The 115,343-nt window shown below is 44.0% G+C and carries 104 protein-coding genes, 3 tRNA genes and 1 riboswitch; of the genes, 66 read left to right on the top strand and 41 right to left on the bottom strand.

Annotation, left to right across the window (positions count from 1 at the left end):
• Window positions 1-1,616 precede the first annotated feature (1,616 nt).
• Both IM792_RS09135 and umuD read right to left on the bottom strand, forming a co-directional pair.
• On the bottom strand, window positions 1,617-2,876 hold the full coding sequence (locus IM792_RS09135; RefSeq protein WP_194101548.1) for a Y-family DNA polymerase: 1,260 nt from the start codon (window positions 2,874-2,876) through the stop codon (window positions 1,617-1,619).
• Window positions 2,860-3,321 carry a translesion error-prone DNA polymerase V autoproteolytic subunit gene (gene umuD / locus IM792_RS09130; RefSeq protein ID WP_194101547.1) on the bottom strand — a complete coding sequence of 154 codons (462 nt, stop codon included), beginning with the start codon at window positions 3,319-3,321 and terminating at the stop codon, window positions 2,860-2,862. Before umuD ends, IM792_RS09135 begins: the two co-directional genes overlap by 17 nt.
• A gap of 53 nt (window positions 3,322-3,374) precedes the next feature.
• Between umuD and IM792_RS09125 the strand changes: the two genes are divergently transcribed.
• On the top strand, window positions 3,375-4,025 hold the full coding sequence (locus tag IM792_RS09125; RefSeq protein WP_194101546.1) for a DNA/RNA non-specific endonuclease: 651 nt from the start codon (window positions 3,375-3,377) through the stop codon (window positions 4,023-4,025).
• 1 nt (window position 4,026) lies between these two features.
• Window positions 4,027-4,947, top strand: a complete 921-nt coding sequence (locus tag IM792_RS09120; protein WP_194101545.1) for a hypothetical protein — start codon at window positions 4,027-4,029, stop codon at window positions 4,945-4,947.
• 705 nt (window positions 4,948-5,652) lie between these two features.
• Here IM792_RS09120 and IM792_RS09115 read toward each other — a convergent pair.
• Window positions 5,653-7,026 carry a hypothetical protein gene (locus IM792_RS09115; RefSeq protein WP_194101544.1) on the bottom strand — a complete coding sequence of 458 codons (1,374 nt, stop codon included), beginning with the start codon at window positions 7,024-7,026 and terminating at the stop codon, window positions 5,653-5,655.
• Window positions 7,027-7,721: 695 nt separating this feature from the next.
• Window positions 7,722-7,796: transfer RNA gene (locus tag IM792_RS09105), tRNA-Val, on the bottom strand.
• A gap of 660 nt (window positions 7,797-8,456) precedes the next feature.
• Between IM792_RS09105 and IM792_RS09100 the strand changes: the two genes are divergently transcribed.
• Window positions 8,457-8,690: a hypothetical protein gene (locus IM792_RS09100; protein ID WP_194101542.1), complete on the top strand. Its 234-nt coding sequence runs from the start codon at window positions 8,457-8,459 to the stop codon at window positions 8,688-8,690.
• Between the two features lie 40 nt (window positions 8,691-8,730).
• On the opposite strand, the gene recO is transcribed toward IM792_RS09100, so the two are convergent.
• Both recO and IM792_RS09090 read right to left on the bottom strand, forming a co-directional pair.
• The gene (gene recO / locus IM792_RS09095) at window positions 8,731-9,456 is read right to left on the bottom strand and encodes a DNA repair protein RecO (protein ID WP_194101541.1); all 726 of its coding nucleotides are present in this window, start codon (window positions 9,454-9,456) and stop codon (window positions 8,731-8,733) included.
• Window positions 9,446-9,814 carry a diacylglycerol kinase family protein gene (locus IM792_RS09090; protein ID WP_194101540.1) on the bottom strand — a complete coding sequence of 123 codons (369 nt, stop codon included), beginning with the start codon at window positions 9,812-9,814 and terminating at the stop codon, window positions 9,446-9,448. Before IM792_RS09090 ends, recO begins: the two co-directional genes overlap by 11 nt.
• A 105-nt stretch (window positions 9,815-9,919) precedes the next feature.
• Here IM792_RS09090 and ileS point away from each other — a divergent pair, with 105 nt between their 5' ends.
• The 4 genes from ileS to IM792_RS09070 all read left to right on the top strand — a co-directional run bounded on the left by ileS (window position 9,920) and on the right by IM792_RS09070 (window position 14,766).
• A complete protein-coding gene (gene ileS / locus IM792_RS09085) occupies window positions 9,920-13,360 on the top strand; it encodes an isoleucine--tRNA ligase (protein ID WP_194101539.1) in 3,441 nt (1,146 codons plus the stop codon).
• On the top strand, window positions 13,360-13,746 hold the full coding sequence (locus tag IM792_RS09080) for a TraR/DksA C4-type zinc finger protein (RefSeq protein WP_194101538.1): 387 nt from the start codon (window positions 13,360-13,362) through the stop codon (window positions 13,744-13,746). Before ileS ends, IM792_RS09080 begins: the two co-directional genes overlap by 1 nt.
• Complete coding sequence (locus tag IM792_RS09075; protein ID WP_194101537.1) at window positions 13,746-14,351, top strand: lipoprotein signal peptidase; 606 nt, start codon at window positions 13,746-13,748, stop codon at window positions 14,349-14,351. The genes IM792_RS09080 and IM792_RS09075 overlap by 1 nt, the downstream gene beginning before the upstream one ends.
• Window positions 14,352-14,478: 127 nt before the next feature.
• Window positions 14,479-14,766 (top strand): GNAT family N-acetyltransferase, encoded by a 288-nt coding sequence (locus IM792_RS09070; protein ID WP_194101536.1) that lies wholly within the window; start codon window positions 14,479-14,481, stop codon window positions 14,764-14,766.
• A 4-nt stretch (window positions 14,767-14,770) separates the two neighbouring features.
• Here IM792_RS09070 and IM792_RS09065 read toward each other — a convergent pair whose 3' ends face one another.
• The 8 genes from IM792_RS09065 to IM792_RS09030 form a co-directional block, all read right to left on the bottom strand.
• A complete protein-coding gene (locus IM792_RS09065; RefSeq protein WP_194101535.1) occupies window positions 14,771-17,278 on the bottom strand; it encodes an AsmA-like C-terminal region-containing protein in 2,508 nt (835 codons plus the stop codon).
• An 85-nt stretch (window positions 17,279-17,363) separates the two neighbouring features.
• Window positions 17,364-18,713: a nucleotide pyrophosphatase/phosphodiesterase family protein gene (locus IM792_RS09060; RefSeq protein WP_194101534.1), complete on the bottom strand. Its 1,350-nt coding sequence runs from the start codon at window positions 18,711-18,713 to the stop codon at window positions 17,364-17,366.
• A gap of 14 nt (window positions 18,714-18,727) precedes the next feature.
• Window positions 18,728-19,933, bottom strand: coding sequence for a metabolite traffic protein EboE (gene eboE, locus IM792_RS09055; protein ID WP_194101533.1), 1,206 nt, complete (start codon window positions 19,931-19,933; stop codon window positions 18,728-18,730).
• 17 nt (window positions 19,934-19,950) lie between these two features.
• The gene (locus IM792_RS09050) at window positions 19,951-21,111 is read right to left on the bottom strand and encodes a 3-dehydroquinate synthase (RefSeq protein ID WP_194101532.1); all 1,161 of its coding nucleotides are present in this window, start codon (window positions 21,109-21,111) and stop codon (window positions 19,951-19,953) included.
• A gap of 33 nt (window positions 21,112-21,144) precedes the next feature.
• A complete protein-coding gene (gene eboC, locus IM792_RS09045) occupies window positions 21,145-22,041 on the bottom strand; it encodes a UbiA-like protein EboC (RefSeq protein WP_228085005.1) in 897 nt (298 codons plus the stop codon).
• Window positions 22,042-22,046: 5 nt separating this feature from the next.
• Entirely contained in the window at window positions 22,047-23,027 is a 981-nt protein-coding gene (locus tag IM792_RS09040) for a TatD family hydrolase (RefSeq protein ID WP_194101531.1), read from the bottom strand.
• A gap of 21 nt (window positions 23,028-23,048) precedes the next feature.
• Window positions 23,049-23,774 (bottom strand): EboA domain-containing protein, encoded by a 726-nt coding sequence (locus IM792_RS09035; protein WP_194101530.1) that lies wholly within the window; start codon window positions 23,772-23,774, stop codon window positions 23,049-23,051.
• Between the two features lie 4 nt (window positions 23,775-23,778).
• Entirely contained in the window at window positions 23,779-24,141 is a 363-nt protein-coding gene (locus IM792_RS09030; protein WP_228085004.1) for a transmembrane 220 family protein, read from the bottom strand.
• 132 nt (window positions 24,142-24,273) lie between these two features.
• Here IM792_RS09030 and bla point away from each other — a divergent pair, with 132 nt between their 5' ends.
• On the top strand, window positions 24,274-25,149 hold the full coding sequence (gene bla / locus IM792_RS09025; RefSeq protein WP_194101529.1) for a subclass B3 metallo-beta-lactamase: 876 nt from the start codon (window positions 24,274-24,276) through the stop codon (window positions 25,147-25,149).
• Here bla and IM792_RS09020 read toward each other — a convergent pair whose 3' ends face one another.
• On the bottom strand, window positions 25,150-25,527 hold the full coding sequence (locus IM792_RS09020; protein WP_228085003.1) for a helix-turn-helix domain-containing protein: 378 nt from the start codon (window positions 25,525-25,527) through the stop codon (window positions 25,150-25,152).
• Window positions 25,528-25,607: 80 nt separating this feature from the next.
• On the opposite strand from IM792_RS09020, the gene IM792_RS09015 reads away from it, so the two are divergent.
• The gene (locus tag IM792_RS09015; RefSeq protein WP_194101528.1) at window positions 25,608-26,240 is read left to right on the top strand and encodes a nitroreductase family protein; all 633 of its coding nucleotides are present in this window, start codon (window positions 25,608-25,610) and stop codon (window positions 26,238-26,240) included.
• 75 nt (window positions 26,241-26,315) lie between these two features.
• Here IM792_RS09015 and IM792_RS09010 read toward each other — a convergent pair whose 3' ends face one another.
• The 4 genes from IM792_RS09010 to metK form a co-directional block, all read right to left on the bottom strand.
• The gene (locus IM792_RS09010; RefSeq protein WP_194101527.1) at window positions 26,316-26,843 is read right to left on the bottom strand and encodes an OmpA family protein; all 528 of its coding nucleotides are present in this window, start codon (window positions 26,841-26,843) and stop codon (window positions 26,316-26,318) included.
• A 94-nt stretch (window positions 26,844-26,937) separates the two neighbouring features.
• Window positions 26,938-27,942, bottom strand: coding sequence for a type IX secretion system membrane protein PorP/SprF (locus tag IM792_RS09005; protein WP_228085002.1), 1,005 nt, complete (start codon window positions 27,940-27,942; stop codon window positions 26,938-26,940).
• 80 nt (window positions 27,943-28,022) lie between these two features.
• Window positions 28,023-28,586 (bottom strand): NUDIX hydrolase, encoded by a 564-nt coding sequence (locus IM792_RS09000; protein ID WP_194101526.1) that lies wholly within the window; start codon window positions 28,584-28,586, stop codon window positions 28,023-28,025.
• Window positions 28,587-28,696: 110 nt separating this feature from the next.
• Entirely contained in the window at window positions 28,697-29,947 is a 1,251-nt protein-coding gene (gene metK / locus IM792_RS08995; RefSeq protein ID WP_194101525.1) for a methionine adenosyltransferase, read from the bottom strand.
• A gap of 214 nt (window positions 29,948-30,161) precedes the next feature.
• Here metK and IM792_RS08990 point away from each other — a divergent pair, with 214 nt between their 5' ends.
• From IM792_RS08990 to IM792_RS08850, 29 genes are all read left to right on the top strand, one after another.
• Entirely contained in the window at window positions 30,162-31,109 is a 948-nt protein-coding gene (locus IM792_RS08990; RefSeq protein ID WP_194101524.1) for a diacylglycerol kinase family protein, read from the top strand.
• A 56-nt stretch (window positions 31,110-31,165) separates the two neighbouring features.
• Complete coding sequence (locus tag IM792_RS08985) at window positions 31,166-31,504, top strand: translation initiation factor (protein ID WP_194101523.1); 339 nt, start codon at window positions 31,166-31,168, stop codon at window positions 31,502-31,504.
• Between the two features lie 441 nt (window positions 31,505-31,945).
• On the top strand, window positions 31,946-32,773 hold the full coding sequence (locus IM792_RS08980) for a MotA/TolQ/ExbB proton channel family protein (RefSeq protein ID WP_194101522.1): 828 nt from the start codon (window positions 31,946-31,948) through the stop codon (window positions 32,771-32,773).
• 84 nt (window positions 32,774-32,857) lie between these two features.
• On the top strand, window positions 32,858-33,469 hold the full coding sequence (locus IM792_RS08975) for a biopolymer transporter ExbD (protein ID WP_194101521.1): 612 nt from the start codon (window positions 32,858-32,860) through the stop codon (window positions 33,467-33,469).
• A 6-nt stretch (window positions 33,470-33,475) separates the two neighbouring features.
• Window positions 33,476-34,009, top strand: a complete 534-nt coding sequence (locus IM792_RS08970; protein ID WP_194101520.1) for a biopolymer transporter ExbD — start codon at window positions 33,476-33,478, stop codon at window positions 34,007-34,009.
• Between the two features lie 40 nt (window positions 34,010-34,049).
• Window positions 34,050-34,877 carry an energy transducer TonB gene (locus IM792_RS08965; protein WP_194101519.1) on the top strand — a complete coding sequence of 276 codons (828 nt, stop codon included), beginning with the start codon at window positions 34,050-34,052 and terminating at the stop codon, window positions 34,875-34,877.
• A gap of 108 nt (window positions 34,878-34,985) precedes the next feature.
• Entirely contained in the window at window positions 34,986-35,117 is a 132-nt protein-coding gene (locus IM792_RS21400) for a hypothetical protein (RefSeq protein ID WP_255521467.1), read from the top strand.
• Window positions 35,104-36,024: a substrate-binding domain-containing protein gene (locus IM792_RS08955; protein WP_194101517.1), complete on the top strand. Its 921-nt coding sequence runs from the start codon at window positions 35,104-35,106 to the stop codon at window positions 36,022-36,024. The genes IM792_RS21400 and IM792_RS08955 overlap by 14 nt, the downstream gene beginning before the upstream one ends.
• A 13-nt stretch (window positions 36,025-36,037) precedes the next feature.
• Window positions 36,038-37,714 (top strand): hypothetical protein, encoded by a 1,677-nt coding sequence (locus IM792_RS08950; protein WP_194101516.1) that lies wholly within the window; start codon window positions 36,038-36,040, stop codon window positions 37,712-37,714.
• 80 nt (window positions 37,715-37,794) lie between these two features.
• Window positions 37,795-38,166: an NADH-quinone oxidoreductase subunit A gene (locus IM792_RS08945; protein ID WP_194101515.1), complete on the top strand. Its 372-nt coding sequence runs from the start codon at window positions 37,795-37,797 to the stop codon at window positions 38,164-38,166.
• 124 nt (window positions 38,167-38,290) lie between these two features.
• Complete coding sequence (locus IM792_RS08940) at window positions 38,291-38,833, top strand: NADH-quinone oxidoreductase subunit B (protein ID WP_194101514.1); 543 nt, start codon at window positions 38,291-38,293, stop codon at window positions 38,831-38,833.
• Entirely contained in the window at window positions 38,833-39,336 is a 504-nt protein-coding gene (locus IM792_RS08935) for an NADH-quinone oxidoreductase subunit C (protein ID WP_194101513.1), read from the top strand. The genes IM792_RS08940 and IM792_RS08935 overlap by 1 nt, the downstream gene beginning before the upstream one ends.
• Before the next feature lie 5 nt (window positions 39,337-39,341).
• Window positions 39,342-40,553, top strand: a complete 1,212-nt coding sequence (locus IM792_RS08930) for an NADH-quinone oxidoreductase subunit D (RefSeq protein ID WP_194101512.1) — start codon at window positions 39,342-39,344, stop codon at window positions 40,551-40,553.
• A complete protein-coding gene (locus IM792_RS08925) occupies window positions 40,546-41,073 on the top strand; it encodes an NAD(P)H-dependent oxidoreductase subunit E (protein WP_194101511.1) in 528 nt (175 codons plus the stop codon). Before IM792_RS08930 ends, IM792_RS08925 begins: the two co-directional genes overlap by 8 nt.
• Window positions 41,073-42,437, top strand: coding sequence for an NADH-quinone oxidoreductase subunit NuoF (nuoF, locus tag IM792_RS08920; protein ID WP_194101510.1), 1,365 nt, complete (start codon window positions 41,073-41,075; stop codon window positions 42,435-42,437). The genes IM792_RS08925 and nuoF overlap by 1 nt, the downstream gene beginning before the upstream one ends.
• Window positions 42,438-42,546: 109 nt before the next feature.
• Window positions 42,547-43,539 carry a 2Fe-2S iron-sulfur cluster-binding protein gene (locus tag IM792_RS08915; RefSeq protein WP_194101509.1) on the top strand — a complete coding sequence of 331 codons (993 nt, stop codon included), beginning with the start codon at window positions 42,547-42,549 and terminating at the stop codon, window positions 43,537-43,539.
• Window positions 43,540-44,583 carry an NADH-quinone oxidoreductase subunit NuoH gene (nuoH, locus tag IM792_RS08910; RefSeq protein WP_194101508.1) on the top strand — a complete coding sequence of 348 codons (1,044 nt, stop codon included), beginning with the start codon at window positions 43,540-43,542 and terminating at the stop codon, window positions 44,581-44,583.
• Between the two features lie 17 nt (window positions 44,584-44,600).
• A complete protein-coding gene (locus IM792_RS08905; protein ID WP_194101507.1) occupies window positions 44,601-45,098 on the top strand; it encodes an NADH-quinone oxidoreductase subunit I in 498 nt (165 codons plus the stop codon).
• 63 nt (window positions 45,099-45,161) lie between these two features.
• A complete protein-coding gene (locus IM792_RS08900) occupies window positions 45,162-45,683 on the top strand; it encodes an NADH-quinone oxidoreductase subunit J (RefSeq protein ID WP_194101506.1) in 522 nt (173 codons plus the stop codon).
• The gene (gene nuoK, locus IM792_RS08895) at window positions 45,667-45,996 is read left to right on the top strand and encodes an NADH-quinone oxidoreductase subunit NuoK (RefSeq protein ID WP_194101505.1); all 330 of its coding nucleotides are present in this window, start codon (window positions 45,667-45,669) and stop codon (window positions 45,994-45,996) included. The genes IM792_RS08900 and nuoK overlap by 17 nt, the downstream gene beginning before the upstream one ends.
• 141 nt (window positions 45,997-46,137) lie before the next feature.
• Entirely contained in the window at window positions 46,138-48,048 is a 1,911-nt protein-coding gene (nuoL, locus tag IM792_RS08890) for an NADH-quinone oxidoreductase subunit L (protein WP_194101504.1), read from the top strand.
• Window positions 48,049-48,073: 25 nt separating this feature from the next.
• Complete coding sequence (locus IM792_RS08885) at window positions 48,074-49,543, top strand: NADH-quinone oxidoreductase subunit M (RefSeq protein ID WP_194101503.1); 1,470 nt, start codon at window positions 48,074-48,076, stop codon at window positions 49,541-49,543.
• Between the two features lie 31 nt (window positions 49,544-49,574).
• Window positions 49,575-50,954, top strand: coding sequence for an NADH-quinone oxidoreductase subunit N (locus IM792_RS08880; protein WP_194101502.1), 1,380 nt, complete (start codon window positions 49,575-49,577; stop codon window positions 50,952-50,954).
• A gap of 62 nt (window positions 50,955-51,016) precedes the next feature.
• Window positions 51,017-51,682 carry a DedA family protein gene (locus IM792_RS08875; RefSeq protein ID WP_194101501.1) on the top strand — a complete coding sequence of 222 codons (666 nt, stop codon included), beginning with the start codon at window positions 51,017-51,019 and terminating at the stop codon, window positions 51,680-51,682.
• Window positions 51,683-51,687: 5 nt separating this feature from the next.
• Window positions 51,688-52,233: an inorganic diphosphatase gene (locus IM792_RS08870; RefSeq protein WP_194101500.1), complete on the top strand. Its 546-nt coding sequence runs from the start codon at window positions 51,688-51,690 to the stop codon at window positions 52,231-52,233.
• 7 nt (window positions 52,234-52,240) lie between these two features.
• A complete protein-coding gene (locus tag IM792_RS08865; RefSeq protein ID WP_194101499.1) occupies window positions 52,241-53,587 on the top strand; it encodes a hemolysin family protein in 1,347 nt (448 codons plus the stop codon).
• 9 nt (window positions 53,588-53,596) lie between these two features.
• Window positions 53,597-54,307, top strand: a complete 711-nt coding sequence (locus IM792_RS08860; RefSeq protein WP_194101498.1) for a 16S rRNA (uracil(1498)-N(3))-methyltransferase — start codon at window positions 53,597-53,599, stop codon at window positions 54,305-54,307.
• Entirely contained in the window at window positions 54,304-54,966 is a 663-nt protein-coding gene (locus IM792_RS08855) for a DUF4159 domain-containing protein (RefSeq protein WP_194101497.1), read from the top strand. Before IM792_RS08860 ends, IM792_RS08855 begins: the two co-directional genes overlap by 4 nt.
• A gap of 120 nt (window positions 54,967-55,086) precedes the next feature.
• Complete coding sequence (locus IM792_RS08850; protein WP_194101496.1) at window positions 55,087-55,716, top strand: hypothetical protein; 630 nt, start codon at window positions 55,087-55,089, stop codon at window positions 55,714-55,716.
• A gap of 591 nt (window positions 55,717-56,307) precedes the next feature.
• Here the strand turns inward: IM792_RS08850 and IM792_RS08845 are convergent.
• A complete protein-coding gene (locus IM792_RS08845; RefSeq protein ID WP_194101495.1) occupies window positions 56,308-57,921 on the bottom strand; it encodes an SUMF1/EgtB/PvdO family nonheme iron enzyme in 1,614 nt (537 codons plus the stop codon).
• Window positions 57,922-58,127: 206 nt separating this feature from the next.
• Between IM792_RS08845 and porV the strand changes: the two genes are divergently transcribed.
• Together porV and ispF are read left to right on the top strand one after the other, a co-directional pair.
• The gene (gene porV, locus IM792_RS08840) at window positions 58,128-59,279 is read left to right on the top strand and encodes a type IX secretion system outer membrane channel protein PorV (RefSeq protein ID WP_194101494.1); all 1,152 of its coding nucleotides are present in this window, start codon (window positions 58,128-58,130) and stop codon (window positions 59,277-59,279) included.
• A 2-nt stretch (window positions 59,280-59,281) separates the two neighbouring features.
• Window positions 59,282-59,764: a 2-C-methyl-D-erythritol 2,4-cyclodiphosphate synthase gene (gene ispF, locus IM792_RS08835; protein ID WP_347343806.1), complete on the top strand. Its 483-nt coding sequence runs from the start codon at window positions 59,282-59,284 to the stop codon at window positions 59,762-59,764.
• Between the two features lie 81 nt (window positions 59,765-59,845).
• Here ispF and der read toward each other — a convergent pair whose 3' ends face one another.
• Together der and era are read right to left on the bottom strand one after the other, a co-directional pair.
• Window positions 59,846-61,147, bottom strand: coding sequence for a ribosome biogenesis GTPase Der (gene der, locus IM792_RS08830; protein ID WP_194101493.1), 1,302 nt, complete (start codon window positions 61,145-61,147; stop codon window positions 59,846-59,848).
• A 138-nt stretch (window positions 61,148-61,285) separates the two neighbouring features.
• Window positions 61,286-62,161, bottom strand: a complete 876-nt coding sequence (era, locus tag IM792_RS08825) for a GTPase Era (protein WP_194101492.1) — start codon at window positions 62,159-62,161, stop codon at window positions 61,286-61,288.
• 147 nt (window positions 62,162-62,308) lie between these two features.
• Here era and IM792_RS08820 point away from each other — a divergent pair.
• From IM792_RS08820 to IM792_RS08805, 4 genes are all read left to right on the top strand, one after another.
• Window positions 62,309-62,381: transfer RNA gene (locus IM792_RS08820), tRNA-Met, on the top strand.
• A 145-nt stretch (window positions 62,382-62,526) separates the two neighbouring features.
• Window positions 62,527-62,599: transfer RNA gene (locus IM792_RS08815), tRNA-Met, on the top strand.
• Window positions 62,600-62,933: 334 nt separating this feature from the next.
• Complete coding sequence (locus IM792_RS08810; RefSeq protein WP_194101491.1) at window positions 62,934-63,167, top strand: hypothetical protein; 234 nt, start codon at window positions 62,934-62,936, stop codon at window positions 63,165-63,167.
• A 73-nt stretch (window positions 63,168-63,240) separates the two neighbouring features.
• Window positions 63,241-63,957: a reverse transcriptase family protein gene (locus IM792_RS08805; RefSeq protein WP_194101490.1), complete on the top strand. Its 717-nt coding sequence runs from the start codon at window positions 63,241-63,243 to the stop codon at window positions 63,955-63,957.
• A 29-nt stretch (window positions 63,958-63,986) separates the two neighbouring features.
• Here IM792_RS08805 and IM792_RS08800 read toward each other — a convergent pair whose 3' ends face one another.
• Entirely contained in the window at window positions 63,987-65,321 is a 1,335-nt protein-coding gene (locus IM792_RS08800; protein ID WP_194101489.1) for a HAMP domain-containing sensor histidine kinase, read from the bottom strand.
• Window positions 65,322-65,629: 308 nt separating this feature from the next.
• On the opposite strand from IM792_RS08800, the gene IM792_RS08795 reads away from it, so the two are divergent.
• Window positions 65,630-66,655 carry a hypothetical protein gene (locus tag IM792_RS08795; protein WP_194101488.1) on the top strand — a complete coding sequence of 342 codons (1,026 nt, stop codon included), beginning with the start codon at window positions 65,630-65,632 and terminating at the stop codon, window positions 66,653-66,655.
• 19 nt (window positions 66,656-66,674) lie between these two features.
• On the opposite strand, the gene IM792_RS08790 is transcribed toward IM792_RS08795, so the two are convergent.
• Together IM792_RS08790 and IM792_RS08785 are read right to left on the bottom strand one after the other, a co-directional pair.
• Window positions 66,675-67,718 carry a nitronate monooxygenase gene (locus tag IM792_RS08790; RefSeq protein ID WP_194101487.1) on the bottom strand — a complete coding sequence of 348 codons (1,044 nt, stop codon included), beginning with the start codon at window positions 67,716-67,718 and terminating at the stop codon, window positions 66,675-66,677.
• Window positions 67,719-67,880: 162 nt separating this feature from the next.
• Window positions 67,881-69,401 (bottom strand): family 43 glycosylhydrolase, encoded by a 1,521-nt coding sequence (locus IM792_RS08785; RefSeq protein WP_194101486.1) that lies wholly within the window; start codon window positions 69,399-69,401, stop codon window positions 67,881-67,883.
• A gap of 215 nt (window positions 69,402-69,616) precedes the next feature.
• Between IM792_RS08785 and uvrB the strand changes: the two genes are divergently transcribed.
• From uvrB to IM792_RS08760, 5 genes are all read left to right on the top strand, one after another.
• Window positions 69,617-71,650 carry an excinuclease ABC subunit UvrB gene (gene uvrB / locus IM792_RS08780; RefSeq protein ID WP_194101485.1) on the top strand — a complete coding sequence of 678 codons (2,034 nt, stop codon included), beginning with the start codon at window positions 69,617-69,619 and terminating at the stop codon, window positions 71,648-71,650.
• A 48-nt stretch (window positions 71,651-71,698) separates the two neighbouring features.
• Window positions 71,699-72,151 carry a hypothetical protein gene (locus IM792_RS08775; protein ID WP_194101484.1) on the top strand — a complete coding sequence of 151 codons (453 nt, stop codon included), beginning with the start codon at window positions 71,699-71,701 and terminating at the stop codon, window positions 72,149-72,151.
• 94 nt (window positions 72,152-72,245) lie between these two features.
• Complete coding sequence (locus IM792_RS08770; RefSeq protein WP_194101483.1) at window positions 72,246-72,500, top strand: DUF4834 family protein; 255 nt, start codon at window positions 72,246-72,248, stop codon at window positions 72,498-72,500.
• 3 nt (window positions 72,501-72,503) lie between these two features.
• The gene (locus tag IM792_RS08765) at window positions 72,504-72,800 is read left to right on the top strand and encodes a hypothetical protein (protein WP_194101482.1); all 297 of its coding nucleotides are present in this window, start codon (window positions 72,504-72,506) and stop codon (window positions 72,798-72,800) included.
• Window positions 72,801-72,878: 78 nt separating this feature from the next.
• On the top strand, window positions 72,879-75,344 hold the full coding sequence (locus IM792_RS08760; protein ID WP_194101481.1) for a YfhO family protein: 2,466 nt from the start codon (window positions 72,879-72,881) through the stop codon (window positions 75,342-75,344).
• Between the two features lie 81 nt (window positions 75,345-75,425).
• Here the strand turns inward: IM792_RS08760 and IM792_RS08755 are convergent, their stop codons facing one another.
• Genes IM792_RS08755 through murQ form a run of 3 tightly spaced genes read right to left on the bottom strand, consistent with a single transcriptional unit; the run spans window position 75,426 to window position 77,633 of the window.
• Window positions 75,426-76,163: a Bax inhibitor-1/YccA family protein gene (locus IM792_RS08755; protein ID WP_194101480.1), complete on the bottom strand. Its 738-nt coding sequence runs from the start codon at window positions 76,161-76,163 to the stop codon at window positions 75,426-75,428.
• Between the two features lie 51 nt (window positions 76,164-76,214).
• Window positions 76,215-76,781 (bottom strand): hypothetical protein, encoded by a 567-nt coding sequence (locus IM792_RS08750; protein WP_194101479.1) that lies wholly within the window; start codon window positions 76,779-76,781, stop codon window positions 76,215-76,217.
• Window positions 76,782-76,820: 39 nt separating this feature from the next.
• Window positions 76,821-77,633, bottom strand: a complete 813-nt coding sequence (gene murQ / locus IM792_RS08745) for an N-acetylmuramic acid 6-phosphate etherase (RefSeq protein WP_194101478.1) — start codon at window positions 77,631-77,633, stop codon at window positions 76,821-76,823.
• 108 nt (window positions 77,634-77,741) lie between these two features.
• On the opposite strand from murQ, the gene IM792_RS08740 reads away from it, so the two are divergent.
• From IM792_RS08740 to IM792_RS08725, 4 genes are all read left to right on the top strand, one after another.
• Window positions 77,742-79,346 carry a S41 family peptidase gene (locus tag IM792_RS08740; protein WP_194101477.1) on the top strand — a complete coding sequence of 535 codons (1,605 nt, stop codon included), beginning with the start codon at window positions 77,742-77,744 and terminating at the stop codon, window positions 79,344-79,346.
• A gap of 40 nt (window positions 79,347-79,386) precedes the next feature.
• A riboswitch (SAM riboswitch) is annotated at window positions 79,387-79,497 on the top strand.
• A 146-nt stretch (window positions 79,498-79,643) separates the two neighbouring features.
• A complete protein-coding gene (gene metH, locus IM792_RS08735; RefSeq protein ID WP_194101476.1) occupies window positions 79,644-83,318 on the top strand; it encodes a methionine synthase in 3,675 nt (1,224 codons plus the stop codon).
• Window positions 83,319-83,414: 96 nt separating this feature from the next.
• Entirely contained in the window at window positions 83,415-84,371 is a 957-nt protein-coding gene (gene metF, locus IM792_RS08730; protein ID WP_194101475.1) for a methylenetetrahydrofolate reductase [NAD(P)H], read from the top strand.
• 43 nt (window positions 84,372-84,414) lie between these two features.
• Complete coding sequence (locus IM792_RS08725) at window positions 84,415-85,671, top strand: outer membrane beta-barrel protein (RefSeq protein WP_194101474.1); 1,257 nt, start codon at window positions 84,415-84,417, stop codon at window positions 85,669-85,671.
• A 37-nt stretch (window positions 85,672-85,708) separates the two neighbouring features.
• On the opposite strand, the gene IM792_RS08720 is transcribed toward IM792_RS08725, so the two are convergent.
• Window positions 85,709-86,314 carry an HAD family phosphatase gene (locus tag IM792_RS08720; protein WP_194101473.1) on the bottom strand — a complete coding sequence of 202 codons (606 nt, stop codon included), beginning with the start codon at window positions 86,312-86,314 and terminating at the stop codon, window positions 85,709-85,711.
• A gap of 122 nt (window positions 86,315-86,436) precedes the next feature.
• On the opposite strand from IM792_RS08720, the gene IM792_RS08715 reads away from it, so the two are divergent.
• From IM792_RS08715 to IM792_RS08700, 4 genes are all read left to right on the top strand, one after another.
• Window positions 86,437-88,059: an NADP-dependent glyceraldehyde-3-phosphate dehydrogenase gene (locus tag IM792_RS08715; protein WP_194101472.1), complete on the top strand. Its 1,623-nt coding sequence runs from the start codon at window positions 86,437-86,439 to the stop codon at window positions 88,057-88,059.
• 205 nt (window positions 88,060-88,264) lie between these two features.
• Window positions 88,265-89,950 carry a sodium/sugar symporter gene (locus IM792_RS08710; protein WP_194101471.1) on the top strand — a complete coding sequence of 562 codons (1,686 nt, stop codon included), beginning with the start codon at window positions 88,265-88,267 and terminating at the stop codon, window positions 89,948-89,950.
• 248 nt (window positions 89,951-90,198) lie between these two features.
• Window positions 90,199-90,744 (top strand): N-acetyltransferase, encoded by a 546-nt coding sequence (locus IM792_RS08705; RefSeq protein WP_194101470.1) that lies wholly within the window; start codon window positions 90,199-90,201, stop codon window positions 90,742-90,744.
• A gap of 12 nt (window positions 90,745-90,756) precedes the next feature.
• The gene (locus tag IM792_RS08700) at window positions 90,757-91,902 is read left to right on the top strand and encodes a M20/M25/M40 family metallo-hydrolase (protein WP_194101469.1); all 1,146 of its coding nucleotides are present in this window, start codon (window positions 90,757-90,759) and stop codon (window positions 91,900-91,902) included.
• On the opposite strand, the gene IM792_RS08695 is transcribed toward IM792_RS08700, so the two are convergent.
• The 4 genes from IM792_RS08695 to IM792_RS08680 form a co-directional block, all read right to left on the bottom strand.
• Entirely contained in the window at window positions 91,862-93,571 is a 1,710-nt protein-coding gene (locus IM792_RS08695) for a sodium:solute symporter (RefSeq protein WP_194101468.1), read from the bottom strand. The two genes, IM792_RS08700 and IM792_RS08695, sit on opposite strands and share 41 nt — an antisense overlap.
• 111 nt (window positions 93,572-93,682) lie before the next feature.
• Entirely contained in the window at window positions 93,683-93,889 is a 207-nt protein-coding gene (locus IM792_RS08690) for a hypothetical protein (protein ID WP_194101467.1), read from the bottom strand.
• A gap of 112 nt (window positions 93,890-94,001) precedes the next feature.
• Window positions 94,002-96,407 (bottom strand): ABC transporter permease, encoded by a 2,406-nt coding sequence (locus IM792_RS08685; RefSeq protein ID WP_194101466.1) that lies wholly within the window; start codon window positions 96,405-96,407, stop codon window positions 94,002-94,004.
• 145 nt (window positions 96,408-96,552) lie between these two features.
• Window positions 96,553-99,060, bottom strand: coding sequence for a PIG-L family deacetylase (locus tag IM792_RS08680; protein ID WP_194101465.1), 2,508 nt, complete (start codon window positions 99,058-99,060; stop codon window positions 96,553-96,555).
• 195 nt (window positions 99,061-99,255) lie between these two features.
• Here IM792_RS08680 and IM792_RS08675 point away from each other — a divergent pair, with 195 nt between their 5' ends.
• The 4 genes from IM792_RS08675 to IM792_RS08660 are packed head-to-tail and all read left to right on the top strand — an operon-like array spanning window position 99,256 to window position 103,862.
• Window positions 99,256-99,888, top strand: a complete 633-nt coding sequence (locus IM792_RS08675; RefSeq protein ID WP_194101464.1) for a TetR/AcrR family transcriptional regulator — start codon at window positions 99,256-99,258, stop codon at window positions 99,886-99,888.
• Window positions 99,885-101,243: a TolC family protein gene (locus IM792_RS08670; protein ID WP_194101463.1), complete on the top strand. Its 1,359-nt coding sequence runs from the start codon at window positions 99,885-99,887 to the stop codon at window positions 101,241-101,243. Before IM792_RS08675 ends, IM792_RS08670 begins: the two co-directional genes overlap by 4 nt.
• Window positions 101,244-101,261: 18 nt before the next feature.
• A complete protein-coding gene (locus IM792_RS08665) occupies window positions 101,262-102,314 on the top strand; it encodes an HlyD family secretion protein (RefSeq protein ID WP_194101462.1) in 1,053 nt (350 codons plus the stop codon).
• Window positions 102,315-102,320: 6 nt separating this feature from the next.
• Window positions 102,321-103,862 carry a DHA2 family efflux MFS transporter permease subunit gene (locus IM792_RS08660; protein WP_194101461.1) on the top strand — a complete coding sequence of 514 codons (1,542 nt, stop codon included), beginning with the start codon at window positions 102,321-102,323 and terminating at the stop codon, window positions 103,860-103,862.
• A 287-nt stretch (window positions 103,863-104,149) separates the two neighbouring features.
• On the opposite strand, the gene IM792_RS08655 is transcribed toward IM792_RS08660, so the two are convergent.
• The 6 genes from IM792_RS08655 to IM792_RS08630 form a co-directional block, all read right to left on the bottom strand.
• Window positions 104,150-104,734, bottom strand: a complete 585-nt coding sequence (locus IM792_RS08655; RefSeq protein WP_194101460.1) for a carboxymuconolactone decarboxylase family protein — start codon at window positions 104,732-104,734, stop codon at window positions 104,150-104,152.
• A gap of 78 nt (window positions 104,735-104,812) precedes the next feature.
• Entirely contained in the window at window positions 104,813-105,358 is a 546-nt protein-coding gene (locus tag IM792_RS08650) for a peroxiredoxin (RefSeq protein WP_228085001.1), read from the bottom strand.
• Between the two features lie 114 nt (window positions 105,359-105,472).
• Entirely contained in the window at window positions 105,473-106,330 is an 858-nt protein-coding gene (locus IM792_RS08645; RefSeq protein ID WP_194101459.1) for a DUF2911 domain-containing protein, read from the bottom strand.
• Window positions 106,331-106,427: 97 nt separating this feature from the next.
• Complete coding sequence (locus IM792_RS08640) at window positions 106,428-107,321, bottom strand: hypothetical protein (protein ID WP_194101458.1); 894 nt, start codon at window positions 107,319-107,321, stop codon at window positions 106,428-106,430.
• Window positions 107,322-107,592: 271 nt separating this feature from the next.
• Window positions 107,593-108,087 carry a hypothetical protein gene (locus tag IM792_RS08635; RefSeq protein ID WP_194101457.1) on the bottom strand — a complete coding sequence of 165 codons (495 nt, stop codon included), beginning with the start codon at window positions 108,085-108,087 and terminating at the stop codon, window positions 107,593-107,595.
• Window positions 108,084-108,665 (bottom strand): sigma-70 family RNA polymerase sigma factor, encoded by a 582-nt coding sequence (locus IM792_RS08630; RefSeq protein ID WP_194101456.1) that lies wholly within the window; start codon window positions 108,663-108,665, stop codon window positions 108,084-108,086. Before IM792_RS08630 ends, IM792_RS08635 begins: the two co-directional genes overlap by 4 nt.
• 297 nt (window positions 108,666-108,962) lie before the next feature.
• On the opposite strand from IM792_RS08630, the gene IM792_RS08625 reads away from it, so the two are divergent.
• Window positions 108,963-109,319, top strand: coding sequence for a DUF6249 domain-containing protein (locus tag IM792_RS08625; RefSeq protein ID WP_194101455.1), 357 nt, complete (start codon window positions 108,963-108,965; stop codon window positions 109,317-109,319).
• Window positions 109,320-109,322: 3 nt separating this feature from the next.
• On the opposite strand, the gene IM792_RS08620 is transcribed toward IM792_RS08625, so the two are convergent.
• Both IM792_RS08620 and IM792_RS08615 read right to left on the bottom strand, forming a co-directional pair.
• Complete coding sequence (locus IM792_RS08620) at window positions 109,323-109,841, bottom strand: DinB family protein (protein ID WP_194101454.1); 519 nt, start codon at window positions 109,839-109,841, stop codon at window positions 109,323-109,325.
• Window positions 109,819-111,027, bottom strand: a complete 1,209-nt coding sequence (locus IM792_RS08615; RefSeq protein ID WP_194101453.1) for a HAMP domain-containing sensor histidine kinase — start codon at window positions 111,025-111,027, stop codon at window positions 109,819-109,821. Before IM792_RS08615 ends, IM792_RS08620 begins: the two co-directional genes overlap by 23 nt.
• Window positions 111,028-111,181: 154 nt before the next feature.
• On the opposite strand from IM792_RS08615, the gene gltX reads away from it, so the two are divergent.
• From gltX to IM792_RS08600, 3 genes are all read left to right on the top strand, one after another.
• Entirely contained in the window at window positions 111,182-112,702 is a 1,521-nt protein-coding gene (gene gltX / locus IM792_RS08610) for a glutamate--tRNA ligase (protein WP_194101452.1), read from the top strand.
• A gap of 226 nt (window positions 112,703-112,928) precedes the next feature.
• Window positions 112,929-113,669 (top strand): LPS export ABC transporter ATP-binding protein, encoded by a 741-nt coding sequence (gene lptB, locus IM792_RS08605; protein WP_194101451.1) that lies wholly within the window; start codon window positions 112,929-112,931, stop codon window positions 113,667-113,669.
• Between the two features lie 15 nt (window positions 113,670-113,684).
• Window positions 113,685-115,202, top strand: a complete 1,518-nt coding sequence (locus IM792_RS08600; protein ID WP_194101450.1) for a GH3 auxin-responsive promoter family protein — start codon at window positions 113,685-113,687, stop codon at window positions 115,200-115,202.
• Window positions 115,203-115,343: the final 141 nt, after the last annotated feature.

Genomic DNA, 115,343 nt, shown 5'->3' with positions numbered 1-115,343 from the left:
ACAATAATTAAGCTAACAGAATCACTTACTTTAGCTTTTAAAATTCTTTCTGAAAATAGGGAATTGCTTGAGAATAATTCATGTGCGGTTACAGAAATGGAAGAACGGTTAAATAACTTGATAGGCTACAAAGGATTCAACTAAAACATTTACCATAAATACCTATAATTATATAATACTTGATAGGTTAATACACTGAAATCCTTTGTTTACCCCACGAGATTGTTTGCAATATTCCTATACACTGACGATAGAATTTTTTATAACAAGTTTCTCAATATTTGCTTAATTCGATTAGTGATTCAAAATTAATTTAAGTTAGTATAGGTACTACAGGAAAAGAAGCATCGTTAATGACATGGATTCTTTTGAATTTTATAATTAATTAGTTGGACGTATCAGTTTTTCTGGTACGTCTTTTTATTTAAAATAAAACTATAAATTCGCTTAATAGTTAATTAAAATTACACAGGTCTTGCAATTACCTGATATTGTTTTGAGCGCATCCATTTGTGGTTATCTGGGTGCGCTTTTCTATTGACTATCCGATTCAACCAATTTGAGTGTTTCCAGCAGCAACTATGTTTCCCTGGGGGCATTCTCATCAAACCAGCTTACTGTTGCATAATTATTTGATATGGCTATCACTGTCATTTGAGGGCTTCCCGATTTCAACCTTACAACATCACCTACTTTAATTATCTTCTCCATATTTAAAGCACCAATAAAACAAGATTATGTTTGAGTTAAAATAATATAGATAAACAAAACCAACACGGGTTACAATTCGTTAAATACTTTGATAAAATTTAACATAGTAAAATAAGGCGCACAGGGAAAAATCTGATGCGTCTTATTTGTTTAATAACTTTCTAATAAGTTTGAAAGATTTGTTAAATTTGGAATGCGTATTCAAGTAAGGCAACGCATTTAATTTAAAGCTAAAAATAGGGGTATTTAAAGCTTTTACAGAGGGTGCAACGGTAGTGATACTTTGCACCCTTTATATTTAATCTATGATTTTGGAAACACTTAATGCTTCTGAAAGCGTCATTGAAGATATCGGGTTGTTCTTTCAAACCAAGGGATTTGAGCCACCTACAGTTAGCAAGTTAGATGATACCACTATTGAAATACCCAATCTATTTTTAGTTAAGCTCAAGTGCCAAAACCCTAAATTGTACCAAGACTTTATGAAAATGGTTTACCATATTTAAAAGATTTAAACCACAAATCTTTTCTTACATCCCGTACGTATATCAATCAGGCAATTATGAAAACAGGATGTTGATTGGTGGCGTACTTGTGATTGAGTACGTCAACTAATCAATTTTGATAACAACTTACTTACAACATCATATAAATATTGTGTTATAACTGTCGGAAAATATTTAAGCTTTCTTGACTAACAAACAATGTTCATCAGTGCGCAGTACGGCTAATCGCTTTACAAATTGCCTCATATATGCTCGTATAATTAGCGTTAAAATCTACTTTCATCGGTAATACAAATTTGAAAATACTACCATTAAGCTTCAGATATCTTGAATATTCTCCAGGCAATTTTACCATCAGATATCGAATAACTTTATTTAAAAATACATTCATAAAAGAATCTACTTAATTATTATAATATCAGACAATCGTGTTGTGTACTTAGGAGTTAACGTTTCTTGCCTCATTTTCCATTCATGATTAAAACCTTGCTGTGCTGAGCGAATGGTGTCACGGCCATTCAAACGATTTATTCTATCAATCCGTTTGATAATCTCAATTTCTTTATTTCGATTGTTTGAATGAAATAGATTTTGTGTTCCATCATCATTGGTACGTAAATCAGTTAGCATTACGCCAACTCGCTTATACAAATAACCTTTCTTGTAAATCAATTTTAAGCTCTCTACAGCTCGTTTAATTAGGTATGGGGTGTAATCTGTCGGCACGCTACAAACCGTGCTTACCTCCGGGAAATATTGGGCATCTGTCTTCGAGAAATTATTAGTGCCCAACCATACAGTAATACCCCCAGCAACAAAACCCTGTCGCCTTAATTTTTCAGCAACCCTTGCAGTATAGTTTGCCAAAGCTTCAGCCATAGGTTCAAAATCGGTTTGAAACTTTCCAAAGCTTTTTTGTGAAGCGATGTTTTGTTTAGCTGGTTCTATTAACTCCAATGGTATACAACTTATTCCATTTAATTCATAAACCGTACGCTGTAATACAACACTGAAATTCTTTTTAGCCCAATCACTATCAACTAATGATAGGTCATATGCTGTAAATATTCCAAACTTGTTGAGCCTTGCGGAGATACGTCTTCCAACACCCCACAAATCTTTTATTTCGGTTGATTTCAGAGCTTCGATGCGTTTCTCATCATTATCAATAATGTATACCCCAATATCTCTGTACCTTTTTTTAGCTATACGGTTTGCAAGTTTCGATAATGTTTTTGTTGATGCTACACCAATCGATACAGGCACACCTGACCAATTTGAAATCTTATCCCGTGCATCAGTTACGTAACCAAGCAAGTCACGATATTTTAAGCCCTTACAGCTAACAAAAGATTCATCAATGCTGTAGTCCTCCACCTCTGGAAAAAAGTTCCTTATAATTGATTTAATGCGCTTCGACATATCCCCGTATAGGGTATAGTTACTGCTAAACCCTTTGATGTTATATTGCTTCATCAGCTTTTTAACCTCAAATATTGGAACCGCCATGTCAATCCCTAAAGCTTTGGCTTCTTCACTCCGTGCTATGATAGCTCCATCGTTATTAGAAAATACAACAACAGGCACCCCATTCAATGAAGGCATAAAGTTTTGCTCGCACGAAGCATAAAAATTATTACAATCAATAATTCCAATCATTGCTCCGGCTCTTGATATCTTGTATCACAAACGTAATAACACCCCACACTCTAAAATCTGTCAATTCTTTTATCTCAATCGGTGCAAAATCAGGATTAGCCGATAACAGCCGTACGCTCTGTAACGGGTCTATGTGCAATATTTTGGCATTAAACTCACCATCAATAGCGCAGACCACTAAGTCACGATGTTCAGGTTTTAGGCTTTTATCAATCACCACAATATCACCGGAATAAATGCAAATATCTTTTAATGATGAACCTGAAACCCTGCCTAAAAAAGTGCTGGCAGGGTTGCTGATACATATATCATCAAGGCTTAAAATTTCCTCCAAATAATCCTCTGCCGGTGATGGGAAACCGCATTGAATTGTAGATAAAAAAAGAGGCAACCCCGTTGAGGAATGTTTAAATTTATAGACTGATATGTTAGCCGAAGTATTCACACTACAAAATTGCTAATATTATTAGCATAAATACAACTTAAACTTTAAACAAAATGAGAAAACTGATATTAGCCGTTACCTGTATGTTGTATTCTTTGTGCATATTAGCGCAAGACACAGTAACCGTTCATCACATCAGGTATTCAACCACGTTTGATAAAACATTACGTTATCCGGTATTAGTTCATTGGATAGTTACACCATCAGATATATGTAGCCCCGGCGAACCTCGTAGAATTGAAAGGAAATCTGCATCATTCAGAAGTGACCCGCAACTAAGGCAATACACCTTACTACAACGGTACTATGATAAAAGTGGCTACCAGCGTGGGCATAATATGAACGCTGCTGATAACAGTTGCGACCTACAACAGATGAAAGAAAGTTTTTACTTCTCAAATATGACCCCTCAAACAAAAGAATTGAATGAAAATACTTGGGGTGACTTAGAAGATGATACACGTAAATTGGTTGAAGAATATGGCAAGGTTGAAATATGGTGTGGTAGTTATGCATTTAAAGAAAAAATGGGCATTGTAACTGTACCAATGTTTTGTTGGAAAATCATCAAATACGGTGATATAACGGATGCTTATATCTTCCCTAATCACCACTTCGTAAATCAACATCCTTACAAGTTTTATAAAACAACTGTTAATTCTATTAGAGAAGCATCGAAATTAATCCTAACTAAACTCAAATAAAATGCAAAATCTTTACTGGTCTGTATATAAAAATCTTGAAAAGGAATTAATTGATATTATGTTCTATATACATATAGATGATGACCAATTGAATGTATATTCTCCCAAAATTGCTAATTTGATAGTGAGGTGTGTTGTTGAAATTGAGTCTATCACGAAAGACCTTTATAAGCGACATTCCGGTAATCAATTAGGACATAAGAGATATGATGACATTGGAATTAGCTACTTGGAGGATATATTTGCTTTATCTCTTAAAGTCATTGAATTAAGTTCCATATATTGTTTTCAATCTCAAAAACGGTATTTCCCATTTGAAAAATCCGAAACAAGAACAGGAAAAAAAGATTTAACATTTAGTTGGAATAACGCATATCAAAATATAAAACACGACAGAGCCAATTCACTTAAATTCGGTTCGTTAAAATATCTTTTCGATGCAATGTCAGCTTTGTATCTATTAAATATTTATTTACGAGATGAAAAATTCAATCTTGGTAAATATCCAAATTACAATTATTCAAACTTCCCAAATGACATGGGTTCAGAGATATTTTCAGTTAAATTATATTTAGGTTCGAGCGGAATCCCAATAGACGGAAAATTTGGTAAAAGTTCTGATTTTGGAGAATTTGTATATCGGGTTTCTAACGTAGATGATGAATTTCTAAAAGAATATATCAAAACGGTTGACGATATCAACAACCACGACAGGGTGAAAACAATTGAACATTTCCTGGGACTTGGACAAGCAAACCCAGCCCTGTTTAAAGGTTTAAACCAAGAACAAATAGCTAATCTAATGTTTGAAGAAAAGAGAAAAAATAATTTCTTTATTGACAAAGATTTGATGCTTAAAATGGATTACGCTTCCAAACAAGTCAACAATGAAGCTATAATAATTACCGTTGCTAATTCTTAGTAATTTCCTTTTTAATCGTGGAATCTTTGCAGGATTGAAAACGGGATTTTGATAAGCTATTAAATCTTAAAAATCGGGGTTAACATACCCTTGAATCAAAAAAAAATTGCCGAGGAATATTAAGATTAAGATTTCAACCATATTAATTGGCATTCTTTTTATCGCCATTCCAATTTTAAGCCTACAAGATAAAATGAAAGACTTGGAGATTTGGAAAAACGCCACGACCGTTAAAACAGAGATTACTAATCTTTCAATATCTCACGTAGGTGGTCGAAAGTGGTGGTGTGAAGTTAAGGTTCAAGGTTAAACGAGTAAAGAACAAATCGACCGGGATTTTTACAAGCAACACAAAATTGGTGATTCTATCAATGTCAAACATTCATTGGAAACAGATGAAGTTGTTATTGCTGATATTGATATGGAATCAAGGATGCAATACCTCCCAATTACTTTACTTATATTATTTGGAATCGTTGTGGTTATTCTTGGTATCAGAGGAAAGTAACCCCTTAGAACTCCTGACCAAATTGGTCTGTAAACACTCTGGTATATTCATCTATTTGGAAATTGCAATTCGTACTCATTGTAAACTAAATAGAGGCCATTACACATATAAATCTTTCAATTCAAATCTGATTATGTTAACTCTTGACTGTATAGCGTAATGACCTTTCTATTTGTATTTATGAATAATTAAGCGTGTTAATTATTGGTGCTGATTGACCTTAATACAGCCTCTATAGGTTTATCTTCCGTGCAATTCTTAATATTTAGCGTTGGTGTTAAATTAATTCGTCTAAACGCTTTTAAAATACATTCTTTGACATAATCCGCATCTTCCTCCAAGCACAATATTGAATCGTAAATATTAAATGCTGGAATTCCTTTTTTTAATAAACTCATGTTAACATCATCAAAAATAAGTTGTGCTTCCTGCCTTTGCAGCTTTACAGCAAATTGTTTGTAAGAATCAGAGCCTACACCGCCTTTAATATCGCATATGGCTTTATAACAATTGGGATACTTCTCTTCAAACCACTTTGTTAGTTTACTTTTACGTTTAGATACTTTACTGAAAAATAGTTTTCCAAAGAATCTCTTTTTGAATTGAGACCTTTCGCTCTCTTTGGTGCCTTCTTTTTCCATGAAATAGTCATAAAAAACACCTGATTCGCAATCTTTGATATATTTTTTTACGTCTTCGGGGACATCGTAACTCTTATCTTTCCAGTAATTTACTATCAAAATAGAGGCTAATAAGGGTTGAGAATTTCTGATATCGAACTCGATAAGTCTTTTGCCATCATAACGGATTAACGACCTCGCTTCTCTTTTCAAATTTGTTAGCGATGTGTGCACTCTCGAAAGCGGGTCTTTCCTACTTATGTGCAGCCGTGAATTATGAATTTCAATCAATGAGTTAAGCACTAAATTGAGATTTTTTGACAAATAACCATATTTAGTCTCATCATTTAATTCCCCCATCATAAGAGATATAATAGGGGAAGAGTCATCCAACACAAAACAACTATCCTTTATAAAATCATTTAACCCATAAATACTTAATTTAAGCATATAACTTTTATATAATATCAAATCAGTATCATCATTGTAGTATATATCGTTATGCTTTTCAATAATCTTAGTACTAATTTTATCAAATTTAGGATATAACGTAAATGAGTCGAAAGTTAAATTCTCAGTGTCGCATAACTTGTATTTAAATGACTGACAACCTGGAATATATACATCTACACGACTAATAAGATTATTAGAAATTAAATCTTTTATAATCTTAGTAGTAACGTTGTTTTTTGTTCCAAAAATCTTTGTTAGAGTTTGCATATTTAGTGCGATTCCTCTATAACTTTGATAATCGGAGCAGTCCTTATGGCTATTTATTAAGTCACGAGATATCATGTTTAATACATATAAGTATTTTAGAAATGCCCTCTCAGGATTTTTAAAGTCTTTATTTTCTTCAGCTAATTTTTCAAGTGTTTTTAAAATATTTGCTGGAATTATGTAAGTGAACTGATTGTAATTGTGTTTATCTTTTATTGATTGATTAGGCACAACATGTGTCCTCAACCGATTTTTATTTATGCGATTTTACGTTGGTATCAAATTACTAATTTGCTTTGTAAATCTAAAGCTGGTAGAATCTCCGAGCATAGCTTTAATACCATATTTATTCCAATTGGCATTCAAGCTATGCTAAAAAACTCTATATAAGATGTAATTCTTGCTACAAATTGTAGGTTATTTGAAGGTCTCTAATGACATCCGAGTTTGTTCAATTATCTCGTCAACCGAGTCAATTCGGCCGCTTTCTAAATAATTGATAATATCAGAATACTTGAAATAAATTAATTTAGAACCTTTAGGCTTATAAATAGGGAGAATGCCTTTGCAAGACATTTTGTAGACTGTTGATTTTGACAAGTTCAATAAATTACAGAGTTCTGCAACTGAAAGAAATTCTTTCATCTAAATTTTAGATTAAAAATGAAATTCCGATTTTACAGTTGCGATTTTTAAACAAGTTTTAGACTTGATTAAGGATGTATTAGTCTGTAATTATTAATACGCTACAAATTTAATTTTCGAATACCAATAATAAAAATTTATTTCAAAAAACTTGTAATTTCACCGGCGTAACTGTACAGTTTAATGGCGATAACAATAAAGTAAATTATCGTTTGCGTTGAAATTGTTGTGAAATAAAAAAGCACTTATGATTTTAATTACATAAGTGCTTCATTTTTAAGTGGGAGCAACAGGATTCGAACCTGTGACCCTCTGCTTGTAAGGCAGATGCTCTGAACCAGCTGAGCTATGCTCCCTTTTCAACTTTGGTTGGCTTTAGTAGCGTTCCTTTGTTTTGGGACTGCAAACATAGGGTCTTTTTTTATTTATTCAAAAAATATTTTTAAAAAATTATTTAGTAATTGATAGCCAATGAATTAATTTTAAAATGCAGTTTCTGAAGCATACGGCGGGTTTTCTATGCTTCCTGCAATCGGCCCAAAAAAGAATGATAACTCCTATTTGACGGATATGCCCAGCGAAAATTGTTAATAAGTGTAATAATGTTAAAAAGTCTGGTTTTTTGAGCGGATGTTAGATTTTATTAAGAAAAAGCATTGAAAATTTATTTTTTGAAAAATAATCGACAGAAAATCTCTTTTTTGAGGTTCTTCAACGCGGATATTCTATAAAAATGACTTTTTTGAAGAATTGTGTGTTAAATATGTGTTAAAAGTGTATAAAAAATTAGTTTTTTTAAATATCTAAAATGTATATTTGATCCGTATAATTTATCGTCCTAACACAATACGTTCTTTATGGTAAATTTTATGAGGTCAGTTAATATATAAAAGAGAAAGTTGCTGCTTTCTCTTTTATTATGTCCGGACGATATTGATGTTCAAACATGTATAATTTATGTTTTTCGTATAAACATATCGGCTATTACAGGCGTTACATACAAAAAACCAAATATTATGACTGACATTACCCCAGCCGAAAAAGACGGCAAATATCAATTCACTATATCATATTCAGAACGCGAGCTGATTTGCGAGGTTGAAAAGGAGCAGGATGTTTTGCACGTGACTATTGATAAAACATTGCATTCAGACTTTAAGATAAACAAGGATGGCTCGGTAGAGCAAACCGATGGAGCGCCTGTACCGGCATCAACGTTAGATTATATTAAGAAACGCGTGCTTGGTTAAGCATGTAAGCAGGCTGATGCTTTGGCGCATGGTCAAAGCATCAGCTTAAAACTTCTTCCAGCACTTCGTGCGATCTGATGTTGCCGAAGCCTTCAATGTGCAGGGCGTAATATTCCAGCATCTTGTCTATCAGGTAACGGCGTTCGCTGTTATTAAATACTAATTGAGCTTCGTTGCCAAAATTACTCTGCAATAAACTGTAAAAGTTTTGGGTGTGTGGTGCCGATAAGTATAATGCACTCTCAGGTTTCCAGTTAGAGAATACCCCATTCTTCATATCAAAATATGCCGCCGTACTTGCATTGGCCCTATCAGGGTAAAAGCCAAGGTAGCGGGTTAGCTGTATCAAAAACAACAGGTGGAAATTGGCCAACCCTTCAGTTTGATGATCGAGCCACTCAATGGAATTGAAAATAAAATCGAACAATTGCTCGTCGGGCGATTGCTGCCTTACTGCTTTATACAATACCTCGTTCAAAAAAATAGCGATGCAACTCTTGATCACATCGTAAGGTATGGTTAACAAAACCGGCGATGTTTTAAGTTCAGATATCCGCTGCACGCTCCCCGTATTTTTATGATAAACCACCATATCAACCAAATGCAATGGTTGCAGCATATTGCGCGGTATTTTGGCTTTTGGCTTTTTTACCCCGTTAATGATGTATGATTGTAGTCCGAATTTCTCCGTAAATATTTGTACGATCACGCTGCTCTCGCTGTAATCCGTAGTTCTGAAAATGATGCCCCGGGTTTTATGCAGCATGGTTAATTAACAAAATTAATTTCGGCAAAAATACAACGGCGGCGGTTATCAGGGCAAATACGGCGGCAATAACCACACAGCCTGCGCTAATATCCTTTACATGTCCGGCTTTGGGATTGTATTCGGGCGATGTCAGGTCGGTAAGCAGTTCGAGGGCGGTATTCAGCATTTCGGTAATAATAACCAGGGTTATGGCTACGGTTATCCACAGCCATTCGGCAGCGCTGATGTTTAAAAACAAACCTGCCGCTATGGCAATAACAGTGGCGGCGCTATGTATCCTGAAATTCAGTTGGGTAGCATAAGCATAACGTATCCCCTTAAAAGCGTAGCCAAAGCTGCGTATAACCTTTTTCATGTAAAAATTGAACTACTTAATAGCTATTTAACAGGTAATATATAACTTTCTAAACTAAAAAATCCGTATTTTTGCAACCTCCAAAAATTGAGGTAGAACACATTGATGTACAACGAATATAAACAGTTAAACTTATCCGAAACCGGTAAACAGATACTGGAGTTTTGGAAAGAGAACAACATATTTGAGAAAAGTATCAGCAGCCGCCCTGCCGATAATCCATATACTTTTTACGAAGGCCCGCCATCGGCTAACGGTATGCCCGGCATACACCACGTTATGGCGCGCGCTATTAAGGATATTTTTTGCCGCTACAAAACCCTTAAGGGCTACCGCGTAAAGCGTAAAGGTGGCTGGGATACCCACGGCCTGCCTATTGAGCTGGCTGTCGAAAAATCATTGGGTATCACTAAGGATGATATCGGTAAAAAAATATCGGTAAAGGAGTATAACGATGCCTGCCGCAGAGAGGTGATGCGCTATACCGATGTATGGAATGATCTTACCGAAAAGATGGGTTATTGGGTTGACCTTGAAAACCCGTACATCACTTACGAGAACGAATACATTGAAAGCCTTTGGTGGATATTGCAGCAGCTTTACAACAAGGGTTTGCTGTACAAAGGCTACACCATACAGCCATACTCGCCAAAGGCGGGTACGGGTTTAAGCTCGCACGAGCTGAACCAGCCGGGCACTTACCGTATGCTGAAAGATACTACGGTAACGGCGCAGTTCCATGTAAAAAGGGAGCAGGAGCATCCGTTGTTGGCGCAGTTGTTTGATAATGCCGATGAGCAAACATCAATATTAGCATGGACAACCACCCCGTGGACGCTGCCATCAAACAGTGCCCTGGCCGTTGGCGAAAATGTTGACTACGTTAAAATCAGCACCTTTAACCAATACACTTATGCGCCGGTTAGCGTAGTGCTGGCTAAGGATCTGGTAAAAAAATATTTTAAGGCTGAAGCTGAGAATGCCTCTTTTGAGGATTACAAGCCCGGCGATAAACTAATACCGTGGCAGGTTAAGGCCAGCTTTAAAGGCAAGGAACTGGTAGGTGTAAAATATCACCAGTTGATGCCTTACGTAACCAATGCCGATCTGGAGCAAAATGCTTTCCGTGTAATACCGGGCGATTTTGTTACTACCGAGGATGGTACCGGTATAGTACACATTGCCCCAACTTTTGGTGGTGATGACTTTAGGGTGGCCAAAGAAGCCGGTGTGCCTGCCGTAATGGTGAAGGACGAAACCGGTAAGGATGTGCCACTGGTTAACAAGCAAGGCCGCTTTGTTGAGGAGGTGAGTGATTTCCCGCTTTATTATGTTAAAGAGGAATACTTTACCGATGAGGAACGTGCCCAGTCTGATTTCAGGCCTACAGATGTACTCATCGCCATCAAACTAAAGGAAGATAACAAAGCTTTCGACGTAAAGAAATACGAGCACAGCTACCCGCACTGCTGGCGTACCGATAAGCCGATATTATACTATCCGCTGGATAGCTGGTTTATCCGCACTACGGTGTTAAAGGATAAGATGGCCGAGTTGAACAAAACCATCAACTGGAAACCCGAATCAACCGGAACAGGTCGTTTTGGTAACTGGCTGGAAAATCTGGTGGACTGGAATTTGTCGCGTTCACGCTACTGGGGTACCCCGCTGCCTATATGGCGCGAGGAGAACGGTAAGGAAGAAAAATGTATCGGCTCGGTTGAGGAACTAAAAGCCGCCTTGATAGCAGCGGTTGATAGTGGCGTATTGAATGATGCAGAATTAGAGAAAAACCAATCAATAATTCAATCACTCAATAATTCAACATTCGATCTGCACCGTCCGTATGTTGACGATGTAGTATTGACCTCAGCAGCCGGCAACAAAATGTTCCGTGAACCTGATCTGATCGATGTTTGGTTTGATTCGGGCGCCATGCCTTACGCGCAATGGCATTTCCCGTTCGAAAACAAGGACGAGTTTAAAAACGCTTACCCGGCCGATTTTATAGCCGAAGGTGTTGACCAAACCCGAGGCTGGTTCTTTACCCTGCACGCCATAGCCGTTATGCTTAGCGAAAGCAGCGATGAGGTTAAGGCCATCAACGAGCAGGTGGGCAATAAAGGTATCGCGTTTAAAAACGTAGTATCAAACGGTTTGGTGCTGGATAAGAATGGCAACAAAATGTCGAAACGTTTGGGCAATACCGTCGATCCGTTTGAAACCATAGGCCAATACAGTGCCGATGCTACCCGCTGGTACATGATCAGCAACGCGTCGCCATGGGATAACCTGAAATTTAACCTGGAAGGTTTGGACGAAGTGCGCCGTAAATTCTTCGGCACATTATATAACACCTATTCATTCTTCGCGCTATATGCCAATATCGATAAGTTCACGTACAGCGAACCTGAGATAGCATTGAGCGACAGACCGGAGATAGACCGTTGGATCATATCGTTATTAAATACCTTAACCAAAGAGGTTGACGGTTTTTATGCCGATTTTGAGCCAACCCGTGCTACCCGTGCCATACAGGATTTTGTTGATGCGCACTTTAGCAACTGGTACATCCGCTTAAGCCGCAGGCGTTTCTGGAAATCAGAAAACTCTGAGGATAAGCTATCGGCCTACCAAACATTGTATACCTGTTTGGTAACCATATCAAAACTGATATCGCCGGTGGCACCATTCTTTGCCGAGCGTTTGTATAACGATTTAAATAAGGTTACCGGTAAGGAGCAGTTTGAATCGGTGCACCTGGCATACTTCCCTGAATACCATGCCGACCTGGTAAATGAGGAACTGGAGGAGCGTATGCAGTTAGCGCAGGATATATCATCATTGGTATTATCATTGCGTAAAAAGATCAGCATAAACGTGCGCCAGCCCCTGAGCAAGATATTATTGCCGATACTGAACAGGAACTTTGAGCACCAGGTAGAGCAGGTTAAGGAGTTGATACTTTCTGAAACGAATATCAAAAATATTGAATATATTACCGACGCTGCCGGCTTTATTAAAAAGAAGGTAAAACCTAACTTTAAAGCATTAGGGCCAAAAGCAGGTAAGCACATGAAAGCTGTTGCCGACGCTATTGTAAACCTGGATCAGCAGGCGCTTGCAAAATTTGAGCAGGATGGCAAAACAACTTTTGAGGTTGATGGTTCGGCTTTCGAGATCGCAATAACCGATGTTGAGATCATAGCTGAGGATGTACCGGGATGGCAGGTTGCAAATTTAGGCAAACTAACCGTTGCTTTAGATGTTACAGTAACCGACGAACTGAAAAAAGAAGGTTTATCGCGCGAGCTGATAAACCGTGTTCAGAACCTCCGCAAGAGCAAGGATTTTGAGGTGACCGATAAAATTAACGTGCGCATCAAGACTGACAGTACCGCGATTATCGATGCCGTGAACGCTAACCTGGCGTACATCAAGGCCGAGATACTTGCTGATACCATTGAGTTTACCAATGAGCTTAGCGAAGGTGAAGTAACAAATATTGACGAAAACGAATTATTGATTTCTTTAAGTAAAATATAATGGCTAACGAAACCACAAAGACCAGATATTCTGACTCAGAACTACAGGAGTTCAAAGACATCATCTTAGATAAGATACGTGTTGCTAAAGAGGAGCTTAACGCGTTGGCTTCATCATTAAGTTCGCCAAACGCGAACGGCACTGACGATACCGCCGGTACGTATAAAACTTTAGAAGATGGCTCGGCTACTTTAGAGAAAGAGCAGATAAACCAATTGGCTGCAAGGCAAAAAAAGTTTATTGAGCAATTAGATGCTGCCCTGGTACGCATCGAGAACAAAACATACGGTGTTTGCCGCGAAACCGGCAAGCTGATTCAAAAAGAGCGTTTGCGCGCTGTGCCGCACACCACGCTGAGCATGGAAGCTAAACTTCGACAAAATTAATGAAGGCATCGTACGTTAAACCTTTTCTTGTTGCCACATTGGTAGTATTGGCTGATCAGATCATCAAGATCTGGGTGAAAACCAATATGGGCCCTAATGAGGAAATACATTTTTTAGGCGACCGTGGCATGCTGCGCTTTATCGAAAATAACGGTATGGCTTTCGGTATGGAGCTGGGTGGCGAGTTGGGTAAACTGGCCCTTACACTTTTCCGTATTGTAGCGGTAGTAGCTATAGGTTTTGGCCTGGTTCATTTAATAAAACACAAATACCATCGTGGCCTGATCATGAACGTGGCCCTGATATTGGCCGGTGCGCTGGGTAATATTATCGATTGCGTTTTTTACGGTAAAATATTTGGTTACGAAAAATGGTTTCATGGCAAGGTGGTTGATATGTTCTACTTCCCGTTGATCAGAGGGCATTATCCGGACTGGTCGTCAATATGGGCAGGAAAGGAATTTGAATTCTTTAGCCCGATATTTAACCTGGCCGACGCGGCTATATCAGTAGGTGTTATTATGATATTGATATTCCAAAAGCGCTACTTTAAGCATGAGGAGCCCGAACCGGTAAGTACCAACAGCGAAGTCGTTGAAGAATAAACAATATATCCTTATATAAAAAGCAGAAGGGCCTTTGTAATTCACAAGGCCCTTCTGCTTTTTGTGATATTTTCCGTTTGGTAAAAGGCTTAGCATTACTACATTTGAATAACCAATCTATCTGCTTATGTCATCCTATACAGAGATCGAACTCATTAATAACGAGGCTGTGCACAATTTTGAATTGTATGTTGAAGGGCACCGCGCTTTTGTTGATTACCTTAAAAAAGGCGAAAAATATTACCTGGTACACACCGAAGTGCCGCAAGCGCTTGAGGGCAAGGGTGTAGCCACCGCATTGGTTGATAAGGTGTTTCAATATATCGAAAGCCAAAATGCCAAGGTGGTACCATTATGCGTATATGTACAAGGCTTTTTAAAGCGCCACCCGGAGTGGAGCAGGGTTATAGCTTAAGCTCTTACTTAGCTTCTTCCTGCTTTTCCTTCTCTTTATCCTTGTCGTCGTCTTTATCCTTGTCCTTATCTTTTTTGCGGTTGCGGTTCAGTTTAATCTTGATCTTGCCATCGTCGCCATCGGCTGCAAGCAGGTATATTACGATGCCTTTCATGCGCTTTTTGCGGCGTTCTTCAGGGTCAGTTATCTTGTAGTCATCCTTGGGGTTACGCAGCGGTACATCAATGGCTATGTTGGTGCCTGTGCCTAACGAGTAAACACCCGCCATATCAATATTTAGCACGCTCGAGCTGATCTGCATCGGCCTGATGTTGATCTTCTCGCCACGCAGATCAAACGTGCCATTCAACTGCGGAAAGGTAATATTATCCAGATCACGGAAAGGAAACGCGAATTTACCCACACTCTTTATCGGGTCGAATGATTTTAAGGCACCATTTTTCAGATCGAACGATAGCGTACCATATACTGATCGGGGCACCAAACTGCCATCATTGGTAATTCGCCCCTTTACACTGGCGTTGGATGTAAGGTAGCCGGTCAAATTCTTACTGGTGAGGCTGCTCAACCCAAAGTTATCAAACGAGTAAAAGAAAGTGCTGATGTTCACATTATTTACCTTTGTTTTTATATCGAATGAGTTTGCAGCGCCATCCTGCTGCACATGCCCGGTTATATTGAGTGAACCACCCGCATGTTTAAGACTAATGTTGTTAATAGTAACACCATTGTTGGTAAGCTCGGCACTGGCGATGGCATTGGTAGCCAGAAATTTTTTGTAGTATACCTTTTCAACCAGCATGTGCAGTTCGGCATTGGCTTTTTCGAATACGTCATTAAGCTGCTCGGCAAGGTTACCATTATTGGTGCGTTTCTTAGGCATTTTGCGTACGTAGCTTTTCTTATTCAAAAAACCTAAAAACTCACCCAAATACAATTGCGGGCTACGCACATACCAGGTCAGCACCATCTTTTCAGGGTCTTTATAATACAGGTTCAAAAAGTTTTTCACCCGCCCGTCCATCTTCACAATGCTATGGCCGCTTTGCAGGTTTATGTTTTTAAACAGCAAATCGTTATCGGTAAAGTATAATGATAGCGATGAGTTTTTAAGATTCAACCCGCGTGGTACGTACGTCATATCGGCATTTTTAATGTTAATGGCCCCACGAAATACCGGTTTGTTCAATTGATAATCCACAATGTCGGCCTTATAATGCAGGTTAAGGTCGGCAGTGCCTTTATTAAATTTAAGCGGATCGCCCTCAAAAACATTGTTTAGCTTAGTTACATCAAACTTTGAGCGGAAAGCTCCGCTGGCAATAGGTTTATCCAGGTTTACAATGGTTACGGTATCCATAGTAAAAGGCATCTCCTTGTAGTTACCGGTAAAGTTATACAGGCCAATGGCTGAGTTTTCATCACCCAGTTCCTTATTCTTATCATGCCCGTTGGTAAACAAGCCATTAAAGCTACAATTCTCCATCACACCGCCCGGTATTTTCAAGGTAGTGTTGCTCACCTTACAGCGTACGTTGATAGCAGGATCGCCACCGCCACCAAAATCGCCCACCAATGAGGTTGTTACCGCCAATGGTTGCGATATGCTGAACATATTAAGCTTGGCCGAAATATTAGGCGCCAACAAGTCGGCGGCATGTTTCCAAAGCAATTCATCAACCTTAATATTGATAGTGAATTTTACCGGATCTTTAGCGGTTTCAAACTTAGCGCCTATAATAAACGGATCATCGCCAATATTTAACTTATTAGGCGCTACGGTAATTAAGCCATCCTTTTCAGTGTACTGAATATCGAACGGTCCGCGCAATTGTTTGTCCTTTATAAAGCTACCTCGCTTAGTGTTAAAGGCCAGGCTTTTTACTTTAGTATCCAGGTTTATCTTTGCTTTCCAGCCCTCGCTCGGGTAATCAACCTTACCTTTTAAGGAGTTAATGTAAAAGCTGAATAGTTTATTAGCTTTCTGATTATCCAGCGAGAAAGCCACCTTATTCAGGTTGATGCGTTTAATGATAGCGGCCGCGCCACTTTCATCATCGTCATCCTTTTTCTCGGTTTCGGGGGTAGGTTTGGTTTTCTTGAAAACGGCCGTGTTGCTGTAGCCGGTACTATCGGTAAAAAAGTCTATTGAAGCGTTATTTATACTGATTTTCTGTATGTTAACACTGCCTGTAATGAGTGAAAGGGCATTTACGGCTACTTCAACATCGCCTGCCTGTAGTAGTGTATGCTTGTGTTTTTGCCATTGATTATCCTTAAGCGATACGTTTTTTAACGACACCGCCACGTTAGGGAATGCCGAGAAAAAGGTAGGGTCAAGCTCGCCGATAACCAGCTTTCCATCAATACTTTTATTAACCGTTTGGGTAATAAGCGTTAGTACCTTTTGTTTATTAAAGGTGATATATAACGATGCGGCAATAAATAAAAGCAGTATAAGCGCTAATATGCCACCCAATACTTTAAGGGTGATTTTGAACCATTTAGGCATAAGTTGTACGTGATTAAGAAATGTTGTACCCTGTTTAATGCAAAAGGTATTCCAATCACTTAGCTTACACTATTCAGGAATGTTGTTAGCCTTTAAGATGCTGCCAAATCACATCAAAAACATCCGGCGCGTTAATGGTGCCCGTCAGTTCATCTTGAGTAACCAACACCGGTTTATACTCGTGCGAAACATTAACCCTGCCGTGCGAACCTTTGATGAGGGTAGCATCCAGCGGAATTACATCCATCACATACCTAAAGCCTGCTTTTTTACGCAGCAGTTTATAACCGGCGCGTGCCTTTGAGGTCATGAACATTTCAACAGGATCATAACCCGGTTTTTTATGTATGTCGACCACGCGGGCATAGTCGGGGGCAACGGCATCGTCAAGCCAAAAGTAGTAGGTAAACCAGCTGTCTTTATCGGCCATAACTACCAGGTCGCCGGCACGTTCGTTGTCAATGTTGTATTTGGCTTGCTCCTCACGGTCAAGCACCAGCTCAACACCTTTAACTGATTTAATGAGGCTCTTTACCTTTTCGGTAACCGATGGATCATTGATATAGATATGCGCTATCTGATGGTCGGCTACGGCAAACGCTTTTGACGCGCCTGCATCCAGTAATTCCAAACCGCGCTCAATACGTATGCCCAGCATATCGTGCTGGCGCAGCAGGCGGTTAAGGTGGATAGGGTTATTAACCGGGGCAATGCCATATTCAGAAAGCAGGATGATCTTAGCGCCTTTTTTTTCATAAAAGGTGATCAGGTCTTTCAGTACATCATCAATCTCCTTTAATTCAGGAGCTATCTTAGCAGTATCAGGCCCAAATTTTTGCAGGCAATAATCCAGGTGCGGCAGGTAGATAAGCGTAAGCGTAGGGTTGTGCTGATCATCGGTATGCATGGATGCATCGGCTATCCAGCGGGTTGATTTGATGTTGGCGCCCGGTCCCCAAAACTGAAACAGCGGGAACTGACCTAACTTACTCTGCAATTCATCACGCAGTTCTGCCGGTTGCGAGTAGCAATCGGGCATTTTACGGCCATCGGCCAGGTAATTAGGGCGTGGCGTAACCGAGTAATCAACGGTTGAATACATATTGTACCACCAAAACATCATGGATGTGGTAAATGATGGGTCTTCCTTTTTGGCTTTGTCCCATATTTTTTCACCGTTAACCAGCTTGTTCGATTGTTTCCAGAATTTCACTTCGCTATCAACCCTGTCATACCAGCCATTGCCAACAATGCCGTTATCCTTTGGCCATTTGCCGGTAACGTAGGCTGATTGTGCCGAGGTAGTAACCGCGGGCAAAAGTGGCTCAATGGTAGTAAGGTGGTTTTTGGTGACGTATTGCTTCAAGAAGGGGGTATGCTCGCCAATAACCGAGGTTGAAAGGCCTACAATATCAATAACAACCGTTTTATTCATAGGTACAGTAATGTTTAATTGCTCAGTTTGTTTTTTACCCAGGCCAATTCACGACTAATGGATTGAGCCATCGGTACTTTCAATTCCGCAGGCAAAACACCCCAGGTATAAGTTTCAGCCTCCAGGTGGTTGGTGAAAGGCTTATTCTTCCATATTTCAAGCACCTCGCTTATATCGCTCTGTGTTGATTGCAGCAAACCAAAGTCCTCTAAAAATATAGGTACATGGAAATGCGCGCGCCATTCCCTGGCATCGTCCTTAAGTAATAAGGCATCCGTTAGGTCGGGGTAGCGGGCAAGCTGTCCGTCGTTTAGGCGGGCAATTACTTGGTGCAGATAGGTTGGCTCATCAAATTTGGCAAACTCATCTAATAAGGCTTGCTTATTGTCAGGCTCACCGGTAAAAGTGGCCTTTAAAGCAGCGCTGATCTGTATCTTACCCGTTGTTATGCCTTTGGCCTCCAACTCATCAATCACCGCCTGATGCGGCTCGTAACCAATAGCGAAGTGGCAAACATCATAACATAAGGCAATGTGGCGTTTTATCAGGGCTTCGGCTTCGTGGGCTAACAGGTTGCGCTTTTCGGCAAAACGGGTAATGCCTTGCGGTAATAATACCTGCTCGTACCAATCAATAAACTCCCGGCCGGTTTCCAGTATGCCATCCGGCTCCGGCTCAATATCCAAATGTAGCAGGGTGCCGGTTTGTTCGTAAATGTTGCTTAATTCCTCGGCAACCAATAATATCTTTTTTGTGGCGATGAGTTTGGCTTCTTCCAACGCATCGCTTGTATCAAACCAATGCTTGTAGCTCAGTGGCGAGGTTGATATACCGCCTTCCAAACCTTCGGGCACTAAAGCGGTAAGTATGTGGAATAAACGCAGGGTATATGCCAAACGGTCGCTGGTTGTCCAGTCGGGGGCGTGTACCTGGTCTTTCACCACGGTATCATGAAAGCCACCGTAAGGAAAGCCGTTCATGGTAAACACGTAGGCATTATTTTCATACAGCCATTGTTTAAACTGCTGCATATTATCACCCATCAGTATCTCTACACTGGCCTGGTTTGACAGGCGCAGCCCGATACCCATCGGCTCATCAGGTGATAACTGTTGCTTAACCTCCGGAAAGTTTTGTTTAAGGGAGGCAAAATGATCGGCCCAGCTTTCGCCGGGGTGTATGTTGGTGCAATAAGTTAAATGCGCGTTATTGATCTGCATAGGTAAATAGGCGATGTTTATTGCAACTGATGCTGCTGTGTATCTGTTAAAATATGTCCCGCTTGTTCAAGCAGGGCGGTATCCATTTCATGTACCTCTTGTCCTTGACCAATGGAGGTAAGCAGCATAATGGTCAACTGTCCGCCTAAATGCTCCCTGAATTCCTCCAGGCCATTCAGTATCGGGCTGTTGCCCTCGTTTACCTGTAGTAGCGGGTGGGTAACCTCAAAACCCAAATTAAGCAGCAATTGAATTACCCTTTGACTTTCAGCCGATGATAAGCGGCCTGAAAGGTTAGAGTAAACCGTATCGAGCGCTATACCCATGGCAACGGCCTCACCGTGTTTTACCTCAAAATGGCTCAGGTATTCCAGTTTATGGGCGCTCCAATGACCAAAATCTAACGGGCGCGATGAGCCGCTTTCAAACGGATCGGCACCGGCAATATGTTCCATGTGCAGTTTGGCACAGCGCCAAACCAATTGGTTCATTACGGCCATATCACGCTCAACCAAAGCTTGCGCGTTAGCCTCTATCCAGTTGAAGAAATCGGCATCTTTTATCAAGGCTACCTTAATAGCTTCGGATATGCCCGAACGCCAGTCACGATCATTTAATGTGGTCAGAAACTGCTCATCATTGAATACCGCTACCGGTGGCACGAACGTGCCTAAAAAATTCTTTTTATTGAAGTAGTTAATGCCGTTTTTTACACCGATGCCAGAGTCGTTTTGCGATAGCACGGTTGTAGGTATGCGTATGTGCTTGATGCCACGATGCGATACAGCCGCGGCATAACCCACCATATCCAACACCGAACCACCGCCAATGGCCGCGATATACGAGTGACGGTCAATACCATACGTATGAACAGCCTCAACTACCTGGTCGAAATAAGAGGTATCATTTTTTACCTGCTCGCCACCGGGAATGACCAGGATATGATCAACCAGTTTTACGCCGGTATTGGCAGCAAAGTAGGTCTTGATGTTTTCTGTTAGTTGAGGATGCGTGTTGGTAACGCCCTCATCTATCACAAAAAATATTTTACGTTGTACGGCAGTGTTTATCTGCGACAAAAAATCATTGAAAACATTGTTGCCTGCTTCAAAAAGCCCGGCAGTGAAGAAAACCTTATATTCAAATTTTACAGTGAACGACTGTTGTAAATGCTCCATGTACAGCTCCGAATCAAAAAAAACGTTAAAAAATCAGGTAACGGCGAATATTTTAGCCAGCCACATTGACAATGGCAACAGGCAGGCTATCAATAAAGCTACGAAAAATGTGCTGAATGTTGCCGCCCATGCCGCATCCATCAGGATGAGTGAAATTACGCCTGCCTTTACGGCCGCGCCTATGTTTTTGCCAACCGGTTGTTGAATAGCCTTTAATAACGGACGGAATATCATCCATATAAAAGGTATTAAAAACACCGCGGTTAGCAATAATGTACCGTTACGATAACCAAAGTAGGCAATAATGCCCGCCACAATACTATACAAACCCGAGGCTATGTACAAGTTACCCTTGCTGCCACCATGCACCTCACCACGGCTGATCATCGTGATACAAAATATATAGATGATAGGCACCACGGCCAGCATATACCAATGCTGCAAAACATCAGGCAATATGCTGATGCCCAAAAGCAGGTTAAGCCCACGACAAAAGCCCATATTAAGCGGCCCGAAAAATGGGTGGTGCTTGCTGATCTTGTTATAAAGCAGCGCGAAGAAAGCGATAGCTACAGCTAATATACCCGACAGGCCTCCGCAAAATACTGCGGCTGCAATACCGGTTATAAGCAATACGCTGCCCAATGTAGCGGCAGATGTCTTGCTGATGATGCCGCTTGGTATGGCTCGCTCGGGGCGTTCAATTTTATCCAGCTCGGCATCAAAAACATCATTAAATACAATACCGCCACCATACAGGCAGGCGGTTGAAAAGCATAATAACAGGGTGGTTGATAAATATCCCAGCATCATGAAAGCACCCGAATCGGCAAAGATGCCGGTGATGGCTATGCCCGCCAGTACATCAGCTACCGAGGTAACGATGTTTGCAGGGCGCATCATGCGCAGGTAACTGATGGTCTTACTCAAAACAATTAACTGATAATGATGGACGATTTATCTACCCTCGGTTGCTGGCCACCACGTAAAATACTGTTACCTTCAAACTTGGCACTTTGGTCAATGTTTACGCCAAAGTCGGCCTCATCAATTTGTCCGCTTTGGGCAAAGGCGGTAATAGCGTTGCGGTAGGTTACCAGCTCAATATCTTCAGCACTGATGCCGTTAAGTTTCATAAGCGCTGCGGTTTTTGGCACCGCTAACGGATCGCTGATACCCCAATCGGCAGCCGAGTTGATCATGATACGTTCTGAACCGTATTGTTTAACCACCTCAACCATGCGCTGGTTGCCCATTTTGGTGAACGGATAAATGGTAAATGCCGCCCAAAAACCACGGTCAAGCACTTCTTTTACCGTTTCCTCATTATTATGGTCGATGATAACGGTATATGGGTCAAGGCAATGTTCCAGCGCGATATCCATGCTGCGCTGGGTACCATGTTTTTTATCGCGATGCGGGGTGTGTACCTGTACCGGCAAACCGGCCTCTTTGGCCAGATCCAGTTGCAGGCGGTAATATTTTTCTTCGGCGGCGGTTTGGTCGTCAAAGCCTATTTCGCCAACACCAACCACACCATCCTTATAAACAAATAATGGCAGTATTTCCATTACCTGCTCGGCTAACGCCTCATTATTAGCCTCGCGCGAGTTAAGGCCGATGGTGCAATAATGCTTAATGCCAAATTGCGATGAACGGAAACGCTCCCAACCCACCAGGCTGCTATAGTAATCTCTAAAACTATCAATACCCGTACGCGGCTGGCCCAGCCAAAAGGCAGGCTCAATAAGGGCTACCACTCCGGCATCGGCCATGGCCTGGTAATCATCCGTAGTGCGCGATGTCATGTGCACATGCGGGTCAAAAAACTTCATGCCTTTAACGGCGGTTATATCAAATGCTTCGGGCTTTTGGCCCGGTAGCGGTTTATCTTCAAATGAATGGCTGCAACACATAATCGTTCAAAATTTGGTGTATTAAATGGTAGTGTATTGTTGTTTAACGGCATTTACAATGCCCGCGTCAGTAAATGGCGAGGCCAGGTGCCATAACTCGGGCACCACGCTGCGGCCTGCGGCACCGCGCTCACGGGCAAAATCCATCAGTATGCGGGCAAGCTCAGGGTTGTTGCGCTCGTTGAGGCCGGTTATCAGGGTAAGTTGCTTGTCGGTAAAAATGGCTTTCATTACCAGCTGATTCCATGCCGCTTCACTCAGGTTCTCGGCAGGGTAGGGGTTATGGTACATAATGGCTTCGAGCACGCTGCCAATATTGCTGCGTATACCTTCGGCACAACGCTTTACCCATTGGTCGGCATAAGCCAAAACCGGCAAAGCGGAATACAAAGCTACCAACTCGTTCATCTCGGCTGCCAAAAACAGGTTCTCTATCACTGCGAAATAACGCTCCTTATCAGTAGCGTTAGCTTGTGATAGCAGGTACACACGGCCAAGGCGGTCGGCGGTCCAATCTTCAATAGTAAAACCGGGGCGTATGGTGTTTAATTCCTGAGCCTGTTCGGGCGTTATGGTGATAACTGCCTTGCCTGTTTTGCGGGGCATCATAGCAAAGGCGGCGTTAAATGTAGCGGTATTGGTAATATCGCCCTGGTTGCTTAACCAAGCCCAGGCATCAGGCTTTATATTATTTTGAATAATGGTGGCAAGCAAATTCCTTAATGCCTCAGTATCGTACCCAAACATAGCTTTAAACGGCCAAAAAGTTAATTAATAAAGCTCCGGCAATTATCAGCAGCCCGAAAAACTCACGTGTTTTTTCGATGTATGGTTTTTCGGCCTGCATGCTTTCAACCAGGCTTGGTTTATTGTATTTACTTATCCAATCGCGTACGCCATCTTTCTGAAAATACAACAGTATGGCATATAGTAAATAAAACGCGATGAGTAACAGATATATAGTAGGATAATACATACCCGCGGCGGCAAATCCGCAGCAAGAGGCGGCGCTCAGGTAAATGGGCACCCACAGGTACCAGTCAATATCGTTAAAATTAAGGTAAGCGAAACCGATGAACGCTATGCAGAAAATGATATTTAAAACGATCAGCATAATTCAGGAAACCGATAAAGTTTTTGATTAATTAAGGTAGTTTATCGATTGTAGCAAAGCTAATGTAGCTATTATAAAGTTTATGCAATGTAATTATTCATAAATGTTACATGGCGCTTTATATTTGCATATATGCTACGCTACCTGTTAAAAACAACCCTGCTTGCCGCAAGCCTAACCCTGGTTATGGCTGCCGCTAAAGCGCAAAAAGTAACTGAACCTACCGGCACTCCTGCCGAGTGGTCAAAACCCTATCAGCCGTTTCGTATTGCGGGTAACCTGTATTATGTGGGTACTTATGATCTGGCGAGTTACCTCATTGTTACGCCTGAAGGTAATATCCTCATCAATACCGGTATGGCCAACTCGGCCGATATCATCAGGAAGAACATTGCCACCCTCGGCTTTAAAGTAAAGGATATTAAGATATTGCTTACCACGCAGGCTCACTATGACCATTTAGGTGCTATGGCCGCCATAAAAAAGCAAACCGGTGCCAAAATGATGGTTGATGAGGCCGATGCCCAGGTTATGGCCGATGGTGGTAGCAGTGATTACGCTTTAGGCAATGGCGTTAGCACCTACGTACCCATAAAAGCCGACAGGATATTACATGACAGGGATAGCATTGTACTTGGCGATACCAAACTGATGATGCTGCATCACCCGGGGCATACCAAAGGCTCGTGCAGTTTTATGTTTGATGTAAAGGATGCTGTGCGCAATTACCGTGTACTGATAGCCAATATGCCCAGCATAGTTACCGAAAAGAAGTTTGGTGAGATAGCGGAATATCCCAACATCGAAAAGGATTACGCCTATACTTTTGATGCCATGAAAAAGCTAACCTTTGATATCTGGCTGTCATCGCACGCCAGTCAGTTTAATTTGCATAGTAAACATAAACCCGGCAGTACCTATAACCCGGCAGCCTTTATGGAGCGCAAAAGCTATGATGCCAGCCTTGCCGATCTGGAGCAGCAATTCACCAAAAAGCGGGCGGAGTAATTATTCGTCCCCGGCTAAAATGTGTTCGCGGTGCCTTTGGCCCCACAGGGCAAGCTGCTTTACAACATCTTTAAAGCTGTGGCCATATTCGGTAAGCTGATACTCAACCGTAGTATTTTGCGGGTTTGTGGCGATGCGTTTTACCAGTTTGTTCAGCTCCATTTCCTTAAGCTGGCGGCTCAGCATTTTGCCTGATATGCCCTCAACCTCGCGTAATATATCAGTATAACGCATGGGGTGAAAGCATAGTACGGTAAGTATATGTATCTTCCATTTACCCTCAAGCAAATACATAGCATCCTTAACCGCCATTATGGTTTTGTGGCATGCCGCCTTTGATAGGCGTTGCTCGGTTTGTGGTGAGTTGGTTACCTGCATGTTACAAGCTTATGTTTGTTTGGTGACAAAAGTAAACAAACAATCTTTCATTTTTGTCGCCATAAAAAATGCAAACAATAATGAGTTTAGTAGAAAATTTGAAATGGCGCTATGCCACCAAGAAAATGAACGGAGCTGTTGTTCCGCAAGAAAAACTGGATTATATACTGAATGCCGCGCACCTGGCACCATCATCATCAGGCTTACAGCCTTATAAAATATTTGTTATATCAGATCGTGAAGTGCTGGCTAAGATCAGAACTATCGCTTTTGATCAGAGCCAGGTTACTGATTGCTCGCACCTGCTGGTATTTGCCGCCTGGGATGGTTACTCGTTCGAGAAAATAGGCGAAGTATTTAAACGCACTACCCAGGAGCGTGGCCTGCCCGATGATGCTATGAGCGAATATCATAACCGCCTTTGGAGTATGTACGAGCCATTAGGCCAGCAATGGCAAGCTACTCACGCCGCCAAACAAGCTTACATCGCTTTCGGTATGGCTATTGCCGCCGCTGCCGAGCAAAAAGTTGATGCCACACCAATGGAAGGCTTTTTAGCTGAAAAGTTAGATGAGATTTTAGGTCTGGCCGATCAGGGTTTAAAAAGTGTTACCATACTGCCATTAGGCTACCGCGAGGATGCTAATGATTGGCTGGTTAACCTTAAAAAAGTACGTACCCCGGTTGAGGAATTCATCACCGAGATAAAGTAATTTAATATACCCGTGAAAAGCAAAAAGGAGCGCTTACGGATGTGAGCGCTCCTTTTTTATGCAGTATAAATTATACTATTGCTTTTTGATCTCAACACGACGGTTAAGCACGCGGCCTGCTTCGTCGGTATTGTTTGATATTGGCTTGCTTTCGCCAAAACCTTTAACTGTTAACCTGTCGGCGCTGATGCCGCTGTTTGTTAAATAGGTTTTTACAGAGTTAGCACGCTCAACCGAAAGATCCATGTTGTGTTTCTCGGTACCTTCGGCAGATGAGTGACCATCAAGTTTAAAAGTAACGGTTTCATCTTTCTTCATTTCGGCAACGGCTTTGTCAAGCAGCGCGTACGAATCGGTTTTCAGTATACCTGAGTTAAACTCGAACTGTATGTTGCTAAAGTTATAGTTTGGTGCAGCCGGCGGCGGTGGCGGAGCCGGAGTTTCCTCTTTTACCGGTGGCGGCGGAGGTGTAGCAGGTGTTTCAACCGGCGGTTTTGGCGGCGGCGGAGGTGCTACAACAGCTTTTTTTGATTTACAGGCCGGCAGTGCTGCAACCGAAGCGGCTATCAGCAGCATGCTACCGTATTGTTTAAAGGATTTCATTGTTTTAAAAATAGTTTAAAGTTAAAAACGGGATTTTTAAGGCATTTATTGCCGCGGCCTAAGTTAATGGTTTTGTGCAAAGTATCTAAATTGCTTAAAAACTTCTTTGCGGGCACTTAACATTATAGGTGTTATTGAGCATTATACCGATCACAATTTCGTGCGAACCACGGCTTACCGTGTTAAGGCTGGAGGTGGTCAGATCGTACGAATAGCCTATGTTGATCAATGAGCTCAGGTTCAAACCAACCAGTGCGCCGAACGAGTCATCCTTGCGGTACGATCCGCCTACCCAAAAATCATTACGGAAGGCTACTTTCATGTTCACATCATAAGTGGTAGGGGCGGGGTTTATGAATTTTACCAATACCGATGGCATCAGGGTAAGATCATCTGTCATGTACAAACGCAGGCCGCCAGTAAACAAAAAGTGCGGCACCGTTTTACTTTGGCCCGAGTTGGATGAAAATATGCTTTGCGATAAAACCTGCTGCACCGAAGCGCCCGCGTAATAATTAGGCCCGTAAAGCAGCGCGCCCACGCTAACATCGGGGCTCCATTTGCTGTTGTTGCCATTGTTTATGGCCGGGTCGATAGGGTTTTCAATAGTGATCTCAGAGCTGTTGATTGAGTACTGGCTCACACCCGCCGTAACACCAACAGCTAAATTTGACGTAGACGATAAACCCAGGTGGTAAGCGTAACTACCCGCCAATGTGTTTTGCGATATAAGCCCTGCCTTATCAGTTATCAGCTGTAAGCCAACACCGTGGTGTGGCTCGGCGGCCATGTAGTTGCGCAGGTACGAGCGTTCGTTTGGGTTACCGCTGCCGGCGCCTCCGTTTAAAAAGCCCTCGCCAATGGGAGCGTTGATGGTAAGATACGTGGTTTTTGGTGCGCCCTCTAATCCTGTCCACTGGCTGCGGTGGCCCAGTTTCAGGTCGATATAGTTTTCAATACCCGCAAATGCCGGGTTGATCAGATAATTATTAAAAGGGTATTGCGTATACTGCGGCTTTTGCTGTGCCTGGGCACCGGCGGTAATTAACAATGCAATGCCGGTTAATATTCGGGATATATATTGTGATAAAGCCGACAACTAAGTTTAATTACTGGTGAATAAAAGGTGTTGTCCAATTTAATAATTAAAAGTTGATGCTTGCAAATAAATGCCTCAGTTTATTGCAATTGGCCTTCAAGCAACATTATTTTTACCTTGAGCACGGCGGCCACTGTCATGCTATCGGTTATTTCGCCACGGCAAACCATTTGGTAAACATCCTCAAACGGTAGTTTTTTTATAATGAGTTGCTCGGTTTCTTCAGGCTCGGCTTCAAATTGTTCCAGGTTACGGGCAAGGTAGATGATAGCCAGTTCATCGCTTACTGAGTTAGATAGGTGCATGCGCTGTATCTCTGTCCATTCGGCAGCTTTCAGGCCGGTTTCTTCCAGCAATTCACGCTGGGCCGAATCAAGGGCATCTGTCCCTATCGGGCCGCCGCCCTCGGGCATCTCCCAACTGTACTGCTCCAACGGGAAACGATATTGACCTACCAGGTAAGTATTCATATCCGCATCCAAAGGCATAACGCCTATGGCTAAATTTTTAAAACTAACCTTGCCATAAATACCGGGGTTACCCGCAGGGTTCAATACCTTGTACTCGGTTACATTTATCCACGGATTATCGTATTTCTCGTGCTCGCCGGTTATCGTCCAGGGGTTAAAGGTTGGGTTTGCCATTAAGGGTAAATATAGGTATTTAGAGTATTGGCAGGGCTTCAATACATATCAAAAAAAATAGCGACAGGCATTACCCGTCGCTATCTCAATAAAGTATATCGCTAATAAAATTACAAACCGAAGGCTGTTTTTACCGCGTCAACATAGTCCAGTTTTTCCCATGTAAACAATTCAACCTCCTTGGTTATTGAGCTGCCATCGTGGCTAACAAAGGTTTTGCTTACGGTTTGGCTTTCTTTACCAAAGTGACCGTAGGCGGCAGTTTCGCTGTAAATAGGGTTACGCAGTTTAAAGCGGGTTTCAATAGCGTAAGGGCGCATATCAAAAATGGCTTCAACTTTTTTAGCTATCTCGCCATCGTTAAGGCCTGTTTTGCTGGTGCCGTAAGTATTTATGTATATGCCCATTGGTTGAGCCACGCCAATAGCGTATGATACCTGTACTAATACCTCGCTGCAAACACCGGCAGCTACCAGGTTTTTAGCAATGTGACGGGTAGCGTAAGCGGCAGAACGGTCAACCTTTGAGGGGTCTTTACCTGAGAATGCACCACCACCGTGCGCACCTTTGCCACCGTAAGTATCAACAATGATCTTACGACCGGTTAGGCCGGTATCGCCATGCGGACCGCCGATTACGAATTTACCTGTCGGGTTAATGTGGAATTTAATTCCATCATTAAACAGGTGCGCGTATTTAGGATACTTAGCCTTAACACGAGGGATAAGTATACCTATAATATCTTCACGAATTTTGGCCAGCATAGCTTCCTCGCTGTCAAAATCATCGTGCTGGGTTGATATTACAATCGAGTCGATACGGATCGGCTGATTATCATCACTGTATTCTAAAGTAACCTGTGATTTTGCATCAGGCCTTAAATATTTTATCTCGCTGTTTTCACGACGGATGGCTGCCAGTTCGATCAACAGGGCATGTGCCAGGTCGAGCGCTAAAGGCATGTAGTTATCAGTTTCGCTGGTTGCGTAGCCAAACATCATACCCTGGTCGCCCGCGCCCTGATCTTCTTTGTTTTGGCGCTCAACACCCTGATTAATATCAGGAGATTGCTCGTGAATGGCCGAGAATACACCGCACGAGTTACCATCAAACATATATTCGCCTTTAGTATAACCAATTTGATTGATCACATCACGGGCGATTTTTTGAACATCTAAATAAGCTTTTGATTTTACCTCGCCGGCCAAAACAACCTGCCCGGTAGTAACCAAAGTTTCGCAGGCTACTTTTGATTCGGCATCAAAAGCCAAAAATTGGTCAATAAGCGCGTCTGATATCTGGTCAGCAACTTTATCAGGGTGCCCCTCTGATACGGATTCTGAAGTGAATAAATATGGCATAAAATCTTTAAATAAATATTAATGTAAACAACCGAAAAGAGGGGCGATAAACGGAAACCGGGTAAAAAAAGGAGCAAACTTTAGCACTTTATTTACGTGGTTGCAATTCGCTGCTTCTGGGCAGCTTAAATCAGTCCACTTTCGGGCGGCTAAAATAAAACAATTTTTACAAAGCCGAAAATAACTTACTTTTGACCCGCTTAAATACAGGTGATTGAAAAAGAAAGTTTTATTTATTGTGAACCCGGTTTCGGGAGGTAAGAAAAAGGATGGGGTGCCGAAACTGATAGGTAATTACCTTGATACATCACTGTTTGATGCTACATTCAGTTTTAGCGAGGGTATTACCCATGCGCGCGAGCTGGCCAAACAAGCCATCGGCCAATATGACATTGTTGTTGCAGTAGGTGGCGATGGTACGGTGAACGAGGTAGCATCAGCCATAGTAAACAGCGATACTGCTTTGGGTATTATCCCCTTCGGCTCGGGCAATGGCCTGTCGCGCTTTTTGGGTATACCTATGGATGTACGCGGCGCGGTTGAAACCTTTAATAAAACCCGTGTAGAAACTATTGATTCGGCCTTGTTTAACGGTCAGCCATTCTTTAATATGGCAGGCCTGGGTTTTGATGCACATATAAGTAATGTATTCTCGCAAGGTAAAAATGCCAAAAAGCGGGGCTTTTACAGCTACTTTAAATCATCATTACAAGAGGTGTTGAACTACAAATCGCAATTGTACCATATAGCTATTGATGGGCGGGAGTATGACAGGGAGGCTTTTATGCTCAGTTTCGCCAATTCATCACAATTTGGTAACAATGCGCATGTATCGCCCAAAGCATCGGTACAGGATGGTATGCTTGATGTTTGCGTGGTAAAGCCGTTCCCGTTATATAAGTTCCCGGAGATGGCGCTGCGTATGTTCAATAAAACGGCTGATAAATCGCCATATGTCGAAATTATCCGCGGTAAACAAATACACGTAACCCGCACAGGCAAGGGCCCGGCCCACCTGGATGGCGAACCGCAAATAATTGGTACCGATGCCGAAATAAACATTATACCAAACTCGTTAAATGTAATAGTAGGCGAGGGCTTTATCAGGGGCGATAAAACAAAAAGCACCTGGGGCACGCTTATAACAAGTAATAATAATTAATAATATTATTTCCGGCACAGTTCAAACAACAGTTCTTTTAACCTTATACACTACTTATGAAAAAGAACCCAAAATATACCGGCGTGGTTTACTCAACCGATCCCGGCTTTCAATATAACGAAGACGACAGCGGCCAGCAGGGTACCCTTGCGCCGCAACAGCAAAACCTTAAGATACATCTCGACCGTAAGGGTGGCAGCAAACTGGTTACCCGCATTGCCGGTTTTATTGGTTTGGATGACGATTTGGAAGCGCTTGGTAAAAAGCTAAAAACCAAATGCGGCGTTGGCGGTAGTGCTAAAGATGGTGAGATATTGATACAAGGCGACTTCAGGGACAAGATACTAACCATACTATTGGCCGATGGTTACAAGGCAAAAAAGGCGGGTGGCTAACCGTTTTATGCTATCGATTGCAATCATGTTAAAAAAAGATATTATTTGTTTTAGAATGTATAAAAGTTAAATACACAATTAATTTCTTAGTTAATATACTAACTATCAATGCTAAGCGTATGATAATATTACGTGTAATAGTGTGAAACGGCCAAATTCTATCAGTTTAGTTACATACTTTTTGTAGGATTATTTTTGCTATTATTGAAAAAAATAATTTTCATTGTAAAAAATTATAGTTGCAACAGACAATATTATGACACGGATACGTTATTGTATTCCGCCGTTGATTGAAGGGTATTGCGCGGCAATTGTTAAATAATTATTAAGAATATCAGATTTTGATTTTTTTCCATTGTGAAAATTTTAATTTTGTTATTCGCTGAGTAAGCATATTAAACATAAAAATTAAACATAAACTAAAAACTAAATTTTACTGTAATGGCTAACGTACCATCAAAACCAAGTACTCCTGTTAAAAAAGAAAGCTCAAGCTCATCGGGCATTTTCGCAACACTTGCAATTCCATTATGTATAGTTGTTGCTATTTTAATCTTTGTTTTCATTTTAGGTCACCCAAGCCACTACAAAGGCGGTGATGCGGCTAATGAGCCTGTAGACATTTTCGGTACTGTACACAAAGGTGGTCCGATTGTACCGGTGATCATCAGCTTCCTGCTAATGGTTATCGTTTTCTCAATTGAGCGTTTCATCGTTATTGGTAAAGCATCAGGTACAGGTAATGTTGACGCTTTCGTACGTAAAGTACAAAGCTTCCTTAACGCTGGTAACATTGAAGCTGCAAGCGCTGAGTGCGACAAACAAAAAGGTTCAGTAGCAAACGTGATCAAATCAGGTTTGAAAAAATACCGCGAGATCGAAGCTGATCAAAATATGGACACTGAGCAAAAAGCTTTAGCTATCCAAAAAGATATTGAAGAAGCTACCGCTCTTGAAATGCCAATGCTTGAGCAAAACCTTACTATCATCGCTACCCTGGTATCAATCGGTACTCTATGTGGTCTGTTAGGTACGGTTGTTGGTATGATCGGTGCGTTCTCTGAGCTTGCAACATCAGGTGCTCCAAACCAGGCTGCTCTATCTTCACACATCTCTGAAGCCTTGATCAACACTGCGTTAGGTATCTTCACTTCAGCTTTATCAATCATCATGTACAACTTCTTTACATCTAAAATTGATAAACTGACTTACGCTATTGACGAAACTGGTTTCAGCATCGTACAAACATTTGCATCGTCACACAAATAAGAAAATATTATGCGCTTTACCGGCCGTAATAAGCGGTTGGTATAATTAACACAAAGCCATTAATATTTTTAAAAAGATAAGAAAATGCCAAAAGTAAAAGTAGCACGAAAAAGTACAGCGATAGACATGACGGCCATGTGTGATGTGGCGTTCCTGTTGCTTACCTTTTTCATATTAACTGCCAAACCAAGGGTTGAAGACCCGGTTCCGGTAGATGTTCCGGGCTCTGTTAAAGAGATACCCATTCCTGACGATAATTTGGCTGTGATAACTGTAGGTTCTGGTAAAGCTTTCTTCTCAGTTGAGGGTAATGACGTGCGCAGGCAGGTTTTACAACAAATGGGCGAAAAATACGGCCAGCAGTTCACTCCTGAAGAATATGCACGCTTTGAGGTATTACCTGTATTTGGTGTGCCAATAGGCAACTTAAAGCAGTTTTTGAATATGGATGCTGAACAGCGTAAAGGCTATCAGCAACCGGGTATACCGCGCGATTCAGTAAGCGATGAGCTTTTCAACTGGATTCGTGAATCACGTATAGCTGCAAAAGCATTGCACAATCAGGAACTGCGTGTATCAATAAAAGGCGACAGCAAGGAAGAATATCCTGTAGTTAAAGATGTTGTAGCCATTTTGCAACGCCAAAAAGTTAATAAATTTAGTTTAATTACCACCCTTAGAGGGGCATCAAAATAAGATAAGATGGCAGAATTAGATACCTCCGGCGGGGGTGGCAAAAAAGGCGGTAAGGTAAGAAGTAAAAAGGCATCAACACGCGTTGACTTAACAGCGATGGTGGATTTGGCTTTCCTTCTGATCACCTTCTTCATGCTAACAACCACCCTGTCAAAGCCAAAAGCGATGGATATTGCCATGCCGGACAAGGACGAGAAACAAGAACAGCAGCTTGATGTTGCCGCTTCTCGTACCATGACGCTGTTGTTAGGTAAAGACGATAAACTGATGTGGTATATCGGCGAACCCGGCAAATCAGCGCCTGAAGTTGAAGGCTACGGAAAAACTGGCCTGCGCCAAACCCTGCTTGACAAAAGCAAGGAAGTGCAGGAAAAGACAGGTAAATACATGTTCGTGATCATTAAACCAAGCGATAGATCAGTTTACAAAAACATGGTTGACGCGCTTGACGAGATTGCGATCACAAACATTCAATCATACGGTATTGTTGATATATCGCCGGTTGAAGTTGACCTGTTGAAGAAAGAGAATTTATATTAATTAACTGTTTAATACGTTATATAAAGTAAAGCCTAAAATAATGTTAGGATCAAAATTAGACTTATTAAAACAGGAATGGATTGACGTAGTATTCGCCGAACGTAACAAAGCGTATGGTGCGTATGAGTTAAGGCAAAAAAACTCAGCACGTACCGGCAGAGCATTACTTATTGGTATTGTTTTGTTCGTGTTTGTTATATCGTTACCTACTATTGTTAATGCTATAAAAGGCATCATTCCTAAGGAGGCCGAAAAGGTTAAAGTTACCGATGTGGTACTTACCCCACCTCCACCCGTAGATCAAACTAAAAAACCACCTCCGCCAGCACCTGAGCCACCAAAACCAAAGGTTGACCAGGTTAAATTTCCACCTCCGGTGGTAAAGCCTGACGATCAGGTTGTAGAGAAAGATCCGCCAACTGTTAAGGAACTTGAAGTTGCTGACCCTGGCCAACGTGACCAGAAAGGTGACCCGAACGCTGAAATACGTATTGATGAGCCTGTAGGTAACTCTGACGTTAAGCAAGTGATCGAAAGTGACCCTAACGAGATCTTTACCGCGGTTGAAGCTCAACCTACCTTCCCTGGTGGTTTAGCGGCTTTCGGTAATTATCTTACTAAAAATATACGTTATCCGGCCGTAGCTCGCGAAAACAACGTACAAGGCCGTGTATTCGTGCAGTTCGTTGTGGAGAGAGATGGTTCATTAACTGATATCAAAGTACTTCGCGGTATTGGTAGTGGTTGTGATGAGGAAGCTGTACGTGTATTGAAAAAGTCACCAAAATGGACCCCTGGTATGCAGAATGGTCGTGCGGTGCGTGTTCAGTACACCGTTCCAATCGCATTTAACTTAGCAAGCGAATAATTGCATAAAATGCCATTTAATACAAATTCAAAGCAAAAATCGCTCAAAAGGCGATTTTTGCTTATTTTAGGGGTTATTACATTTATCTGTGTTATTACACTTGGTGTAATGGTCATGTTTTGGGATGCCATGAACCTGCCGCTTACCGGCTGGCAGCGTTACCTGTTTGGCGCATTCTTTATTTTTTACGGTATACTCCGGTTTTCACGCTTACTGAAAAAGGATAATGACGAAGAATAGTATTAAACTTATACTCTCGGTTGCTGCCGGGCTAATGCTATCGGCATGCGGTTCGCCACAGCAGGATGGCAATGGCCCGTCAGACAGTTTTGCCGAAGGCAAGATCAAAATTCTTGCTGATGAATCATTTGAACCCATAGTTGCCGAGGAGCAGGTAGTGTTCGAAAATCTGTTCAGTAAAGCTAAGGTTGATATACAATACATGTCAGAAAACGAGTTGTTAAACTTGTTTTTGAACGATAGTATTCGTGTAGCCATCATGTCGCGCGAGTTAACTGATGCCGAGAAAAAAGTATTTGACGAACGTAAGCTACCACCGATAGTTGACAAGTTCGCGGTTGATGCTGTGGCTTTGATCGTAAGCAAAACATCGGCTGATACGCTCATCACAGTGTCAGAAATAAAAAAAATGCTGAACGGACAGACTAAAACCGACCGTAATATCGTTTTTGATAATCCGAACTCCAGTGTCGTACGTTATCTAAAGACATTTTCGGGCAACAGCGAGCTTAAGCAAAAGAATATTTATGCGCTTAAGTCAAACAAAGAGGTTATAAAATATGTAAGTGAACATGAGGGGGCTATAGGCATAGTTGGTTTTAGCTGGCTTAATGACCCTGATGAGGATTACGCGCAATATGTGCAAAAAGTGCAGATAATGGGCGTGCGTGATGAGGGTAGCAAAGAATACCCGAAGGAATATTTTAAACCATCACAAACTTCACTTGTCTTAAAACAGTACCCGTTAAGCAGAGGGCTATACATTTTAAATAGCACCGGCCGGGTAGGTTTAGGCACAGGATTTGCATCATTTTTGGCAAGCGAACGCGGACAACGTATCATACTTAAGTCCGGTTTATTGCCAGATTCGATTCCACGTAGAGAAATAAACATAAAGAAAGAGTAAAATAAATTAATCGATGAAAGAGATCAGTAAAATTGCCACCGCAGCATTGCCGCTGATGCTTATGGGTTCATCAGTTTTTTCGCAAAGTTTAGACGACGCCAAAAAAGCTATTGACGCCGAGCAGTATCAGAAAGCAAAATCAATGCTTAAAAATCTGACCCAAACACAGGCCGACAAGGATGAAAATTATTTCTACCTGGGCTGGGTATATATATTACAGGATTATCCGGATTCAGCAAAAGCTGTATTTACCCAGGGTATCGCAAAAAACGCTAAATCAGCATTAAACTATGCAGGTTTAGGTGCCGTAGCCCGTTTAGAGAAAAACGCGACCGGTGCTACTACTAACTTTAATCAGGCTATCAGCCTTGCAGGTAAAAACAGCACGCCATACTTATACGTAGGTGAAGCTTACTTGCTTGATCCTGCTGATGCTAAAGCAGCCGCTGATGTATTGGCTAAAGGTAAGGCCGTTAACGCTAAGGATGCCGCTTTATTGGTTGAGCTGGGTAACGCTAACCGTTTGTTAGTAAAAAGCAGCGAAGCTTTAGCTAACTACCAGGAAGCTTTAACCGTTGACGCTAAAGCAGCGAGCGCTATTGTAGCTAAAGGTGTGCTTTGGAGATATGCCAACAACTTTGAGCAGTCAGAAACTGAATACAAAGCAGCATTGGCTATCAACCCTAACTATGGCCCTGCTTACCGCGAGTGGGCTGAAACCGACCTGCGTTGGGCATTCAACGATCCCAAAATGGCATCAGTTAAAGTTAAAGAAGGTGTTGAGAACTATAAAAAATACCTGAGCTTAACAGACCGTTCAGCTGAGTCACGTATGCGTTATGCCGACTTTTTGTTAGCCGCCGGTGATTACCCTACGCTACAGGCTGAGGTTGCCGAACTTGAAAAGCTTCCGGGTGCAAATACTAACCTGAAGATATATCGTTACAAAGCTTACGCTAACTTTGAGAACAAAAACTATCAGGCGGCGTTAGACGGTATGCAAAAATTCATGGCTGAAGCTGGTGAAAAACGTATCATCCCTCGCGATTACCTGTACTTAGGTCGTACTCAAATTGCTTTAGGTAATGATTCAACCGGTATCAATACTTTGAGAAAAGCAATTGAGTTAGATACTACACAAACCGCTGTGTATGCAGAGATCGCTAAGGCATTTTATCAAAAGAAAAAGTATGTTGAGGCAGGTGATGCTTACAATATGTTCACTCAAAAAGGTGGTCGTGACGTTAAACTTACCGATTACTTTTACGAGGGCTTAAGCTACTACTTTGGTTATGATGCTAAAAAACCTGAAGCTGATTCAGTTTTAGCTAAAGCTGACAGCGCGTTTAGCTACATTATCCAAAAAACAGCTACACAACCATTTGCCGATGCTTATCTGTACCGTGCACGTGTTAATGAGCTGAAAGAAAAAGACCGTAACAACATTAGCGGTTTTGCAAAACCTTTTTACGAAAAATACATCGAGGTAGTAAACGCTAAAGGCGCACCTGATGATAAATCGAAAAAAGGCTTGGCCGAAAGCTATATTTACTTAGGTAACTATGCTGCTTACAAAGAAAAAGATAATGCCAAGGCTACCGAAAACTTTGCCAAGGCTAAGGAGTTAGATCCTACTAATAAACAGGTAATAAGTTTCTTCTCTAAAAAAGGCGGAGCAAGCGGTAAATAAACCTTGCCCGATAAAATAAACAAAAGGCCTCATTTTTAATGAGGCCTTTTTTATTACAACTGCATCATTATATTTGCAATATGGAAGCACAGAGTTTACCAATTAACTTTCTGCCTATCATTTTCCAAATGGTAGTTGCGCTGGGTTTTGTATTTACAACCATGTTTGTAACCCACAAAATAGGGCCCAAGCGTGTAACTAATGATAAGCTTACCCCGTTCGAGTCGGGTATTGAGGTTATCGGTAACGCACGTACCCCTATCTCAATCAAATACTTCCTGGTAGCCATCCTATTTGTTTTGTTTGATGTGGAGGTGATATTTATGTACCCCTGGGCCGTGAACTTTAAGGAGTTAGGCAAAACCGGTATGATAGAAATGTTCATATTTATGGGTACACTATTGCTTGGCTTTATCTACATTATCAAGAAACGCGCTCTTGAATGGGATTGAGTTTAGATTGATTCTAAATACCTCATACATAGCCCTCTGAATGCGTATAGCTCGTATTTTATTATAAATTTGTGGTGTCCGGCGGTCTTTTTGCCGGTAAAACCTAAGTTTATAATAGTAGTTCATGAGTGATATTCAGATAGTTGATGCCCCTCCGGGTGTTGAAGGTTCAGGGTTCTTCGCCACCTCGCTTGATAAAGCAATCGGGCTGGCTCGTTCACACTCATTATGGCCGCTGCCATTTGCAACATCATGCTGTGGTATTGAGTTCATGGCCACAATGGGCTCTCATTATGATCTTTCCCGTTTTGGTGCCGAGCGTTTAAGCTTTTCGCCACGCCAGGCCGACCTGCTGATGGTTATGGGTACCATATCAAAAAAAATGGCACCTGTACTGCGCCAGGTATACCTGCAAATGGCCGAGCCACGCTGGGTAATGGCTGTTGGCGCCTGCGCTTCAAGCGGTGGTATATTTGATACATATTCGGTATTACAGGGCATTGATGAGGTTATACCTGTTGATGTTTATGTACCCGGTTGCCCGCCACGCCCCGAAGCCATAATTGATGGTTTTATCAATATTCAGAAACTGGTACAAACCGAATCGCTGCGCCGCCGCAACGAGCCTAAGTACCAGGAATTATTAGCTAAATACGGAATTCAGTAATGGGTAAAATAACCAATCAGGAAGTTTTAGATAAGATAGCCGCTAAATTTGGCGAACAGGTAACCGTAATTGGTGAACCCCATAGCCTGCTAACTGTTGAAACCGGCCGTGAACAGATCATCGATCTGCTGGGTTTCCTGAAAAATGACGCGACACTGCAATTCATTTTTTTGACAGACATCACCGCTATCCATTATCCTGAACAGGAAAAACCTATCGGTATAATATATCACCTGCATAGTTTGGTAAATAATGTGCGTATCCGTGTAAAGGTATTTGTTGCCGATGGCGATGTACACGTGCCTACCGCTACCGTGCTGTGGAATGGTGCCAACTGGATGGAGCGCGAAACCTACGACTTTTTTGGCGTTGTGTTTGACGGCCACCCCGACCTGCGCCGTATTTTAAATGTTGACGATATGACGGCCTTCCCGATGCGTAAAGAATTTCCGCTGGAAGACCCGAACCGTGTAGATAAGAAAGATTACTTTTTTGGAAGATAATACATATGCAGAACCATCCTGTATTTTTTGATAATGATCCGCAAAGCGAACTATCGACCCTTAATTTAGGGCCAACGCACCCGGCTACGCACGGCGTTTTCCAAAACGTACTGCAAATGGATGGCGAGCGTATAGTGAGCGGGGTATCAACCATAGGCTATATACACCGCGCGTTCGAGAAAATTGCCGAGCACCGTCCGTTTTACCAGATCACGCCGCTGACAGACAGGCTGAACTATTGCTCATCGCCAATAAACAATATGGGTTGGCACATGACGGTTGAAAAGCTTGCCGGTATCACCATGCCTAAGCGTGTGGATTATATGCGCGTCATCATCATGGAACTTGCCCGCATTGCCGATCACATTATATGTAACGGGGTATTGGGTGTTGATACAGGGGCTTTTACCGGCTTTTTGTACATGATGGAGTATCGCGAAGAGATATATGAAATTTACGAGGAGATATGCGGCTCGCGCCTTACAACCAATATTGGCCGTATAGGCGGGTTTGAGCGTAATTTCAATACCATCGCGTTTAACAAGATCCGCAAGTTTATTAAGGAGTTCCCGCCGGTTTTAAAGGAGTTTGAAAAACTGTTTAACCGTAACCGCATATTTATTGATCGTACCAAAGGTGTTGCCCCGGTAACTGCCGAAACCGCTTTAAGCTATAGCTGGAGCGGGCCGTTGCTGCGTGCTGCCGGTATTGATTATGATGTACGCGCTATGGAGCCCTATTCATCATACGAAGATTTCGATTTTGAGATCCCGGTAGGAGAGAATGGCGACGTTTACAGCCGCTTTTTAGTACGTAACGAGGAAATGAAGCAAAGCTTGCGCATTATTGAGCAGGCGCTTAACAAGATAGAAAAAGAACCTGCGGATATATTCCACGCTGATGTGCCGGAGTTCTATCTGCCTCCAAAGGAAGAAGTTTATAATAACATGGAAGCGCTGATCTATCACTTTAAGATAGTGATGGGCGAGGTGGAAACACCGGTTACCGAGGTTTACCACGCGGTTGAAGGCGCTAACGGCGAATTGGGTTTTTACCTGGTTAACGATGGTGGCCGTTCGCCATACCGTTTGCACTTCCGCAGGCCAAGCTTTATAAATTACCAGATGTACGCGCCCATGAGTCAGGGCATGCTACTGTCTGACGCGATAATTAACATGAGTAGTTTAAACGTTATAGCGGGAGAATTAGATGCTTAGAGTTGAAAATACTGAGCAGGCACCTGTTGAGTTTTCAGCAGCGCTGATCGCTAAGTTTGATGATATAAAAAGCCGTTATCCGGAAGGAAAGCAAAAATCGGCCTTGCTGCCGGTATTGCATCTGGTACAGGCTGAATACGGTTGGGTAAGTGCCCCGGCTATGGATAAGGTGGCCGAGTATCTTAACATATTACCTATTGAGGTATATGAGGTGGCAACCTTTTACACCATGTACTTTATGCGCCCGCAAGGCAAATATGTACTGGAGGTTTGCCGTACAGGCCCATGTTGCCTTGTAGGTGCCGAAAAAATAATGGACTACATTGAGCAGCAGTTAGGTGTTAAAGAGGGTGAAGTAACTACCGATGGCTTATTTAGCTGGCGCGGTGTGGAATGTTTGGCTGCCTGTGGCTTTGGCCCGGTACTGCAAATTGGCCCTGAGTATACCTTTTACGAGAATTTAACAACCCAATCGGTTGATAGTTTAATAGCGGACTTGAAAGCAAAGGCGAATAACTAATGGGACGCAAATTATTATTACAACATATAAATGCACCCGGCATCAATACCCTTCAGGGGTATCGCCAAACAGGTGGTTATGCCGCGGTTAAAAAGGCGCTGAAAACACTCTCTCCTGACGATGTTGTGGAGGAGGTAAAAAAATCAGGCTTGCGTGGCCGTGGTGGTGCGGGTTTCCCTACGGGGATGAAGTGGAGCTTTTTGGCCAAGCCCGAAGGTGTGCCCCGTTACCTGGTTTGCAATGCCGATGAATCAGAACCCGGTACTTTTAAGGATCGTTACCTGATGACCAAGATCCCTCACTTACTGATCGAGGGAATGATAGTGGCCAGTTACGCCCTGGGTGCCAATACCTCATACATATACGTTCGCGGCGAGATGATGCCGCAGATACGCATTCTTGAAAAAGCCATTGCCGAGGCCAAAAATGTAGGTTTGTTAGGCAAAAATATATTAGGTACCGGTTACGATCTGGAATTGTACGTACAACCCGGTGGCGGTGCCTACATCTGCGGTGAAGAAACCGCGCTTCTCGAATCATTAGAAGGCAAACGTGGTAACCCGCGCATTAAGCCGCCATTCCCGGCCATCGCCGGTTTGTATGGTTGCCCTACGGTGGTTAACAACGTAGAATCTATTGCTGCCGTAGTCCCTATCATTAACGAGGGTGGCGACGAGTATGCTAAAATAGGCATCGGCCGCAGCACAGGTACCAAACTGATCTCGGCATCGGGCAATATCAATAAACCGGGTGTTTATGAGATAGAGTTGGGTGTGCCTGTTGAAGAATTTATTTACAGCGACGAATATTGCGGCGGTATAGCCAATGGCAAACGCCTGAAAGCGGTAGTGGCCGGTGGATCATCAGTGCCAATTTTGCCGGCTAATTTGACACTGAAAACCATCAACAACGAGAGCAGGCTGATGAGCTACGAGTCCCTGTCTGACGGGGGCTTCGCTACCGGCAGTATGATGGGTTCGGGTGGTTTTATCGTGTTTGATGAAGATCAGTGCATTGTGCGTAACACCTGGAACTTTGCCCGTTTTTATCACCACGAAAGCTGCGGACAATGTTCGCCATGCCGTGAGGGTACCGGCTGGATGGAAAAGGTTTTGCATCGCCTGGAATATGGTCATGGCAAAATGAGCGACATGGATTTGCTGGTTGATGTATCTAAAAAAATTGAGGGTAACACCATTTGTCCGCTGGGTGACGCGGCAGCCTGGCCGGTAGCCAGCGCCATACGCCACTTTAGGGATGAGTTTGAATGGCATGTTACCAACGCTGCCGAAGCTACCACACGCAACTACGGTTTGGCCCATTACGCCGATCCGTTGCCGAAGATAGAAAAGGCGGAAGCGTAATAAAATAAAAGGGTGTCACCCTGAGCCCGTCAAAGGGCGAACATGACAAGGAAATAAGAAAAAGGTCTTAAAAGTCCATCACCGTAAGTGAGGATTTAGGAGTGATAAAATGAAAGTAACGATAGACGGAATCACTGTTGACGTAGAACCCGGAACAAGCATCCTGAATGCCGCGAGGCAGATAGGTGGCGATATTGTTCCGCCTGCTATGTGTTATTACTCAAAGCTTGAGGGCAGCGGCGGTAAATGCCGTACCTGTTTGGTTAAGGTAAGCAAAGGCTCTGAAAAAGATCCGCGCCCTATGCCTAAGCTGGTAGCATCATGCCGTACCACGGTGATGGATGGCATGGAAGTGCAAAACATTACATCGCCCGAGGTTATTGAAGCCCGTAAAGGTGTGGTAGAGATGCTGCTGATCAACCACCCGCTTGATTGCCCGGTGTGCGATCAGGCCGGAGAATGCCATTTGCAGGATCTGGGCTATGAACATGGCGCAGCCAAAACCCGTTATGAGTTTGACCGCCGTACGTTTGAGAAGATTGACATTGGCGATAAGATACAACTGCACATGACGCGCTGTATACTATGCTATCGCTGCGTGTTTACTGCCGACCAGATAACCAATACCCGCCTGCACGGTATACTTAACCGTGGCGATCATTCAGAAATATCAACCTATATTGAGAAAGCTGTTGATAACGATTTTTCGGGCAACGTGATAGATGTTTGTCCGGTAGGGGCGTTAACAGATAAAACCTTCCGCTTTAAAAACCGTGTATGGTTCACCAAACCGGTTGAGGCGCACCGCGATTGCGATAAATGCTGCGGCAAAGTAACCTTATGGTACAAAGGAGAGGATGTAATCAGGGTAACAGGCCGTAAGGATGTTTATGGCGAGGTGGAGGAATTCATTTGCAATACCTGCCGTTTTGATACAAAGAAAACTGCCGACTGGACCATCGAAGGCCCGCGCAAGGTATCGCATAAATCAGTTATCAGCGCTAACCATTACGAAACCATGAAGCCGCTGCCGGTGGTAAAAACCAATCCGCTGTTGCAGGAAGCTAATAAAGAACAATTTGAACGCGAAACCCGCCTGTAAATGGAATTAACAGATATCATAGTAAAAGTTATACTGATCGTTATAGTGTTCGCTATCAGCCTGGTGATAGCCATGTACTCTACCTATGCCGAGCGTAAGATTGCTGCCTTTTTTCAGGATAGGGTAGGCCCTAACCGTGCCGGTCCGTTTGGTATGTTACAGCCTTTGGCCGATGGTGCCAAGATGTTTTTGAAAGAGGAGATCATCCCTACAAGGGCAAGTGGTTTGCTGTTTATCGTAGGTCCATCACTGGCTATATTAACGGCATGTATCGGTTCGGCGGTTATTCCGTGGGGGCAAAAACTTACCATTGGTTCAACCATTATTGATTTGCAGGTTACTGATATTAACGTAGGTATCCTGTACATCTTCGGTGTGGTATCATTAGGTGTATACGGCATCATGATAGGTGGCTGGGCATCAAACAATAAATACTCGCTGCTGGGCGCTATCCGTGCGGCATCGCAAAACATCAGCTACGAAATTTCAATGGGTCTTTCCATCATTGCCCTGCTGCTGGTAACCGGTTCGTTAAGCTTGCGCGAGATCGCGGAGCAACAACATGGCTTTTGGCATGATGGCTGGTTTACATGGAACTTCTTTAAACAACCATTAGGCTTCCTGATATTCATTGTATGCGCCTTTGCCGAAACCAACCGTACCCCGTTCGATTTGCCTGAGTGTGAAACCGAGCTTGTAGGTGGTTATCATACCGAATATTCATCCATGAAACTGGGCTTTTACCTTTTTGCCGAATACATCAATATGTTCGTGTCATCAGCGGTAATGGCTACATTATATTTTGGTGGTTATAACTTTCCGTTTATGGATAGCCTGGGCCTTTCGGCCAACTGGATCACCATAATTGGCGTTATCGTGCTGTTCGCTAAAATATTCGCGTTCATCTTCTTCTTTATGTGGATACGCTGGACTATCCCGCGCTTCCGTTACGATCAGTTGATGAACCTGGGCTGGAAAACCCTGATACCTTTGGCCATTGCCAATATTGTAATAACCGGTATAGTTGTTACGCTTTTAAATTAATGCGGAGATCGAATTAAATGGAATCATTAAGCAATAAAAAGAAAGTACTTGAAGTAAAGCCGCTCAATATTTGGGAGCGCGCTTATTTGCCTGCCATTTTTAAGGGCCTGGCAATTACTATGAAGCACTTTTTTAAGAAACCGGTAACCATTAAGTATCCTGAGCAAAAGCGTGAGTTCTCTGAAAATTTCAGGGGGATGCACTCGCTTAAGCGCGATGAGAACGGGCGTGAGCGTTGTACCGCCTGCGGCTTGTGCGCGCTATCGTGCCCGGCAGAGGCCATTACCATGACCGCCGCCGAGCGCCAGAAAGGTGAGGAGAACCTGTACCGCGAGGAGAAATACGCTGCCGTTTACGAGATAAACATGCTGCGCTGCATTTTTTGCGGCTTATGCGAGGAGGCCTGCCCTAAAGAAGCTATTTATTTAGATGGCGATATTGTACCGGCCGATTACCTGCGTAAGGATTTTATTTATGGCAAGGATAAATTAGTGGAAGCGCCTTTAAACCAATAAAAAAAGAAGTTTTATACCTTAGCCCGGCATACAGGCGGGCAAGGTGTTTTTCAATACTAAACAATGAGTACATTTTACTTCATCGCATTCCTGTCCATATTTTTTGCGATACTGGTTATTACGGCACGTAACCCCGTGCATAGTATATTATACCTGGTATTAACCTTTTTTACGTTCACGGTGCATTACATATTGCTGAACGCGCAATTTTTGGCCGTTGTGAATTTTATTGTTTACATGGGGGCCATACTGGTACTTTTCCTGTACACGCTCATGCTCATGAACCTGAATAAGGATAATGAGCCCATGAAATCTAACATCGTAAAAATTGCTGCCGTGTTTGGCGGAGGCTGCCTGCTGGTAACTATTGTGGCTTCGTTAAAAACCATGGCCATATCGCAGCCGGTAGTGCTGCAAAACCCCGAGCTGGGTTTGGTGAAAAACCTGGGTAAAATACTGTTCAACGAATTTTTATTGCCGTTTGAAGTATCATCGCTGCTGTTGCTATCGGCAATGGTAGGCGCTGTTTTACTGGCAACTAAGGATAAACAACCCAAAACACAACCTGATGGAAAGCTTTACTAACGCTATACAAGCGGTGCCGCTTAATCATTACATTTTGTTAAGCGCCATCATATTTACAATAGGGGTAGTTGGTGTATTGCTGCGCCGTAATGCCATCATTATTTTTATGTCGGTTGAGCTGATGCTTAACGCGGTTAACCTGCTGCTTACCGCGTTTTCGGTATACAGGGGCGATGCCGCCGGGCAGGTGTTCGTATTCTTTATTATGGCCTTAGCCGCTGCCGAGGTAGCTATCGGGCTGGCCATCATTGTAATGATATACCGCAACACCAACTCGCTGGATATAAATGTGCTGAACAGGTTGAAATGGTAAACCCCTCCCGGCCTCCCCTGAAGGGGAGGAGATAGTAAACGAGGGCGAATAGTTAATACAATCCCGATAGGGACAAAATAAAAAAATAAAAATATCACCAGGTCTTCCTCTTTAGAGGGGGATTTAGAGGGGGCTTTATACATGGACAAATACATCTGGCTTATTCCTTTACTGCCGTTAGCCGGTTTTATTATTAACGGGCTTGGGCGTAATGCTTTGCCTAAAAATTTAATTGGCGCTATTGGCAGCCTGCTGGTACTGGTATCATTCGGGTTAAGCGTGGCTACCTTTTTTCAGATCAAGGCATCGGGAGTGCCTGTCAACGTAAACCTGTTCGAGTGGTTTTCGGTAGGTAATGTAAAGGTGCCGTTCGCCTTTTTGATAGATCAGCTGAGCTCGATCATGCTACTTATTATTACCGGCGTAGGCTTCCTCATCCATTTATATTCTATCGGCTATATGCACCACGATAAAGGCTTTGGTAAGTTCTTTGCTTACTTAAACCTGTTCGTTTTCTTTATGCTGTTGCTGGTAATGGGCTCCAATTACCTGGTAATGTTCATCGGTTGGGAAGGCGTGGGGCTATGCTCATACCTGCTTATCGGCTTCTGGTTCAATAACCCAAGCTATGCCGATGCCGCTAAAAAAGCATTTGTAATGAACCGTATTGGCGATCTTGGTTTCCTGATCGCGGTATTCCTGATATTTAACACCTTTGGCAGCATCAGCTTTGCTGATGTATTTACCAAGGCTGCCACCATGCACTCCGGCGATAGCACCATTTTGCTAATTACATTGCTGCTGTTTGTGGGCGCCACCGGTAAGTCCGCACAAATACCATTGTTTACCTGGCTACCCGACGCGATGGCCGGCCCAACTCCGGTATCAGCACTGATACACGCCGCCACCATGGTTACCGCCGGTATCTACATGATAGCCCGCTCGAACATATTGTTCACCCTGGCACCGGTAACGCTTGAAGTAATTTCAATAGTAGGTTTGGCTACCGCTACATTCGCGGCACTCATCGCACTTACACAAACTGATATTAAGAAGGTACTGGCTTATTCAACGGTATCGCAACTGGGTTATATGTTTTTGGGTTTGGGCGTAGGCGCTTATACCGGGGCATTCTTCCACGTACTTACTCACGCATTCTTTAAGGCATTGCTGTTCCTCGGTGCCGGTTCGGTTATCCACGGCATGAGTAATGAGCAGGATATGCGCAAAATGGGTGGACTGAAGGGCAAGCTGCCCGTAACGTTCTATACCATGCTTATCGGTACTATCGCTATAGCGGGTATTCCGCCGTTCTCGGGTTTCTTTTCAAAGGATGAAATACTGGCGCATACCTTTGAGCATAGCACTACTTTGTATGTAATTGGGGTGATCACCGCCGGTTTCACTTCGTTCTATATGTTCCGTATGTTGTTCCTTACGTTCTTCGGTAAATTCCGTGGTACGCACGATCAGGAACACCATCTGCATGAATCTCCTGCTACCATGACCATCCCGCTTATTGTGCTGGCTGTATTATCGATGATAGGTGGTATGATAGGCGTGCCCGAAGTTTTAGGCGGTCATCACGAGTTGGGTACATTCCTGGCGCCTGTGTTCGAGGCTTCGGCAAAACTTACCGGCGAGGCGCATCACCTTTCGCACAGTACCGAATGGATATTGATGGGCGTATCAGTGGGCGCGGCTGTAATTGCATTACTTTATGCTTATACCAAATACATCAGCGGCAAGCATGTTCCGGCTGCTGATACTGAGGACCGCCACATACTGTCAAACCTGTCATACAATAAATTCTATGTAGATGAATTGTATGATTTCCTGATCCGCCGGCCATTGGATGCCCTTTCGGTATTCTTTTACAAAGTGGTTGATCTGCTGGGTATTGATGGCCTGGTAAATGGTTTGGGTAAAAGCTCAATTGAAGCAAGTAAGGGTCTGCGCCTGTTGCAAACAGGTAATGTGGGCTTCTATATATTTATGATGGTTATAGGTATTGTGGCAGTGCTGCTATACGGTTACACCCTAATTAATTAAAAAACGCAAGCGTTAAGTTGATAAAATGACGGTTAGTATTCTACTTTTTTTACCTGTAATTGCCGCTGTAATTACCGCCTTTATTAAAAACGGCGCAGCCAAGCATGTAGCATTATTTTTTGCTGTTGCCGAGCTGGCCATAGCCTTGCTGCTTTTAAGTCAGTTTGTGCCCAATGCTGCTGTACAGTTTAGCGTAAGCTACCCTTGGCTGCCTAAATATGGTATATATTTTACTGCCGGTATTGATGGCATCAGCATGATCATGGTTCTGTTAACCACGGTGCTTGTTCCGCTGATCATCCTTACTACCTATCAGCATCAATATAAAAACGCCGGTGCTTTTTATGGCCTTATATTGTTTATGCAGGCGGGTATGCTTGTGGTGTTCACCGCGCTAAACGGCTTTTTATTCTATGTAGGATGGGAAGCCGCGCTGATACCTATCTATTTCATCTGCGCATTATGGGGCGGCGAAAACAGGGTACGTATCACCATTAAGTTCTTCATCTACACATTCGCTGGTTCGTTGTTCATGCTTTTAGGCCTGATCTACCTGTACTTGCACAGCCCGGCAAAAACTTATGAGCTAAGCGATCTGAGCAGTATGGGATTGACCAACCTGCAACAGGCCTGGTTATTCTGGGCGTTCTTCATCGCATTCGCTATCAAGATGCCGGTTTTCCCATTCCATACCTGGCAGCCCGATACGTATACAGTGTCACCATCGGCAGGCACCATGTTGCTTTCGGGCATCATGCTAAAAATGGGTATCTATGGCGTTATCCGCTGGTTGCTGCCCAATGTACCGGTTGGCTTTTTAATATGGCAAAACATCGTGATCATACTGGCGGTAATTGGTATTGTATATGCATCGCTGATTGCCTTTAACCAAAAGGATGGTAAACGTTTGGTAGCCTATTCATCCATTGCCCACGTAGGTTTAATAGCGGCAGGTATATTCGCTTACAATACTCAGGGTATGCAAGGCGCGCTGATACAAATGGTGAACCACGGCATTAACGTAGTAGGCTTATTCTTTATATGGGATATCATCAGCCGCCGACTTAACACCCGCGATATTAGCCTGATGGGTGGTATAGCAAAGGTTGCCCCGCAGTTTTCTATCGCGTTCCTCATCATTACTTTAGGTACTGTGGCTCTGCCATTAACCAATGGCTTTATCGGTGAGTTTTTATTACTGAAAGCGGTATTCAACTATAATATTTGGATAGCCGCGGTTGCGGGCTTAACCATCATATTCGGCGCGGTATACATGCTGCGTATGTACAAGCAAGTAATGCACGGCGAAACCAATGAATTAACCGCCCTGTTTACCGACATTACCGGTAGCGAAAAATTAGTTTTAGGAATAATTTGCGCATTGATCATAGTGTTGGGTGTATACCCACAACCATTGCTGCATATATCAGAAGCATCAGTGAATAACTTGCTTGCCGAGATAAGTCAGAAAGTGTCAGCGATGACCACAAAATAAGAATATAAGCGAATCAAGATCAAAAATATAGATGACCACCTTAATAATATTATCAGTTTTACCCTTGATACTTCTTTACCTTGGGTTATTTAAAGCGAGTAAGGCTTTATTGCCTGTGGCAGTTATAGGTTTGCTGATTGGTTTGGGCTTTGCCATTACCGAATGGAACAACAGTGCCGAACCCATATTTTCAGGCATGATGCTGTTTGATAACTTTTCCATCGCTTTCTCGGGTATCACCATACTATCAACCATATTGATATTACTGCTTTCAAAGGGGTATTTTGAGAAGATAAGCAGCCACGTGGCCGAGTATTATGCCATCATACTGTTCGCTTTGGCAGGTATCATCGTTATGGTATCATTCCATAATTTGGTGATGCTGTTCATCGGTATCGAGATCATGTCGGTTAGCTTGTATATTTTGGCGGGTATCCGCAAAAATGATTTCGCCTCAAACGAGGCTGCATTGAAATACTTTTTGATGGGTGCTTTCTCAACCGGATTCCTGTTATTCGGTATCACGCTCATCTATGGCGCATCGGGTTCATTTAACCTGGAGGCTATCCGTAATTATGTAGTTACCCATTCGCACGACATAGGGCCGCTTTTCTATACCGGCTTGCTGCTCATCATTGTAGGTATGTGCTTTAAAGTAGGTGCCGCGCCTTTTCACTTCTGGACCCCGGATGTGTACGAAGGTTCACCAACACTGATCACCACCTTCATGTCAACGGTGGTAAAAACCGCCGGTTTCGCGGCATTCCTACGTTTGTTCTCAGCCAGCTTTACTACCCTGTCTGATTTTTGGTCGCCGGTATTGCTTGTCATCACCATTATAACATTATTCATCGGTAACATAACCGCACTTTATCAGCAAAGCTTTAAGCGTATGCTGGCCTTTTCGAGCATATCACACGCTGGTTACTTGTTGTTCGCTATTGTGGCGCTGGGCGATAAATCAGATAGCTCAGTATTTGTATACGCATCGGCTTACTCAGTGGCCTCTATCATCGCTTTTGGTGTCTTGATACTGGTGCATCGCCAAAGTGGTTCAGATAGCTTTGATAGCTTTAATGGCCTGGCCGCGAAAAATCCGTTCCTGGCGTTTACTTTAACTGTATCTATGCTTTCGCTGGCAGGTATACCGTTAACCGCGGGCTTTATCGGTAAATTTTTCATGTTCTCTGAGGCATTGTCGAAATACCAGTTATGGCTTGTGGTGCTGGCAGTGGTTAACGCTATCATCAGCATATTCTATTACTTTAGGGTTATCATCGCCATGTACTTTAAAACTACCGACAGGGGCGAGGTTGCCGTACCGGCATATTACGGCTTTGTGCTGGGTGTATCTGCGCTTATTACTATCGTGATAGGTGTTTATCCAACATTAATTTCCAATCTGATCTGATTATTCAGACAAAGGCCAAACATAACTTACCATAATTATTTGTAGTTTTACGGCCACACTGCATGGAAAACATCTGGGATAGCCTGCAAAGTTTAACTGATGCCAATACCATAATCGGTCTTGGCTTTTACGTTTTGCTTGTTGTTGTTTTTGCCGAAACGGGCCTTTTCTTTGGTTTCTTTCTTCCCGGCGATTATCTTTTATTTATGGCCGGCATATTTTGCGCGGCGGGTAAGTTACCGGTTGACATCAGTATGCTGGTACTTTCGCTGGCCATAGCGGGTATTTTAGGCAACTATGTGGGCTACTGGTTTGGCTACCGAACGGGGCCTTTGCTGTATAAACGCAAGGACTCGTGGTTCTTTAAAAAGCGATATGTGATGGTGGCCGAGGAATTTTATCACAAATATGGGGGCACAGCGCTTATTTTAGGCAGATTTTTTCCAATAATCAGGACTTTTGCGCCTATCTTTGCAGGAGTTGTTAAGGTAAGTTTTAAAAAGTTCACCATTTACAATATAACGGGCAGCGTTTTATGGGTGAGCGTACTTACATTGGCGGGTTATTTTTTAGGCAGGAGCTATCCGGAGATAGAAAATTACCTGCAATATGTTATTTTAGCATTCTTAGTGATAACAACTGCCCCCCTGATATTTGCTTTCCTGAAAAAGAAACTTATTAGCGGTAAAAGTGTTAAAGAAAACGAAATTGATAATAAAGATATATAAGATAAATGAGTACTCAGCACCCATGGCATCAGGTATCACCTGGTAAAAATGTTCCGGAAACAGTAAACGCGATCATCGAGATCCCTAAAGGCTCGAAAGCAAAATACGAGATAGATAAAGACTCAGGTTTGTTAAAGCTTGACCGTGTGCTTTTTTCATCAGTAATGTACCCGGCCAATTACGGCTTTATCCCGCAAACTTATTGCGATGATAAAGATCCGCTTGACATTCTGGTACTTTGCTCAGTTGACGTTTACCCGATGTCTATCATCGAGGCTAAAGTAATAGGCGTTATGCACATGGTTGATGGTGGTGAGCAGGACGACAAGATTATTGCCGTTGCCAAGAATGACATGTCTGTTAACTACATTAATGACATTGCTGAGCTTCCGCCGCATACCATGAAAGAGATTGTTCGTTTCTTCCAGGATTACAAAACCCTTGAAGGCAAAAACGTAACCATTGAAAAGTGGCTTGGCGTAAGTTACGCACACAAGGTAATTGAAGAAAGCCTTGAGCTTTATCAAACTACCTTTCCCGTTTACCAATAATTAATACATGGACCCCGGACTCGAACTACACATAAGCGGTTTTCAGATATTCCTTACCTTCTTTTTGGTATTGCTCAACGGTTTCTTTGTTGCAGCCGAATTTGCAATGGTGAGGGTTCGCGGCTCGCAAATAGAAATTAAAGCCAAATCGGGCAGTCAAACCGCGAAGGTGGCCCGTGGCATAATGCATAATTTAGATGGATACCTGGCTGCCACACAGCTGGGTATCACTCTTGCATCGCTTGGTTTAGGCTGGGCGGGCGAAGAAGTGGTAACCACACTCATGCTAAAGCTGTTCTCGGCCCTTGGCGTGGTTATCAACTCCGGCTGGGCAATTAATGCCAGCCACGTGGTAGCGTTCCTGTTTATTACGGTGATGCACATCGTATTCGGCGAGCTTGCGCCAAAATCAATAGCTATTCAAAAATCAATACGCACGGTAATGGCCGTTTCGGTGCCGTTGCGGGTGTTCTTTGTAGTATTCAGGCCGTTTATTTGGGCGCTTAATGGCTTCGCCAATTTTATATTGCGAACTTTTGGCGTGATCAGCGTACATGGTTCTGAAAGCCACCACAGCTCCGAAGAATTGCAATACCTGCTTGAACAAGGTAAGGAAAGCGGCGCGCTGGATAGTAACGAGCACGAACTGATACAGAACGTGTTTGAGTTTAACGAGCGCGTAGTGAAAAACATCATGGTGCCGCGTACCAAAATATCGGGTATTGATATTGATACCGGTAAACAGGAGTTGCTCGAAACACTGATCGAAGAAGGCTACTCGCGTATGCCGGTTTATGAGGAGGTTATTGATAAGATAGTAGGCATTGTGCATACTAAGGACATCCTGCCGTTAATGGTAAAAGGCGAGGAGATCAACCTGAAGGACATTATCCGTAAACCATACTTTGTGCCTGAAACCAAAAAGATCAACGATCTGATGGCTGAGTTGCAGCAAAAACGCATACAGATAGCTATTGTGCTTGATGAGTTTGGCGGCACCGCCGGTATGGTTACCCTTGAAGATATTGTTGAGGAACTGGTAGGTGAGATACAGGACGAATACGACGAGGAAAAACCTATTGTAGAGGAAGTGAACGAGCGTGAGTTTATTGTGAACGCGCTGGCTTCTATTTACGATGTTAACGAGCACCTGCCGCACGATCTGCCTGAGGATGGCGATTATGATACCGTTTCGGGTTGGCTGGGCGATCTGTTTGGTAAGATACCTGACGTTGGCGAGCAAAAGGAAGCTAACGGATATAACATCACCGTACTCAAAAAATCAGACCAAAACATTGAGGCCGTAAAACTCGAACTGCTGATAAATGATGAAGATACCGTAGATTTGCATTAATTTGCATCTATGCATCTGTTCTATACACCCGATATTGAGCCTTCGGTACAGCAATACTTTTTAAACGAGGAGGAAAGCAAACATTGTGTGCGCGTATTGCGCCTTAATGTTGGCGATGAAGTGCAGCTTATTGATGGCCGCGGCGGTTTTTATATTGCCCGCATTAAGGATGCCCACCCCAAGCGTACCATACTGGATATAACATCGGTAACTGAAAGCTATCAGCAGCGCAACCATTACCTGCACATCGCGGTAGCGCCCACAAAAAATATTGAGCGTTTGGAGTGGTTTCTTGAAAAAGCCACCGAGATAGGCATTGATGAGATATCGCTCGTTATCTGCCAGCGCTCCGAACGTAAGGAAGCCCGTGTTGATCGCCTGAATCGTATCATCACCTCGGCGGTAAAACAATCCATTAAAGCATATCACCCGGTATTGAACGAGCCTGTGGCTTTCAATAAGTTTATAACTGCTGGATTAAACGGTCAGGGTTTTATAGCCCATTGCGGCCCCGGCGATAAAGAGGCATTAAAGTCGGTTTTAACCCCCGGAGGCCCCAGTACCATGCTCATTGGTCCCGAGGGCGATTTTACCGACAGTGAAGTGGTTGCCGCTTTGAATGCCGGTTACAAACCCATAACTTTAGGTGAAAGCCGCTTGCGTACCGAAACAGCAGCATTAGAGGCTTGCTTTGAAGTGAACTTTTTAAACCGTATATGAAAAAGGGATTGCTTTGGTCGGCCATTATAAGTGCGGTCTTGCTGTTCAGCGGGTTTAATGCGCCTACGTACAAAATAGGGCGGGTAAAGTACAACGGTGGCGGCGATTGGTACGGCGACCGCACGGCCCTGCAAAACCTCATTAAGTTTTGTAACGATAACCTGAAAACCAATTTTCAGGCTGAGGAAGAAATTGTGGAGGTAGGCAGTTCGCAACTATTTGATTATCCCTTTGTATTCCTGACCGGCCACGGAAACGTGATCTTCTCGGCACAGGAAGCGCAAAATCTGCGCAAATATTTAACAGGCGGCGGCTTTTTGCATATTGATGATAACTATGGGCTGGATAAATTTATCCGTCCGCAAATGAAGAAGGTATTCCCGGAACTTGACTTTGTTGAGCTGCCGGTTAACCATCCCGTTTTCCACCAAAAGTACGATATGCCCAACGGTCTGCCCAAAGTGCACGAACATGATGACAAACGCCCTCAGGCCTTCGGTTTAATATACAAAGGCAGACTGGTGTGTTTTTACTCCTACGAGAGCGACTTAGGCAACGGCTGGGAAGATTATGGCACCTACCCCGGCGACAGCCAGGAAACCCGCCTCAAGGCCCTTAAAATGGGTGCTAATTTGATGCAGTACGTGTTTACGAGGTAAGGGTAATTTCTCTACCTTTAAATCATGAAATCCTGTATCTTATTACTATTATTCCTGTTTGCTTCGTGTTCGGGCAGCTCTGATAAAAAGGTAGCTGATACTGTTGGAAAAGTTACCGATATGACTAAATTACCAATAAAAGATTCGCTAAATAAGAAAGCCGAGATTCTTGAAGTGTTTGTGGATAGTGCCAGTATTGGAGAGAAGGGAAGATCAAAGGTCGAAATAAATAAATACCAAATTTCAGAGGATATATATTTAAGTGTTAAGTTCTATAAAAAAGAATCTGTAAACTGGAGCCTTCAAAATAATTATCTTTTTGAAACCAATTCAGCGATAGCTTTGAAGCCGGATATTTCCGATTTTAGTAATGATAAGCTTAATGATATTACTGTTACATCAAATGCTGCAGGCAGGGGAGCAAATGAGCTACGTAGGCTTTTTATTTATGACGATAAAAGCAAAAAGCTAATATCAATTACTAATTCAGAGGACTTTCCTAATATGGAGTATAATGCAGGCCTTAATTGTATCGACGCGTTTGCCCTTTACGGAGTTAGTTGCTCAACTGTTTTTGCAAAGATCGAGTTGGATAGTTTAAGGGAGATAGCAAGGGTTGATTGCGAGGAAGACGGCAAGGTTAGCGTATACGAAACGGATAAGTTGGGAAGGCGAAAGCTAATTAAAAAGAAGATTATGGAGGATGCTTCATATACAAGGTTTACAAATTATAATCCTTTAACAGAATAAAAATAGAGGCCGTGATCGGCAGCATTTGCTTCTATTATAGAAATCGAAGCTACGCTATTGAACGCATGCAGATTTCTTCTTCGTTCGGAATGACAAGATTGTAGAATGTAATAATTTGCGAAACCCCTCCCTAACCCTCCCGTGGGGAGGGAATTGATGTTATCCATAAAACCCAAGCACAATCCGTAAATAACCTCTTTTACCGGCATCAGAAATGCCCGGAGTAGCACAAGCTCTGCCAAAGCAGAAACTTTCACCGGGCAGGGCGTAGCCGGCGATTTTTGTTTCTTTTGATCGCTCAAAAGAAATTGAGGACAGGTAATGAACTTTGCTTTATTGAATGTTTATGCTTTATTTCAAAAGTTGTGCTTTTATCATCGTCAGCCTGCTCTTGGGCGCAGAGCCCAGTTACTTTACCTTAGATGCAAAGTAACCAAACATCAAGGCAGAAAAAACCTTCCACCCACAGGCCATACTCCCTGGCCCGGTTTTCTGCCAGGCCGACGCTCGTTTGAAATAGATGATATTATATTAAAAAGGGAAAGCCGCGATCAACTGATCACGGCTTTCCCTTTTTATGTCTGTAAGATATTATCTTGAAGGCTTTTTAACCCTGATGTGGGGTTTGCCTTGTGGATTTATTTCGGGGGCACCTACCATCGTCATGGCGCAGCGGAAACCAACTTCGGCGCTGGAGTTATCCTGATCCATAAAACGACGGGTGGCCGGATTTAACCAGTAGGCCATATCATTCCATGAGCCGCCTTTGTAAACCTTTGAGCGGTTGTTAACCAAGGTTGTGGTGCCGTATAGCTTGGCATCAACGGTATCAACATAACCGCGGAAATCGTTATTGTATGGCTTGCCTGCAATTGCGGCAGGTACAGTATTTGTTCTGATGCCTGTAGTATCTGTTGAAGCAGGAGCCTGCACATCGCCGGTTGAGTTTTGTGTAACACCGCCTTGTTGTGTGGCAATAAACTCGCTGTACTTCATTTTGCGATTTGTTTTAGCGGCATCCTTTATAGGGCGACCGTATTTATCTTTCGCATAAACACCTTTAGCAGGGTCGGCCATGCGTTTGTTTGTGAATTCGTTACCACGGAAAGGGTTGAAGTCCTCAAAATCCTCGAACGACATTTGGCGATAGGTATCAGCCACCCACTCGTTTACGTTGCCGGCCATGTTGTACAAGCCAAAATCGTTAGGCTCGTATGAACGTACAGGCGCGGTAATATCGGCCTTGTCATTCAGGTAACCACCAACACCGGCGTTATCGCCAGCACCACGTTTAAAGTTGGCCAGCATTAAGCCACGGGTCGATTTTTTAGGTGAGCGTACACCCATGCCATTCCATGGGTATATTTTGCCATCGTTAATATTTTCAAACTCGGTATTACCAACAAGCGATAGCGCCGCGTATTCCCACTCAGCCTCTGATGGCAGGCGGTAACCTTGTTTTATGATACCATCTTCCATACGTACCGGGCGAACGGCTTTGCCGCCTTGTCCGGCCTGAGCGTTCGGGTTAAGATCGGGCATCATTTTTTTACCATCGATGCCTTCACCACGGTATTGGTTGTTGGTATAAATATCGGTATTGAAAGGCTCTTTGCCTTTACGTGCGGCATTATCTTTCCAGTTGGCTAAGTAACCACCTTCACGTAAAATGTTCTCGTTGGTACGGTCGGTACGCCAAACGCAATACTCCTGCGCCTGCTCCCAGGTAACACCTACTACAGGGTAATCCTGAAATGCAGGGTGCCTTAAGTAGTTATCAACGTAAGGTTCGTTGTATGATAACGGCCTGCGCCAAACCAGTGTATCAGGCGTAGCGTTGTAGTACATTTCACGATCATCAGGGAAAGTGATATTGATCCAGTGCAGGTAATCAAGCCAATCCTGGTTTGATACCTCGGTTTCGTCCATATAAAAAGATGGTACGGTAACACGCCTGCGCACGTTATTATAATCAAAGGTAATATCCTGATCGGCACTGCCACCCATTACAAATGTACCGCCCTCAATAGGCACAAGCCCGGGCCCCGGACTGGGGTGCGTTTGCCTGAAACGCATATAACCACCGTTAGATCTGTCGTTATACACAAGGCCTGTTTTTTGCGAACGCTGTTTTTTAGAACAGCCGGTTACGGCCATCCCAACTATCAATAGCGCCAAAGCAGTTCTTGTAAAAGTTATCTTCATGTTTATTTCAAGCAATATATTAGTGGTAAAAGTAGCAACTTCCACCTTTAATACAATAGTGTGGTGCGTTTTGTTTACTGATTTTTTAACGCAAATGTGGTGAAATTTGTTACATAATTATGCATAATCATCAATTGTGGTTTTATTAGATGTGACGGTCATCTAAATTCATATATTTGGAGTATAACTCTTACTCAACCAGCTAAATGAAGCTTGATTTTTTTAAAGCATCAATATACGCGGCCATAATGCTGCCCGGTGCTGCTATGGCGCAAACCAATTTGAACGGAAGCTCGGGAACGGCCATACGTACCGAGGTGCCGTTTTTGAACATTTCGCCCGACTCGCGCTCAGGCGCTATGGGTGATGCCGGGGTAGCTATTTCGCCCGATGCGAACGCGGCGTACTGGAACCCGTCAAAACTGGCTTTCCTCGAAGAAAACCACACTTTATCACTATCCTACAGCCCGTGGCTGCGCCGATTAGTGCCTGATGTTAACCTGGCTTACCTGAGCTATGCCCATAAGCTGGATGATCGTAACAGCTTGGGTTTGTCGCTGCGTTACTTCAACCTCGGCTCCATCGCTTTGGCTGATGAAAGCGGTACAAGCCAGGGATCGTACACGCCTAATGAGTTCTCGCTGGATGGGTCATTCGCGCGTAAGTTTGGCGAGAATTTGTCGCTGGGTTTAACATTGCGTTATATACGTTCTAACCTATCAAACATATCGTTCGTTTCGGGATCATCGCAAACCGCGCGTGCTGCCAATGCCGTAGCGGCCGATGTTTCCATGTACTATAAAAACCCAACGCAGCAGTTCGGTAAGGATGCTATATTCGCGTTTGGTGCCAATATATCAAACATCGGTACTAAAATAGGTTATACTGATAACGGCCCCCGTTACTTTTTGCCTACTAACATGAAGCTGGGTATAGCCAACACCTGGTTTTTAGATGAAACCAACCAGGTTACCTTCGCTTTTGATGTTAACAAGCTGTTGGTACCAACCACCACGGTTAACCCTGATGGCAGCATTAATAATGGCGATGATGTATCGGTGCCGGCAGGTATCTTCCAATCATTCTCAGATGCGCCGGGAGGTTTTAGTGAGGAGATCAAGGAGATCACCATATCACCGGGTTTGGAGTATTGGTATAACCAACAATTCGCTTTACGTACAGGTTATTTTTACGAGGCTGCCTCAAAAGGCGGACGTAAATATCTTACCATGGGTGTAGGCTTCAAGTATCAGGATTTTACATTCGATTTTTCGTACCTGGCGGCCAATCAGCAAAACAGCGCGCTGGCCAATACCCTGCGTTTCACATTATCTGCTAACTTTGGCGGCAAAAAATAATTGTGGCTAAAATACGTGTAGGTTTCGGGTTTGATGTTCACCAGCTGCGTGAAAATCACCCCTTTGTTTTAGGGGGAGTAAAGTTAGATCATCATTCGGGCGCGTACGGCCACTCAGATGCCGACGTAATGCTGCATGCCATTTGCGATGCGCTACTGGGCGCGGCTAATCTGCGCGATATAGGTTTTCATTTCTCCAACAAAGATGATCGCTGGAAAGGTATCAGCAGCTTAGTACTGTTACAGCATGTTATCAAACTATTGGCCGAAAAGGGTTGGACGATAGGTAACATCGACGCTATGGTATGCCTTGAAGCACCCAAAATAAACCCACATATACCGGTCATGCAAAAAAATATTGCCGAAGCGGCAGGCATCAGCGAGGAAGACATATCCATCAAAGCCACCACTAACGAACAGCTTGGCTTTATTGGCCGCGAAGAAGGTGTAGTCGCTTACGCCGTTTGCCTGATAGAAAAGATATAAATTCAGAAAAATTACAGCATAAAGAAAGGGCGCTCATTTGAGCGCCCTTTCTCGTTTTATATCACAATAGTATTTTTTATATTATTTCTGCCTGAACCAAACCTGGATTGGCGCGCCTGAGAAATCAAAGTTCTCGCGTAGTTTGTTCTCTACAAAGCGATAGTAAGGCTCTTTGATGTATTGCGGCAGGTTACAAAAGAACGCGAACATGGGCGATGTGCCACTGATCTGTGTAGCATACTTAATTTTAACGTGTTTACCTTTTAATGCCGGCGGCGGATAGTTCTCAATTATCGGCAGCATAACATCATTCAGCTTTGAGGTTGATATTTTGCGGGCGCGGTTCTCGTAAACCTTATTAGCCACATCTATCACCTTTAATACACGTTGCTTTTCGGTAACCGAAGTGAAAACGATAGGCACATCAGTAAAAGGCGCTATCTTTTCTTTTATCTGTTCCTCAAAAACCTTAACGGTTTTGCTGTTCTTCTCGATCAGGTCCCACTTGTTCACTACCACCATGATGCCTTTCTTGTTCTTTTCGGCCAGGTGGAAAATGTTGATATCCTGTGCTTCCAAACCTTCAACAGCATCAACCATCAGTATAACCACATCGGCCTCCTCAAGCGCTTTGATGGTACGCATTACCGAGTAGAATTCGATATTCTCTTTAACCTTGGTTTTTTTACGCAAACCGGCAGTATCTATCAGCATAAAATCGTGACCGTATTGGTTGTAGCGTATATGGATAGAGTCGCGCGTGGTGCCTGCTATCGGGGTAACAATATTACGTTGCTGGCCAAGCAGCGCGTTAATAATAGATGATTTACCCACGTTAGGCCTGCCCACTATGGCGTATTTAGGCAGTGCGTTCTCCTCCGGTAATTCCTCGTCAAAGTGTTTTATCACATCGTCAAGCAATTCGCCGGTGCCTGAACCTGTCATGGATGATAGGTTGTAGATCTCGCCCAGGCCAAGGCTGTAGAATATGGTAGCATCCGACTGTAGCATGGTATTGTCAACCTTGTTAACCACCACAAATACAGGCTTGTTGCCCTTGCGTAGCAGGGAGGCTATCTCATCATCCAGATCGGTTATGCCGGTGGTAACATCAACCATGAACAGGATAACGCTGGCTTCCTCAATGGCTATAACCACCTGCTCGCGGATGGCGGTTTCAAATACATCTTCTGACCGGGCTACGTAACCACCGGTATCAATCACGGTGAACGTGCGGTCGGTCCACTCAGCTACACCGTAGTGCCTGTCGCGCGTAACGCCGCTAAAATCGTCAACAATGGCCTTGCGGGTTTCTGTTAAACGGTTGTAAAGGGTTGACTTGCCAACATTGGGCCTGCCTACTATAGCTACTATATTACTCATTCTGTTTTTAGATTTGAGATGTGAGATTTAAGATATGAGATGGCACGCCAACATATATACTTAACTACATCTAAATTTGTAAGACAAAGGACGGAAGATTATCTCAAATCTCACGTCTAATATCTCATATCTTATATATTACTCGTATCCAAACTTCTTTAAATAGTTCTTTTTGCTGCGCCAGTCGGGGATAACTTTTACGAACATCTCCAGGAATACCTTGCGCTGAAAGAACTCCTCCATATCCAGACGGGCATATTTGCCTACTATTTTCAGCATTTCGCCGTTTTTGCCTATCAGGATGTTTTTTTGCGAATCGCGCTCCACAATTATTTCGGCGCTGATGCGGTGTAAGGTTTCGCCCTCAACAAAGGCGGTAACAATAACCTCGGTGCTGTACGGTATCTCCTTTTTGTATTGTTTGAATACCTGGGCACGTATCATTTCCGACGCGAAAAAGCGGTCGTTACGGTCTGTCAGCGCGTCCTTATCATAATACGCCGGATGCTCGGGCAAGTGCTCCATTATAAAATCCATAATGGCTTTCAGGTTATGCTCGTGCAGGGCCGATATGGCGAACACCGCCTTCGGGTTAAGCTTTTGCTGCCAGTATTCAACCTTTTGTTTTACAACTTCGGCGTCCGACTGATCGATCTTGTTGATCAATATGGCCAGCGGCGCTAACGAGCCTTGCAGCTTTTTGATCACATCGTCCTCGTCGTGCTTTTCGTTAATATCGGTAACCAGCAATATCAGGTCGGCATCAACAATGGAGCCTTCAACCTGGTGCATCATGCTCTCGTGCAGGGCATAGTGTGGTTTGATGATGCCCGGGGTATCTGAAAATACAATTTGGTAATCATCGCCGTTAACAATACCCAAAATACGGTGCCTGGTGGTTTGTGCCTTGGGCGTAATTACCGACATTTTTTCGCCCACGAGGTGGTTCATCAGCGTTGATTTACCTGCGTTGGGTTTACCTATTATGCTAACAAAACCTGCCCTGTGACTCATAAAAACTTTTTTTAAAATATTTTTGGACTGCAAAGAAACGAATTATATCTTTGCAGTCCAATTCAAAACAAATCTTAATTTCGATTTCGATATTTGAAAAGGCTTTTTCGAGGTTATGACGAGAAAGAAAACAAAAGCACAATATAGTGCGGGATGGAGCAGTTGGTAGCTCGTCGGGCTCATAACCCGAAGGTCATAGGTTCGAGTCCTGTTCCCGCTACCTAAAAAGTTTGAGGCCTTAAGTCTTACCGACTTAAGGCCTTTGCTTTCAAAACAGCAGCCTGACTGCAAAACAAAAAGACTTCTTTTTTATAAAGGAGCAAACATTACGGAGTTATGCCCGTTATGTACAATACCAAATACAGTGCGGGATGGAGCAGTTGGTAGCTCGTCGGGCTCATAACCCGAAGGTCATAGGTTCGAGTCCTGTTCCCGCTACCTACCGATCAAAAGGCCTTAAGTCGAAAGATTTGAGGCTTTTTTTGCTATGTGCTCAAGATTTTATTAATTCGCATTAAAGCATTTATTGTTAATATGTTAATAAGATTGACTTGAGCTATATTATTCTGGTATCTTATCTTTAAATAAGTTCTTTGACAATCTAATTGTGTCCATTGCCATTATTTAATACTTCTTTTTAAGAAGGCTTATTCGCTTTGCGGCGGAAAATCCATAATGAGTTTTAACAAACCGGGTCTAAGTTTTTTGAAACATAAACATGGTAATGGGTGGTACTTGCGGCGGAAATAATTCCGAATAAAAAACCAATGCCATGAAAAAGCGTAAGCAAATTCGAAAGCAATTAGAAAAAATTTATTTAAACAACGGAGAAAAGTTTTCAAAAGCGGATCAGTTTTTGTTTAAATTGCTGATTGTCAAACTGGGTAAGATGAAAAAGATTACTTTGGTAATCTTGATTATTGAATTACTCAAGCGACTGATTGACTTAATATTTACTGAATCTCGCCCCGGTTCATTTTTCTATTCTTCAAATTTGAAAGTGTAATATGCCAGGTTCCACATTCACTCACTTACAACAGTCACCCGGTAAATTTTATCAGGAAACGACTCAGCCTAAAATGAAATTTGGTACCCCCCAGGAAAATAGTGATGGTTCATTTAAAAAGCGTGACATAATAAAGCCAGTATATTATATAAAGGTATTGCAAAGAGGATTAAATGATCAGCTCAAAAACTTGGAAATACCTGATTGTATGTATGGTGGAATAACGGAAAGGAACAACGTAGTAAATGCTTTAGAACATATTAGCGGCAGATTCTTTTTTACTGTGGATTTAAAAGGATTCTTTAATAATATCACTAATTCACAAGTTCATCAAACCTTAATTAGTAGAGGTTTTACTTGGAATGAAGCCAGAGCTATAACAAATCTTACTACCTATAAAGGGTCGCTACCGCAAGGTGCACCTACTTCAACTACTTTGGCCAATCTGGTGTTTTCGTCAACAGCTGAATTTTTAGAAACGTTTTGCAAAGAAAGAAATATCACCTTTACTGTATTTGTTGATGACCTTACTTTTTCCTCGATAGAGTGTTTTAAAAAGCATACTAATCAAATACTTGAGACTTTGAAGCAAAATGGATTCTTTGTTAATCACAGAAAAATACATTACAGAAAACATTCTTGTGAGGTAACCGGAATCATTATTAGAAAAGGAAAGCTATTTCTACCTAAAGAAATAATATCTCACCGGAATAAACCTGGTGTTGATAAATATATAGAATCCGTATTAAAGCAGTATAATGCTTATAAAGCAATAGCAAATTATAAATAGCTCTTTAAGTATATTGTTTAATAGACTTTTTAGCTTACCCCACCATCCATCGGTATAAAAACAAAAAAGCAGGAACCTTTACCCACGGTACTTTCAAAGCTGATGCGGCCGCCCTGGCGCTCGATAAACTCCTTACATAGGTGTAAGCCCAGGCCAACGCCTTTTTCGTTATTGGTGCCCATGCCCGGTTGGGTGTTGATGGAGAATATTTTGTCCTGCTTATCAAGTGGAATGCCCTGGCCGTTATCGCTAACGGTTATTTTGCACTCGTGCTGTAGTGCCTGCGTGGTAATATTGATAGTGCCCTTATTAGGGGTGAATTTTATGGCGTTGCTTATCAGGTTACGTATCACCAATTGCAGCATATCGGCATCGGCAATTACGGTTATGCCGGGCGCTATATCGTGCGTTATTATAATGCTTTTTTTATGGGCTTGCGCAACACTTATTTCCAGCGTGTTTTTTAGTGTGCTGAGCAAATTTACAGCTGCCAGATTAACCGATGCGCCCTGCATTTGCGATCGTGACCATTGCAGCAAATTGGTCAGCATATCCAGCGTGCTGTTGGTGGCTACTAACAGGTCGTGCTCAATAGAAGCGCGGTCGCTTATTTGCAACTCATTCTCGCTAAGTAGTTCCAGGTAGCCTTGTATGTTAATGAGGGGGGCCCGCATATCGTGCGATATGATGGACATGAGCTTGTTCTTTTCGGCGTCGCTTTGTTCAAGCTGGTCTTTTTGTAAAAGTATCTGGTGGTTTTGCTCCTCAATGGCAAGTGCCTTTTCGGTAACCGAGGCGCGCTCTTTATCGTAACTGCGGCGTATGTATTTAATTACCAAATAGGTTACTACTATTGGTATGGGTATAATGGTAATGCGGTCTATCAGTTCGCCTTTGCCCGCGGTAAACGGGTGGTCAACCAGTTCGGGGTGATAGTAGGCCGCGATATGAAGTATGGTGAAAAATATGAGGTAGATAACAAGCCAGGTAAAATGATACCGGTAAGGCGAAATAGCGAACAGTAGTAACAGGAACGCCGGCCAGATCAGATCGGTTGAGCCATCAATGCCCGAGTTGGCAAAGTAATTAACCGAAAAAATAAGCAACCCGGTTATGGCAAACACTACCGTGCTGTGCGATTTGTAACGAAAACGGGAATTATAGTACTGGTATAAAAAGAATAGCTCCACCAATAAGTTAGATGCGCAGGCCACATACATGCCTACAAAAAAGTTGTAGGGAATATACGCGACAGACATGATAATTAAACCAATGCTAATGGAATGGAATATCCGGCTCTCTAACGAAAATACCGACGAATTGCCGATCAGCTTAAACCAAACCTCATTTAACCTTTTAAACATGGAAAACAATCCGTCGCACCAAACTTTAATACAAATTATCTCGCTAACGTTATCGGCTCAAAATAAGCGCCTTTCAGCCTTGTTGATCATAGTAATTTTAGCGTATAAAGGGCTAATATAGTGAAAGTAATATCAGTTGATAATATTTTTTTAGTGATGCAAATAAGTTGACGATACGCATATTATGGTACAATAATATTTAGGTGGATGTATTTATATTATGAGTACAATAAATTAGATACGCCGTAAAATTGCTTGGTGCTTTTTCTTCCCCCGTTATTAATTGTAACTAAGAAAAAACACATGCCATGAAAGGTGTTTTTTACAAAATCAGCACCCTATGTTTGCTCATTGCCACATTATTGGTTTACACCGGTTGTAAAAAAGATGAGCCAATTACCCCACAAGCTACATCGGCAAGCAATGATGCCCTCGCTAAACTTGCCGCCACCAACCCCATAATGGTAAGCACCTATGTACGAAGCATAGCCGGAAACAGAATTTGTAGTGATGGTACAGGAAATATATATGTTACCGTTCCTTATGAGGGTATTTACAAAATTAGTCCGGGTGGGGTTGTAAAGCCTTTTTATTTGGCTAAGTTGCCGTTTTTTGCCCTAAAGGCCGCTAAAAATGGCGACATATATACAACCGTTGGTGGTAATAAGATAGCTAAGATATCGCAAAGCGGAGTATTTACACCTATAGAGGTAAATGTAATTTACGGGTTGTATTTGCCTTACGATCTGGCCATAGCACCTGATAATACACTCTACATTGCCGATACCGGAAATAACAGAATTGTTAAGGTTACCCCGGATGGCACAGCATCGGTTTTGGCAGGCAATGGCGTTACCGGACTTGAGGATGGCGTAGGTAATAAAGCTAAATTTAATAACGTAACTACAATTAAGCTGTCTGCCGATGGTTATTTATGGGTTATTGATGGCAATGGCCCACGGCGCTTTAAAAGCGTACGCCGCGTAACATTACAAGGTGCCGTTACTACAGTTAAGCTTATTCCGTTTGTGTATGGTAATGATGAAATTCAAAACACGTCTATTACAGATCTGGCTGTGGCAAAACGAGATAAGAATTTTAACAGATCACCGGTTGAATCGCTGTTTTTAGCTTACGGCATTGCCAAGCTAACCCACATGACAACTACGGGAGTAGAAACACCAATATCCAGACATTCGGTATTCGCTGTTTATGATGGACCGATTGATACAGCTTTGTTTGCCGGAGCATCAGGTATTTGTATCAATGATAACCGGATGTACATCATGGATAATCATTTTAATGTGATCAGGAGGGTGATGAAGAAAGACTGACCTGCGTCGGTTGTCTGATTTATAACATATTTATTAAAGCGGTAATAATTTGATGGGTCGAGGCTCTCACGCTTTTCCCGGCGGATTGCCCGGCCCATAAAGCTATAAAATCTTTAATGTTATGCTTTTGAGCATGTGCCCTTATCGAACTCATCAGTTGGTTTTGTATGGTATAGTAGGGGATGGGCAGACCGCTGGCCTGCATACGCTGCATAAACTCGTTTTGTATACCCCTGGCCCATTTGCCCGAAAAGGCGCGGGTTAATGCCGTTGATGTGTCGGTGGAGTTAAGCACAGCTTGTTTGTACGCCTCGCTCGCGGCGCTCTCATCGGCAATAATAAATATACTGCCTACCTGTACACCCGCCGTGCCCAGCGCAAATGCCGCTTTTACAGTCCGAGCGTCGTAAATACCTCCGGCCGCCAATAAAGGCAGGTCAACCTCGCCCGCCACTTGCGGTAATAGTGAAAATAATCCCACTTGTGGTAAATCTGATTCAGGTAAAAAACTACCACGATGACCACCCGCTTCTATACCCTGAACGGTTATAGCATCCACACCACTTTGTGCCAAAATCTTAGCCTCGGCAACACCGGTTGCTGTACCGATGAGTTTAACATTGTTTTGTTTTAGTGCCGAGATAACATCAGGCTTTAACTGCCCGAAAGTAACACTTACAATGGGGATGTTTTCTTCTAACAGCACGTCTATCAAATCCTCATAATAGTAAAATTTAAACGCGTCCGCATCCTGTCGCTGGTAGGGTATGCTGTACTCCGCACATATCCCGGCCAAAAAATCCTGCATCAATTCAATTTCTGCTTTATTTATCTCAGGTGCCGGTTCGTGGGCAAACAAGTTAACTGCGAATGGTCTGTTTGTTAAGGACTTAGTAGCTCTTATCAATTCCCGGGTACGCTCAGGCGACAGGCCACCAACAGGTAATGAGCCTAAAGCCCCTGCATTACTCACTGCAGCTACCATAGCCGGAGTGGTAATGCCCAGCATGGGGGCTTGTACTATGGGGTGAGTGATATTTAACAGGTTTGATAGATGCTTCATTTAAGTAGATCGGGTAATGAATCAACACGCAAATAAATCAAAAATGTTTTTTGTGCTTGAATGATTATTGTTTTTATGTATAACAAGCTTGTAAAATGTCTTGAAAAATTAAAAGCCTCTCCAAATTAATTCAGAGAGGCTTTTAAATAAACTAAGTAATATCTACGGTATTATCTGCCACAGTTCCGCGTCGTATTGGTTTTCATACCATTGCTCCAGCTTGGTGCCGGGCGTTTGGTTGCTTTGCGGTACGTTGAGTGCGAACAGGCTGCGGCGGTTAATGAGTTTAAAGTAGCCGTTGCCCATATCCTGCACACGCCATTGCTGGGCTATGTTGTTGTTATCTGTCCACTGTATTAAAATGTTACCGGCCGTGAGCGATCCGCCCGCGTTATCAAGGCACAGGTTTGATGCCGCCGATGTGATCTTGTAATAACCATTCCCCAAACTGGTGAACACCCATTTTTGAGCGATGTTGCCGTTGTCTGTGTATTGCTGTATCTGCTCGCCGGGCGTGGTGCTGCCGCTGGGTACATCAACACATTGCGAGGTTACCTTTGATTTGATGCGATACGTGCCATTGGCCACAGGCATGGCATAAGCCGCGCCTACAGATGGCGATGGTATAGGTATGCCCTTTTCTATCGGTATGCCGAAGTAAGGTATGTTGCCATCCCAGGCAAATTGCTGCATCATCAGGCGCCTGTCCCAGCCCGAGCCATTGGTATTGGCGGCGTGGTAAACTATCCACCACTGTATACCGTCGGGCGATTTTACAAATGAGGCATGCCCCGGCCCGTAAACATTGCCAAACTTAGAGAATGCGGCGGTTGATTGTTTTACCCACGATGATTTAGCCATCAAATTACTGTTAGTACAGGTAAGTCGACCCAGGCAATAATCATTTGTCCAGCTGCCGCTGGCTGAGTAAATGATATTCACTGTGCTGCCGCTGATGAGTGATGTTGGCCCTTCGTTAACGGTTGGTGTGCCCACCTTTTCCCAGGCATAATCCGGGCGAGATATTTCAACACGCTCGCCGGTAATGGTGTACGGGTTGCTCATTTTAGCGATGTACAGATATTGCGAAACGTTGGTGGTGCCTTCCCATCCCGACCATACAAAATACTGTTCGCCATTAAAATCGAACGGATGCCCGTCAATAGCCCAGCGATCAGTAGTGGGGGTAAGTTTGGCTTTGTAGTTGTAAGCCCCCGCAAGCGGGTCGCCGGAGTTGGTGCCGCCTTCAAGCGCGAACATGCGGTGATTGTCGTTATTGCCATTATCAGCGGCAAAGTAAACGTACCATCGGCCGCCACGATAATGCAATTCGGGCGCCCACAGGTTTGATGAATACATGGTGCCTGCCGGTGGGGTAAAGATGTAGGTTTTGGTTTGCTGTATCAGGTTTTGCAACGTGGCCGATTTGGTGATGTACAACCGCCCACCGTCTGATCCGCAATAGTAATAAAAGCCGCCAACGTGAATAACCCATGGGTCGTAATAACTGCCGTTATCAATAGATGGCAGAGCATTGGTAAAAATGGGCGATGCAGCAGTTTCTTTTTTGATAGTGTCGGTATCGGCAGGGTTATCTGCCGGCGCCTCCTGCTTTTTACAACTCGCAAATAAAATAATTACAATAGCCCACAGCATGAGCCTAAGTCCTGAAAGTTTTTTCATGATAGATAGGTATAGTTAATAAAATTGGTTGATGGTTAAACGGTGCGATTGAGTATTCTGTTTCAGTAGGTTGTGTTTTTTGTTGGTGGAGTAGGTTTGATGCGTTGGTGCACCGGTGTAAAAGTGTGGTGTTTATGTCAGCTTTTCAATTGTTATGTTTCATCACAACATCCTCACCTTTCTGCTGTTATAAGTTATTCGTATTTTTGTTATAGATGGATTTTAAACTTACCTCTGAATATCAACCCACAGGCGATCAGCCCGGCGCTATAAAGCAACTGGTTGAGGGCGTTAATAATGGCGATCAGTATCAAACCCTGCTGGGGGTTACCGGCTCGGGTAAAACCTTTACGGTGGCCAACCTTATCGCCCAAACACAACGCCCCACACTGATACTAAGTCACAATAAAACCCTTGCCGCTCAATTGTACGGTGAGTTCAAGCAGTTCTTCCCCGAAAACGCGGTGAACTACTTTGTGTCCTATTACGATTACTATCAGCCCGAGGCTTTCATCCCTACCACAAATACCTATATAGAAAAGGATCTGCAAATAAACGACGAGATCGAGAAGCTGCGCCTGCGCACCACATCAGCCTTAATGTCGGGCAGGAGGGATGTTATCGTGGTGTCGTCCATATCGTGTATTTATGGTATGGGTAACCCCGAGGATTTCGCTAATTCGGTATTCAAGTTTGCGGTAGGTACACGCATTAGTCGTAACGCTTTTTTGCATCGTTTGGTAGAGATATTGTACGCCCGCACCACGGCCGATTTTAAGCGTGGTACCTTCAGGGTTAAAGGCGATGTGGTTGATATTTTCCCGGCCTATATGGATCATGCCTATCGCGTATCCTTTTTCGGTGATGATATTGAGGAGTTAAGCACGTTTGATATCACGACGGGTAAAACCATCGAGAAGATGACGCACATGGTGCTGTATCCGGCTAACCTGTACGTTGCCCCGCGCGAGCGTTTCCAGCAATCGGTATGGGCTATACAGGAAGAACTGGAAACCCGTAAGAAACAGTTTATAGATGATAGTCGCTTTTTAGAAGCCAAGCGACTGGAAGAACGAGTGAATTACGATCTGGAAATGATACGCGAACTGGGCTATTGCTCGGGCATCGAGAACTATTCGCGGTTTTTTGATGGCCGTCAACCCGGTGCAAGGCCATTCTGTTTACTGGATTATTTTCCGGATGATTACCTGATGGTGATTGATGAGAGCCATGTTACCGTACCGCAAATACGCGCCATGTATGGTGGCGACCGTTCGCGTAAGATATCATTGGTTGATTATGGTTTCCGCCTGCCTGCCGCTATGGATAACCGTCCGCTTAATTTTCAGGAGTTTGAAAGGCTGGCACCGCAAACGGTTTACGTTAGCGCTACACCGGGCGACTATGAGCTCGAAAAATCAGAAGGTGTGGTGGTTGAGCAGGTGATACGTCCAACCGGTCTGCTTGATCCGGTTATTGATATACGCCCGATAATTAATCAGGTAGATGATCTGCTGGAAGAAGTGGATCAAACGATAAAAAAGGGCGACCGTATATTGGTTACCACTTTAACCAAACGTATGGCCGAGGAGCTGGCCAAGTACATGGATAAGCTGGGAATTAAATGCCGCTACATACACTCCGAAGTAAAAACCCTGGAACGTGTGGAGATACTGCGCGGTTTACGCCTGGGTGAGTTTGATGTGCTGATAGGTATTAACTTATTGCGAGAGGGTTTGGACTTGCCCGAAGTATCGCTGGTAGCCATATTGGATGCCGATAAGGAGGGTTTCCTGCGGTCGGAGCGTTCGCTGATACAAACTATTGGCCGTGCCGCGCGTAATGATCGGGGGCGGGTAATTATGTATGCCGATACCATTACCGATTCAATGCAGATCACGATGGACGAAACTAACCGCCGCCGCGAAAAGCAGATAGCCTATAACACCGAGCATGGTATTACACCGCGCACGGTAGGTAAATCAAAAGAAGCCATTATTGAGCAAACCTCGGTGGTCGACTTTAAGGGTGGCGTACAAAAGGCATACGTAGAGCAGGACAGCGTTAGCCTGGCTGCCGACCCGATAGTGCAATACATGAGCAAGCCTGATCTGAAAAAATCTATCGACAATACCCGCAAGGATATGCTTGCCGCCGCCAAGAACATGGATTTCCTGCTGGCCGCCAAGCTGCGCGACGAAATGTTCGCGCTGGAAAAAATGATGGAAGAAAGGTTTGGGGGTAAGTAGTCGGTGGTCATTAGGCGTTGGTCATTGGTCAGTGTTCTGGCATCTGTAATGCTCATTTATGTCAGCAGCTTCGCGCAGACACATGATAAATATGTTGGAAATTATTCAGATGAGTCAGGTCAAAGCATCACTCTGCGTGGAGATAATACGTTTGGGTATTCATCACAGGTGCATGGTTCAAAAAGCTGGGCTATTGGTACATGGAAAACAGTAAGTGATACTGTGTACTTAAATCAAACTATAATTTATGATACCGTAAAAACATCCGCCAGCGAGTATTATCTGATAGAATCTAATGATACCAAACGTGATGTGATCTTAAAAGAACATTTGGGGATGACTGCTTTGGGTTCAAATCAAATTACATCTAAATTGCCAGCATTATATTTCAAAAGAGGCCGTTTGTATATTGTTGCAGTGGACGGTCGCCTTATAAAACCTAAAGGCATAGGCTTGGATGGAAAAAAGCACAGAATGTGGTATAAGAAGAATAGAGCATAACATCTTTCAGAATAATGTCAAAAACCAACTGTGCATCATAAGCAAACATTTTTAGCGTTATTAACTTATATTTGCAGGCACAATATTAATTCGCATGGGATTATTACGTTTTTTATTCATAGCGATAGCGGTTTTATACATCGTGCGTATAATAGCACGTTTGCTGCTGCCTATGTTTTTTCAAAAAATTGTTAACAAAGCACAACAACAGGCTAATAACCAATACCGTCAGCAGCAACCTCCGCGTAAGCCCGAGGGAAGTATACGTGTTGACTATGTTCCGCACGAAAAGCGTTCATCAGTACCCGACAGCGAAGGCGAGTACGTAAGCTACGAGGAAGTTAAATAGCCTATGGTACCCGAGCAGGTTTTTAGGCGTCGCCCCCAGCATAACAACACTCCCGAAACGGTTATGCTTATCATCGTTAACTATGTGGTGTTCGCTATAGCTACACAAATGTTAGCTATGTGCACCAAAATAAATTCATTTTTTTGGGTTGTGCTTGGCTGCCTTGCCCTGTACAATTTCTACATCATCCGCCGCAACCGCGAGGAGCTTGACCGTATACGTATCATAGCTTATGTTTTGAGCTTGCTGGGTATGGTGGCCATGTTTTTCTTATTCCGCAGCAGGGCAACCCCTTGTTAAACATTCGTTTTAACTTTAATTTACAATCCGGGTCAAATTTCTATTTTTGAGCATTAATATTCATTTTAAACTATATTGATGAACAACTGGTTTAAGCGCAATGGCGTGCATTTAGCTGTAATAGCAGCTTTTTTAGTTATCTCATTTGCCTATTTCTTTAGTCCGCTGGTGCAAGGCAAAATGCTTTACCAGGGCGATGTTTCGCAGGCGCAGGCTATGCAGCGCGAGATAATGACTGTTAAGGAAAAAACAGGCCATGCCCCGTTATGGACCAACCAAATGTTTGGCGGTATGCCATCATACCAAATATGGGCACCATACGCGTCAAACATTACAACGCACGTAATTGATGTGCTTAAAACCGTGTTCCCTAACCCGGTTGATACCGTGTTGCTGTACCTGTTAGGTGGTTACCTGCTATTCAGCGTATTGCGCTTTAAGCCGATTATGGCCGCCGCGGGTGCCGTCGCTTTCGCGTTTTCATCATACAACTTTATTTATATAATGGCCGGGCACGCCAACCAGGCCTATGCCATAGCATTTTTTGCACCGTTGCTGGCAGGTATATTGCTAACGCTGCGTGGCCAATACCTCTGGGGTGGCGTTATCACCGCGTTTTTTATGGCGATGGAAGTACGCTCGAACCACGTGCAAATGACGTACTACCTTATGCTATCGCTTGTTATTTTGGTTGCAATTGAGGCTTATCATGCTATCAAGTCAAAACAAACGGCGGCTTTCCTTAAGTCGATAGGCACTTTGGCAGCATCGTTTGTGCTGGCTATATTGATCAATGCCGGTACGTTGTGGACAACCTACGAATACAGCCACTATACCATACGTGGTAAGGCTAACCTTACCGCCAAAGCCGATGGGGGCGAAACAAGTCAGGGTCTGGATAAAAGCTATGCCTATAACTGGAGCGAGGGTGTGGGTGAGATTATCACCTTCCTGGTACCTAACGCTTACGGCGGCGGCGACCACACTGCACTTGGCGATGATTCAAAAGCGGTTAAAGTACTTACCGAAAAAGGTGTCGACGCCGGCCAGGCGCAGGGCTTTTTACAGCAATTTACTTACTGGGGTGATAAGCCGGGAACAGCTGGCCCATGGTATTTCGGCGCTGTAGTGTGCTTTTTGTTCGTGTTTGGATTAATCGTAGTTAAAAACCGCCTTAAATGGTGGATAGTGGGTGCTACCTTACTAAGCATCCTGCTATCGTACGGTAAAAACTTTATTGTATTCTCTGATATCTTCTTTGATTACTTCCCGCTGTACAACAAATTCCGCGCGGTAGAATCAATACTGGCCATCGCGAGCCTTTGCTTCCCGACACTGGCATTTTTGGCCATTAACGAGGTGGTTACCGCTCAGGACAAAAAACCATTGTTCAATAAACTTAAAATATCGTTATACATAACCGGTGGTTTATTGCTGATCATGGCTATAGCTCCCGATATATTCTACAGCTTTAAGGGCGCTAATCAGGAAAGTATTGTAAACAACCTGACCCAAGCCTTTAACGGCGACACCGGCGTGGCCAACACTGTAGCGTCCGCCCTGGTGCAGGATAGAATATCGCTGGCTAAAGCCGATGCTATCCGTTCATTGATATTTGTGTTGATCACTTTCGGTATACTTTGGGCTTACATTAACGGCAAATTTAAAGCAGGTTTACTGGCCTTTGTATTTGTTGCCCTGGTGTTAGCCGATATGTGGACAGTTGACAAACGCTACCTGAAAGACAGCAACTTTGTTGATAAATCAGACTATCAGAATATTTATAAGGCCCGTGAGGTTGATAACATCATTTCGCGCGACACTACTTATTACCGTGTGATGGATCTGAGTTTGGGCGATCCGTTCCGCGATTCGTACACATCATACTTCCACAAAACCGTGGGTGGTTTCCACTCGGCACGTCTGCGTCGTTTTGATGAGTTGATGGAAAACCAGCTTTCAAAAGGCATCAACTCTGATGTGCTGGATATGCTGAACACCAAATACATTATCACTGCCGACCCTAAAACAGGCCAAACAGGTATGCAGCATAATGATGGCGCTTGCGGCAACGCCTGGTTTGTAAAGAGTGTTAAATATGCTGATAATGCCGATCAGGAAATGCAGGCCATCACCAGCTTTAACCCTAAAGAGGAAGCCATTGTTGACAAGCAATACAAATCGCTAATTAACGAGAAGAATCTTAACATCGACCCGAAAGCCGAAATTAAACTGGTAAGCTATAGCCCGGAGCATTTGGTTTACGAGAGTGGTTCAACCACATCGCAGATAGCGGTATTCTCTGAGATATATTACGATAAAGGCTGGAAGATGCTGATAGATGGCGAAGAAACTCCATACTTCCGTGCCGACTACCTGCTGCGTGCCGCGCAGATACCGGTAGGTAACCACAAAATAGAATTCATATTCCACCCAACATCATACTACGTGGGCGAGAACATATCACTTGCAGGTTCGGTATTATTAGTACTGATACTTGGCGGTGCCATATTCACCGAAGTACGCAAGAAAAAGGTAGCCTGATAGCAATATCAGATTCAATAAAAAGGAAAAGGCGGCAAGTTATCTTGCCGCCTTTTCCTTTTTATATAAAATTATTTAATATTAGTTGCCGCGTTTGCCGCCAAACAGGCGAAGCAATAACAGAAACAGGTTAATAAAGTCAAGGTATAAGGTTAAAGCGCCCATAACGGCCATCTTTTTGGTTGAAGCCTCGCCATATTCCATGCCCGAACCTATGCGTTTAAGTTTTTGAACATCATAAGCGGTAAGGCCAACAAATACAGCCACACCAACGTAGGTGATAATTTGGCTCAGGCCCTCGCTGTGCATAAAATAGTTAACCAATGAGGCTACTATTATGCCCACAAGCAGCATGGTAAGTATAGCGCCAAATTTGGTCAAATCTTGTTTGGTAGTATAACCCGCAATGGCCATTACACCAAACACTACCGACGTAGTGATAAATACACTTGCAATAGTTGATTGTGCGTAAACAGCAAATATGAAACTTAAGCTTAAGCCCATGGCCAATGCAAAAGCAAAGAACAGTACAATAAGCAGCGGGTAAGCAATTCTATTTATACCGAACGACATCACTAACACGAAGGCCAGCGGTGAAAACATTACTACGGTGCCAAAGCCGGTACGTTGCCCGGTTTCAAAATCTACTAATAACTTGAATAAAGTTATATCGTGGCCAAATATCCATGCCAAGCCTGCTGAAAGGCCAAGGGCAACGAACATCCACATAAATACGTTAGCGATGAATCTGCGCGATGCATCAGCATTTTCAATTTCAATTACGTTGTTGTAAACGTAAGGTTGGGTGTTATCCTGCATTATATTTTAAATTTTTAGGTTGTTTATGAATTTAGACAAGATCAAACCTATTTAGTTTAACCTCTTAATAAGCTGTTCTTCTACCTTTTTAAATACCTGTACGGGCTTAAGGCCGCGCCAAACCATTTCGTCCAGCTCGCCACCAAAGTTAATGTAATAGTCGATGTTGTTGCGTCTGAACTCCTCTATCACATGCTCCCTGAAGTTGATGCCCGCTATCCAGCCATCTTCCACCTCCTGAAACCACTCCTCGTAATAACAATCGTCAGACGAGTGGAAGTTCAGCACATTTTCGCCTATCAGTATAAATTTATTGATGCCCTCATCCATCATCAGCTCGATCAGCTCGCGCTTAAGCATCATAACATCATTGTTTATGGCATCGTTCCATTCGCCAATAAACTCAATGATGGCGTAGCCTTTATCGTAATCAACAAAAATTACCTTAAGGTACAGTGTGTTCGAGCCAAAGGTATCCCATTGGGGGTGCAACAGGTAGTTATATATCTGTTTATCAAACTCAAATTCGCTGTATTCGGTAGCGTAAAAAGGCGATTGTTCATCCTCCGAGGCTACATAATCATCGCGCCATTTGTAATATGGTTCTATTTCGTGCATTTGCCTGTTGTAATATGGCCACAGGTGGCCTTTTTAACATTATTGTTTTAACCCGGCAGCCTCAACCGCCTTACGCACGCTGCCATGCTCCTTTAGCAGATCGGCAGCGGTAGCTTCATCCAGCCCCGTTTCGGCCATTACCATGCGGGTGCCACGGTCAATCAGTTTATTGTTTGATAACTGCATATCCACCATCTTATTACCCTTAACGTGTCCTAATTGTATCATAACACTGGTGGTAAGCATGTTCAAAACCAACTTTTGGGCAGTGCCGGCCTTCATGCGGGTTGATCCGGTTACAAACTCGGGGCCTGTTACCACCTCAACCGGGTACTGCGCCTCGGCAGCAACCGGGCTGCCGCTGTTGCAAACTATGCAGCCGGTAAGGCAGCCATTGGCATTTGCCGTGTTCAAGCCGCCAATAACGTAAGGGGTTTTGCCCGATGCCGCTATGCCAACCACCGCGTCCTTATCGGTAATATTATAGGCCAGCATATCCTGCCAGGCTTGTTGGTCGTCATCCTCGGCAAATTCTACGGCCTTGCGTATCGCGCCATCGCCACCGGCAATAATGCCTATCACCATATCAAAGGGTACGCCGTAAGTAGGCGGGCATTCTGATGCGTCAACAACACCCAAACGGCCGCTTGTGCCCGCGCCAATATAAAACAGGCGGCCACCATTGCGCATACGCTCCGCAACGCCTGTAACAAGTGCCTCAATTTGGGGCAGAGCTTTTTCAACGGCTAAGGGTACGGTTTTATCTTCCTGGTTGATATTTTGCAGCAGCTGGCCCACACTCATCTTTTCCAGATCGTTATAGTATGAGCTTTGCTCGGTAGTAGCTTCCATTTATAGTATATTTTAGATTAACAAAATTCGGTAAAATTCATCAAATAGTGTAATGCGCAAATTATACGCACAACTTAATTTAATTATCTTTGTGTTAATATAATACTAATGAAACGGACCGCTTCCATAATATTCAGATCTGCCTTTCTTATTTTGATAGGGGTGGTTTTGGGTATGTACCTGGGTGGCGGTGATATGGATGGCCAGCCGTTCGGCCTGTCGTTAAACCGTAGCGACAAAATGTCGAAAGTGTTGGAGCTGGTTCAGTATAACTATGTCGACTCGGTAAATGTGGATAGCATTGAGGGTGCCACGGTGAACGAATTGCTGCAAAAGCTTGATCCGCATTCGCTATACCTGCCGCCAAGGCAGGCCACCGCCGTTAACGAACGTTTAGAGGGTGGTTTCACAGGTTTAGGTATTGAATACAGTTTGCTGCGCGATACCTTGGTTATTACGCAGGTATATCCAGGTGGCCCGGCTGCTAAGGCGGGCATAACCGGCGGCACTAAGGTGATCACCGTTAACGGTAAACAATTCGCAGGTATTGGTATTACCGATAGTGTTGTAACTAAAACATTGTTGCAAAAAGGTAAGCAGGTTAATGCCATCACCATAAGCGCCTTATTGCCTGATAATATTATAACTCCTAAAACATTTACCCTAAAGCCCGGCCGTGTGCCATTAAGCAGTCTTGATGCCGCTTATGTAGCCGGTAATGAGGTGGGCTATATCAAGATCAGTAAATTCGCTGCAACCACTAATGCCGACTTTAAAAAGGCGATAGCCAAGCTAAAGGCCGAGGGCGTTAAAAAACTGGTGCTCGATCTGCGTGGCAATGGAGGCGGTTACCTTACCGCGGCTACTGAAATGGCCGACGAGTTTTTACCCAAAGGCGACCTGATTGTTTACACCAAAGGCGTGCACGAACCCCGTACCGACTACTTTGCTACCGACTCAGGTAGTTTTGAGGAAGGTAGCATGGCCGTGCTGATAGATGAATATTCGGCCTCGGCCAGCGAGATATTATCAGGTGCTTTGCAGGATCTGGATCGTGCGGTTATAGTTGGTCGCCGATCATTCGGTAAGGGTCTGGTACAACAGCAATTCCCTTTTGATGATGGTTCGGCAGTAAACTTAACCGTTGCCCGGTATTATACTCCATCGGGTAGATCGATACAAAAATCGTACAGCCGTGGCATTACCAGCTATCGTAATGAACTGGCTGATAGGATGCGCAAGGGTGAGCTTTTCTCTGCCGATATGAGTGTGAACGATAGCGCCATGAACAAGCGCTCGCCATACCGCACCAGCAGCGGCAAAAAGGTATTTAGCGGCGGCGGCATTATGCCCGATATTTTTGTTCCGGCTGATACTACGCAGAGCACTCCGCTAATAATATCATTGACAGATGCGCAGGCCTTTACATCGTACGTGTTAGATAAAATGCAGCCCATGCTGCGCATGCATACCGTGGCCGATAAGTTTGTTAATACCTATACCATTACCGATGCCGAGCTGGATAGCTTTATGCAGTACGCATCAAACTTAATAAAACCTGTTAGCAAAACCGATGTACTGGCCAATGCCCCAGCCATAAAAACATTATTAAAGGCCTATGCCGCCCGTTTTAAATGGGGCGATAGCGCTTATTACCGTGCCGTAAATAACAACGATAGCACTTTTAACAAAGCGCTGACGGCTATCAGGTAAAAACAGTTGCACATTATAAACTTATTGTGCAATTTTACAACGCTTATGGAGAAAGACGGAGGGATTAGACCCTGCGATGTCTTAGCAACCTGTGCTTACAAGGTGCTACATTCTACTTAGCTGCAAACTAAGCAGTTAAGACAGATAAGCGAAAGTCAGATAGAATACCCGACTTTTCGAGATAAGCTTTAGTATAGTATGCAGTTAGTAGTTGGCAGTATGCAGTTATGCATATCAAAACTTTACTTGTATGCTATTGCCGGTGGTAACTGCCCACCGCAAACTGTAAACTGAGCAATGGACATTAGAGAAGAACTGAAAAAACGCATACTGGTTATTGACGGGGCGATGGGTACCATGATACAGCGGTACCAGCTTACCGAGGCCGATTTTCGTGGCGAGCGTTTTGCCGCGCACCCATCGGACTTAAAGGGTAATAACGACCTGCTTAACCTTACGCGCCCTGATATTATTAAGGCTATACATGCCGAGTACCTGGATGCAGGTGCCGATATTATTGAAACCAACACCTTCAGCACCCAGCGTATATCGCTGGCTGATTACCACATGGAGGAGCTGGGCTATGAGCTGAGCTACGAAGGTGCCCGCATTGCCCGCGAGGTAGCCGACGAGTACAACCAGAAAACACCCGAAAAGCCCCGCTTTGTAGCCGGTGCCGTTGGCCCTACAAACCGTACGGCTTCCATATCGCCGGATGTGAACGACCCGGGTTACCGTGCCGTTAGCTTTGACGATTTGGCCGAAGCTTACTATGAGCAGGTACGCGGCTTGGTTGATGGTGGCTCGGACTTGCTACTGGTCGAAACCATATTTGATACCCTGAACGCCAAGGCTGCGTTGTTTGCCATCCAGCGCTATGCGGAGGAAAGCGGCAAGCATCTGCCTATCATGATATCGGGTACTATTACTGATGCTTCGGGCCGTACTCTTTCGGGGCAAACGGTCGAGGCGTTCTGGAATTCTATCCGTCATGCTAATTTATTGTCGGTAGGGTTGAATTGTGCTTTGGGTGCCCGTGAGATGCGCCCTTATCTGGAAGAACTTTCAAACAAGGCTGACGTATTTATATCGGCATATCCTAACGCGGGCCTGCCCAACGAGTTTGGCGCTTATGATGAAACCCCGCACGAAACCGCCCATCAGGTTGATGATTTTATAAAGGCCGGATTGGTAAATATAGTAGGTGGTTGTTGTGGCACTACGCCTGATCACATCAGCTGCATTGCCGAGCGTGCCGAAAAATTCGCTCCGCGCCAGCTGCCGCAAATTGATCCGTATTTACGCCTGAGTGGTTTAGAGGCGGTAACACTTACTCCCGAAACCAACTTTGTGAACGTGGGTGAGCGTACCAACATCACCGGTTCGCCAAAATTCTCGAAGCTTATTTTGGCCGAGGATTATGAGGCTGCCCTGACGGTTGCTCGTCAGCAGGTTGAAGGTGGTGCCCAGGTGATCGACATTAATATGGACGAGGGCATGATCGATTCGGAAGCGGTGATGGTTAAATTTCTGAACCTGGTTGCTTCTGAACCTGATATTGCCAAACTGCCCATCATGATCGACTCCTCTAAGTGGACAGTGATAGAATCGGGATTGAAGTGTTTGCAGGGCAAAGGCATTGTAAACTCCATCTCGCTAAAAGAGGGCGAAGAAAAATTTAAAGAATACGCGCGCAAGGTACAAAGCTATGGCGCCGCCGTAGTGGTAATGGCGTTTGATGAAACCGGCCAGGCCGACTCATTGGAACGCCGTAAAGAGATATGCGGGCGCTCATACAATATATTGGTTAACGAGGTTGGTTTCCCTCCGCAGGATATCATCTTTGACCCGAATATACTTACCGTGGCTACCGGTTTGGAGGAGCATAACAACTATGCTGTCGATTTTATTGAAGCCACCCGCTGGATAAAGCAAAACCTGCCACACGCTAAGGTGAGTGGTGGTGTAAGTAATATATCGTTCTCGTTCCGTGGTAATAACGTGGTGCGCGAGGCTATGCACTCGGCATTTCTTTACCATGCCATTAAGGCCGGGCTGGATATGGGCATTGTTAACGCCGGTATGCTTGAGGTGTATGAGGAAATACCTAAAGACCTGCTGGTACTGGTTGAGGATGTATTGCTTAACCGTCGCCAGGATGCTACCGAGCGTTTGGTTGAATTTGCCGATACCATAAAAAGCAAAGGCAAAGAGATAGTTCGTGATGAGGAATGGCGAAAAGATCCGGTTGAGAAACGCCTATCGCATGCGCTGGTAAAAGGTATTGTTGAATACCTGGATGCCGATGTTGAGGAAGCACGCCAGCAATATGCCCGTCCGCTTGAGGTAATTGAAGGGCCGCTGATGGATGGCATGAACATAGTAGGCGATCTGTTCGGCTCGGGGAAGATGTTTTTGCCCCAGGTGGTAAAATCAGCCCGTGTAATGAAAAAAGCGGTGGCTTACCTGCTGCCATTTATAGAAGCTGAAAAGGCCAGGAACGCTACAGGTAGCCAACGCAGCAGCGCAGGCAAGGTGCTTATGGCCACTGTAAAAGGCGACGTGCACGATATTGGTAAGAACATTGTAGGTGTGGTATTAGCCTGTAACAACTTCGAGGTTATTGACCTTGGTGTGATGGTGCCCGCCCAAAAAATAATTGAAGAAGCTAAAAAACAAGAGGTAGATATTATCGGCCTGAGTGGCCTTATCACCCCATCGTTGGATGAAATGGTTCATTTCGCAAAAGAGATGGAGCGTGAAGGTTTCACCATGCCGCTATTGCTTGGCGGGGCAACCACCTCACGTATACATGCCGCGGTAAAGGTAGCGCCAAATTATTCGGGCCCTGCCATACACGTACTGGATGCATCGCGCAGTGTAACTGTTTGCAGTAACCTGATGAACCCCACCGTGCGCGATAATTATGTTGACGGCATTAAAGAGGAATACGCTAAAGCCCGCGAAGCGCATTTAAATAAGCGTAACGATAAGCGCTTTGTAAGCATTGATGATGCCCGCCGCATGAAGTGCAACATTAACCTGAATGGGTCGATACCTAACAAGCCAACGTTTACCGGGGTAAAGGTTATTGAATCTTTCCCGCTGGAGCAATTGCTGCCTTATATCGACTGGACACCGTTTTTCCATACCTGGGAGCTGCGCGGCAGTTATCCGAAAATATTTAACGACAAGTTTGTGGGCCAGGAAGCGCAAAAACTGTTTGACGACGCGCAGGTGCTGCTTAAACGTATTGTTGACGAGAAGCTGCTGCATGCCAACGGTGTTATCGGTTTTTGGCCGGCCAACAGCGTGGGCGATGATATTGAACTATACACTGATGAAACCCGCCGGCACGTCATCACCAAAATACATACCCTACGCCAGCAAGCTGAAAAAGCTAAGGACGAGCCATACTACGCATTGTCCGACTTCATCGCGCCAAAAGAAAGCGGCGTGCCCGATTACTGGGGCGGCTTCGCCGTAACCGCCGGTTTGGGTTGCGATGAATTGGTAGCCGAGTTTGAAAAAGACCACGACGATTACAACAGCATTATGGCCAAAGCCCTTGCTGACCGTTTGGCCGAGGCCTTTGCCGAAAAAATGCACGAGCTGGTGCGTAAGGATTACTGGGGCTATGCTAAAGATGAACACCTGGATAATGTCGACCTGATCAAGGAGCAATACCAGGGTATCCGCCCGGCACCGGGTTATCCGGCCTGTCCGGATCATACCGAGAAAACTACTTTGTTCGAGCTGTTAAAAGCCGAGGACAATGCCCATATGTACCTTACCGAAAGCCTGGCCATGATGCCTGCCGCGTCAGTAAGCGGGTTCTACTTCGCGCATCCGCAGGCAAGGTACTTTGGTTTGGGTAAAATAGGCAAGGATCAGGTTACTGACTACGCCCACCGCAAAGGCATGACCATTGAAGACGCCGAAAAATGGCTGGGGCCGAACCTTAACTATTAGGAGCCCCCCGGCCCCCTAAAGGGGGAGTATTATATTATATTTGACAACTAACGCTAATCTATATCCAAAAAATCCCCCTTTAGGGGTTAGGGGCTAATGAAGATCACCGAACATATCCAAAACGCCAACGGCAAAACACTTTTTTCATTTGAATTGATACCACCTTTAAAGGGGCAAAGCATACAGGGTATTTATAACGCTATCGATCCGTTGATGGAGTTTAATCCGCCGTTTATTGATGTTACCTCGCTGCGCGAGGATTATATTTATAAGCAGCATGATAACGGCCTGCTCGAAAAGCTGAGCTATCGTAAGCGCCCGGGTACTATAGCCATCTGCGCGGCTATCATGAACAAGTATAAGGTGGATACTGTGCCGCATATGCTTTGTGGTGGTTTTACTAAGGATGAAACCGAGAATGCGCTGGTTGATCTGCAATTTTTGGGTATTGATAACGTGCTGGTGCTGCGTGGCGATGCCCGCCGTGGTGATGCTACGTTTATCCCAACACCTAACGGACACTGCTATGCTACCGATTTGTTGCAACAGGTGGTTGACATGAACAATGGCAAATACCTGCACGAAGATTATGGCGACATGACGCGTACCGATTTTTGCGTAGGTGTGGCAGGTTATCCTGAAAAACACTTTGAGGCGCCAAACCTGAAATCTGATTTCCAATACCTCAAGCAAAAGGTTGATATGGGCGCTGAGTTTATCGTAACGCAGATGTTTTTCGACAACCAAAAGTATTTTGACTTTGTGAACAAATGTCGCGAGCATGGCATCAACGTGCCAATTATTCCGGGGTTAAAGCCTATCACCGCGTCAAAGCAACTGGTTAGCCTGTCAAAAACATTTTTTATTGATATGCCAGAGAATTTGGTAGATGCCATACAAGGCTGTAAAAACGAGAAGGATGTAAAAGATGTTGGTATAGAATGGATGATAAACCAATGCAAGGAATTAGTTAAATTCGGAGCGCCGGTGCTGCACTTTTATACCATGGGTAACCCTGGCCCAACAAAGCGCATTGCCGAGGCTATATTTTAACTAACATATATTATACTATTTGATCTAAACCTTACACAATTATATGAAACTGTACGCTTTCTTGCTGGGCATAGCTTTGCCCTTTACTGCCATTGCGCAATCAAATTATAAGGATGGCTATATCGTAAAAAATAATGGCGATACTATTCGCGGTAAGGTTGACTTGCAAGAGTGGGCCATTACGCCAAAAACCATCCATTTTAATAGCGGGAACGGTGCTGAACAATATTCGCCTAAAACCATTAAGGCTTTCTTTGCTGAGCCCAACTACAACTATGTAAGCTACACGGGCAGCATCAGCAACAACCACAACAAGTTTCCGGATGTTGATAAACTGCGTGATACCACCACCCATATTGATACCATCTTTTTACGCAAGGTAGTTGACGCGCCCGATCAGCTATCGCTGTTCGCTGTGAACGATGCTCTTAAACCGCGATATTTTTACAGCTATAAAAACGAGCAGCCTGTTGAGCTGATCATGTACAATTATTACTATCAGCCCACGGGTGGGGGATTAGTTGATGAGAGTATGCTGCGCGAGGAGAAATTCTTTGTTCAACAGCTATTCAATATTGCCCGCCAACATCCTGAATGGGGTACCTTTACCATACGCGATTTTCAATGGCTGAAATACCGCCAGCCTGATCTGGAAAAGATGATATATAAACTGAATGGCAGCAAGGCAAAAAGTGTGAGTACAATTGGTAGCAGATTTTACGTTGGCGCTGGCCTGCTTATGCCCTTTACAAGTTTTAGCGGGCAAACACGTTTTGCCAGTGGGAATGCTGATAGCAAACCAGGATTAAAATTAGCTGCGGGTTTTGATGTGTTCGGCAATACATCTATACAGCGTTTAGTTTTCAGGGCTGAGCTTGGTGCCGAGTTCTCAAGCACAAGTAACAGTGCCGATGTGATCAATTCCATTGATGATAAAACTACCCAGTACTACCAGATAAAGCGTAACGCGTTTTTTATAACGCCAAACCTGTTGTTCAATTTTTACAGCAAACCTGGCCTAAAGGTTCATGCGGGTGCAGGGTTAAGCCTTGTTTATAACAAATATTCATCAAACAAAATAGTTGGTGGCGAAAAGCTGGGTGATGGCAGCGGCTTTTATTATGAAACATATGATATGGGCACCCTGACCATCGCGTTGCCGGTGCAACTGGGTATTCAGTTTAATAACCGGTTTGAGGGAGCAATTGGCTATACAATGCCTGCTTATATAAATACTGAGGCTGACTATAAAGTATCAGCATCTTCATTTAATGTAACATTCCGTTATTTTATCAATTAAAATATACCGTACTCAAATTTATATAAAGGGACATGCTTTAAAGTATGCCCCTTTTTTGTAACTCATTCTCCAGCTCAGCTGCCGAAGTAAAGGCTATACCATCAATTCCCAGCTCAATAGCTGCTTTAACGTTACGCAGGTTATCATCAATAAAAATGGTTTCTTCGGGTTTTAGGTTGTAGCGGTTAAGCAGTATGTTATAAAATTCGGGGTGAGGCTTGCGGTTTTTTTCAATGCCTGATACTACCACGCCGTCAAACTCCTTTAAAAACGGATATTCCTGCTCGGCTATCACAAAGGTTTCGGCGCTCCAGTTGGTGAGGGCGTATAGCTTAAAGCGATCATCATTTTTAAGGCGATCAAATATCTTAACAGTTCCGGCTATTTCGCCGCCAAGCATTTCTGTCCAGCGACTGTAAAAGGCGCGTATGTTGGCCTCATGGTCGGGGTGTTGTTTAACCAGCAACTCGGTACCATCGGCAAGGCTGCGCCCGGCATCCTGCTCCTCGTTCCAGTCGGGTGTGCAAATGTTCGTTAAAAAGTCGGTTATCTGCTGCTCGTTGCTAAATATTTTGCGGTATAAAAGGCGTGGGTTCCAGTCTATCAACACACCGCCGAGGTCGAAAATTATGGCTTTTATCATTATAATATCAAGTTGAAAAGGTTGCGTAAATGTAAGCTTATTAATGTTTAACTTGCGTTAAGTGAAAGCGATGTTGTGCGGTTGGTCAATCTAAAGCCTATAAAACAACTAAACAATACACCATGAGTTTTCAAGACCAGATCCGTTCACTTTTTGTTGATGAAAGCCAGATACCTGACGAGTACAGGATAGATGAAGTTCATCAGCGTGAATACCTCAGCAACGGCGAAATGAAGCCCTGGGATGGCGATGTTACCGAAGTTTACTCGCCCGTTTGCCTCCCTACCCCCAACGGACTTAAACGCAAATTAATTGGCACCTACCCGGTTTGTACCGAAAAGGAAGCTACTGAAGCCCTTGATGCCGCTATTGCCGCCTATGATAACGGCCGCGGTGAATGGCCCACCATGAGCCTCGACCAGCGCATTAAGTGCATGGAAAAGTTTGTGTACAAGATGATAGAGCAGCGTAGCCTTGTGGTTAAGCTGCTGATGTGGGAGATCGGTAAATCATACGCCGACTCGGCGAAGGAGTTCGACCGTACGGTGGAGTACATCAACGCCACTATTGATGGTTTGAAGGATATTGACCGCCAATCGTCGCGCTTTGAAATGGCAGAGGGTATCATAGCCCAGATACGCCGATCGCCGATAGGGGTGGTGCTGTGCATGGGGCCGTTCAACTATCCGCTTAACGAAACCTTTACCACACTCATCCCCGCCATTATTATGGGCAACACCCTGCTGTTTAAACCACCTAAGCATGGCACGCTTTTGCATTACCCATTATTAAGGGCTTTTCAGGAGGCCTTCCCGAAAGGGGTAGTGAACACCATTTACGGTCGTGGTGCCGATGTTACCCCGGGCTTGATGCAAACCGGCAAGATCAACGTGCTGGCCTTTATTGGCTCGAGCAAGGTTGCCAATGGTTTAAAAAAGAGCCACCCCAAGGTTAACCGCCTTCGCGCAGTGTTAAGTTTGGATGCCAAGAACGCGGCCATAGTAACCAAAAATGCCGACCTTAAACTGGCTGTGAGCGAATGTATATTAGGCGCCCTGTCTTTCAACGGACAACGCTGTACAGCCATTAAAATGATATTTGTGCATAAGGAAGTAGCCGATGAGTTTTTAACCCTGCTGAGCGAAAGTATATCCAAACTAAAAATTGGCCTTCCGTGGGAAAAAGATGTAAAGATAACCCCGCTGCCCGAACCACATAAGCCCGATTATTTGAAGGAGTGCATTGATGACGCGGCAGCCAATGGCGCCCATGTGGTGAACGAAAATGGCGGCGTAACAGCCGAATCATTCGTGTTCCCGGCGGTGGTGTACCCGGTTAATGATAAGATGAAGCTGTACCGCGAGGAGCAGTTTGGCCCCGTGATACCGGTTGTACCTTATGAATCCATCGAGGAGCCGATAGCCTACCAGATAGACTCGCCGCATGGCATGCAGGTAAGTATTTTTAGTAACGATGCCAAGGAGATATCATCACTTATCGATCCCTTTGTTAACTTGGTTAGCCGCGTGAACATCAATGCCCAATGCCAGCGCGGGCCGGATGTTTTTCCGTTCACCGGTCGTAAGGATAGCGCCGAGGGCACATTATCAGTTCATGACGCGTTGCGGTCATTCTCCATCCGCTCGCTGGTAGCTACCAAACTGAATGATGTGAATAAACAAATTATCAACGAAATAGTACACGATAACGACTCGAATTTTCTCAGCACAAAATTCATCCTGTAAGTACTTAAACACTTACATTATGCAAAGCCTCCGCTACACACGGAGGCTTTTTTTGTAATTAATCTGTTATTGACGGTTTTGTTAACGTTGCACGCTTATATTTAGAAAGTTGAAAATTTTGCTCAACAAAATGTTAAGGCTATTGCTAAACCAACAATTAAAAACTATAATTGTCAAACAGACATATTAAACCTAAAAACAAATAATGAAAACACTTTCTACCGGTGACTACACCGTGTTTTTTGTGTACCTGATCGTCGTGTCGCTATACGGATTTTGGGTGTACAAACGCAAACACAACGCTGACGCTACTTCAAAAGACTATTTTTTGGCCGAAGGATCACTAACATGGTGGGCAATTGGCGCTTCATTGATCGCCTCAAATATTTCGGCCGAGCAGTTCATCGGTATGAGTGGTTCGGGCTTTAAAATGGGTTTGGCTATTTCAACTTACGAGTGGATGGCCGCCGCCACGCTGGTAATTGTGGCTATATTTTTTATCCCGGTATACCTGCGCAATAAAATATTTACCATGCCGCAGTTTTTGCACCAGCGGTATAACAGCACCGTAGCCATGATTATGGCGGTGTTTTGGTTGTTGCTGTATATTGTGGTTAACCTGATGTCGATCCTGTACCTGGGTGCATTGGCGGTAAGCGGTATATCAGGCTTAAACCTGGAATTGTGTATCGGTTTGCTGGCAGCGTTCTCTATAATCATTACCCTGGGTGGTATGAAGGTAATTGGTTATACCGATGTTATACAGGTGTTTGTATTGATATTAGGAGGTTTGGTAGCTACTTACCTCGCTATCGGCCAAATCAACAGCATATCAGGCAGTACCGGTATTTTAGGTGGATTGAAGGTGTTACATACCGAGGTGAATGATCACTTCCACATGATATTTAACAAAGAGAATTCAAACTATATGGATTTGCCGGGCCTTTCAGTACTGATAGGCGGTATGTGGATCACCAACCTTAACTATTGGGGTTGTAACCAATACATTACCCAGCGTGCCCTGGGTGCTAACCTGAATACGGCTCGTGGCGGTATATTGTTCGCTGCGTTTTTAAAGCTGTTAATGCCGGTTATTGTGGTATTACCGGGTATTGCGGCTTACTACCTGTACCAAAAAGGTATGTTTCAGCAGGAGATGCTGAGCGCTAAAGGCGTGGTTGATGTTAATAAAGCTTATCCATCATTATTAAACCTGCTGCCTTCGGGCTTAAAAGGTTTGTCGTTCGCGGCATTAACGGCAGCTATTGTGGCCTCGTTAGCGGGTAAGGCCAATAGTATAGCAACCATATTTACGCTCGATATCTACAAAAAAGCCATTAAGCCCGATGCTACCGATAAGCAATTGGTATCATTAGGTAAATGGTCGGTAGTGGTATCAATGGTATTGGGTGTAATACTTTCACTGTTAATTGGCGATGCGCTGATGGGTGAGGGTAAGCAAGGTTTTCAATACATACAGGAGTACACAGGCTTTGTATCTCCGGGTATCTTCGCCATGTTCATCCTGGGTTTCTTCTGGAAAAAAACTACATCAAACGCGGCCTTGTTCTCAACCATCGGTGGCTTTGTGTTCTCGGTAATATTCAAATTCCTGCCTTATTGGGCCGACCTGTCGTTTATGGCGCCTTACGGTTTCGCAAAGGATAACGGTACCGGCGTTTACGAAATACCGTTCCTTGATCGTATGGGTTTCGTATTCCTGATATGTGTTACGGGTATGTACATCATCTCAAAAATTGATGAGTCCAAAGGTGTAAAAACCAACGGACTGGAGATCGAATCGTCAATGTTCCGTACCTCAAGGGCCTTTACCGCGGGTGCGCTGCTTATCGGCGGTATATTGGTTGCGTTGTACAGCATGTTCTGGTAATAAATACTTTATACAATATTTTAAGCGCCTGTGCCATTGGTACAGGCGCTTTTTTTATGCCGATTTGATAAAAGGCTTTCCATTTTGAAAGGATAGATAGAGTGCTGTCCCGATAAAGTTGAAATATAATTGATTGTGATATAGCTCATTGGATGGGCGAAGGCAGGTTGTGGCTACATTGGCATTTAGTTTATGGCAGATGTGTGATCAAATAACATAATGATCACGACTTAATAAACTAAATAACCATGGAAAACGACTCCTTCATTGTAAGGCTGGCAACACCCGATGATGATATTTATGCGCAACAGATCTCCGAAGAAACCGAACGCTCCGCCATAGCGCGTGGCTCGGGGATATCAAAACGGCCCGTAAGCAGCATAATTGAAAAGATACACGATGGCAAAGCCGTAGTAGCCGTAAGCGGCGATGGCCATTGGGCGGGCTTCTCGTACATTGAGGAGTGGGAGAGCGGCAAATTCGTATCAAACAGCGGCCTCATCGTATCGCCCGAATACCGGCAGCTGGGTGTGGCAGCCGCCATTAAGGAAGAAATATTCCGCCTCTCGCGCGAGAAATATCCCGAAGCGCAAATATTCTCCATCACCTCCGGTTTGGCTATCATGAAACTCAATACCCGCCTGGGCTTTGAACCGGTAACCTACTCCGAAATTACTACCGACGAACATTTTTGGCAAGGCTGCAAAAGCTGCGTTAACCACAACGTACTCGAGGGTAAATGCCGCTGCAATTGCCTGTGTACCGCCATGCTGTTCAATCCTTCAAAAAATTAAATAACCCATATTATGGAACAAGTATTGATTCATCCCACGGTGGATGATGCTGAAAGAATAAACGCTTTGGCTGCCGATGCCCTGCAACTACTCATTCACCTGATAGCCACCCCATCATTCAGTGGCGAGGAAGATGGTACCGCCGCCCTCATCACCGGGTTTTTAGATGCGCACCACATACCCGTGCACCGCAATTATAATAATTTGTGGGCCTTTAACAAGCATTACCATTCGGCAAAGCCTACCATCCTGCTCAATTCGCACCACGATACAGTTAAACCCAACGCGGGCTACACGCTCGACCCATTTGAACCAACAATTACCGACGGCCGATTATATGGTTTAGGCAGCAATGATGCCGGTGGATGTTTGGTATCGCTGTTAGCGGTATTCGCGTATTTTTATGAGGATGAGCATTTGCCGTTCAACCTGTGTATGGCAGCTACGGGCGAGGAGGAGAACTCAGGATATAACGGCCTGAATGCGGTGTTGCCTTATTTGGGCAACATTGCTTTCGCTATAGTTGGCGAGCCTACACAAATGCACATGGCCACCGCCGAAATGGGTAACATGGTGTTGGATTGCGTGTGTTATGGCAAACCTGGCCATGCTGCCCGCAACGAGGGCGATAACGCGGTGTACAAGGCGCTAAAAGCGGTGCAATGGTTCAGTACCTATCAGATCCCTAAGCAACCGGCGTTTATGTGGCCGGTGAAAATGAGTGTTACGCAAATAAACGCGGGCATACAGCATAACATTATTCCGCACGAATGCCGTTTTACGGTTGATGTAAGGCTGAACAGTTGCTACACAGCTGATGAAGTGTTGGATGCCATAAAAAGCTACACCGACTGCGAGATAACCGTGAGGCCGGGCGTAATGCAACCATCATCAATCAGCCACATACACCCGTTGGTACTTTCGGGTATTGATCTGGGGCGTAAAACCTATGTATCACCCACCAGTTCTGATCAGGGTTGGTTGACTGTGCCCTCCATGAAAATGGGTCCCGGCGATTCGGCACGCTCACACATGGCTGATGAATACGTTTTTGTGGATGAGATACGTGAGGGTATCGACCTGTATATACGCCTGCTGGATAACCTGGTGTACAGGCTTATTCATAACCCGGAGCTCCCGCTGAACGATCTTTGCTGAACATATTGAATACAGTCGCTATAATCACCACAGCTATACACCCAATAGCGTTCAACCATAAGTATGCCACTACCTCATAATATCCCATCAGGCAAATGATGGCTTCGGTAATAATGGCTGCCCAAAATACCGATGTGCCGCTAATGCGTTTAAGGTAAAATGCCACCACAAATACACCTAATATGGTACCGTATAAATATGATCCCAGCTGATTGACCGCTTCAAGCAGGTTACCCAGTTTGCCGGCGTACAGCGCCATGCCAATGCTGGCCACACCCCAAATCACGGTTGCCCATCGCGAAGCGTTGAAGTAGCCTTTGTCGCTTACCTTGGGGTTTATTACGCGTTTGTAAATATCAACCACACTGGTTGATGCCAGGGAGTTAAGCGCGCTGGCTGTCGACCCCATCGATGCTAAAAACACAATGGCTATCAGCAAGCCTATCAGCCCATGCGGCAGGTATTGGGTAACAAAGCTTAAAAAAACGTAGTTGGTATCGTTGGTATCAGCTTTGGCGTTGTTCTTCTTCATCAGGTCTACCGCCTGTTGGCGAAGTTGCAGGGCATCGGCATCAGCCTTTTTCAATTCGGTTTTTGCTGAGGATATTTTATCCGCGTCATCACTCTCAAATGCCGATAACAGGTTTTGCGCCGCTACCTTACGCTGCTCAAATACCCTGGCATGGTTTTGCTCAATAGCTTTGTATTGTGGTGCGTAGCTGCTGTTCTTTACCTGGTCAACCTCGTAACTGTTAAAAAATACCGGTGGTTTATTAAACTGATAAAAAGCGAACACCAGCACCCCGATAAGCAATATCAAAAACTGCATCGGTATTTTGATCAGTCCGTTCATGATTAGCCCCATGCGGCTTTGCGCTACCGAGCTGCCGGTCAAATATCTGCCTACCTGACTTTGATCGGTACCGAAATAGGATAACTGTAAAAAGAAACCGCCAATTAATCCGCTCCAAACATTGTAGCTGTTGTCGGGGTCAAACTTCCAGTCTATCACATTCATGCGGCCGAGCTTACCGCTTAGCTTAAGCGCGTCAACAAAGCCAACGTTGTCGGGCAATAACCTTACCACCATAACCCCGGCAAAAAACATCCCTAAAAATATGATGCTCATTTGCAGCATTTGGGTGTACGATACCGCTTTGGTGCCACCGTAAACGGTGTAAAAAATTACCAATCCGCCTATAAAAAGGGTGGTGTAGGTAATATCAATATGTAAAATGGTTGACAGGATGATGGATGGCGCATAGATGGTAATACCCGTTGAAAGTCCGCGCTGTATCAAAAACAGGAACGAGGTAAGCACCCGTGTTTTCAGATCAAAGCGTTGCTCCAGGTACTCGTACGCGGTATAAACCTTAAGCCGGTGAAATATGGGTACAAAGGTGATGCACAGCACAATCATGGCCAGGGGCAGCCCGAAATAGAACTGTACAAAGCGCATTCCATCGCTATAAGCCTGGCCGGGAGCGGAAAGAAAGGTGATAGCGCTGGCCTGTGTAGCCATTACCGAAAGCCCTACAGCGTACCAGGGCAGCGAGCGGCTGCCTACTAAAAATTGATCGACGTTTTTGTTACTGCCGCTTTTCCACAGGCCATAGCCAATTATGGCAATCAGGGTAACGGCAAGTACTATCCAGTCGGTTAAGCTCATTCAAATATTTTGGTGGTGAGCCAAAATACAGAAATAAGAAGAACCAGCCAAACACCCACAAGGATGTAAAACTGGTTCCAGTTACGTATAAATGATGGTAGTCCGTTATTATCAGACGTTTTCACGGCCTCTAACCAGGAATTTAATAAATACCGCGGCAGTTAATAAACCGAATACACCACCAACAGGTATGTAGATCAGGCCTCTGTCAACAATAGCGCCAACAAACATACCGCTTATCAATGCTACTATAAAAAAGATGTAATCGTGTTTTTTAGCTTCTTCCTCTTGTTTATGTGAATGGTGATTATGTGACATAATATTTTATCTCCGTTTGTTTTGCAGCAAAAATATCGATTATATTTTCATTGGCAACATTAATTAAGCATTACCATCTCTTAAACAGCAATATGTTACAAAGCTGCCCGGCTTACTCGGTACGCAGGCTTTTTATAGGGTTGGCAACCGCCGCCCTAACCGATTGAAAGCTGATGGTAAACAGCGCTATAATTACCGATAACGCCGCCACCATTACAAACACATACCACTCAATATTTATACGGAAGGCAAAGTTATTGAGCCAGTTGTGCATGGTATACCAGGCTAATGGCCAGGCTATCAGGTTGGCTAACAATACCAGCTTCAGGAAATGGCCCGATAACAGCAGCACAATATTTTGTACCGATGCGCCAAGAACCTTACGTACGCCTATTTCCTTAATACGTTTTTCGGCAGAGTAGGAGGCAAGGCCCAGCAAACCAAGGCAGGATATAAATATGGCCAGCCCCGTAAGTATGCTGATCACCTGGCTTACCTGGTTATCGGCTTGGTAAACTTCTTTAAAGTGATCATCCACAAACTGGTATTCAAATGGATAATCGGGGAAGGTGCTTGCCCATTTTGTTTTCATCAGCGCCAAGGCTTCGGCGGTTTTGCCGGGGTTTATCTTAACCGACATCTGGCTGTAGCCCCAATCCTTTACGTTGAACATAAACATGGTTTCTATCTTGTGGTGCATCGAGTTAAAGTTGAAATCCTTAGCTATGCCTGTTATCACACCCACCGAATCAAACCCGAACGACTGACCCAACAGTGAGCTTAGCTTGGCCTTTGGCGTATCTTTTAACAACTCCTTAGCCAAAGCCTCGTTAATAATATATTCGCGGCCATAACCTTCTGTTGTAAAGTTTTTACCGGCCACCATCTTAATATTATACAGGGTGAGGAAGTTGTTATCAACTATTAACCTTGTGCTGGCCAGGTTACGCAGCGGGCCATTAGCCGGTTTATAACCCACGCCCGATTGATCGAGGTGGCTGCCCAGTACATCCTGCGCTCCGGTAACGCCCGAGATCAGGGTATTGCCTGATAGCTCCTGTTTTAGCAGATCGTACTTGCGGCCGGTAATGTTATCCAACGGAATGGTCACTATTTGCTCGCGGTTAAAGCCCGGATCGCGGTGCTGCATGTAGCGTAGTTGCTTAACAACAAAAACGGTAGCTATCATTAAAAATACCGCGCTACAAAACTGACCAACCACCAGCACATTGCGTAAGCCAGCCTTGCCTTGTCCGGTTGATGATAGTGCGCCCTTCAATACCTTAACCGGTTGAAATGATGACAAAAACAGCGCCGGGTACAAGCCCGAAAGTAAACCAACCACCACGGCCAGGCCTGTAATGCCTAACAGCAACATCGGGTTAGTGAATACTGATAGCTCCAAACTGCGCTGGCTGAGCTGATTTACAAATGGCAGGCTCAGCTTTACCATTATAATGGCCAACACCAACGCTAATAAGGCCAGCATTACCGTTTCGCCTAAAAACTGCGCGGCAAGCTGGTTGCGCTGCGCGCCAATGGATTTACGTATGCCCACCTCTTTTGATCGCTCGGCCGAGCGGGCGGTAGTAAGGTTCATGAAGTTTACGCAGGCTATAACCAAAACCACAACCGCAATTAAGCTGAACAGGTTGGTTGAGCTGCCATCAAATTTTTGGTAATTGATATGATCTAAGCCCACATCGGTAGTGGCAGCGTGTACGTCTTTTAGTGGCGTGTAAAACAGTTCGTAAAATTTCCAGTTATCGCCATCGCCCATATATTTTTTTAAAAAGGCGGGCATCTTACTTTCAAGGCGGGCTATATCGGTATTTGGGGCAAGCTCAAAATAAGTAGTAAGCCAGTTGCCTCCCCAGCTGTTAAATCGGCCCTGCCACTTTTGGTACATGGTGCTTAGGGTAAACAGCCCCTCAAATTGCAGGTGCGAGTTTTGAGGCACATCGGCCAGTATACCGGTAACGGCGTAGCTTATGGTATCGGCACCGTAATGGGTAATGGTTTTGCCGATCGGGTCGGCATCGCCAAATAGTTTTTGAGCGGCTTGCTGGGTGAGCAGTACGCTATTGGGCTTTTGCAGCGCGGTACGTTTATCACCCCTTACCAACGGAAAATTAAACATCTCCAAAAACGTGGAATCCACAAAAAGGGTTTCCTGCAAAAACAAGCGCTTGTTTTGATTGGTAAGCTGATACTTATCCGTACGCCTTACACGGGTGTAATTCTTTATCTCCGGATAATCGTTTTTCAGATTTTGCCCCATGGGAGCCATAGAAAGCGCCACCTTTTGCGACGCGTTCATACCCGGGAATTTTTGAACCTCGCTTATTCGGTAAATGTTTTTGGTATGGAAATTATCAAAGCTCTTTTCATAAAAAACAAAAAGCATGATAACGATACACGCTGCCATGCCAATTGATAAGCCAATAATATTTATTACTGAAAAGAACTTACTTTTCCAGAGGTTGCGCCATGCGGTTTTAAAATAGCTTTTTATCATGTTGATGATCGGTTAAGAGGCTATTTTAAAACTACATACGCTATGCCTTTTGTTTATCTATTTGATATTCAATTTGTTGTGATGGTTTTGTCGTTCGCTAATCGTTCGCTTACGTACAATAATTGTTCGGTTTTGATACAACTTATTATTGTGGCAATTGTGATGATGCCGGTGGGTGAGGCTTGCTTAACAGATTGATAAACAGCCGGTACGCGCCCGGTACACCTGCCGGTAATTCCCTAAAGAATGATAGCGATGTGTACACAAACCTGCCCTTGCCATAATCGGTACTGATCAGCGAGCCTTTGTTGGGCGCCATCCTGGTATCATTCATTAACAGTGGCGCGCTGTAATGCTTATCAATAGCAGTGGCAAAGTACAGGCCACGTTCCTGTATCCAGCCATCAAAATCGGCAGTGGTTATCTTGTTAGGATAGTTCAGCAGCGGACTGGCCTGATCGGTAATGGTTACCTTGGCATCCTCCTCGGTAACACGCTGGTTAACTACCTCAAACGGGTATGGGCCTATGCTATCGGTCACCATACGACCGGCTGTGTTGTATTGCACCACCAGGTTACCGCCATTGTTTACATAATCAAGCAAACGGGGTTGCTCAAACACCAGGCGAGGGTTAACGTTGAATGAGCGTACGCCGGTTATAATGGCATCATAAATAGCCAGGTCGCTGTTCATAATATCATCCTCGCTTAGTATACGCACGTTGTAGCCCAATTGCCTTAAGGCTTCGGGTATCTTATCGCCCGCGCCAGGCAGGTAGCCAATGTTTTTACCGGCTATCTTAATATCCAGGTTAACCAAACGCGCCTCGGCTTTAGGGAAAAGCGTGATGTTGGGTATATGATCGTACTTAATTCGCTGCAAGCCAAGCGACCATTGTTTACCGCCTGTAGTTACCACAGCTTGCAGCCTGGTTACTTCGGGGTTAGCGCTTGATGGGGTGATGGTGAAGGTTTCCGTCCACTCATCATTCATCTTTTTATTAGCGAAATCAATTTTTTCGGGGCTGATGGTCCAGCCATTGATTGGTTTCAAGGTTACAGAGCCTTTGCCATCAGGCGTAAAGTTTTTGAGTTTGATGCGTACCTGCTGTGGCTGTTGCCCACTAAACAGGTAAACCGGATTTTCGATATTAGCGGTAACCGGCGGCACTACCTCAACAGGCTGGTACACCTCGCCACGTACAGGGTCGGTATACTTGTACCATATTGGCACCTCGTAACGTATTTTTTTGTTGTTGATGGTGAATTCAAATGTTACCGGCGATGAATTTGGTGTTTCAGGATAACCGGCTAAAGTATCGGCCTGCAAGCTGTACATGCCGATACCATGATCGGTACTCAGCCAGTAAGGCTGCGAGGTGCTTTTAAAAGGTATACGGTTCTTCACCGCATCAAACGCCACTGTGCGGAACTCATTAGTAGGTACATTAGGTGTGCGGATTCCGGTTATCACGCTGCGCATGCGCCCGTTATCAATACCTACTGATGTTACCTGTACCGGGTTGCGTATAATAAATTGATTGATCACGCCCATACTGTCGCCAACGGCGTAGGTTGGGTCGGTAGCGTAGCTTTCAAACCAAAGGCCGGCGCAGGCGGCTATCAAATCTTTTACCTGCTTTACCTTCAAAGCGCGCCAGTAACCATCGCTTATGCCCTCAACCTTTGTTAGCAGATCAACCAGCGCGTTCACCGATAGTTCAGGATGTACGGGGTTAAAGGCTTTTTGTATGTTGGTAATGGCAGTAGTAATATCGGCAGGGGCTTTAGCGCGTGTCCAGGTGGTATCAATACCATCCAATAAATTCTTTTTAGGGGCATCACCGGCAATGGTCTTGAAATACTCGAACCACTCACCACGCTGAGCGGCGGCCCCAAAACCCTGCGATTTATGGTTGGAGCGACTTTGCGCGGCTATTTCGCCATAGCTTTTACCCATAAATACATTATAGCCGCCAACATCAACCTTAAACTGGTTAGGGTTGGTGGTGTTTGTGCCGCCAAAGTTAAAGGTGTTCCACAACAGGCGTTTGGCTTGCCAAACCTGTACATATTTCAATTGTTCCGGAAAGCGTTTTGGGTCGGCAGCGGCGGCGAATGCCTCCTGCGCCAATATGGCCGAAGTGGTGTGGTGCCCGTGGCCGCCCTCGCCGGTAGTAGGGAAACGGCATATCATAACATCGGGCCTGAATTTACGTATCACCCAAACCACATCGCCAAGTACCTTTTCCTTATCCCATATCTTCAGGGTTTCTTCGGGTGTTTTTGAGAAGCCGAAATCGTTAGCGCGGGTAAAAAATTGTTCAGCGCCATCATATCGGCGGGCGGCAAGCAGTTCCTGCGTACGCACCAAACCTAACAGTTCGCCCTGCTCAGTACCTATCAGGTTTTGGCCGCCATCGCCACGGGTTAGCGACAAGTAACCCGTTCGGTAATGTTTTTCGCGCGCCAGCCAGGCTAAAAGGCGGGTATTCTCATCATCGGGGTGGGCGGCTACGTACAGCACGCTGCCCAGGGTATTCAGGCCTTGCAGGTCCTGCTCAATAGAAGCAACATCAGCCGCCGGGGCCGATTGCGAATAGCTATATATGGATAGTAATAGTAATGAGGCAGATAAAAGAATTCTCTTCATGGCGGTAAAAATATAGAAAGATGTACAGTTTTTCTATTTATCAACATAACAATCGTGTTAAAAAATGTGTCAAATTTTATTTAATTAATCGATTGATTAATTTTTATACATTGATAATCAGTTATTTAAATATAGTTTACAATTTGATTACACTAATTAATCAATCGCTTGATTAATTTTGTGCCATCAAAGAAAATGGAAAAGGAAAAAACCGATAAGAAAGATCATATACTCGACGTTGCCGAAAAAGTTTTTTCGGACGTGGGTTATGATGCTGCATCAACCCGGATGATATCCGGTGAGGCAGGGGTTAACATGGCCATGCTCAACTATTACTTCGGCTCAAAGGAAGGCTTGTTCCTGGCCGTGTTCGAGCGTAAGATCGAAGTGTTCCGTACGCTGTTAACCAACATTGGTAATGATAGCAGCATGAACGCCTGGGATAAGCTTGAAAAATGTATAGACAGCTTTATTGATAAGGTAGTAGTGAACAGCTGCTTTTCAAGGCTGATGAACCGCGAGCTGTGGCTGGGCCGCCGTGGCGAACTGACCGATAAGCTGAGCGACATCATCATGAACAACGTTAACGAGTTCAAACGCATTTTTGAGGAGGGCATATCATCGGGCCTGTTCAGCAAGGATACCGATGTCGAAATGGCTATCGCAACCATCTTTGGTACAAAGAATTACATTAGCAACAGCCCCTTTGTAGCATCAAAATTGCTTAAGCATGATATAAGCGATGCCGACTACATGGAGCAACAACTAAAACCACGCATTAAAACATACCTCAAACAATTACTAAAAGCCTACTTACTTGTAAAATGACAACACATAATAACACCACGAACCCGCACTTTTTACACCGGCAGCTTTTTGTTTATGCCATCTTCGCGGCGTTACTGGCCATGTTGCTAACAACAGCGGCCAATGCGCAGGATAAGGCTTTAAGCCTTGACGAAGCCATAAACATGGGCGTAGCCAACAGTAAACAATTAAAATTATCAAAATCAAAGATCGATCAGGCGGTTGAGCAATACAACCAGGCTAAAGACAGATCGCTGCCAACCGGTAGCGTTAGCTTTGGCTACAACCGCGCGCAAATACCGGCCAACAGGCTGCAATTTGGCGAGGAAAGCCTTTCACTGCCAAAGCACGCCGATGCATGGTTGGGTACAGCATCGCTTAACCAAGCCATATTTTCGGGCAATAAACTAAAATACGCCCGCGAATCAACTGAGTTGTTAAGCCAGATAGCCCGTTTGGATGAGGTTAACGATAAGGATCAGATCGTGTACAGCATCATTAACTCATACTACAATTTGTATAAGGTATTGCAGGGCAAAAAAGTAGTGGAGCAAAATTTAGCCACTGTTGATCAGCAAATTAAACAATCGCAACGCTTTTTTGAGCAAGGTTTGGTTACCAAGAATGATGTATTGCAATTTCAACTGCAACGCTCAAACATTGAACTGAACGGCATCGACCTGGAGAACAACCGTAAGATTGTTAATTATAACCTTGACATATTGCTTGGTTTGCCCGAATCAACCGAGATCAGTATCGATCAGATAGATACTACCAACCGCGCCGTAAACATACTGGCCAGCTATATTGATACCGCCATGACCAATCGCCCTGAATTAAAACAGGCGGATTTGCAGGCACAGGTAGCTGATAAAAACATTGGTACTGTAAAAGGTAACCTGTTGCCAAACCTTAATGCCGCCGCGAGCGCGTATTATGTTGACGTAGCCGCTAACCCGCTGCCACGCTCAGGCAACTTTATTACGCCAATATCTATCGGCCTTACCGCATCATGGAATTTTGGTGCCCTATGGACAAACAAGCACAAGGTAGCCGAAGCGAAGATACAGCGCACACAGGTTGATATAAATAAAGGCATCGAGGCCGATCGTATCAAGAACGAGGTTAACCAAAGCTACCAGGGTTATGTAGCGGCACTATCAAAAATTAAGCTGCTGCAAACATCAATAGCCCAGGCGGGTGAGAACAATAAGATATTGCAATCAAAATACCGCAGCAACATAGCATCAGCTGTTGACCGTGCCGATGCGCAAACCTTGCTTTACCAGGCACAAATTAATTTGGAGCTGGCTAAAGCTGATGCAGGCCTTGCATACTACACCCTATTAAAATCAACCGGAACACTAAACAAATAATATAATATCACCAAAGAAATGGCACAGAATACAGACACACAGGAACCAAAAAAGAAATCGAAAGTAGTACCCATTATATTAGGCATCGTATTGCTTGGCGGTATCATCTTCGGTATCAAAGAATATATCTATTTCAGCGCGCACGAGGATACTGATGACGCGCAGATAGATGCCGACATAAGCCCGGTTGTGGCACGCGTTGGCGGTTATGTTGACAGCATTTTGTTTGAAGAAAACACCCACGTTAACAAAAACCAGTTGTTAGTTAAGATTGATGACCGCGACCTTAAGGTACGTTTAGAGCAGGCCCAGGCAGCACAAAAGGGTGCAAGCGCAGGCATCGGCGTAAGCGAATCGCAGATATACTCAACCGCCGCTAACTCAGCCAGCGCTAAGGCCGAAGTAACATCAGCCGCTGCAAGGTTAGAGAAGGTAGAGAAAGATTACGAGCGTTATGCCAATCTGGTAAAAGATGGTTCAGTAACCCAGCAACAATTTGATCAGGCAAAATCTGATCTGGATGTAGCACGTGCATCATACCGTGCCGCGCAGGAGCAATACAAAGCCGCATCACAACAAGTGGGTACAACCCGCAACCAGTTAAAGGTTACCAATACCGGTGTTGATCAGCGTAAGGTTGATATTGACTACGCTAACTTACAACTGAGCTATGCGCAGGTAAAATCGCCGGCAAGTGGTACCGTAGGTAAAAAGAATGTTCAGGTAGGTCAGCTGGTACAGCCGGGTCAAACCCTGTTCGCTGTGGTTAATGATAACAGCCTGTATGTTACCGCAAACTTTAAAGAAACCCAGCTGAACGAGATACGCAACGGCCAGAAAGTAAACATTGAAGTTGATGCTTACCCTGATATGGAGTTGGAAGGTACAGTATACAATTTCTCGCCTGCTACAGGCGCTAAATTCTCGCTGCTGCCGCCGGATAACGCTACAGGTAACTTTGTAAAAGTTGTACAACGCATACCTGTTAAGATCAAAATTAACGCTACTGCTGAACAATTAGCCAAACTTCGCCCTGGTATGAGCGTGAACGCTTCGGTTAATATAAAATAATAAACAATGGCTGAAACAGGCTTTAAAAAATGGATAATTACCATCACGGTAATTATGGCCTCGCTGCTTGAGCTGATAGATACCACGATAGTTAACGTGGCTATCCCGCACATACAGGGTAACCTGGGTGCAACGCTCGAGGACATAGCCTGGGTTGTAACCGGCTATGCGGTGGCCAACGTAATTATACTGCCCATGTCGGGCTGGCTGGGCGATAAGTTTGGCCGTAAAAACTACTTCTTAACATCTATTATAGTATTTACCATTGCCTCATTTTTATGTGGTAATGCAACCACGCTCGAGGAGCTGATCGTATTCCGTATACTGCAAGGTATTGCCGGTGGTGGTTTAATATCAACAGCGCAAGCCATATTGCTTGAAACCTGGCCACGCGAGCAAATAGGTACCGCTACAGCCTTGTTTGGTTTGGGCGCGGTAGTAGGCCCAACTGTAGGCCCTACTATTGGTGGCTGGATAACCGAGAACTACTCATGGCCATGGATATTTTACGTGAATATTCCGGTGGGTTTATTAGCCGCATTCCTCACGATAACGTTTATCAAGGAAACGCCCAAGGTGGAGGGCAAGCCCGTGGATTGGTGGGGTATATTACTCCTGGCCATATCAGTAGGTAGCTTGCAAACCATTTTGGAGAAAGGTGAGAGTGAGGATTGGTTTGCTACCACATACATTACCGTATTAACCGTTACCGCGATATTAGGAGCTATACTGTTTATATGGCGAGAGCTGAGTACTGACCACCCGGTGGTGAACTTTAACATTATGCGGCATCGAAGTTTTGCCGTGGGTATGTTCACCTCCTTTATATTGGGTTTCGGGTTGTATGGTTCGGTATTCGTGTTCCCGGTGTTCTGTCAAAATTTGTTGGGCTTTAATGCGCAGCAAACGGGCGAGCTGCTGTTCCCTGGTGGGGTGTGTACCATTGTTATGATGCCATTCATCGGTAAAATGCTTAACAAAGGCGTGCCGGCACAGTTTATGGCTACGGCGGGTATGTTCCTGTTCTTTGTATTTACATGGATGTTGAGCAACTCTACCCTCGCCACAGGCGAAAAGGATGTAATGGTACCACTGCTGATACGTGGTGTAGGTATGGCTTTGCTATTTGTGCCGCTTACCACACTTGCCATGGCCGATTTGAAAGGCCCGGAAATTGGCCAGGGATCGGGCTTGAACAACATGATGCGCCAGTTAGGTGGTTCATTTGGTATAGCGGCCTTAACAACCATTATACACATCAGGCAGGGTTTTCACCGCAGTGTGCTGATAGAGCATGTTAACCCATATAACCCGCAGTTTAACGAGCGTTTGCAAATGCTTACGCAAGGGTTTGTAGCCAAAGGTAAATCAGTGCTTGATGCTACCGAGATGGCTTACCGGGCTATTGAAGGTACTATTGTAAGGCAAACTATGTTGCTAACTTATGATGATGCGTACTGGATATCAGGCCTGATCATGCTGTTCTCAATACCGTTGCTTTACCTGCAACCATTCAAGAAGTTGAAGGCAGTGACCGACGCTCACTAAATTGAGCCTGCAAAGGGCAGAATTGAAGAATTTGTTATAAAATAAAAGCCGTTCCAGTACTGAATACGGAACGGCTTCCCCAAAAAATTAACAATTAAATTAATTTCACCCCAGCAGCACAGTCGCAAGTATATATATGAAACCGAGGTTAGTTTAATCTTGCTATAAAGTTACTTTTATTTGCCTTAAAAACAAACTTTATTTTGGTTGCTGACACATTTACAAAAAATGCCCCGGCTTTTTAAGTCCGGGGCATTATAGTATAAAAATATAGGGGGAAATACTACTTAGAATATCAGTTTGCCGGTAGCGGTAACTAATGATGCTATGCGTACGGCATCAAAAATGCGTTCCTCGGTAGTGCCAAGTTTTATCAATGAATCCTCGTGTGCGTTAACACACATCTCGCAACCATTAACTGCCGATACGGCAAGGCTCAGCAATTCAAAAAATTCTTTACCGGTTACAGGCTTCATCATCAGCTGCATGCGTATGCGGGCAGGTATTTGGGTGTACTTTTCCTTTTGGGTAAAGTGCCTGAAACGGTAAAACACGTTGTTTGATGCTAATAATGATGCACAACCAACAGACTCGGCAACATCTGCCGCTGTTGCGCCCTGTGCTTCGCTGTATTGTGTGTAGTATTTTGTTAGCGGGGTGTTGTTATTATTGGCGGCAATGCTCAGGCCTATTAAACCACACTCCTTAGCGCTTAAATGCTCGCTGGTAAGGGTGCTGGTAAAGTTAAGCTTCAAGTCACGCAGGTAGCGCGATTCGCCTTTTTCAAGCAGTGTAAGGCTCTCGGTACGGTAATCGTTTTCAAGGCCTACTACTTGCAATAATTCGTTTATTATTTCGGTGCTTTCGCTCATGGTATTATGAATTATAGGGTCAAAAAAATCCCCGCATTATTCCTAATGATAGTGCGGGGACATATGTAAGTGTCAGTATTAAGCGGTAAGAGTTTCCTGACCTTTTTCCCAGTTACATGGGCAAAGCTCGTCAGTTTGTAAGCCGTCAAGCACGCGCAGTACTTCTTTAACGTTACGGCCAACGCTCAGGTCGTTTACTGATACCCAACGTACAATACCGGTAGGGTCGATGATGAAAGTAGCGCGATAAGCGATCTTTTCGTTAGGCTCTAAAATACCCAGGTCTTCAGCTAATGATTTTGAAGTATCGGCCAGCATCGGGAATTTAAGGTCGCGCAGGTCATCGTGGTTGTTTCTCCATGCCAGGTGAACAAACTCAGAGTCGGTTGAAGCACCGATCAAACGAGTGTCGCGGTCACGGAATTCACTGAAGTTTTTGTTGAACTCAGCGATCTCGGTAGGGCAAACAAAAGTAAAGTCTTTTGGCCACCAAAAAATCGTAGTCCAAACGTTATCATCGTTAACAAGGTAGTCAGAAGTTAATGTTTCAAACTCTTTACCTTTTTCAAGGCTAACCACCGCTGTCTTTGAAAATGCAGGGAATTTCTGTCCTATAGTAATCATATTGATGTTTTTGTTTTGATGCAAATGTACCCCAAAACGGCTGCCCATCAAAATATGAATAATTTATAGGTTATAGATTTTATTTATATTAACTATCGAGATAATAGATTTCAATTATTGCTTACTGGCCTGATCCACCACGCCCTGGTTAAGGCGCACATACTCATCATCGTTCGAGCTGTCAGCCAGTGCGATACCTTGTTTGGCGGCTTTGATGGCCTCGGCTTTTTTGCCTTGCTTTAAAAGTACACGGGCCTCCCATAATTTAAACCAGGGGGCTTTAGGCTCAGTTTTTTGTGCCTCGTAAACCCATTTCAGGGCTTTATTCAAGTCCTGATCGTTTTCGTAATAATATTGTATGGCGTTAAAGTAAGGCTTTTTAGGCGCCTTCATCAACTCATCAATATTGGCCAAAATCTGTGCGTTATCATTGGTTTGCATTTTTATGGCGATGGCAGTATAATCCCACAACAAATACAGATCGGCATTTTTAGTAGTAACGTTAGCGAAGGCAACGGTGAATGTTTCACGTTTTTCTTTCAGCGGAATCATGGGCACTTTTACGCGGAGCAGGTCATCTTCCTTTTTGTAATCATAAGCGCCCCATTGCCTAACGGTTTTATTTAAAATCACGGTCCATTCCTTTTCGCCGGGAATGGTAAACAGTGAGTAAGTACCGGCAGGTACTTTGTTGCCCTCAACTATAACTTCTTCGCTAAAGGTAATGGTGGTTGCCCAGTTAGCACCGGTGCGCCACACATCGCCAAAGGGCTGTATGCCGCCAAATATTTTACGATCCTTAACATTAGGGCGCGAGTAGGTAAGGGTGATCTTACCCAGGCCAAAATCCTGAATAATGGTTTGCGTTGAGCTGGCTTCGGGTATACGGGGCGGTTGTGTTTGAGCTTGGGTATTGATGTTAAAACACGTAATTAGTGCAAGTGTAGCTATACAAGCTGATATAAATTTCATGGTGGTGAATTAATAAATATGCTTTGTGATAAACGCAAAGTTGCCGACTAAGGTATGTATTAGAAATGAAAAGTACATGAAGGTTTAATTCTTGCTATTATTTGCCTTTGCCTGATTTATCGTAAACATCCTGAAGCACTTTGCTTTGATTAGAGTGTTTAAAATATTCAGGCTTAGATAGCATAGAGTTCCAATAAATGTCTTTGGCGATATCTGCGTTCTCAGCATTCATTTTAGTGTTTAAATGGATGAGTAGTATTTCAAGCAAACCACCTATGCGTTGAGTATCAAAAGGTACTTCTTTTGTATAGCCCTCCCATTCGGCCGGGTTAAAAATAACCGGAGTAAAATAATAATAAGGTTTGCCATTAAAGGTAGGGATGTGGCTTATGTACATGTTTAATCGCTCAACGTTTTTCAAGTGTGACAAAACTCTTAAACGGCCTCTTAACAAGGCATCCGCTATATCTAAAAACGCTATGGATTTTTCGGTATCATCCTTTAATCCTAACTGGTTAACGTCAATGTTACGCTTACTTATGTCAGCTTCATTAAACATAGTAGCCAGGCCACCTGCCAAATTACGGTAATAATTATCAACCAGCCATTTCTCGTTTATATTGGCTTTGAGTGTTTCGCGAGCTACCTCCTCTGCCGACTTTACTTTGTTTTTGTCGATGTTATTGTAATGCACATCCCGTAAAACATACCAAAGTTTCAATTCATCGTTTGACGGTCTTTTCAGGACGCGTTGTTGTAACACCGTGGTGTCGCCGCGGCCAAGTGTAATAAGCGTTTCAATAACCCCATCAAGTACAGGCGTACGTAACGAGTCGGCACTTTTTTTAAAGGCTTCGCCTCTTGCCATATTATTTTTTGAATGTAATTGAGCAAGCGCCACCAAATTATCAAAGTCTTTTTTTGAAAGATCAGTTTGTGCGAAGCAATAAGTGGCAGAGAATAGCAGGCAAACAATAAGAAGATATTTCATCAGTTGTGTAAGGTTGTGTTTTGGCTATGAAGTTAATGAAAACTCTCCTAAAAATAAAAAGCCCCCCAGACTTGCTCCGGGGGACTTTCAACCTAAACCTTATCACAATTAAACCGGTAAGTTTACCAGTTCGTATAAGGTAATACAATTACTATACCAAAGTATATTGAACTTAAATTTTGCCTGGTGTAAGTTGAATTTGCCGCGTGCCGCCCACAAAATGTGTATTGGTTTGCACAAAGTGTCAGCATTTTTGTACACCTGTGTGCCGTTATGCCGCTTTGGCCGTTTTCTTGCGGCGCAAAACATGGTCGGCCAGGTACAAACACAGCACAGCATCAAAAAATAAAAAGGCCTTAATTACGCCACTACTCAACAAGCCCGATAGTTGTGGCATATTTAGCTTAGGCATTTTCCACTCCATGTTACCCATGTGCCAGTTAACGCTAAACAGCGCGTAAACTACCAATGCCAATATAGTGAGGATGAAGAATGCGCCTATGCCTTTAATAATCCGGGCATCAATAGTGGCCTTAAGCGGTTTCAATGCATGCTCGGCACGCACCTGCTCCATTACATTGTAGGTAAATGCCATTGGCGGCTCGTCGAGCTCCATACCGGCAAACTCGGCATTCAAAGCCAGCAATTCGTTATACTTATTACGATATATTGCATCCTGCTCAATAAGCGAAGCAATGGCGGCATGCTCCGCAGGTGTGCAGGTGCCGTCAATATAATTCCAGAGTTTTTCTTCAATGCTGTTCATATCAATTCCTTTGCTTCATGTTTTAACAGGCGCTCCAACTTTTCTTTCAAACGCTGCCTCGCCCTAAATAGTTTAACCTTTACCGTATTGGCTTCCATATTTAATGCCTGGGCTATTTCATCTAATGATTGCTCGCCCTTGTAAAACAAGGTTATAACGGCGGCATCATCAGGCAAAAGCTGCCCTATGGCCAGGTTAAGGTAGTACGACCGCGACCGATTCTCTACATTATTTACATCATAGCCAGATGGCTTGTTCTCTATCTGTATAAAAGTGTCCTCATCGTCAATCGAGTCGGTTGCTACGCGCTTTTTACGCAGATGCGTCATGGCGGTAGTATATACAATACTATAAAGCCACGTACTGAACTTTGATTGCCCCTGAAAGCTTTGCAAGTTACGGTAAGCCTTTACAAAGCAATCCTGCGCAATTTCCTCGGCATCCTCGCGGTTTTTGGCGAAGCGCAGGGCCAGGGTAAATACAAAGCGCTGATTCCGCCTGATCAGTTCGGCATAGGCCGATTGATCGCCGGCGAGGCTTTGCTCAATAAGTTCAATATCGGTTGGCTTGTGTTGCATGTATAACACCCTATCTGACGCGGCTTAGCACAATCAGGTTACAAGCATTTTTTAAATTTCGTAAATCGTCAGCTAATTCCGAATTTAATTCAGTGATAAGTTTATAGTATTCAGATATTAGAATTTAGAGTTTATGGTTTAGTATTTAATCTATTTAGAGTTTAGAAATTAGAATTTTAAATTTTTTCAGAAATGTGTGTAACCTCTTTTAAAGTGATGTGGTCATAGCTTGCAAATACACTGTACAGGTGGTTTTTAAGTAACAATAATTTATAACACATTATAACAATTAACATTATGAACGCTGGAATTTTAGTCCCCATTTTAGTACCACTGGGACTGTTTGCCTTAATATTCGGAATAATTTATATACGTAACCGCGAGCGTATGGCCATGATTGAGAGAGGGATGAACCCGCATATTAAGCCTCAATCGGCACCATACCAAACACTAAAATGGGGTTTGCTTTTTATAGGAGCCGGTTTTGGATTGTTTTTAGCAAACGTATTAACACGAGTGTTGGAACGTACAGCATTGGCTGGTGGCGAGGACGAGAACGTAGCCATCTATTTCGGCCTTATATTTTTCTTCGGTGGTTTAGGTTTGTTCCAATCATACCGCATCGAAAAAAAGGAAGTGCTGGATAAAGAATAACTATCAGTCTAAATTATACCTCTCGCTGAGTAGGTTTAAATGATACCTTACGTGCCCTGCCGCTGCATAAGCCAGGGCACGTACTGTTATAAGGTAGCCACTGGCTATACCATGCCGGGTTTGCTGCTCATCAGTAACCGAGCGGAAAAAGTATAGGTTAGCCTCACGCACGGCTATAAATTCATCGGTAAGCTCCTGAATGTCGCGTTCGTTATAGGCGGCATTATTCACATATACATCCTGATCAAAGCCCGGCAGTTCAGCCTGCCCGCGTGAAAAGCAAAATGCCCTGAACCCAAACACCCGGTCGGTATCGGTTAAGTGGCCAAGCACTTGTTTTAATGTCCATTTACCCTCGGCATAAGCGTACATGGCTTGCTCATGTGTAAGATTGTAAAATAGCTTATGTATAATGTCTGTCTGCGCTTGCAGTACTTCAAGCACATTTTCATCATCATTAATAAGCTTAATGTAGCCGCCCGGTTGTGGGGCGTACTCGTTAGGCTGTGGCTTGCTGATCATTTTTTATGGCTTTTAAAACTATCCTGAAAGTAGTGCCCTTGCCCACTTCCGAATCCTTTACGTAGATATGCCCGTTATGGTAATTCTCCACCATACGCTTGGTTAACGAGAGGCCTAAACCCCAGCCGCGCTTACGTGTTGTATAGCCGGGCTGAAAAACAGTATCGAATTTTGAACGGGGAATGCCCTTACCGGTATCGGTAACATCAATAAATACCTGCTTTTTGCTTTCGCTTATTTCAATGCTGATGGTGCCTTTATCGGTAATGGCGTTAACGGCGTTTTTCAACAGGTTTTCCAATACCCAATCAAACAGCGGAATGTTAAGGCCGGCCTCCACATCGGTATTACCACTCATGTTAAAAGTGATACGATCGCTTACGCGCACCCTAAAGTAGTCCATAAAATCCTTCACTACATCAAACACCACATGGCGCTCAAGCACCGGGCGCGAGCCTATTTTTGAGAACCTGTCGGCCACAATTTCCAGTCGCTTCACGTCGTTCTCCATCTCGGCTATCAACTGATCGTTCTCGGCGTTAAATTTATCCTTGATCAGCTCTATCCACGCCATTAGCGATGATATAGGCGTACCCAGCTGATGCGCCGTTTCCTTAGCCAAACCTACCCAAACCTGGTTCTGTTCTGATTTACGGGAGGAGCTGAATGCTGTATACGCCGTGAGCAAAAATATAGCGATAACCGACAACTGCACGTACGGAAAGAATTTAAGCTGCGTAAGCAATGCCGAATCCTTATAATATACCAGCCACTGCGAGCCGAACACCTCGAGCCTTATGGGGTCGTGCTGTTCCTTCATATAGTTCAGCTCACTCCTAAAGTAAGCGGTATCGTATTGTATGTTCTTGTTTTCTTCGGCTTCAAGCTTAATAAAGGTTTTGGTGCTGTCCAGGCCTTTTTTGTATTTGAATTCGCCCTTGTCATCAACCACAAGCGCGGGTACGGTAAGGCTGTCGCGCACGGCAAAAACGTAGTTCAAAAAATCGTTATCGTCACTCAAAAAAATCTGGCGCATGCTTAGCGCCCATACCTGCGCGCGGGTACGCTCGCTTTGGGCAATGTTTTTAACAAGATAGTTGGTGTATAATAACGATCCGCTGGCTATAACCACAGCAAAGGCGAGTAACAGGTATTTCCAGCGGCGTTTTTGTTGATACGGATTCATATTAAGGTGCACAAAGTACACAATTGGGTTGAAACGTAAAAGGCAATATTTTGGTATGCTCAAGTTGGTAACAAGTCAGCCAACCGCCATAATAAACCGGGCTGTTGGCCAAACAGTTCGCTTAATCGCTCATTAAAATTATCTTTGCGGCATCATGGCTGACAATAAAGTAAGAGTAAGATTCGCGCCCAGTCCAACGGGCGGTTTGCATTTAGGCGGTGTACGTACCGTATTGTTCAACTACCTTTTCGCCAAAAAACATGGCGGCGAGTTTATATTACGTATTGAGGATACCGACCAGAACCGCTATGTTGAGGGAGCTGAAGCATACATACTTAACTGCCTGCAATGGTGTGGCTTAACGCCCGATGAAAGCCCGGTTGTGGGTGGCCCGTACTCGCCATATCGCCAAAGCGAGCGCAAGCCGCTGTACCGCGAGTATGCCGAAAAACTGGTTGCCGAAGGCCATGCTTATTATGCCTTTGATACCCCCGAAGAACTGGAGCAAAAACGTAAGGATGTACCCAACTTTCAATACGGGCATGGGCACCGTTATGATATGCGTAACTCGCTGAATTTGCCCCTGCACGAGGTTGAGCAGTTGCTGCACAATGGTACGCCGCACGTTATCCGCATAAAAATGCCCGAAGATGACAGCATCAGCTTTAAGGATATGATACGCGGCTACGTAAGTTTTGAAACCAACCAGGTTGATGATAAGGTACTGCTAAAGGCCGATGGTATGCCAACATACCACCTGGCTGTAGTGGTTGATGATTACCTGATGAAGATAACCCATGCCCTGCGCGGCGAGGAGTGGCTGCCATCGGCACCGGTACACCTGCTGCTGTGGGAGTATTTGGGATGGAAGGATAGCATGCCGCAATGGGCGCACCTGCCATTGATATTAAAACCCGACGGACACGGCAAGCTAAGCAAGCGCGATGGCGCGCGTTTAGGCTTCCCGGTATATGCCATGAATTGGGAAGATAAAAAGACCGGCGAACTTACGCCCGGTTTCCGCGAGTTAGGCTTTTTGCCTGAAGCATTCCTGAACCTGCTGGCTATGTTAGGCTGGAATGATGGCACCGATCAGGAAGTATTCTCGCTGGATGAACTGGTTGAAAAATTCAGCATGGAGCGTGTAAGCAAGGCTGGCGCTAAGTTCGATTTTGAAAAAGCCAAGTGGTTCAATGCCGAATGGATAAAAAGGCTGAGCGTTGAAGGATTGAAGCCATACGTTGCTCAGGTATTCGCCGATAAAGGAGTCACTGTTAGTGATGATGCCAAACTGCTGAAAGTTATTGAACTGGTTAAAGACCGTTGCGTGCTGCTAACCGACTTTTACACCCAGGGGGCTTACTTTTTTGAGCAGCCTGCGGAGTACGACATCAACGCCGTTAAACCAAAATGGACCGATGCCAAAACCGACTTTTTTAACGAATTAAAAGCCAAATATACTACTGCCGATGCCTGGCAAGCTGCCGATCTTGAAACTCAGTTTAAAGAGTTTACTACCGAGAAGGGCTTTAAGATAGGCGATGTAATGCTGCCTTTCCGCATTATGCTGGTGGGCGGCAAGTTTGGCCCGCATGTTTTTGATATTGCCGAGATGTTGGGCAAGGATGAAACGGTGGTGAGGATAGAAAAGGCTTTGGAGGCATTTACGGCGTAGACCCCTCCCAACCCTCTCCGGAGGGGAGGGCTTTGAAAAGCATAATTGTAAAACAAATCGCAATAAATCATCCTTGTTAGAGTTAGGTATTAACATTTAGCTTTTTAGAACTTTCTATTTCATAGCTTAGCCCTAAATTTTAGAGTTCAGAAATTAGAATTTAGAGTTTCAAGCTTAAGTTTAGAATTTAGATTTTAGCGTTTAGAATTTAGAGTATCCTTCCACTATGATCCTGCAAGCAGAGCATTTAATAAAGAAATATAAGCAGCGTACTGTTGTAAATGATGTATCGTTCAATGTGGCGCAGGGCGAAATTGTGGGTTTGCTGGGGCCTAATGGCGCTGGTAAAACCACATCGTTTTATATGATAGTGGGTTTGATAAAGCCTAACGAGGGCCGCATCATTCTGGATGATAAAGAAATAACCGGCGACCCGATGTACCGCCGAGCGCAAAAAGGTATTGGTTACCTGGCGCAGGAGGCATCGGTATTCCGTAAGCTGTCTGTTGAGGATAATATTAAGGCCGTGCTCGAAATGGGGCAGATGAGCAAGGAGCAGCAGCGCGATAAGCTGGAAGAACTGATAGATGAATTCAGTTTGCACAAGGTGCGTAAAAATCGTGGCGACCTGCTATCGGGTGGTGAACGCCGCCGTACCGAAATTGCCCGTGCCCTGGCTGCCGAGCCTAACTTTATTTTGCTTGATGAACCCTTTGCCGGTGTTGACCCTATCGCGGTTGAGGAGATTCAGGCCATGGTGTACAAACTGAAACACCGCAACATTGGTATCCTGATCACCGACCACAACGTGCAGGAAACATTATCCATCACTGACAGGGCCTACCTGTTGTTCGAGGGAAAAATATTAGAGTCGGGCGTACCCGAAGTTTTAGCTGAAAATGAAATGGTAAGAAAAGTGTATCTTGGGGCAAACTTTGTGCTTAAGCGCAAAAGTTTTGCAATTTAACCTAAGTGAGTACACATGTCCATTTTTAATTCTGTTATCTCCTGGTTCATGAAAAAGCGTATCCACCAGATAGAGCTTTTTATGAAATATCCAAACGAAGTGCAGGAGGAGTGGTTTGAAAACCTGATAATGGGTGCCGAAAACACCGAGTGGGGTAAAAAGCATCATTACAAATCCATTGAAAATCTTAACGATTATCGCGAACGCGTACCTATACAAACGTACGATAGCCTGAAGCCTTACATCGAGCGTATGCTCAAAGGCGAGCAAAATGTGCTGTGGCAGTCGGAGGTGCGTTGGTTCGCCAAATCATCGGGCACTACCAGCGACAGGAGCAAGTTTATCCCCGTAAGCGAGGAAGCGCTCGAAGAATGCCATTTTAAAGGCGGTAAGGATGCGCTCACCATCTACTATAACAATCGCCCTGATGCCAAGCTGTTCAGCGGTAAATCACTCACTATCGGCGGCAGCCAGCAGGTAAGCCAGTTCAGTCCCGAAACTTCATTTGGTGATCTTTCGGCCGTTATTATGAAGAATCTGCCCATTTGGGCGGAGTTTGGCCGTACACCAAACCTGGATATTGCCCTGCTGGATAATTTTGAGGAAAAAATAGAAAAGATAGCCAAAACCACGCTCGATGTAAACGTTACCGGTATTGGCGGTGTGCCTACCTGGAATATTGTGCTGTTCAATCGCATCCTCGAGATCACCGGGAAGAACAACATGCTGGAAATATGGCCCAATCTGGAGTTTTGCTTTCATGGCGGGGTGAGCTTTTCACCATATCGAGAGCAGTTCAAAAAACTGATCCCTACCGATAAGATGTATTACCTGGAGAACTACAATGCCTCCGAAGGGTATTTTGGTATACAGGATAGGGTAGAGCATGGTGATATGCTGCTGATGCTGGATTACGGCATTTTTTACGAGTTTTTGCCGATGGAGCACATGCACGATGATGACCCCAAAACCCTCACGCTTGATGAGGTGGAATTGGGCAAGAACTACGCGCTTATCATCACCACCAATGCAGGCTTATGGCGATACATGATAGGTGATACCATTAAGTTCACCAGCTTGTCGCCATATCGTATACAAATATCGGGTCGTACAAAACACTACATCAACACCTTTGGCGAGGAAGTAATTATTGACAATGCCGAGCGTGCCCTTGAGGAAGCCTGCAAAAATACCGGCGCAATTATTCGTGATTATACCGCCGCCCCGGTTTATTTTGACGGCAAGCAAAGCGGCGCGCACGAGTGGCTGATAGAGTTTGTGAAAGCCCCGTCGGAATTTGAGCGCTTTGTTGATATACTGGATGAAACCCTGCGCCAGATCAATTCCGACTATGATGCCAAGCGCTACAAGGACATGGCCCTGCGCCGCCCGATAGTACGCCGCGTAGCTGAAGGCACCTTCTTTAACTGGCTCAAAGAAAAAGGCAAGCTCGGCGGCCAAAACAAGGTACCACGCCTGGCTAACGACCGTGAGTATATTGATGCTATATTGAGGATGTTGCAACCGGTGTGATACCCCTCCTGAATCAGTACAATTAAAACCACGTCTTTGCGAGGCACGAAGCAATCCCCGAGCGACTTATCTTGGAGAATGTCCTAAAGAGATTGCTTCGTACCTCCTTTAGATTAGCATAATTAAATTTAATGGATTTTT

Origin of the sequence: Mucilaginibacter sp. JRF (assembly GCF_015223065.1) — a bacterium.
GTDB lineage: Bacteria > Bacteroidota > Bacteroidia > Sphingobacteriales > Sphingobacteriaceae > Mucilaginibacter.
Note: the sequence above shows the minus strand (reverse complement) of the source record. Positions and strands in the feature narration are given on the sequence as shown.

Bases quoted from the DNA above. Each gene is read 5' to 3' on its own strand.
- IM792_RS09010 (WP_194101527.1), bottom strand. From the start codon at position 26,843: ATGAAATCCTTTAAACAATACGGTAGCATGCTGCTGATAGCCGCTTCG.
- IM792_RS08905 (WP_194101507.1), top strand. From the start codon at position 44,601: ATGGAATCATTAAGCAATAAAAAGAAAGTACTTGAAGTAAAGCCGCTC.
- IM792_RS09070 (WP_194101536.1), top strand. From the start codon at position 14,479: ATGTCATCCTATACAGAGATCGAACTCATTAATAACGAGGCTGTGCAC.
- eboE (WP_194101533.1), bottom strand. From the start codon at position 19,933: ATGCAGATCAATAACGCGCATTTAACTTATTGCACCAACATACACCCC.
- IM792_RS08900 (WP_194101506.1), top strand. From the start codon at position 45,162: ATGAGTACATTTTACTTCATCGCATTCCTGTCCATATTTTTTGCGATA.
- IM792_RS09080 (WP_194101538.1), top strand. From the start codon at position 13,360: ATGGCTAACGAAACCACAAAGACCAGATATTCTGACTCAGAACTACAG.
- IM792_RS08955 (WP_194101517.1), top strand. From the start codon at position 35,104: ATGACGAAGAATAGTATTAAACTTATACTCTCGGTTGCTGCCGGGCTA.
- IM792_RS08810 (WP_194101491.1), top strand. From the start codon at position 62,934: ATGAAAAAGCGTAAGCAAATTCGAAAGCAATTAGAAAAAATTTATTTA.
- IM792_RS08665 (WP_194101462.1), top strand. From the start codon at position 101,262: ATGGCACAGAATACAGACACACAGGAACCAAAAAAGAAATCGAAAGTA.
- IM792_RS08805 (WP_194101490.1), top strand. From the start codon at position 63,241: ATGAAATTTGGTACCCCCCAGGAAAATAGTGATGGTTCATTTAAAAAG.
- IM792_RS08860 (WP_194101498.1), top strand. From the start codon at position 53,597: ATGCATCTGTTCTATACACCCGATATTGAGCCTTCGGTACAGCAATAC.
- era (WP_194101492.1), bottom strand. From the start codon at position 62,161: ATGAGTCACAGGGCAGGTTTTGTTAGCATAATAGGTAAACCCAACGCA.
- IM792_RS08885 (WP_194101503.1), top strand. From the start codon at position 48,074: ATGACGGTTAGTATTCTACTTTTTTTACCTGTAATTGCCGCTGTAATT.
- IM792_RS09090 (WP_194101540.1), bottom strand. From the start codon at position 9,814: ATGAAAAAGGTTATACGCAGCTTTGGCTACGCTTTTAAGGGGATACGT.
- IM792_RS08700 (WP_194101469.1), top strand. From the start codon at position 90,757: ATGGAACAAGTATTGATTCATCCCACGGTGGATGATGCTGAAAGAATA.
- IM792_RS09065 (WP_194101535.1), bottom strand. From the start codon at position 17,278: ATGCCTAAATGGTTCAAAATCACCCTTAAAGTATTGGGTGGCATATTA.
- IM792_RS08600 (WP_194101450.1), top strand. From the start codon at position 113,685: ATGTCCATTTTTAATTCTGTTATCTCCTGGTTCATGAAAAAGCGTATC.
- IM792_RS08775 (WP_194101484.1), top strand. From the start codon at position 71,699: ATGCTCATTTATGTCAGCAGCTTCGCGCAGACACATGATAAATATGTT.
- IM792_RS08680 (WP_194101465.1), bottom strand. From the start codon at position 99,060: ATGAAGAGAATTCTTTTATCTGCCTCATTACTATTACTATCCATATAT.
- IM792_RS09075 (WP_194101537.1), top strand. From the start codon at position 13,746: ATGAAGGCATCGTACGTTAAACCTTTTCTTGTTGCCACATTGGTAGTA.
- IM792_RS09125 (WP_194101546.1), top strand. From the start codon at position 3,375: ATGAGAAAACTGATATTAGCCGTTACCTGTATGTTGTATTCTTTGTGC.
- IM792_RS08975 (WP_194101521.1), top strand. From the start codon at position 32,858: ATGCCAAAAGTAAAAGTAGCACGAAAAAGTACAGCGATAGACATGACG.
- IM792_RS09020 (WP_228085003.1), bottom strand. From the start codon at position 25,527: ATGCAGGTAACCAACTCACCACAAACCGAGCAACGCCTATCAAAGGCG.
- IM792_RS08970 (WP_194101520.1), top strand. From the start codon at position 33,476: ATGGCAGAATTAGATACCTCCGGCGGGGGTGGCAAAAAAGGCGGTAAG.
- IM792_RS09000 (WP_194101526.1), bottom strand. From the start codon at position 28,586: ATGGCAAACCCAACCTTTAACCCCTGGACGATAACCGGCGAGCACGAG.
- IM792_RS08915 (WP_194101509.1), top strand. From the start codon at position 42,547: ATGAAAGTAACGATAGACGGAATCACTGTTGACGTAGAACCCGGAACA.
- recO (WP_194101541.1), bottom strand. From the start codon at position 9,456: ATGCTGCATAAAACCCGGGGCATCATTTTCAGAACTACGGATTACAGC.
- IM792_RS09060 (WP_194101534.1), bottom strand. From the start codon at position 18,713: ATGAATAAAACGGTTGTTATTGATATTGTAGGCCTTTCAACCTCGGTT.
- IM792_RS08755 (WP_194101480.1), bottom strand. From the start codon at position 76,163: ATGCAGGATAACACCCAACCTTACGTTTACAACAACGTAATTGAAATT.
- IM792_RS08785 (WP_194101486.1), bottom strand. From the start codon at position 69,401: ATGAAAAAACTTTCAGGACTTAGGCTCATGCTGTGGGCTATTGTAATT.
- IM792_RS08630 (WP_194101456.1), bottom strand. From the start codon at position 108,665: ATGCAACACAAGCCAACCGATATTGAACTTATTGAGCAAAGCCTCGCC.
- IM792_RS08675 (WP_194101464.1), top strand. From the start codon at position 99,256: ATGGAAAAGGAAAAAACCGATAAGAAAGATCATATACTCGACGTTGCC.
- metH (WP_194101476.1), top strand. From the start codon at position 79,644: ATGGACATTAGAGAAGAACTGAAAAAACGCATACTGGTTATTGACGGG.
- gltX (WP_194101452.1), top strand. From the start codon at position 111,182: ATGGCTGACAATAAAGTAAGAGTAAGATTCGCGCCCAGTCCAACGGGC.
- IM792_RS08710 (WP_194101471.1), top strand. From the start codon at position 88,265: ATGAAAACACTTTCTACCGGTGACTACACCGTGTTTTTTGTGTACCTG.
- IM792_RS08795 (WP_194101488.1), top strand. From the start codon at position 65,630: ATGAAAGGTGTTTTTTACAAAATCAGCACCCTATGTTTGCTCATTGCC.
- bla (WP_194101529.1), top strand. From the start codon at position 24,274: ATGCTACGCTACCTGTTAAAAACAACCCTGCTTGCCGCAAGCCTAACC.
- IM792_RS08760 (WP_194101481.1), top strand. From the start codon at position 72,879: ATGAACAACTGGTTTAAGCGCAATGGCGTGCATTTAGCTGTAATAGCA.
- IM792_RS09040 (WP_194101531.1), bottom strand. From the start codon at position 23,027: ATGTGTTGCAGCCATTCATTTGAAGATAAACCGCTACCGGGCCAAAAG.
- IM792_RS08690 (WP_194101467.1), bottom strand. From the start codon at position 93,889: ATGTCACATAATCACCATTCACATAAACAAGAGGAAGAAGCTAAAAAA.
- IM792_RS09015 (WP_194101528.1), top strand. From the start codon at position 25,608: ATGAGTTTAGTAGAAAATTTGAAATGGCGCTATGCCACCAAGAAAATG.
- IM792_RS08845 (WP_194101495.1), bottom strand. From the start codon at position 57,921: ATGAAGATAACTTTTACAAGAACTGCTTTGGCGCTATTGATAGTTGGG.
- nuoH (WP_194101508.1), top strand. From the start codon at position 43,540: ATGGAATTAACAGATATCATAGTAAAAGTTATACTGATCGTTATAGTG.
- IM792_RS08870 (WP_194101500.1), top strand. From the start codon at position 51,688: ATGAGTACTCAGCACCCATGGCATCAGGTATCACCTGGTAAAAATGTT.
- IM792_RS08685 (WP_194101466.1), bottom strand. From the start codon at position 96,407: ATGATAAAAAGCTATTTTAAAACCGCATGGCGCAACCTCTGGAAAAGT.
- IM792_RS08655 (WP_194101460.1), bottom strand. From the start codon at position 104,734: ATGAGCGAAAGCACCGAAATAATAAACGAATTATTGCAAGTAGTAGGC.
- IM792_RS09050 (WP_194101532.1), bottom strand. From the start codon at position 21,111: ATGGAGCATTTACAACAGTCGTTCACTGTAAAATTTGAATATAAGGTT.
- IM792_RS08950 (WP_194101516.1), top strand. From the start codon at position 36,038: ATGAAAGAGATCAGTAAAATTGCCACCGCAGCATTGCCGCTGATGCTT.
- IM792_RS08640 (WP_194101458.1), bottom strand. From the start codon at position 107,321: ATGAAATATCTTCTTATTGTTTGCCTGCTATTCTCTGCCACTTATTGC.
- IM792_RS08695 (WP_194101468.1), bottom strand. From the start codon at position 93,571: ATGAGCTTAACCGACTGGATAGTACTTGCCGTTACCCTGATTGCCATA.
- IM792_RS08930 (WP_194101512.1), top strand. From the start codon at position 39,342: ATGCAGAACCATCCTGTATTTTTTGATAATGATCCGCAAAGCGAACTA.
- IM792_RS08750 (WP_194101479.1), bottom strand. From the start codon at position 76,781: ATGCACGAAATAGAACCATATTACAAATGGCGCGATGATTATGTAGCC.
- IM792_RS09030 (WP_228085004.1), bottom strand. From the start codon at position 24,141: ATGCTGATCGTTTTAAATATCATTTTCTGCATAGCGTTCATCGGTTTC.
- IM792_RS08965 (WP_194101519.1), top strand. From the start codon at position 34,050: ATGTTAGGATCAAAATTAGACTTATTAAAACAGGAATGGATTGACGTA.
- IM792_RS08980 (WP_194101522.1), top strand. From the start codon at position 31,946: ATGGCTAACGTACCATCAAAACCAAGTACTCCTGTTAAAAAAGAAAGC.
- IM792_RS08705 (WP_194101470.1), top strand. From the start codon at position 90,199: ATGGAAAACGACTCCTTCATTGTAAGGCTGGCAACACCCGATGATGAT.
- metF (WP_194101475.1), top strand. From the start codon at position 83,415: ATGAAGATCACCGAACATATCCAAAACGCCAACGGCAAAACACTTTTT.
- IM792_RS08800 (WP_194101489.1), bottom strand. From the start codon at position 65,321: ATGTTTAAAAGGTTAAATGAGGTTTGGTTTAAGCTGATCGGCAATTCG.
- IM792_RS09135 (WP_194101548.1), bottom strand. From the start codon at position 2,876: ATGATTGGAATTATTGATTGTAATAATTTTTATGCTTCGTGCGAGCAA.
- IM792_RS08945 (WP_194101515.1), top strand. From the start codon at position 37,795: ATGGAAGCACAGAGTTTACCAATTAACTTTCTGCCTATCATTTTCCAA.
- IM792_RS08625 (WP_194101455.1), top strand. From the start codon at position 108,963: ATGAACGCTGGAATTTTAGTCCCCATTTTAGTACCACTGGGACTGTTT.
- IM792_RS08720 (WP_194101473.1), bottom strand. From the start codon at position 86,314: ATGATAAAAGCCATAATTTTCGACCTCGGCGGTGTGTTGATAGACTGG.
- IM792_RS08615 (WP_194101453.1), bottom strand. From the start codon at position 111,027: ATGAATCCGTATCAACAAAAACGCCGCTGGAAATACCTGTTACTCGCC.
- IM792_RS08670 (WP_194101463.1), top strand. From the start codon at position 99,885: ATGACAACACATAATAACACCACGAACCCGCACTTTTTACACCGGCAG.
- IM792_RS08765 (WP_194101482.1), top strand. From the start codon at position 72,504: ATGGTACCCGAGCAGGTTTTTAGGCGTCGCCCCCAGCATAACAACACT.
- der (WP_194101493.1), bottom strand. From the start codon at position 61,147: ATGAGTAATATAGTAGCTATAGTAGGCAGGCCCAATGTTGGCAAGTCA.
- nuoL (WP_194101504.1), top strand. From the start codon at position 46,138: ATGGACAAATACATCTGGCTTATTCCTTTACTGCCGTTAGCCGGTTTT.
- IM792_RS09100 (WP_194101542.1), top strand. From the start codon at position 8,457: ATGACTGACATTACCCCAGCCGAAAAAGACGGCAAATATCAATTCACT.
- IM792_RS08935 (WP_194101513.1), top strand. From the start codon at position 38,833: ATGGGTAAAATAACCAATCAGGAAGTTTTAGATAAGATAGCCGCTAAA.
- IM792_RS08645 (WP_194101459.1), bottom strand. From the start codon at position 106,330: ATGAAATTTATATCAGCTTGTATAGCTACACTTGCACTAATTACGTGT.
- uvrB (WP_194101485.1), top strand. From the start codon at position 69,617: ATGGATTTTAAACTTACCTCTGAATATCAACCCACAGGCGATCAGCCC.
- metK (WP_194101525.1), bottom strand. From the start codon at position 29,947: ATGCCATATTTATTCACTTCAGAATCCGTATCAGAGGGGCACCCTGAT.
- IM792_RS09120 (WP_194101545.1), top strand. From the start codon at position 4,027: ATGCAAAATCTTTACTGGTCTGTATATAAAAATCTTGAAAAGGAATTA.
- ileS (WP_194101539.1), top strand. From the start codon at position 9,920: ATGTACAACGAATATAAACAGTTAAACTTATCCGAAACCGGTAAACAG.
- IM792_RS08725 (WP_194101474.1), top strand. From the start codon at position 84,415: ATGAAACTGTACGCTTTCTTGCTGGGCATAGCTTTGCCCTTTACTGCC.
- IM792_RS08875 (WP_194101501.1), top strand. From the start codon at position 51,017: ATGGAAAACATCTGGGATAGCCTGCAAAGTTTAACTGATGCCAATACC.
- IM792_RS08790 (WP_194101487.1), bottom strand. From the start codon at position 67,718: ATGAAGCATCTATCAAACCTGTTAAATATCACTCACCCCATAGTACAA.
- IM792_RS08940 (WP_194101514.1), top strand. From the start codon at position 38,291: ATGAGTGATATTCAGATAGTTGATGCCCCTCCGGGTGTTGAAGGTTCA.
- IM792_RS08850 (WP_194101496.1), top strand. From the start codon at position 55,087: ATGACTAAATTACCAATAAAAGATTCGCTAAATAAGAAAGCCGAGATT.
- lptB (WP_194101451.1), top strand. From the start codon at position 112,929: ATGATCCTGCAAGCAGAGCATTTAATAAAGAAATATAAGCAGCGTACT.
- IM792_RS08855 (WP_194101497.1), top strand. From the start codon at position 54,304: ATGAAAAAGGGATTGCTTTGGTCGGCCATTATAAGTGCGGTCTTGCTG.
- IM792_RS08635 (WP_194101457.1), bottom strand. From the start codon at position 108,087: ATGAACAGCATTGAAGAAAAACTCTGGAATTATATTGACGGCACCTGC.
- IM792_RS08880 (WP_194101502.1), top strand. From the start codon at position 49,575: ATGACCACCTTAATAATATTATCAGTTTTACCCTTGATACTTCTTTAC.
- nuoF (WP_194101510.1), top strand. From the start codon at position 41,073: ATGGGACGCAAATTATTATTACAACATATAAATGCACCCGGCATCAAT.
- IM792_RS21400 (WP_255521467.1), top strand. From the start codon at position 34,986: ATGGTCATGTTTTGGGATGCCATGAACCTGCCGCTTACCGGCTGGCAG.
- IM792_RS08620 (WP_194101454.1), bottom strand. From the start codon at position 109,841: ATGATCAGCAAGCCACAGCCTAACGAGTACGCCCCACAACCGGGCGGC.
- IM792_RS08740 (WP_194101477.1), top strand. From the start codon at position 77,742: ATGAAACGGACCGCTTCCATAATATTCAGATCTGCCTTTCTTATTTTG.
- porV (WP_194101494.1), top strand. From the start codon at position 58,128: ATGAAGCTTGATTTTTTTAAAGCATCAATATACGCGGCCATAATGCTG.
- IM792_RS08650 (WP_228085001.1), bottom strand. From the start codon at position 105,358: ATGATTACTATAGGACAGAAATTCCCTGCATTTTCAAAGACAGCGGTG.
- IM792_RS08865 (WP_194101499.1), top strand. From the start codon at position 52,241: ATGGACCCCGGACTCGAACTACACATAAGCGGTTTTCAGATATTCCTT.
- nuoK (WP_194101505.1), top strand. From the start codon at position 45,667: ATGGAAAGCTTTACTAACGCTATACAAGCGGTGCCGCTTAATCATTAC.
- murQ (WP_194101478.1), bottom strand. From the start codon at position 77,633: ATGGAAGCTACTACCGAGCAAAGCTCATACTATAACGATCTGGAAAAG.
- IM792_RS08925 (WP_194101511.1), top strand. From the start codon at position 40,546: ATGCTTAGAGTTGAAAATACTGAGCAGGCACCTGTTGAGTTTTCAGCA.
- IM792_RS08660 (WP_194101461.1), top strand. From the start codon at position 102,321: ATGGCTGAAACAGGCTTTAAAAAATGGATAATTACCATCACGGTAATT.
- IM792_RS08715 (WP_194101472.1), top strand. From the start codon at position 86,437: ATGAGTTTTCAAGACCAGATCCGTTCACTTTTTGTTGATGAAAGCCAG.
- IM792_RS09035 (WP_194101530.1), bottom strand. From the start codon at position 23,774: ATGTTTGGGTACGATACTGAGGCATTAAGGAATTTGCTTGCCACCATT.
- IM792_RS08985 (WP_194101523.1), top strand. From the start codon at position 31,166: ATGAAAAAGAACCCAAAATATACCGGCGTGGTTTACTCAACCGATCCC.
- IM792_RS08770 (WP_194101483.1), top strand. From the start codon at position 72,246: ATGGGATTATTACGTTTTTTATTCATAGCGATAGCGGTTTTATACATC.